This window comes from Streptomyces sp. NPDC014623 (assembly GCF_043088245.1).
In the GTDB taxonomy this organism is placed as follows: domain Bacteria; phylum Actinomycetota; class Actinomycetes; order Streptomycetales; family Streptomycetaceae; genus Streptomyces.
Window position 1 is genome coordinate 165,826 of the sequence record NZ_JBIBZU010000002.1, and the last position, 114,451, is coordinate 280,276.

The 114,451-nt window shown below is 71.3% G+C and carries 97 protein-coding genes, 1 tRNA gene and 5 pseudogenes (2 of these 103 running past the window's edge); 60 read left to right on the top strand and 43 right to left on the bottom strand.

The genetic code is table 11. From position 1 onward, the window contains the following. The 3 genes from lanKC to ACF1FZ_RS04765 all read right to left on the bottom strand — a co-directional run. A protein-coding gene (lanKC, locus tag ACF1FZ_RS04755; RefSeq protein WP_391771927.1) for a class III lanthionine synthetase LanKC crosses the window boundary here: on the bottom strand, nt 1-1,820 show its 5' portion. Its footprint begins 778 nt before the window's first position; the window shows 1,820 of its 2,598 coding nt (coding positions 1-1,820); its start codon is at nt 1,818-1,820; the stop codon falls past the left edge of the window. 78 nt (nt 1,821-1,898) lie between these two features. Beyond that, nucleotides 1,899-3,245, bottom strand: a complete 1,347-nt coding sequence (locus ACF1FZ_RS04760; RefSeq protein ID WP_391771928.1) for an MFS transporter — start codon at nt 3,243-3,245, stop codon at nt 1,899-1,901. Nucleotides 3,246-3,406: 161 nt separating this feature from the next. Next, entirely contained in the window at nt 3,407-3,565 is a 159-nt protein-coding gene (locus ACF1FZ_RS04765; RefSeq protein ID WP_391771929.1) for a hypothetical protein, read from the bottom strand. A 360-nt stretch (nt 3,566-3,925) separates the two neighbouring features. Here ACF1FZ_RS04765 and ACF1FZ_RS04770 point away from each other — a divergent pair, with 360 nt between their 5' ends. From ACF1FZ_RS04770 to ACF1FZ_RS04805, 8 genes are all read left to right on the top strand, one after another. Further along, nucleotides 3,926-5,029: a radical SAM protein gene (locus tag ACF1FZ_RS04770; protein WP_391771930.1), complete on the top strand. Its 1,104-nt coding sequence runs from the start codon at nt 3,926-3,928 to the stop codon at nt 5,027-5,029. Beyond that, complete coding sequence (locus ACF1FZ_RS04775) at nt 5,026-5,760, top strand: iron-containing redox enzyme family protein (RefSeq protein WP_391771931.1); 735 nt, start codon at nt 5,026-5,028, stop codon at nt 5,758-5,760. Before ACF1FZ_RS04770 ends, ACF1FZ_RS04775 begins: the two co-directional genes overlap by 4 nt. Beyond that, complete coding sequence (locus ACF1FZ_RS04780) at nt 5,757-6,005, top strand: aroma-sacti cluster domain-containing protein (RefSeq protein WP_391771932.1); 249 nt, start codon at nt 5,757-5,759, stop codon at nt 6,003-6,005. Before ACF1FZ_RS04775 ends, ACF1FZ_RS04780 begins: the two co-directional genes overlap by 4 nt. 95 nt (nt 6,006-6,100) lie before the next feature. After that, nucleotides 6,101-9,256 carry an AAA family ATPase gene (locus ACF1FZ_RS04785; protein ID WP_391771933.1) on the top strand — a complete coding sequence of 1,052 codons (3,156 nt, stop codon included), beginning with the start codon at nt 6,101-6,103 and terminating at the stop codon, nt 9,254-9,256. Nucleotides 9,257-9,259: 3 nt separating this feature from the next. Then, nucleotides 9,260-10,141: a S8 family serine peptidase gene (locus ACF1FZ_RS04790; protein ID WP_391771934.1), complete on the top strand. Its 882-nt coding sequence runs from the start codon at nt 9,260-9,262 to the stop codon at nt 10,139-10,141. Further along, entirely contained in the window at nt 10,125-10,721 is a 597-nt protein-coding gene (locus ACF1FZ_RS04795; protein WP_391771935.1) for a GAF domain-containing protein, read from the top strand. The genes ACF1FZ_RS04790 and ACF1FZ_RS04795 overlap by 17 nt, the downstream gene beginning before the upstream one ends. Before the next feature lie 109 nt (nt 10,722-10,830). Continuing rightward, nucleotides 10,831-11,619, top strand: a complete 789-nt coding sequence (locus ACF1FZ_RS04800) for a sugar phosphate isomerase/epimerase family protein (RefSeq protein WP_391771936.1) — start codon at nt 10,831-10,833, stop codon at nt 11,617-11,619. A gap of 161 nt (nt 11,620-11,780) precedes the next feature. Then, entirely contained in the window at nt 11,781-13,619 is a 1,839-nt protein-coding gene (locus tag ACF1FZ_RS04805; protein ID WP_391771937.1) for a glycoside hydrolase family 3 protein, read from the top strand. An 87-nt stretch (nt 13,620-13,706) separates the two neighbouring features. Here ACF1FZ_RS04805 and ACF1FZ_RS04810 read toward each other — a convergent pair whose 3' ends face one another. The 3 genes from ACF1FZ_RS04810 to ACF1FZ_RS04820 form a co-directional block, all read right to left on the bottom strand. Continuing rightward, nucleotides 13,707-15,176 (bottom strand): S28 family serine protease, encoded by a 1,470-nt coding sequence (locus tag ACF1FZ_RS04810; RefSeq protein ID WP_391771938.1) that lies wholly within the window; start codon nt 15,174-15,176, stop codon nt 13,707-13,709. 77 nt (nt 15,177-15,253) lie between these two features. Then, the gene (locus ACF1FZ_RS04815) at nt 15,254-15,727 is read right to left on the bottom strand and encodes a hypothetical protein (protein WP_391771939.1); all 474 of its coding nucleotides are present in this window, start codon (nt 15,725-15,727) and stop codon (nt 15,254-15,256) included. 89 nt (nt 15,728-15,816) lie between these two features. Continuing rightward, a complete protein-coding gene (locus ACF1FZ_RS04820) occupies nt 15,817-19,509 on the bottom strand; it encodes an ABC transporter ATP-binding protein (RefSeq protein ID WP_391772209.1) in 3,693 nt (1,230 codons plus the stop codon). A 285-nt stretch (nt 19,510-19,794) separates the two neighbouring features. Between ACF1FZ_RS04820 and ACF1FZ_RS04825 the strand changes: the two genes are divergently transcribed. Continuing rightward, entirely contained in the window at nt 19,795-20,160 is a 366-nt protein-coding gene (locus ACF1FZ_RS04825) for a hypothetical protein (protein WP_391771940.1), read from the top strand. Between the two features lie 64 nt (nt 20,161-20,224). Here ACF1FZ_RS04825 and ACF1FZ_RS04830 read toward each other — a convergent pair whose 3' ends face one another. The 3 genes from ACF1FZ_RS04830 to ACF1FZ_RS04840 all read right to left on the bottom strand — a co-directional run bounded on the left by ACF1FZ_RS04830 (nt 20,225) and on the right by ACF1FZ_RS04840 (nt 24,439). Next, complete coding sequence (locus tag ACF1FZ_RS04830) at nt 20,225-21,907, bottom strand: thiamine pyrophosphate-binding protein (RefSeq protein WP_391771941.1); 1,683 nt, start codon at nt 21,905-21,907, stop codon at nt 20,225-20,227. Then, nucleotides 21,904-22,869 (bottom strand): agmatinase, encoded by a 966-nt coding sequence (gene speB, locus ACF1FZ_RS04835; protein WP_391771942.1) that lies wholly within the window; start codon nt 22,867-22,869, stop codon nt 21,904-21,906. The genes ACF1FZ_RS04830 and speB overlap by 4 nt, the downstream gene beginning before the upstream one ends. A gap of 106 nt (nt 22,870-22,975) precedes the next feature. Further along, a complete protein-coding gene (locus tag ACF1FZ_RS04840; protein ID WP_391771943.1) occupies nt 22,976-24,439 on the bottom strand; it encodes a sodium:solute symporter in 1,464 nt (487 codons plus the stop codon). Nucleotides 24,440-24,560: 121 nt separating this feature from the next. Here ACF1FZ_RS04840 and ACF1FZ_RS04845 point away from each other — a divergent pair, with 121 nt between their 5' ends. From ACF1FZ_RS04845 to eccCa, 5 genes and pseudogenes are all read left to right on the top strand, one after another. Beyond that, nucleotides 24,561-26,066: a PucR family transcriptional regulator gene (locus ACF1FZ_RS04845; protein WP_391771944.1), complete on the top strand. Its 1,506-nt coding sequence runs from the start codon at nt 24,561-24,563 to the stop codon at nt 26,064-26,066. Between the two features lie 146 nt (nt 26,067-26,212). Next, nucleotides 26,213-26,448, top strand: a pseudogene (locus ACF1FZ_RS04850) (hypothetical protein); the annotation flags it as partial. Between the two features lie 201 nt (nt 26,449-26,649). Continuing rightward, a complete protein-coding gene (gene eccD / locus ACF1FZ_RS04855) occupies nt 26,650-27,990 on the top strand; it encodes a type VII secretion integral membrane protein EccD (protein ID WP_391772210.1) in 1,341 nt (446 codons plus the stop codon). A 53-nt stretch (nt 27,991-28,043) separates the two neighbouring features. After that, the gene (locus ACF1FZ_RS04860; protein ID WP_391771945.1) at nt 28,044-29,120 is read left to right on the top strand and encodes a MinD/ParA family protein; all 1,077 of its coding nucleotides are present in this window, start codon (nt 28,044-28,046) and stop codon (nt 29,118-29,120) included. Nucleotides 29,121-29,156: 36 nt separating this feature from the next. Continuing rightward, a complete protein-coding gene (gene eccCa / locus ACF1FZ_RS04865; protein WP_391771946.1) occupies nt 29,157-33,125 on the top strand; it encodes a type VII secretion protein EccCa in 3,969 nt (1,322 codons plus the stop codon). A 125-nt stretch (nt 33,126-33,250) separates the two neighbouring features. Here eccCa and ACF1FZ_RS04870 read toward each other — a convergent pair whose 3' ends face one another. Continuing rightward, the gene (locus ACF1FZ_RS04870; RefSeq protein ID WP_391771947.1) at nt 33,251-33,916 is read right to left on the bottom strand and encodes a TetR/AcrR family transcriptional regulator; all 666 of its coding nucleotides are present in this window, start codon (nt 33,914-33,916) and stop codon (nt 33,251-33,253) included. A gap of 108 nt (nt 33,917-34,024) precedes the next feature. Here ACF1FZ_RS04870 and ACF1FZ_RS04875 point away from each other — a divergent pair, with 108 nt between their 5' ends. Continuing rightward, a complete protein-coding gene (locus ACF1FZ_RS04875) occupies nt 34,025-35,005 on the top strand; it encodes an SDR family NAD(P)-dependent oxidoreductase (RefSeq protein WP_391771948.1) in 981 nt (326 codons plus the stop codon). A 407-nt stretch (nt 35,006-35,412) separates the two neighbouring features. Beyond that, nucleotides 35,413-35,823, top strand: coding sequence for a RidA family protein (locus ACF1FZ_RS04880; protein ID WP_391771949.1), 411 nt, complete (start codon nt 35,413-35,415; stop codon nt 35,821-35,823). Between the two features lie 12 nt (nt 35,824-35,835). Here ACF1FZ_RS04880 and ACF1FZ_RS04885 read toward each other — a convergent pair whose 3' ends face one another. Next, entirely contained in the window at nt 35,836-36,144 is a 309-nt protein-coding gene (locus ACF1FZ_RS04885) for a hypothetical protein (RefSeq protein ID WP_391771950.1), read from the bottom strand. Then, nucleotides 36,141-36,359, bottom strand: coding sequence for a hypothetical protein (locus ACF1FZ_RS04890; RefSeq protein ID WP_391771951.1), 219 nt, complete (start codon nt 36,357-36,359; stop codon nt 36,141-36,143). The genes ACF1FZ_RS04885 and ACF1FZ_RS04890 overlap by 4 nt, the downstream gene beginning before the upstream one ends. A 162-nt stretch (nt 36,360-36,521) precedes the next feature. On the opposite strand from ACF1FZ_RS04890, the gene ACF1FZ_RS04895 reads away from it, so the two are divergent. Beyond that, nucleotides 36,522-37,331 (top strand): helix-turn-helix domain-containing protein, encoded by an 810-nt coding sequence (locus ACF1FZ_RS04895; protein WP_391771952.1) that lies wholly within the window; start codon nt 36,522-36,524, stop codon nt 37,329-37,331. Beyond that, a complete protein-coding gene (locus ACF1FZ_RS04900; RefSeq protein ID WP_391771953.1) occupies nt 37,309-37,530 on the top strand; it encodes a DUF397 domain-containing protein in 222 nt (73 codons plus the stop codon). Before ACF1FZ_RS04895 ends, ACF1FZ_RS04900 begins: the two co-directional genes overlap by 23 nt. 49 nt (nt 37,531-37,579) lie before the next feature. On the opposite strand, the pseudogene ACF1FZ_RS04905 reads toward ACF1FZ_RS04900, so the two are convergent. After that, a pseudogene (locus ACF1FZ_RS04905) lies at nt 37,580-38,052 on the bottom strand (XRE family transcriptional regulator); the annotation flags it as partial. Between the two features lie 458 nt (nt 38,053-38,510). On the opposite strand from ACF1FZ_RS04905, the gene ACF1FZ_RS04910 reads away from it, so the two are divergent. Genes ACF1FZ_RS04910 through ACF1FZ_RS04935 form a run of 6 tightly spaced genes read left to right on the top strand, consistent with a single transcriptional unit; the run spans nt 38,511 to nt 47,021 of the window. Further along, nucleotides 38,511-39,803: an ABC transporter substrate-binding protein gene (locus tag ACF1FZ_RS04910; RefSeq protein ID WP_391771954.1), complete on the top strand. Its 1,293-nt coding sequence runs from the start codon at nt 38,511-38,513 to the stop codon at nt 39,801-39,803. A gap of 30 nt (nt 39,804-39,833) precedes the next feature. Continuing rightward, nucleotides 39,834-40,775: a carbohydrate ABC transporter permease gene (locus ACF1FZ_RS04915; protein ID WP_391771955.1), complete on the top strand. Its 942-nt coding sequence runs from the start codon at nt 39,834-39,836 to the stop codon at nt 40,773-40,775. Between the two features lie 14 nt (nt 40,776-40,789). Beyond that, entirely contained in the window at nt 40,790-41,617 is an 828-nt protein-coding gene (locus ACF1FZ_RS04920) for a carbohydrate ABC transporter permease (protein ID WP_391771956.1), read from the top strand. Beyond that, on the top strand, nt 41,614-42,666 hold the full coding sequence (locus ACF1FZ_RS04925) for a LacI family DNA-binding transcriptional regulator (RefSeq protein WP_391771957.1): 1,053 nt from the start codon (nt 41,614-41,616) through the stop codon (nt 42,664-42,666). The genes ACF1FZ_RS04920 and ACF1FZ_RS04925 overlap by 4 nt, the downstream gene beginning before the upstream one ends. Before the next feature lie 51 nt (nt 42,667-42,717). Continuing rightward, entirely contained in the window at nt 42,718-44,652 is a 1,935-nt protein-coding gene (locus tag ACF1FZ_RS04930; RefSeq protein ID WP_391771958.1) for a cellulase family glycosylhydrolase, read from the top strand. 38 nt (nt 44,653-44,690) lie between these two features. Continuing rightward, the gene (locus ACF1FZ_RS04935) at nt 44,691-47,021 is read left to right on the top strand and encodes a glycoside hydrolase family 3 N-terminal domain-containing protein (protein ID WP_391771959.1); all 2,331 of its coding nucleotides are present in this window, start codon (nt 44,691-44,693) and stop codon (nt 47,019-47,021) included. Between the two features lie 189 nt (nt 47,022-47,210). Here ACF1FZ_RS04935 and ACF1FZ_RS04940 read toward each other — a convergent pair whose 3' ends face one another. From ACF1FZ_RS04940 to ACF1FZ_RS04965, 6 genes are all read right to left on the bottom strand, one after another. Continuing rightward, the gene (locus ACF1FZ_RS04940) at nt 47,211-48,128 is read right to left on the bottom strand and encodes a cupin domain-containing protein (RefSeq protein ID WP_391771960.1); all 918 of its coding nucleotides are present in this window, start codon (nt 48,126-48,128) and stop codon (nt 47,211-47,213) included. Between the two features lie 77 nt (nt 48,129-48,205). Continuing rightward, a complete protein-coding gene (locus ACF1FZ_RS04945) occupies nt 48,206-49,114 on the bottom strand; it encodes a zinc-binding dehydrogenase (protein ID WP_391771961.1) in 909 nt (302 codons plus the stop codon). A 248-nt stretch (nt 49,115-49,362) separates the two neighbouring features. Then, nucleotides 49,363-49,563: a hypothetical protein gene (locus tag ACF1FZ_RS04950; protein WP_391771962.1), complete on the bottom strand. Its 201-nt coding sequence runs from the start codon at nt 49,561-49,563 to the stop codon at nt 49,363-49,365. Nucleotides 49,564-49,920: 357 nt separating this feature from the next. Next, nucleotides 49,921-50,358 carry a hypothetical protein gene (locus ACF1FZ_RS04955; protein ID WP_391771963.1) on the bottom strand — a complete coding sequence of 146 codons (438 nt, stop codon included), beginning with the start codon at nt 50,356-50,358 and terminating at the stop codon, nt 49,921-49,923. Further along, nucleotides 50,355-52,505, bottom strand: a complete 2,151-nt coding sequence (locus ACF1FZ_RS04960; protein WP_391771964.1) for an integrase — start codon at nt 52,503-52,505, stop codon at nt 50,355-50,357. Before ACF1FZ_RS04960 ends, ACF1FZ_RS04955 begins: the two co-directional genes overlap by 4 nt. Nucleotides 52,506-52,778: 273 nt before the next feature. Beyond that, nucleotides 52,779-54,266, bottom strand: coding sequence for a site-specific integrase (locus tag ACF1FZ_RS04965; RefSeq protein WP_391771965.1), 1,488 nt, complete (start codon nt 54,264-54,266; stop codon nt 52,779-52,781). Nucleotides 54,267-54,523: 257 nt separating this feature from the next. Between ACF1FZ_RS04965 and ACF1FZ_RS04970 the strand changes: the two genes are divergently transcribed. After that, nucleotides 54,524-54,925: a peptidase inhibitor family I36 protein gene (locus tag ACF1FZ_RS04970; protein WP_391771966.1), complete on the top strand. Its 402-nt coding sequence runs from the start codon at nt 54,524-54,526 to the stop codon at nt 54,923-54,925. A 6-nt stretch (nt 54,926-54,931) separates the two neighbouring features. Here ACF1FZ_RS04970 and ACF1FZ_RS04975 read toward each other — a convergent pair. The 6 genes and pseudogenes from ACF1FZ_RS04975 to ACF1FZ_RS05000 form a co-directional block, all read right to left on the bottom strand. Next, nucleotides 54,932-55,280 (bottom strand): annotated as a pseudogene (locus ACF1FZ_RS04975) (transposase); the annotation flags it as partial. Between the two features lie 466 nt (nt 55,281-55,746). Then, nucleotides 55,747-56,724, bottom strand: a complete 978-nt coding sequence (locus tag ACF1FZ_RS04980) for an LnmK family bifunctional acyltransferase/decarboxylase (RefSeq protein ID WP_391771967.1) — start codon at nt 56,722-56,724, stop codon at nt 55,747-55,749. A gap of 27 nt (nt 56,725-56,751) precedes the next feature. Continuing rightward, nucleotides 56,752-58,542 carry an acyl-CoA dehydrogenase gene (locus ACF1FZ_RS04985; protein ID WP_391771968.1) on the bottom strand — a complete coding sequence of 597 codons (1,791 nt, stop codon included), beginning with the start codon at nt 58,540-58,542 and terminating at the stop codon, nt 56,752-56,754. A 47-nt stretch (nt 58,543-58,589) separates the two neighbouring features. Continuing rightward, the gene (locus ACF1FZ_RS04990; RefSeq protein ID WP_391771969.1) at nt 58,590-59,795 is read right to left on the bottom strand and encodes a beta-ketoacyl-[acyl-carrier-protein] synthase family protein; all 1,206 of its coding nucleotides are present in this window, start codon (nt 59,793-59,795) and stop codon (nt 58,590-58,592) included. Between the two features lie 8 nt (nt 59,796-59,803). After that, entirely contained in the window at nt 59,804-60,037 is a 234-nt protein-coding gene (locus ACF1FZ_RS04995; RefSeq protein ID WP_391771970.1) for an acyl carrier protein, read from the bottom strand. A 1,358-nt stretch (nt 60,038-61,395) separates the two neighbouring features. Then, nucleotides 61,396-61,863, bottom strand: a complete 468-nt coding sequence (locus ACF1FZ_RS05000; protein WP_391771971.1) for an Asp23/Gls24 family envelope stress response protein — start codon at nt 61,861-61,863, stop codon at nt 61,396-61,398. A gap of 308 nt (nt 61,864-62,171) precedes the next feature. On the opposite strand from ACF1FZ_RS05000, the gene ACF1FZ_RS05005 reads away from it, so the two are divergent. The 4 genes from ACF1FZ_RS05005 to ACF1FZ_RS05020 all read left to right on the top strand — a co-directional run bounded on the left by ACF1FZ_RS05005 (nt 62,172) and on the right by ACF1FZ_RS05020 (nt 66,593). Further along, nucleotides 62,172-63,329 carry an acyl-CoA dehydrogenase family protein gene (locus ACF1FZ_RS05005; RefSeq protein ID WP_391771972.1) on the top strand — a complete coding sequence of 386 codons (1,158 nt, stop codon included), beginning with the start codon at nt 62,172-62,174 and terminating at the stop codon, nt 63,327-63,329. Nucleotides 63,330-63,350: 21 nt separating this feature from the next. After that, the gene (gene tesB, locus ACF1FZ_RS05010; RefSeq protein ID WP_391771973.1) at nt 63,351-64,226 is read left to right on the top strand and encodes an acyl-CoA thioesterase II; all 876 of its coding nucleotides are present in this window, start codon (nt 63,351-63,353) and stop codon (nt 64,224-64,226) included. Between the two features lie 28 nt (nt 64,227-64,254). Further along, nucleotides 64,255-65,238 (top strand): cation diffusion facilitator family transporter, encoded by a 984-nt coding sequence (locus ACF1FZ_RS05015; RefSeq protein ID WP_391771974.1) that lies wholly within the window; start codon nt 64,255-64,257, stop codon nt 65,236-65,238. Between the two features lie 122 nt (nt 65,239-65,360). Then, the gene (locus tag ACF1FZ_RS05020) at nt 65,361-66,593 is read left to right on the top strand and encodes a cytochrome P450 (protein ID WP_391771975.1); all 1,233 of its coding nucleotides are present in this window, start codon (nt 65,361-65,363) and stop codon (nt 66,591-66,593) included. Between the two features lie 54 nt (nt 66,594-66,647). Here the strand turns inward: ACF1FZ_RS05020 and ACF1FZ_RS05025 are convergent, their stop codons facing one another. After that, nucleotides 66,648-67,448 (bottom strand): phosphatase, encoded by an 801-nt coding sequence (locus ACF1FZ_RS05025; protein ID WP_391771976.1) that lies wholly within the window; start codon nt 67,446-67,448, stop codon nt 66,648-66,650. Between the two features lie 84 nt (nt 67,449-67,532). After that, nucleotides 67,533-67,964 (bottom strand): HGxxPAAW family protein, encoded by a 432-nt coding sequence (locus tag ACF1FZ_RS05030; protein WP_391771977.1) that lies wholly within the window; start codon nt 67,962-67,964, stop codon nt 67,533-67,535. Between the two features lie 94 nt (nt 67,965-68,058). On the opposite strand from ACF1FZ_RS05030, the gene ACF1FZ_RS05035 reads away from it, so the two are divergent. Continuing rightward, on the top strand, nt 68,059-68,556 hold the full coding sequence (locus tag ACF1FZ_RS05035; protein WP_391771978.1) for a MarR family winged helix-turn-helix transcriptional regulator: 498 nt from the start codon (nt 68,059-68,061) through the stop codon (nt 68,554-68,556). Between the two features lie 12 nt (nt 68,557-68,568). On the opposite strand, the gene ACF1FZ_RS05040 is transcribed toward ACF1FZ_RS05035, so the two are convergent. Further along, nucleotides 68,569-69,183 carry a TetR/AcrR family transcriptional regulator gene (locus ACF1FZ_RS05040; protein WP_391771979.1) on the bottom strand — a complete coding sequence of 205 codons (615 nt, stop codon included), beginning with the start codon at nt 69,181-69,183 and terminating at the stop codon, nt 68,569-68,571. Nucleotides 69,184-69,294: 111 nt separating this feature from the next. On the opposite strand from ACF1FZ_RS05040, the gene ACF1FZ_RS05045 reads away from it, so the two are divergent. The 9 genes and pseudogenes from ACF1FZ_RS05045 to glmS all read left to right on the top strand — a co-directional run bounded on the left by ACF1FZ_RS05045 (nt 69,295) and on the right by glmS (nt 80,521). Then, nucleotides 69,295-70,911 carry a carboxyl transferase domain-containing protein gene (locus tag ACF1FZ_RS05045; protein ID WP_391771980.1) on the top strand — a complete coding sequence of 539 codons (1,617 nt, stop codon included), beginning with the start codon at nt 69,295-69,297 and terminating at the stop codon, nt 70,909-70,911. Nucleotides 70,912-70,924: 13 nt separating this feature from the next. Next, on the top strand, nt 70,925-72,973 hold the full coding sequence (locus tag ACF1FZ_RS05050; protein ID WP_391771981.1) for a biotin carboxylase N-terminal domain-containing protein: 2,049 nt from the start codon (nt 70,925-70,927) through the stop codon (nt 72,971-72,973). 14 nt (nt 72,974-72,987) lie between these two features. Next, nucleotides 72,988-73,917 (top strand): hydroxymethylglutaryl-CoA lyase, encoded by a 930-nt coding sequence (locus tag ACF1FZ_RS05055; protein ID WP_391772211.1) that lies wholly within the window; start codon nt 72,988-72,990, stop codon nt 73,915-73,917. Between the two features lie 7 nt (nt 73,918-73,924). Further along, nucleotides 73,925-75,091, top strand: coding sequence for an acyl-CoA dehydrogenase family protein (locus ACF1FZ_RS05060; protein ID WP_391771982.1), 1,167 nt, complete (start codon nt 73,925-73,927; stop codon nt 75,089-75,091). 252 nt (nt 75,092-75,343) lie between these two features. Beyond that, a complete protein-coding gene (locus ACF1FZ_RS05065) occupies nt 75,344-76,372 on the top strand; it encodes an ABC transporter substrate-binding protein (protein ID WP_391771983.1) in 1,029 nt (342 codons plus the stop codon). Nucleotides 76,373-76,527: 155 nt separating this feature from the next. Next, nucleotides 76,528-77,294 (top strand): annotated as a pseudogene (locus tag ACF1FZ_RS05070) (siderophore-interacting protein). 451 nt (nt 77,295-77,745) lie between these two features. Further along, nucleotides 77,746-78,279: a hypothetical protein gene (locus ACF1FZ_RS05075; protein ID WP_391771984.1), complete on the top strand. Its 534-nt coding sequence runs from the start codon at nt 77,746-77,748 to the stop codon at nt 78,277-78,279. Nucleotides 78,280-78,358: 79 nt separating this feature from the next. After that, on the top strand, nt 78,359-78,634 hold the full coding sequence (locus ACF1FZ_RS05080) for a hypothetical protein (RefSeq protein ID WP_391771985.1): 276 nt from the start codon (nt 78,359-78,361) through the stop codon (nt 78,632-78,634). A 57-nt stretch (nt 78,635-78,691) separates the two neighbouring features. After that, nucleotides 78,692-80,521 carry a glutamine--fructose-6-phosphate transaminase (isomerizing) gene (gene glmS / locus ACF1FZ_RS05085; protein WP_391772212.1) on the top strand — a complete coding sequence of 610 codons (1,830 nt, stop codon included), beginning with the start codon at nt 78,692-78,694 and terminating at the stop codon, nt 80,519-80,521. 69 nt (nt 80,522-80,590) lie between these two features. On the opposite strand, the gene ACF1FZ_RS05090 is transcribed toward glmS, so the two are convergent. Then, nucleotides 80,591-81,112 carry a universal stress protein gene (locus ACF1FZ_RS05090; protein ID WP_391771986.1) on the bottom strand — a complete coding sequence of 174 codons (522 nt, stop codon included), beginning with the start codon at nt 81,110-81,112 and terminating at the stop codon, nt 80,591-80,593. Between the two features lie 837 nt (nt 81,113-81,949). Between ACF1FZ_RS05090 and ACF1FZ_RS05095 the strand changes: the two genes are divergently transcribed. The 3 genes from ACF1FZ_RS05095 (at nt 81,950) to ACF1FZ_RS05105 (ending at nt 83,997) form a co-directional block, all read left to right on the top strand. Continuing rightward, the gene (locus ACF1FZ_RS05095) at nt 81,950-83,182 is read left to right on the top strand and encodes a helix-turn-helix domain-containing protein (protein ID WP_391771987.1); all 1,233 of its coding nucleotides are present in this window, start codon (nt 81,950-81,952) and stop codon (nt 83,180-83,182) included. Between the two features lie 10 nt (nt 83,183-83,192). Beyond that, entirely contained in the window at nt 83,193-83,798 is a 606-nt protein-coding gene (gene orn / locus ACF1FZ_RS05100; RefSeq protein WP_391771988.1) for an oligoribonuclease, read from the top strand. Between the two features lie 126 nt (nt 83,799-83,924). Beyond that, nucleotides 83,925-83,997: transfer RNA gene (locus ACF1FZ_RS05105), tRNA-His, on the top strand. A 412-nt stretch (nt 83,998-84,409) separates the two neighbouring features. Here the strand turns inward: ACF1FZ_RS05105 and ACF1FZ_RS05110 are convergent. Next, entirely contained in the window at nt 84,410-85,513 is a 1,104-nt protein-coding gene (locus ACF1FZ_RS05110) for an MFS transporter (protein WP_391772213.1), read from the bottom strand. A 143-nt stretch (nt 85,514-85,656) separates the two neighbouring features. Then, nucleotides 85,657-87,060 carry an NAD(P)-binding domain-containing protein gene (locus tag ACF1FZ_RS05115; RefSeq protein WP_391771989.1) on the bottom strand — a complete coding sequence of 468 codons (1,404 nt, stop codon included), beginning with the start codon at nt 87,058-87,060 and terminating at the stop codon, nt 85,657-85,659. A 110-nt stretch (nt 87,061-87,170) separates the two neighbouring features. On the opposite strand from ACF1FZ_RS05115, the gene ACF1FZ_RS05120 reads away from it, so the two are divergent. The 4 genes and pseudogenes from ACF1FZ_RS05120 (at nt 87,171) to ACF1FZ_RS05135 (ending at nt 90,359) form a co-directional block, all read left to right on the top strand. Further along, nucleotides 87,171-88,232 carry a flavin-containing monooxygenase gene (locus ACF1FZ_RS05120; RefSeq protein WP_391771990.1) on the top strand — a complete coding sequence of 354 codons (1,062 nt, stop codon included), beginning with the start codon at nt 87,171-87,173 and terminating at the stop codon, nt 88,230-88,232. A gap of 41 nt (nt 88,233-88,273) precedes the next feature. Continuing rightward, complete coding sequence (locus ACF1FZ_RS05125) at nt 88,274-88,648, top strand: ArsR/SmtB family transcription factor (RefSeq protein WP_391771991.1); 375 nt, start codon at nt 88,274-88,276, stop codon at nt 88,646-88,648. Continuing rightward, nucleotides 88,648-88,833: pseudogene (locus ACF1FZ_RS05130) on the top strand (hypothetical protein); the annotation flags it as partial. The gene ACF1FZ_RS05125 and the pseudogene ACF1FZ_RS05130, both read left to right, overlap by 1 nt. A gap of 35 nt (nt 88,834-88,868) precedes the next feature. Beyond that, complete coding sequence (locus tag ACF1FZ_RS05135) at nt 88,869-90,359, top strand: SulP family inorganic anion transporter (protein WP_391771992.1); 1,491 nt, start codon at nt 88,869-88,871, stop codon at nt 90,357-90,359. 140 nt (nt 90,360-90,499) lie between these two features. Here the strand turns inward: ACF1FZ_RS05135 and ACF1FZ_RS05140 are convergent, their stop codons facing one another. Both ACF1FZ_RS05140 and ACF1FZ_RS05145 read right to left on the bottom strand, forming a co-directional pair. Beyond that, the gene (locus ACF1FZ_RS05140; protein WP_391772214.1) at nt 90,500-90,751 is read right to left on the bottom strand and encodes a three-helix bundle dimerization domain-containing protein; all 252 of its coding nucleotides are present in this window, start codon (nt 90,749-90,751) and stop codon (nt 90,500-90,502) included. Continuing rightward, nucleotides 90,727-91,359, bottom strand: a complete 633-nt coding sequence (locus ACF1FZ_RS05145; RefSeq protein ID WP_391771993.1) for a phosphatase PAP2 family protein — start codon at nt 91,357-91,359, stop codon at nt 90,727-90,729. The genes ACF1FZ_RS05140 and ACF1FZ_RS05145 overlap by 25 nt, the downstream gene beginning before the upstream one ends. 337 nt (nt 91,360-91,696) lie before the next feature. Here ACF1FZ_RS05145 and ACF1FZ_RS05150 point away from each other — a divergent pair, with 337 nt between their 5' ends. Then, nucleotides 91,697-92,002, top strand: coding sequence for a PadR family transcriptional regulator (locus tag ACF1FZ_RS05150; RefSeq protein WP_391771994.1), 306 nt, complete (start codon nt 91,697-91,699; stop codon nt 92,000-92,002). A gap of 10 nt (nt 92,003-92,012) precedes the next feature. Here ACF1FZ_RS05150 and ACF1FZ_RS05155 read toward each other — a convergent pair whose 3' ends face one another. Next, complete coding sequence (locus ACF1FZ_RS05155; RefSeq protein ID WP_391771995.1) at nt 92,013-92,522, bottom strand: DoxX family protein; 510 nt, start codon at nt 92,520-92,522, stop codon at nt 92,013-92,015. 119 nt (nt 92,523-92,641) lie between these two features. Beyond that, complete coding sequence (locus tag ACF1FZ_RS05160) at nt 92,642-93,913, bottom strand: APC family permease (RefSeq protein ID WP_391771996.1); 1,272 nt, start codon at nt 93,911-93,913, stop codon at nt 92,642-92,644. A gap of 275 nt (nt 93,914-94,188) precedes the next feature. Between ACF1FZ_RS05160 and ACF1FZ_RS05165 the strand changes: the two genes are divergently transcribed. Together ACF1FZ_RS05165 and trxB are read left to right on the top strand one after the other, a co-directional pair. Continuing rightward, nucleotides 94,189-94,653 (top strand): phosphotyrosine protein phosphatase, encoded by a 465-nt coding sequence (locus ACF1FZ_RS05165; protein WP_391772215.1) that lies wholly within the window; start codon nt 94,189-94,191, stop codon nt 94,651-94,653. Beyond that, entirely contained in the window at nt 94,650-95,624 is a 975-nt protein-coding gene (gene trxB, locus ACF1FZ_RS05170) for a thioredoxin-disulfide reductase (protein ID WP_391771997.1), read from the top strand. The genes ACF1FZ_RS05165 and trxB overlap by 4 nt, the downstream gene beginning before the upstream one ends. 419 nt (nt 95,625-96,043) lie before the next feature. On the opposite strand, the gene ACF1FZ_RS05175 is transcribed toward trxB, so the two are convergent. After that, nucleotides 96,044-98,107, bottom strand: a complete 2,064-nt coding sequence (locus tag ACF1FZ_RS05175; RefSeq protein ID WP_391771998.1) for a SpoIIE family protein phosphatase — start codon at nt 98,105-98,107, stop codon at nt 96,044-96,046. 1 nt (nt 98,108) lies between these two features. Next, nucleotides 98,109-99,269, bottom strand: a complete 1,161-nt coding sequence (locus ACF1FZ_RS05180) for an acyl-CoA dehydrogenase family protein (protein WP_391771999.1) — start codon at nt 99,267-99,269, stop codon at nt 98,109-98,111. 868 nt (nt 99,270-100,137) lie between these two features. Here ACF1FZ_RS05180 and ACF1FZ_RS05185 point away from each other — a divergent pair. Genes ACF1FZ_RS05185 through ACF1FZ_RS05235 form a run of 11 tightly spaced genes read left to right on the top strand, consistent with a single transcriptional unit; the run spans nt 100,138 to nt 106,429 of the window. Continuing rightward, entirely contained in the window at nt 100,138-100,437 is a 300-nt protein-coding gene (locus ACF1FZ_RS05185) for a gas vesicle protein (protein WP_391772000.1), read from the top strand. A 60-nt stretch (nt 100,438-100,497) separates the two neighbouring features. After that, entirely contained in the window at nt 100,498-100,944 is a 447-nt protein-coding gene (locus tag ACF1FZ_RS05190) for a gas vesicle structural protein GvpA (protein ID WP_391772001.1), read from the top strand. Between the two features lie 3 nt (nt 100,945-100,947). Then, nucleotides 100,948-101,661: a GvpL/GvpF family gas vesicle protein gene (locus ACF1FZ_RS05195; RefSeq protein WP_391772002.1), complete on the top strand. Its 714-nt coding sequence runs from the start codon at nt 100,948-100,950 to the stop codon at nt 101,659-101,661. A gap of 36 nt (nt 101,662-101,697) precedes the next feature. Further along, complete coding sequence (locus ACF1FZ_RS05200; protein WP_391772003.1) at nt 101,698-101,955, top strand: gas vesicle protein GvpG; 258 nt, start codon at nt 101,698-101,700, stop codon at nt 101,953-101,955. A 26-nt stretch (nt 101,956-101,981) separates the two neighbouring features. Continuing rightward, a complete protein-coding gene (locus ACF1FZ_RS05205) occupies nt 101,982-102,578 on the top strand; it encodes a hypothetical protein (RefSeq protein ID WP_391772004.1) in 597 nt (198 codons plus the stop codon). Then, on the top strand, nt 102,571-103,857 hold the full coding sequence (locus ACF1FZ_RS05210) for an SRPBCC family protein (RefSeq protein ID WP_391772005.1): 1,287 nt from the start codon (nt 102,571-102,573) through the stop codon (nt 103,855-103,857). Before ACF1FZ_RS05205 ends, ACF1FZ_RS05210 begins: the two co-directional genes overlap by 8 nt. Before the next feature lie 36 nt (nt 103,858-103,893). After that, a complete protein-coding gene (locus ACF1FZ_RS05215) occupies nt 103,894-104,364 on the top strand; it encodes a gas vesicle protein (RefSeq protein WP_391772006.1) in 471 nt (156 codons plus the stop codon). Then, nucleotides 104,361-105,185: a GvpL/GvpF family gas vesicle protein gene (locus ACF1FZ_RS05220; protein WP_391772007.1), complete on the top strand. Its 825-nt coding sequence runs from the start codon at nt 104,361-104,363 to the stop codon at nt 105,183-105,185. The genes ACF1FZ_RS05215 and ACF1FZ_RS05220 overlap by 4 nt, the downstream gene beginning before the upstream one ends. Beyond that, nucleotides 105,182-105,442, top strand: a complete 261-nt coding sequence (locus ACF1FZ_RS05225; RefSeq protein WP_391772008.1) for a gas vesicle protein — start codon at nt 105,182-105,184, stop codon at nt 105,440-105,442. Before ACF1FZ_RS05220 ends, ACF1FZ_RS05225 begins: the two co-directional genes overlap by 4 nt. Nucleotides 105,443-105,494: 52 nt before the next feature. Then, nucleotides 105,495-105,905, top strand: a complete 411-nt coding sequence (locus ACF1FZ_RS05230) for a gas vesicle protein K (protein ID WP_391772009.1) — start codon at nt 105,495-105,497, stop codon at nt 105,903-105,905. Nucleotides 105,906-105,952: 47 nt separating this feature from the next. After that, entirely contained in the window at nt 105,953-106,429 is a 477-nt protein-coding gene (locus tag ACF1FZ_RS05235; protein WP_391772010.1) for a hypothetical protein, read from the top strand. A 119-nt stretch (nt 106,430-106,548) separates the two neighbouring features. On the opposite strand, the gene ACF1FZ_RS05240 is transcribed toward ACF1FZ_RS05235, so the two are convergent. From ACF1FZ_RS05240 to ACF1FZ_RS05265, 6 genes are all read right to left on the bottom strand, one after another. Next, nucleotides 106,549-107,595, bottom strand: a complete 1,047-nt coding sequence (locus tag ACF1FZ_RS05240) for a LacI family DNA-binding transcriptional regulator (RefSeq protein ID WP_391772011.1) — start codon at nt 107,593-107,595, stop codon at nt 106,549-106,551. 220 nt (nt 107,596-107,815) lie between these two features. Then, the gene (locus ACF1FZ_RS05245; protein WP_391772012.1) at nt 107,816-109,273 is read right to left on the bottom strand and encodes a GH1 family beta-glucosidase; all 1,458 of its coding nucleotides are present in this window, start codon (nt 109,271-109,273) and stop codon (nt 107,816-107,818) included. Nucleotides 109,274-109,481: 208 nt separating this feature from the next. Then, nucleotides 109,482-110,402 carry a carbohydrate ABC transporter permease gene (locus ACF1FZ_RS05250; protein WP_391772013.1) on the bottom strand — a complete coding sequence of 307 codons (921 nt, stop codon included), beginning with the start codon at nt 110,400-110,402 and terminating at the stop codon, nt 109,482-109,484. A 15-nt stretch (nt 110,403-110,417) separates the two neighbouring features. Continuing rightward, nucleotides 110,418-111,416 carry a carbohydrate ABC transporter permease gene (locus ACF1FZ_RS05255; protein ID WP_391772014.1) on the bottom strand — a complete coding sequence of 333 codons (999 nt, stop codon included), beginning with the start codon at nt 111,414-111,416 and terminating at the stop codon, nt 110,418-110,420. Nucleotides 111,417-111,586: 170 nt separating this feature from the next. Next, a complete protein-coding gene (locus ACF1FZ_RS05260) occupies nt 111,587-112,909 on the bottom strand; it encodes an extracellular solute-binding protein (protein ID WP_391772015.1) in 1,323 nt (440 codons plus the stop codon). Nucleotides 112,910-114,018: 1,109 nt separating this feature from the next. Further along, a protein-coding gene (locus tag ACF1FZ_RS05265; RefSeq protein ID WP_391772016.1) for an ATP-binding protein crosses the window boundary here: on the bottom strand, nt 114,019-114,451 show its final stretch. The gene runs 977 nt beyond the window's last position; the window shows 433 of its 1,410 coding nt (coding positions 978-1,410); the start codon falls outside the window, past its right edge; the stop codon is at nt 114,019-114,021.

Consider the following 114,451-nt stretch of genomic DNA (forward strand, 5'->3'; position numbering starts at 1 on the left):
GACGCCGTGCGGGGCGGCACGGACATCGCCCGGTCCCAGAGTTCCCGCCCCTGCTCGGGACGGCCGAGGAGGGAGAGCACCAGCGCTGTGCCCGGCAGCCCGTCGAAGAGCCCGCCGGCCCCGGCGGGGTCCCTGCGCAGCGCCGCCGACGCCAGCCAGTCGGTCCATTCCTCCGGGACGGGGGCGCCCGCCCGGTGCAGGGCGTACAGGACGCCGGCCGCACCGTTCGCGAGGTCGGTCCCGCCGGTGGCGAAGAGATCCGGGCCGCCCGGGAAGAGGCGGTCCGCCCGGCCGGGGGTGGCTCCGGCGTGGATGCCGGCCAGGAGGCCGGTGCGGATGCCCGCCCAGTCCACGTCCGGCCCTTCGAACAGGGCGGCCACCTCGGCCTCGCGTCGCCGCGAGGCGTCGAGGCCGCTGAGCAGGCGGGGCCGTCGCGGTCCCGTCCCGGCCGGCAGGCCGTACCGCCGGCGGGCCCAGCGTTCCAGGGTGAGGGCCTTCGCCCTCTCGAGTCCCGCCATCTCCATGACCGGCATCAGCATGGCGAGCCAGGTCGCCCAGAGTGCGTAGGCGTCGGCGTCCGCCCCGGGGGTGCCGGGGGGCGCCTGGAGGCCCTGGGCACCGGCGAAGGGGGTGGCCTCGTCGTCGAGCGCGGTGGCGTACTCGAAGTCGACGAGGGCGATCCGTCCGTCGGGCCGGACGATGATGTTGGAGGGGTGCAGGTCCCCGAAGCGCAGACCGCGTGCGTGGATCGCCTCCAGCGCCCGGGTGAGCTCGTGGGTCACCGAGTCGGTCCACGCGACGTAGGGGGCGAGGTCGTCCGCCGAGTCCGCTCCGCGCACGAGGGCGAAGCGGGCGACGATCTCCTCCAGCAGGGTGTTGCCCTCGATGTGCTCCTCGATCAGGAAGTGGTGCTCCCAGACGGTCCGCACCCCGTACACCTCGGGGACGCAGTCCAGTCCGGCCAGCGCCGTCAGCGCCCGGTGCTCGCGGTACAGGCGGGTGACGGCGTCGTCACCGGCTCCGTCGAGGCCGCAGTGCGGACGTGCCTCCCGCAGCACCACGCGCCGTCCCGTCCCCCGCTCCTCGGCCAGATAGATCCCGCCGGCGTTGGAGAACTGGAGTGCCTCGGTGACCGTGAAGGGGAAGGCGTCGTCGCGGGCGGCGGCGCGCGCCGCGAGGTGCGGCCGCAGGGCCGCGGGCACCTCGACCCAGTCGGGTGTCCGGAAGACCACGCCGCGTTCGTCCGGTACCAGTTCCCCGGACGGGTTCCGCAGGGCGAGTACCCGTCGGCCCTCGGCGTCGTCGCACCAGCGGGGGACGAAGGCGCCGTAGCGCGTGTACACCGGGGCGTCGCCGATCCGCAGGTCGCTGAGGACGTAGGGGCCGCTGCGCCCGGCCAGTGCCTGGGACAGCTCATCGGCCAGCGTCAGGAACACGGCCTCGTCGGGCGGGTAGACCGCGATGAACTTGCCCGCGCCGCTGCGGTTCATGTGCTTGTCCGCCATCAGCCGCAGTGCCTTCCCGCTGCGCAGGAATTTGAAGGGCACGTGGTGGCGGAGGCAGATGCGGGCGGTGTCCCGCAGGGTCGCCCCGGCCTCGCCGGGGACGGTGGACACATGGATCTTCCAGCCCTGCTCGGCCGGCCGGACGTGCTCGGGCACCAGTGAGGTCCACAGGCCCACGGCCTCGCGGCGCCAGCCCGCCGGGGGCTGCTCGGTGCCGAGCCGGTACCGCGACTCCTCGTCGGGAAGCCGGGCGGGCGTGTCGAAGTACCTGCGGTCGGCGAGGCAGTAGAGCTGGGTTTCCTGGATGCCTGGCACGCTCGGCTCTCTCTTCTCGGGGCCCGCCGGAAGCGCGGACGGTGGAGTGGGGCGGCGGAGGGCTCCCCGGGGCGCGGGTCAGCTCCCCGGGGCGGCACGGTTCGCGTCGGCGGGCGCGGGGCCGGTTCCGGGCGCCGCCACGTGAGCGGGGCCGGGCCCCCGCGGGTGCGGGGCGCCGGACCCCGCCGGTTCCGGCGGTCCGGTGGGTTCCCCCGCGTCGTACGGGGACGCCTCTGCCCGTGCGGACGGTGCGAAGGTGACCACGAGGGCCGACACGGCCAGCACACAGCCGGTCAGGGTGAACGCCCATCGGGCGCCGAAGGCGGTCAGCAGGGCGCCGCCGGCCAGCGGGCCGAGCGGCTGGACCATGGAGGACAGGAAACCCGCCGCGCTCTGGACCCGGCCCACCCGGTCCTCCGGGGTGACGATCAGGAGCTTGGAGAGGAATCCGATGCTGGCGACCGTCGACAGGCACATGCAGAGCGCGCACAGGAGCCCGGCCACCAGCGGCCGGCTGATCCAGGCCATCACCCCGGCGGCCGCCGTGCAGCTCCAGCAGGTGGCGACGATCAGGACCCGGGAGTGCCGGTCGGGGCTGATCCGCGGTGCGAGCAGCGCCCCGGACAGTGCCCCGGCGGAGACACAGGTGATGACGAAGCCGCCGCCTATGCCGGAACGGCCCCCGTCGGAGAAGGCGGTCAGGGCGGTGAAGGTGAGCGCGCCGAAGGCGAAGTTCATGCCCAGGCCGAAGACGAGGAGAACCGTACGCAGATAGGGAATTCGCCACAGGAACGTCAGGCCCGCCATGAGCTCGCGTCTGCTGAACACCGCGCCCGCCTTCGTCCTGGCCCGGGAGCGGGTGCGTACGAGGGCCACGCAGACGGTCGACAGGAGCAGGCCCAGGGCCTCGGCGGCGAACGGCAGGGCGGGGTGGATGCCGAACAGCGCTCCCCCGACGAGCGGGCCGGCCAGCCGGGCCGTCTGCGTGCGTGCCTGGAGCCGTGCGGTGGCGGTGCCCATCTGGCCGGCCGGGACGACGGCGCGCATCAGGCCGAAGACGGCCGGCCCGTAGACGCTGCCGATCACCGCGCCCGCCGCGGCGACGAGCAGGACGAGCGCCATGGGCGCGTGGCCCGACCAGACGGCGACGGTGAGGGCGGTGACGACGGTCAGGCTGCCGGCGTCGCACAGCCTCATCAGCCGGCGGCGCTCGACCCGGTCCGCCATCACCCCACCGGGCAGCATCGTGACCAGCACGGCTCCCACGGACACCGTGCCGACGGCTCCGGCCTGCACCGCGGAACCGGTCTCCTTGAGTACCAGCAAGGGAAGGGCCAGGGCGCTCATCTGCCCGCCCAGGACCGCGAAGAGGCCGCTCAGCCAGAGCAGCCGGAAATCCCTGTTGCCGCGCAGCGGCATGGTCATCGTGAACTCCCGGTGATGGGGCCGTGAGGAAGGGGGTGCCTGCCGGAAGCGGCGGCGGGGCGGCTCCGTCACGACGGAACCGCCCCACATCACCGGCCGGCCGGGCGCCACGGAGGGAGAGGGCCTGCCTCGGCCTTCGCGGCGCCGCCCGGTGCGCCCGGTCAGTTCTCCAGGACGACGCTGATCACGCTGACGCAGCTGCCCGGAACCACGATCTTGTCGACGGCCGTCTCCTGGAGGTCCAGCACGGAGTGCGCCTCGACCTCGGGGGTCTCGGTCTCGTTGTTGTCGTCGGCCGCGGGCTTCGTGTTCTCGGACATGGTGGTCTCCGTCCACTCGTGACTGCGCTGGTGCCGGGTCCCTGAGGTACCGGGTTCCGGTGCGGCGGGCCGTTGCCTGCCGTTGCCGAGAAAGTTAGGAGGCTCCGCCTGGCCATCGCTTCGGCGGCGGTATGGCTCCGGTATCAGCCCAGTTCACGGCGGCCCCGCCCGCCGCGCCCCGCCCTTCGCCGCAGGCCCGAACCCCTCCTGATCTGGGCCCATACCGCTCCTGAAGCTTCCGTGGACCGTCGCCGAACCTCCACGTCGCAAGCTGGGGGCGCTTTCGCGCACGCCGGACGGGCCCACGGGAAACGGTCCTGCGGTACGCGCGCTCCCGGCCCCAGAAGGAGGCGGCCCCGCATGGAACTCGGCGAACTCGTCGGCCGGCGGCCCTTCCCCGCCGCCGGCCTGCTGCTCGGCCTCACCCGGCGCTGCCCGCTGAGCTGCGCCCACTGTTCGACCGGATCGTCCCTGACGGCACGGGAGGAGCCGGGCGCGGGCCGTCTGCTGGACTTCGTGGGCTCGTTCACCGAGGAGAACCGTCCCGATGTGGTGATGCTGACCGGTGGTGAACCGCTCCTGCTGCCCGCGCTCGTCGCGGAGCTGAGCACCCGCGCCCGCGCCGCCGGATCGCGCACGGCGCTGCTCAGCGGCATGTTCTTCGCACGGTCCCGGGACATTCCTCCTCCGCTCCTGCGCGCGATCACGGGGGTCGACCACTTCTCCGCCAGCCTCGACGCCCACCACGAGCGGGAGGTCCCCCGCTCCGACGTGTTCCGTGCCGTGCACCGGATACGGGCGGCGGGCGTGCCGGTGAGCTTCCACCTCGCCGGCACGGGGGCGGACGACCCCTACCTCGCGGACATCACCCGGGACATCGAGGAGGAGTTCGGCGGCCGGGTGCCGTCACTGGTCAACGAGGTACGGCCGTTCGGACGGGCGGCTTCCTGGGCCGCGCCCGCCCGCACCGGCCCGGAGGCGGGCGCGGCGTCCCCGTGCGCCATGGCCGCCTGGCCGGTGGTCGCCTTCGACGGGACGGTGCTGGCCTGCTGCAACCAGGACACCGTGGACCGGCGGCCGGCCCCCGCCCACCTGCGCCTCGGGCACATCGCCACCGACGACTGGGCGACCGTCCGCCGGCGCGCCCTGGAGTCACCCGTCCTGCGCATGATCCGTACGGTGGGCCCCGCCCACCTGGCCGCGCGCTCCGGTGCCTCCTCGCACGGCGCTTCCTACTGCGACGGCTGCCGGGCCCTGGGTTCCGACGCCCGGGTGGCGGCCGAGGCCGGTTCGGTGGCGGCGGGGGCCCCGGGGGCGCTGCTGGACCTGGCCGCGGCACACCGCGGGGCGGCCCAGGGCCCGGTGGGTGTCGTACGGCGCCACGGCTGTGCCGCGTACGCGCCCCTGGTCCTGGCCGGCGCCCCCGTCACGGATGCGGTGCCTGCCGCGGAGGGTCCCCGGTGAGCGCGGGCGGACCGGGCTCCTCGGCGCGGCTGCGGGTGGCCCTGCGGCTGCTGGACGGGGAGCTGCTGCGCGCGATGGGACACATGTGGCGCGCCGACGATCTGCTGCCGCGCTACCGCCGTTACCTGTGCGCCATGCACGCGGTGGTGCGTGCCTCCGTTCCGCTGATGCTGCGCGCCCTGGAGCGGACCAGGCAGCTGGAGGGCCGCGGCGACCCGCTGGCCGGCCCGCTGGCGGCGTATCTGTGCGAGCACATCCGGGAGGAGGAGGGCCACGACGTCTGGCTGCTGGAGGACATCAGGGCGGCGGGCTCCCTGCCGGGGGACGCGCTCGGTCCGATGCCCTCACCGGTCGTCGCCTCACTCGCCGGCTCCCAGTACTACTGGATCGAGCACCACCACCCGGTGTCCCTGCTCGGTTACATCGCGGTGCTGGAGGGCTACGCTCCCGCCCCCGGTCTGACCTCCCGCATCGCGCGCTCGACCGGTCTGCCGGACACCGCCCTGCGCACGGTGCGGGAGCACGCGGCGCTGGACACGGGACACCTGGACGAGCTGTACGCGCTGCTGGACCGGCTGCCGCTGACCCGTGGCCAGGAGTCCGACGTGACGGTCAGCGCCATGCACTCCCTCGACGCGCTCACCCGGCTGTTCGTCCGGCTCGGGCGTCCCGCTGCGGCGCCGCTGCCGCGGGGGGCCGGACCTTCCTCACCCACGGGAGTCACCTCATGACCCGACCACCCCCCGACGGCAACGACACCCCCCGCGCACCGGGAGGCGGTGAACAGCCGGTGCCGGCCGACGCGTTGTACGAGGCAGGCCTGCCGGTGGACATGCTCACCGACGAACAGCGCCTCGTGCTCAGCGAGCTCACGGAGGAGGAACTCGCCGTGCTGCTGGACATCAAGAGCCGCCTGGACGCGGTGGGGCCCGAGGTCCAGGCGCACGGAGAGATCGCCGGCGGCGCCCTGTTCTGAGCCGGGGCCCGCGCGGCCCGCGCCGGCCCCGGACCGGTGCGGGCCGCGCGGACGCACCGGCCCTGCCCGCCCACTCCCGGAGAGAAGGGATCGCCATGACCTGCCCCACGTGCCGCCAGGACCTGCCGGAGGAGGCCAGGTTCTGCTTGTCCTGCGGGGCTCCGTGCGCCGTCGCCCTCACGCCCGGGGAGGACGAACGCAAGCCGGTGACGGTGCTCTTCTGCGACCTCGTCGGTTCCACCGCCCTGTCGGGCGTACTGGACCCGGAGACCCTGCGCACGGTGACGCTGCGGTACTTCGAGGCGATGAGCGCACAGATCGTGGCTCAGGGCGGCACCCCGGAGAAGTTCATCGGCGACGCCGTGATGGCGGTGTTCGGTGTGCCGGTGGTGCGGGAGGACGACGCGCGGCGCGCACTGGCCGCGGCGCTCGGGATGCGGGACGCGCTGGCCGCGCTCAACGAGGAACTGCACGCCACGCTGGGCATCAGGCTGGCCACCCGGATCGGCGTCAACACCGGGCAGGTGGTGGCCGGTGGCGACGCGACGGCCCGCCAGGCACTGGTGTCGGGCGAGACCGTCAACATCGCCGCACGCCTGGAACAGAACGCCGGTGCGGGCGAGATCCTCCTCGGGCCGGACACCCTGCTCGCCGCCGGCCCCACGGTCTCCGCCGAACCCACCGGGCCGCTCCGGCTGAAGGGCAAGCAGGACAGCGTGGAGGCCTACCGGCTGCTGGCCCTGGGAGCGGACGATCCGGCGCTGCTGCGCCGCTTCGACGTGCCTTTCGTCGGACGCCACGCCGAGCAGGGCGCACTGGACGCGGCCCTGTCGGGCACCGTGCGCGAGGGGCGGCCCGGCCTGCTGCGCGTCACCGGTGAGCCGGGCATCGGCAAGACCCGGCTGGTACGGGAATGGCTGGCCCGGCGCTCCGCGTCAGGAGCCCTCACCCACGGCTCCGGCCGGTGCCGCGGTCACGGGGACCAGGGCACGCTCACCCCCCTGGCCGACGCCCTTCGCGCCCTGCCGGCGCTCGCCCTCGCACCGGAACCGCCGCAGGGCCCCTCTCCCCGCGGGGCGGCCGATGACGCGATGGCCCTGCTGTCCGCGGGACTTCTGCGCGACGGCACGCCGAACGCCCCCTTCGAGGACATGTGCGCCGCGCTGTCGACGGCGCTGGGACGGGCTGCCCGGGGACGGCCCTTCGTGCTGGTGCTCGACGACGCGCACGAGGCGGCGCCCCTGCTGATGCGGACGCTGTACCGGCTGTCGGAGGACTCGGGGCCCGCCGGTGTGCTGATGGTGTGTGTGGGCAGGCCGGACGGGACGGCCGACGCGGCGGGCTGCCTCCAGCTGACGGGGCTGCCCCATGAGGAGAGTGTCCGGCTCGGCGGCCTGCTGACCCGGCTCGACGGTGGTGCCGGGCCGGTGGACGAGCGGCTCCTGTCCCGTGCCGAGGGCAATCCGCTCCATCTGGAACAGCTGCTGGTCGGCGGCCGGGGGGACAGGGCCGTCACGGACGGCCCCGGGGCCGGACTGCCGCCCACGCTCCAGGCCCTGCTCGGCGCCCGGATCGGTGCGCTGGCCCGGACGGAGCGGTCGGTGGTCGATCTCGCCGCGGTGATCGGCCGTGAGTTCACCGCGGCGGAGCTGCTGCTGCTGGAGACGTCCGCGCGGCTGGCGGAGCAGCGGGGTCCCGCGGTGCTGGACGTGTCCACCGCCGACCGGGTGCACCACCTGGAGCGTATCGAGGAGGTGCTGGCAGCGCTGACCAGGCGGCGTCTCGTGGAGCCGGCGCCGGGGGCGGGGCCGGCGGCCTACCGCTTCAGCAGCGGGCTGGTGCACGAGGTGACGTACGCGTCGCTGTCCAAACGCGCCAAGGCGGACCGTCACGCCTGGGCTGCGGAGCTGCCCGGGGTGCTGCGGGCCGGGGACGGCGCCGTCGGCGGCCATCTCGAACGCGCCTTCCGCTACCGGACCGAGCTCGGGCTGCTCGACGACCGGACCGGGCAGCTGCGCGGCCGGGCGGCCGCCGCGCTGGGCCGGGCGGGAGCCCAGGCCGCGTCCCGGTCCGACCTCGCCTGGGCGGACGACCTGCTGGAGCGGGCGGTCGGGCTGGATCCCGACGACGCGGGCTCGGTGCGCAGGCTCGGTGAGGTCCGGGTGGCCCTGGGACGGACCGCGGAGGGGGCCGGCCTGCTGCGCCGGGTACGCGAGCTGGACTCGGCGACGGTGGAGTCCGCGCACGCCAGGCTCGCGCTCGCGGTGCTGGACCCCTCGGGTCCTGGTCCCGGGCCCGCGGCCACGGCCCGCGCGGTGCTGCCGGTCTTCGAAGCGGCCGGGGACGCGGTCGGCCGGGCCAGGTCGCACCTGAGGCTCGCCCAGCACCTCCAGCAGGCCGGCCGCCACGAGGAGGCGGAGCGCGATCAGGCGCGTGCCCTGGAGCAGGCGGTCCTGGCCGGAGCCGAACCGGAGCGGGCCGGCGCCCTCGGGGCCATCGGCATCTCCCTGTGGCGCGGCCCGGTGCCCGCCCCCGAGGCGGTGACCCGGTGCCGCGCGCTGCTGGCCGCGCACGGGGAGGGCCGCCCGACGGTCAGGCTCACCCTGAACTGCCCCCTGGCGGTGCTGTACGCGCTCCAGGACCGGCCCCGCGAGGCGCGTTCCTGCCTCGCCGAGGCCCAGGATCTGGCCGGGAAGCTGCGGTTCGCCGAGGCCGAGGTGTTCCTGCCCGTGTTCCGGGCCGCGGTGGAGGCGCTGCTCGGGCACACCACCACGGCACTGGAGCTGCTGACGAGGGCGGACGAGGCGGCCCGGCACGCCGACGCGGGCGGTCTGCGTACCGCCGTGGCACTGGACGCGGCCCGGATCGAGCTCGACGAGGGCCGGACGTGGCGGGCGGCCGTGTGGATCGCGGGCGTCGGGGAGGCGGCGGAGCTGAGCCATGCGGACGCCGTCGACCTGACCGGGCTGCGGGCCCGGCTGGCCGCCGGCTCCGGGCGTCCGGCCGAGGCGGTCGACCGTGCGGACCGGGCCGTGCGGGCGTCGCTGCTCACCGACTCCCCGCTGGTGCGGGCGACGGCCGAGCTGGACCGGGCCCGCACCCTGGCGGCCCTGGGGCGGAGGGCTCCCGCCCTGGCCTCGGCCCGTGCGGCACAGGAGCACTTCGCGGGCAAGGGGCATCTGCCGGGGGTCCGCCGGGCCCTCTCCTGCGTCCCGGGTGAAGTCATGGTCACCACGACGGAGAGGAGCTGACCGATGGGAACCACCGGAACGGGCACGGCGCCGGGGGCGGGGCTCACCTGGAGCCTGCGGGGGCGAGGGCCCGAGGACGTACCGGTACCCGCGGACGAGGGCCCGCCGGGCGGCATGCCCGCCCGGCAGGCGACAGGCCGCGGTGTACGGGTGTGCGTGGTGGACTCCGGCGTGGAGCGCGACCATCCGCTGGTCGGCCCGGTCGAGAGCTCCTGGGTCGTCGTCAAGGACCCGGAGAGCCAGGAGGTCACGGTCGAGCCGACCACCACCGGTGACACCTGCGGGCACGGGACGGCGTGCGCGGGCATCATCCGCCGTACCGCCCCCGACTGCGAGATCCACAGCGTCCGGGTCCTCGGCGAGCGCTTCTCCGGCACCGGCGACGTCCTGATGGCCGGGTTGCGGTGGGCCGTGGAGCAGCGCTTCGACATCGTGAACCTGAGTCTGTCGACCACCCGCTCCCGGTTCGCCGCGGAGCTGCACGGGCTGGCCGACCGCGCCTACTTCGGCCGTACGGTGATCGTGGCCTCGGCGCACAACACCCCGGTGGAGAGCTTTCCCTGGCGGTTCGCCTCGGTGATCTCCGTGGGGAGCCACCAGGAGGACGACGAACTCCATCTGTACAACCCGGACCCCCCGGTGGAGTTCTTCGGCCCGGGGCAGAACGTCTCCGTCCCGTGGCTGGGCGGAAAGACGATCCGCACCACCGGCAACAGCTTCGCCACCCCTTACGTCGCGGGGCTCTGCGCCCGTGTCCTCTCCGGGCACCCCCGCATGACCGCCTTCCAGCTCAAGAACGCCCTCTATCTGTCCGCGGCCAACGTGCACGCCGGCCCGCACCCTTCCACAGCGGCAGGAGATACCCGTGATGACTCCGAGAACTGATGCCACTCTCCCCTCCGTGTCCTTTCCCGCTCCGGGTGACGCCGCCCGGCACGAACTGCTGCAGTCCGTGGTCGACGTGGCACGCGCGATCTTCGGGGCCGCGGCCAGCTCCGTCTGCCTGCTGGACGAGGAGGCGGACGAACTGGTCTTCCAGGCGGTCTCCGGGGAGGGTGAGGAGTTCCTGGTGGGCCGCAGGTTCCCGGCGGGGCGGGGCATCGCCGGCTGGGTGGCGACCTCGGGTGAGCCGGTGGTGGTGGACGACCTGAGCCGGAACTCGTCCTTCGACCGCTCGCTGGCGGAGTCCACCGAGTACGTCCCGGACGCCCTGATGGCGGCCCCGCTGATCAGTGACGCGCGTGTTCTCGGGGTGCTGGAGGTGCTGGACCCTTCGCCCCAGGCCCGGTCGGGCGTCCGTGAGCTGGACCTGCTCGCGATGTTCGCCCGGCAGGCGGCGGCCGCTCTGCGGGTGTCCACCGCGCAGCCGGCGGCTGCCGGAGGGCGGGCGCTGGAGGGCGAACGGCGCGAGGACGCCCTGCAGCTTCTCGGCAGCCTGGAGCGACTGCTGCGGGGAGCGGGCTGAGGGCCCTCACGCCGGGCGCCGCGCTGGAGTGACGGCCGGATCCGCAGGGCAGGAGCCGGGAGAGTGCCGGGCCGTTCCCGCGCCGGCCCACAGCGGAAGGACACACATCGTGAAGCTCGCTTTCTCGACCCTCGGAGTGCCGGGCATGCCCGTCGCGGACGTGGTGCGGCTCGCCGCCGGGAACGGTTACCAGGGGGTGGAGCTGCGCGCCCATCCGGAGGAGCCGGTCAACCTGGGCCTCACCCTGCCCGAGCGGGCGGCGGTGGCCGAGGAGTTCAAGCAGGGCGGGGTCGAGATCCTGACCGTCGCCGGATATGCGAGGGTCGCCGCCGAGGGTGAGGACGAGCCGGTGCTCACCGAGCTCGCCGGGCTGGTGGAGCTGGCCCGCGACCTGGGTGCGCCGTACGTCCGGGTGTTCCCCGGAGGCGGGGAGCAGGACCCGGCGGACGCCGACGCGACCGCCGCGCGGCGGCTGGGGGCCGCCGCCCCGCACGCCGCCGACATGGACGTGCGGATCCTCCTGGAGACCCATGACTCGCACCGCGCCGGAGCCGACGTGGCCCGGGTGGCCGGGACCGTCGGGCACGGGCGGATCGGGGCGGTCTGGGACGTCATGCACACCTGGCTGGCCGGCGAGGAGCCCCTGGCCAGCCATGCGGTACTGGCCCCGCACCTGGGATACGTCCAGGTGAAGGACATCGCCTCCGCCGAGGACACCACGCCGCTGGCCCTCGGCTCAGGGGTGCTGCCGCTGAAGGCGTGCCTGGACGTGCTGGACCAGGACAGCTGGGTCTGCTGGGAGTACGAGAAGCGCTGGTACCCCGGAGCCGCCGATCTTCCCGGGATGCTGGCCGCGGGCCGGGAGTACCTGCTGCGGCTCGGCGCGCCCAAGCAGTAGACCCGGTCCGCACCTCTCCCGGCGGGGCGCCGCGCCCCGCCGGGAGAACGCCCGCCCTTCCGCGTGTCGCACCTGTTCCCGGACGACCCCCTTGACTGGTAGTTACTTTCCATATATCCGTACCTTCTTGGAAGTTTCTTTCAGCACCGGAAGGGACACACGTGCACCACCGCACCTCCAGACGAACCCTCCTCACCGCCACCGCCGCGACCGTCGCCGCCTCGGCGACCGGCGTCGCCGCGCTTCCCGGCGCCGCACAGGCAGCCGCCTCCGGCACCTCCCAGGACAGCCGTCTCAAGCGGATCGTCGCCCGGATGAGCCTGGAGGAGAAGGTCGGCCAGCTCTTCGTGATGCGGGTGTACGGGCACTCGGCCACCGATCCCGACCAGGCGGACGTCGACGCCAACCTCGCCGAGATCGGGGTCCGCAACGCCGCCGAGCTGATCTCCACGTACCACGTCGGCGGCATCATCTACTTCACCTGGGCGCACAACACCCGCGACCCGCACCAGATCGCCGACCTCTCCAACGGCATCCAGCGGGCCGGGCTCGCCGGGCCCACCCCGGTCCCGGTCCTCATCTCCACCGACCAGGAGCACGGCATCGTGTGCCGCGTCGGCGAACCCGCGACCCTGCTGCCGGGCGCGATGGCGCTGGGTGCGGGCGGTTCGCACTCCGACGCGCGCACGGCGGCCCGGATCGCCGGGGCCGAACTGGCGGCGATGGGCATCAGGCAGAACTTCGCGCCGGACGCGGACGTCAACGTCAACCCGGCCAATCCCGTCATCGGCGTGCGCTCCTTCGGCTCCGACCCCGATTCCGTCGCCGGGCTGGTCACCGCGCAGGTGAAGGGGTACCAGAGCGCCGGGGTCGCCTCCACCGCCAAGCACTTCCCCGGTCACGGGGACACGAGCACCGACAGCCACACCGGCCTGCCCTACATCCACCACACCCGTGAGCAGTGGGCCGAGCTGGACGCCCCGCCGTTCCGGGCGGCCATCGCCGCGGGCATCGACTCGATCATGACGGCGCACCTCGTGGTGCCCGCCCTGGACCCGGCGGAGGACCCGGCCACCCTGTCCCGCCCGATCCTGACCGGCATCCTGCGCGAGGAGCTCGGATACGACGGTCTGGTGGTCACCGACGCCCTGGACATGCAGGGCGTCCGCACGAAGTACGGCGACGAGCGTGTCCCCGTCCTCGCGTTGCTGGCCGGCGTCGACCAGCTGGTCAACCCGCCGGACCTGAAGGTCGCCTGGAACGCCGTCCTGAACGCCGTGAGGGACGGCGAGATCAGCGAGGCCCGCATCGAGGAATCGGTTCTGCGCATCCTGCGGCTGAAGACGAAGCTCGGGTTGTTCCGCGACCCGTACGTCACCCACCGGGGCGTCGACCGGGCCGTCGGCATCCGGGCACATCTCACCACCGCCGACCGGATCGCCGAGCGGACGACCACCCTGCTGGCCGACGACGGGGCGCTGCTGCCCCTGTCCCGCCGTTCCCACAGGAACCTCCTGGTGGTCGGCGCCGACCCGGCCTCCCCCTCCGGCACCACCGGCCCCCCGACCACCACGCTCGCCGGGGCCTTCGAGGAACTGGGGTACGCGGCGACCGCGCTGTCCACCGGCACGTCGCCCTCCCAGGCGAAGATCGCGGAGGCGGTGGCCGCGGCGGAGGGCAAGGACGCGGTCGTCGTGGGCACGTACAACGTCACGGCGAGCAGTTCCCAGCGCACCCTGGTCAGCGCCCTCGCGGCGACCGGCGTCCCGGTGATCACGCTCGCGATCCGGAACCCGTACGACATCGCCCACCTGGCCGGAACGGGCTGGGCCGCGAGCCTCGTCTCGTACTCCTGGACGGACGTCGAGCTGCGGGCCGCCGCCCGCGTGATCGCGGGACGGGCCCGGCCGAAGGGCAGACTGCCGGTCCCGGTGCAGCGGGCGGACGTCCCCGCGCAGACGCTGTACCCCGTCGGTCACGGCCTGTCGTACCGGGGTTAGGGGCTCGGGAGAAGCCGGCGGGCCGTGTCCGCCGGGTGTGGACGACACCCGGCGGACACGGCCCGCCCCGGTCCGGAGCGGCGTGTACTACGGCCGCAGCGTGCCCCGGTTCCGCCGGAGTTCGTCGTCCCGCACGTCCAGGCGTGCGTCGAACTTCGCGAGGGGCTTCGCCTTCGCCGGATCGGCCTCGACGGCCGCGGGCGCGACCCCGGCCCAGCGCAGGACGGCCGCGGTGGCCCTGGCCTTCTCGTCGGCGGCGAGGCCGGCGACCTTGGAACCGTGGTTGCCACCGGGCACGGTGTAGACGTAGCTGTCCCGGGCGCCCTTGCCGAGACGGAAGGGCTCGGCGCCCCACGGGTCGTTCTCGCCGTAGACGTACAGCATGTGCCTCGCGTTGTTCCTGACCCAGCTGTCCACGTCACGCATGGCCGAGGGCTGGAACTTCATCGGGATCGAGCGCGGTACGAAGGTGCGCGGCGGCTGGTAGCCGTAGCGGCTCAGGTCCCCGAGCCAGGGCTGCTCGATGTCGGGCGAACCGAGCTGGGTGCCCGCCTGGTAGTAGTACGGCGTGTACGTCTCCAGCCCCTGGTCGGCGTAGGCGGAGAAGCCGGAGATGCCGTCGATGGAGTCCCAGATCTCCTGGTCGGTGGCGTTCGGGGCGTCGGCCGGGACGGAGTCGCAGTCGGCGAGCATGCTGTACTGCCAGTAGGCCCAGACGTAGTCCATGACGACGGCCTCGTACGCCTTGTCGAGCGTGCCGACGGTGTCGAAGGTCAGGCCGTTCTCGGCGGCGTACGCCTCCAGCTTCTTCTCCAGCGGCTCGCGGCGGACGAGCGCCTCGCGCTGGACACCGCCCAGCCGGTCCCGGCACTCCTTGGTGCCGACGCGGGCGAAGAACCGGTCGTACGCCGAATCCTCCTTGTCGACCACGTCGTTGGGCGCGACATAGGCGACGACGCCGTCCATGTCCTTCGGGTAGAAGCGCTCGAAGTAGGTGGCGGTCATACCGCCCTTGGACCCGCCGGTGCTGAGCCAGTTCTCGGGGTAGATCTTCTTCAGGGCCTTGAAGACCCGGTGCTGGTCGCTGGCGGCCTGCCAGATGTCGAGCTTCGACCAGTCGGCGGGAGCCGGGCGGGAGGGGGTGAAGAAGCGGTACTCCAGGGAGACCTGGTTGCCGTCGACGATCTGCGTCGGCTCGCTGCGGCTGGGGTTCGTGGAGACGTTGTAGCCGCTGGTGAAGAAGACCGTGGGCCGGGTCGTGTCCTTGTGCAGCAGGGTGATGCGCTGCTGGAAGGTGCCCTCGGACGGGCGCCTGTGGTCGACCGGCTGGGTGTAGCCGAGGACGAAGAAGCGGTAGCCGGGGTAGGGCTTCTCCTCGACCAGGCTCATTCCCGGGATGGCCAGGATGCGGTCCTTGACGTCCTCGCTGCTGCTGGTGGAGCCGCTCCGCTTCGCGTCCGGTTCCGCGGCGGTGGCCGCTCCGGCCGAGGCCCCGGTCGCGCTTACCGTGCCTATGAGCACCGCGAGCGACAGAACGCCTCTGAGCACCTTGCGCATGCACCCTCCCCTTGATTCACGACAGTGGCCGTGAACCTAGCGGGGGTGACACCTGCCACGCCAGACCCGGCCGCGTGTCAGCACAGGATCCACCCGGTGGAGCCGGAGGAACTCCCGACGGAACCCGAGGCGCGGACGCAGCGGTTCAGCGCATGGACCGTGACCGGGCCGGCCAGCTTGGTGAACCTGCCGCTGTCGACGACCGCCCGGCCGCCGCGCGGCTGCAGCGACACCCGCATCACCCGGCGCGCGCCCGGTTTCCCGGCGACGGTGACGGCGCACGCGTAGGCGCGGCTCTTGTAGACACGCAGCGAACCGGCGGGGAACGCCACCGTCTTGACCAGCCGCCCCGAACAGGCCGACGCGGCCTGCGCCGGGGCCGTCCCGGCGGAGCCCAGCACCAGGCCGAGGGCCCCGAGCAGCGGCAGCACGAGGAGCGCCGCGAGCAGGCGGGCGCCTGCTCGCCGCTCCTGCCGCCCCGATGACCTCAGCGGTCTCATCACGCCGTCCCCACCGAGCACACCGACCACTCCGCCCGTCTCATCGAACACCCCACCCCTCGCCGGACACACGTACGCATAGATGTACGACGCGAGGGAGGGGCCGCGGGGTTGCGGGGTTCCGGGGCGGAGGGCGGATGTCATACGCCTGCCGGGGCGTCCTCCCCTATGCCCTCCCCTATGAAGGTGCGCCACAGCCGGGCGTACGCGCCGTCCTTCGCCAGCAGTTCGTCGTGCGTGCCGTCCTCGGCGACCCTGCCCCGGTCCATCACCACGACCCGGTCGGCGCGTGCGGCCGTCGTCAGCCGGTGGGCGACCACCAGGGTGGTGCGCCGCCCTGCCAGCCGGTCGGTCGCCTGGTTGACCTGGGCCTCACTGGCGAGGTCGAGGGAGGCGGTCGCCTCGTCGAGCAGCAGGATGTCCGGGTCGACCAGTTCGGCGCGGGCGAGCGCGATCAACTGGCGCTGGCCGGCCGAGAGGTTGCGGCCCCGCTCGGCGACCTCGTGCAGATAGCCGTCCTCCAGGGTGGCGATCATCTCGTGCGCGCCGACCGCCCGGGCCGCCGCCTCCACCTGCGCGTCGGTGGCGTCCGGGAGGCCGTACGCGATGGCGTCGCGGACCGTGCCCTCGAAGAGGTAGGCCTCCTGCGGTACGACCCCGAGCCGGTGCCGGTACGCCGTCCTGTCGAGCCGTCGCAGATCCGTGCCGTCCGCCGTGACCCGGCCGCTCGTCGGGTCGTAGAAGCGGGCGACCAGCTTGACCAGCGTGGACTTGCCCGCCCCCGTCTCGCCGACGAAGGCGACCGTCTGGCCCGCCGGAATCCGCAGATCGATGCCGGTGAGGGCCTCCTCCTCGCCGGCGTACGCGAACGACACGTCCTCGAACGCGATCTCGCCGCGCAGGGACGTCACGTCCTGCGGGTCGTCGTGGTCGGCCGTGGACGTGGGCTCGCGCAGGAGCTCCTGGATGCGGCCGAGGGAGACGCTGGCCTGCTGGTAGCCGTCGAAGACCTGGGACAGCTGCTGCACGGGGGCGAAGAACAGGTCGATGTACAGCAGGTAGGCGACCAGTGCGCCCGTGGTCAGCGTGCCGTCGTCGACCCGGCCCGCGCCGACGATCAGCACGGCGGCCGCCGCGACGGAGGCCAGCAGCTGGACGAACGGGAAGTAGACGGAGATCAGCCACTGCCCCCGCACCCTGGCCCGGCGGTAGTGGTCACTGCGCTCCGCGAACCGCTCGGCGCCGTCGCGCTCACGCCGGTACGCCTGGACGATCCGCAGTCCGGAGACGGACTCCTGGAGGTCGGCGTTGACGACGCTGATGCGTGTCCGGGCGAGTTCGTACGCCTTGACGCTCTTGCGGCGGAAGAAGAACGTGCCGACGATCAGCAGCGGCAGCGTCGCGAAGACGACCAGGGCCAGCTCGACGTCGAGGACGAGCAGCACGACCGTGATGCCGAAGAAGGTGACGAGGGAGACGAAGGCGGTGACCAGGCCGGTCTGGAGGAACGTGGACAGCGCGTCCACGTCCGTCGTCATCCGGGTCATGATCCGGCCGGTCAGCTCGCGCTCGTAGTAGTCGAGGCCGAGGCGCTGGAGCTGCGCGAAGATCTTGAGGCGCAGGGAGTACAGCACGCGTTCGCCGGTGCGGCCCGTCATCCGGGTCTCGCCGATCTGGGCCGCCCACTGCACGAGGACGGTGAGCAGGCCGAAGGCGGCGGCCGCCCAGACCGCGCCGAGCGCCATCTTCGTGACACCGTCGTCGATGCCGTGCCGGATCAGCACCGGCAGGAGCAGGCCCATGCCCGCGTCGACGGCGACCAGCGCCAGGCTCACCAGCAGCGGGGCGCCGAAGCCGCGCAGCAGCCTGCGCAGGCCGTACGACTTCTCCGGGCGCACCGCGCTCGCCTCGTCGATGCCGGGGGCGTCGGTGGCGGGCGGCAGCGCCTCGACCTGGGCGAGCAGCTCGGGGGTGGCGGGCATGCCCGCGGCCGCCGCGTCGCGCTGCTCCTCCTTGCGGATCCACAGCCCAGGGGTGACACCGCGCTCGGCGTCGAACTCGGCGTCCAGCTCCTCCTGGAGCGCGCGGTCGTCCTCGGGGGCCGCGGCCACCGACGGCTGGTGCCCGGGGGAGGTGCCGCCCAGCTCGTCCGGGTCGGTGAGCAGCCGGCGGTAGAGCGCGGAGCGGCGCTCCAGCTCCGCGTGCGTCCCGATGTCGGCGAGCCGTCCCCGGTCGAGGACGGCGATGCGGTCGGCGAGGCCGAGCGTGGACCGGCGGTGGGCTATCAGCAGGGTCGTGCGGCCCTCCATGACCTGCGCCAGGACCTCGTGGATCTCGTGTTCGACCCGTGCGTCCACGGCGGAGGTGGCGTCGTCGAGGAGCAGCAGGCGGGGGTCCGTGAGGAGGGCGCGGGCGAGTGCCACGCGCTGGCGCTGGCCGCCGGAGAGGGTGAGCCCGTGCTCGCCGACCTTGGTGTCGTAGCCCTCGGGCAGCGCGGAGATGAAGCCGTGTGCCTGGGCGGCCCGGGCGGCTCGCTCGATCTGCTCCTGGGTGGCGCCCGGGCATCCGTACGCGATGTTGGCGCCGACCGACTCGGAGAAGAGGAAGCTGTCCTCCGGTACGAGTCCGATGGCCGCCCGCAGCGAGTCCTGGGTCAGTTCACGGACGTCGTGGCCGCCGACCAGGACCGCGCCGTGCGACACGTCGTAGAAGCGGGGCAGCAGGAGCGAGACGGTGGACTTGCCGCTGCCGGAGGCGCCGACGACGGCCACCGTCTCCCCCGGCTCGATGGTCAGGGAGAAACCGTCCAGGACCGGGCGGTCCTCGTCGTAGCCGAAGCGGACGTCGTCGAACTCGACACGTGCGGGGGCGTCGGCCGGGAGCGTCCTGGTGCCGTCCTGCATGGACGGCTCGGTGTCGATCAGTTCCAGGACGCGCTCCACGCCGGCCCGTGCCTGCTGGCCGACGGTCAGGACCATGGCGAGCATCCGGACCGGGCCGACGAGCTGGGCGAGATAGGTGGAGAAGGCGACGAACGTGCCGAGCGTGATCTCACCGCGGGTGGCGAGCCAGCCGCCGAGGGCCAGCATCGCGACCTGGCCGAGCGCGGGGACGGCTTGGAGCGCCGGGGTGTAGCGGGAGTTCAGCCGGATCGTGCGCAGCCGGCCCGCGAAGAGCTTGCGGCTCACCTCGCGGAGCTTGCCGGTCTCCTGTTCCTCCTGGCCGAACCCCTTGACGACCCGGACCCCGGAGACGGCCCCGTCGACCACTCCTGCGACGGCCGCGGCCTGGCTCTGGGCGTACCAGGTGGCGGGGAAGAGGCGTTCCTTGGAGCGGCGGGCGATGAACCACAGGGCGGGGGCGACGGCGAGGGCGACGAGGGTCAGGGGCAGCGAGAGCCACGCCATGATCACCAGGGAGATGAGGAAGAGCAGGATGTTCCCGATGGTCATCGGGAGCATGAAGAGGAGCCCCTGGATCAGCTGCAGGTCGCTGGTGGCCCGCCCGACGACCTGCCCGGTGGAGAGCTCGTCCTGCCGCTTCCCGTCGAGCCGGGTGAGGGTGCCGTACATCTCGGTCCGCAGGTCGTGCTGTACGTCCAGGGCGAGCCGCCCGCCGTAGTAGCGGCGGACGAAGGTGGCGGCGTAGACGAGGACGGCCGCGCCGATGAGCAGGCCGGTCCACACGCCGAGGGAGCGGGTGTGGCTGCCGACGACGTCGTCGATGATCACCTTGGTGATCAGCGGGACGAGTGCCATGACGGCCATGCCCGCGAGCGAGGACCCCAGCGCGAGCACGACGTTGCGGCGGTAGCGCCACGCGTAGCCGCTCAGCCGCCGGCCCCACCCCTGCTGCCCGGCGTCCGGTTGCTCCGCGCCCTGCTCCGTCGCGCCCTGTCGCTCCGCGCCCTGTTTCGTCGCGCCCACCGCCCGTGCCTCCTGTTTCGCCCCGTCGCCCCGCGTTCCGCCCGGCCTACCGCATGTCCCCAACACGGCCGGTCGCGGATTTCATCCTTCCGCGACGATTCCCGGCCGATGGACGGAGGCCGGGCCGGGGTGGCCGGAGGACCACCGGGGTAAGGATGACCGCGCGCACCGGGATCACAGGAACGGGGAAGCATGGCGGACGACCTCGAGGCGGAGGCCTACCTCTGCGGCCGGCTGTACGCGGCACTGGCGGAGCTGGAGCGGCTCGGCGAGGGGGAACACCACTCGCTCGGCCGGCCGGACGTCGCACGGAAACTGGCCAGGGAGCCGTCGAAGCACCTGACCGGGCACCTCCACGCGGCCGGGAGGTACCTGATGGCGGCCAGGAGCAGAGGGCAGGGCCGGCCGGCGGCGGCGGTGTTCAGGTCCCTTCCGGACCTGCTGCCCTCCGGGAAGGACCTGCCGGGCTGTCTGCGCGACACCGCGCTCCAGCAGCGTTTCCACGAGGGCCGCGCCGCGCAGGAGGCGGCGATCGGGAAGACCGTCGGAGCCGGATGAGCGGATGTGCGGCCGTGTCCCGGCTTCTGCCCCGGGGCCCGGGCCCCGGCCGCACGGGGCTTCCCTACAGGTGCGTCGGCTCGAACATCTTCAGCAGCGCGGGGAGCACCACCACCGACGGGCCGGGAGCCGCCAGGGCCTTGCCGAGGTCGGCGGCCAGGGACTGAGGCGTCGTACGGACCGCGGGGACGCCGAAGGACCCGGCGAGGGCGACGAAGTCCGGACGGGAGAGCTCGGTCGCCGTGGCTTCGCCGAAGGCGCCGGTCATGTACTCCCGCAGGATGCCGTATCCCCCGTCGTCGACGATCAGCCAGGTGACGGGCAGGTCGTACTGCCGCACGGTGGCGAGCTCGGCGATCGAGTACATCGCACCGCCGTCGCCGGAGACCGCGAGCACCGGCCGGGTGCGGTCGGCGGCGGCGGCGCCGATCGCGGCGGGGAAGCCGTAGCCGAGGCCGCCCGCGCCCTGAGCCGAGTGCATCGTGTTGGGGTGGCGGGCGTCGAAGGCGGACCACGCCCAGTAGGCGAGGATCGTCATGTCCCAGAAGCTGGGCGAGGTGTCGGGCAGCGCCTCACGGACCGAGGCCAGTACCTGCTGTTCCAGCGTGAGGTCCTGCGCCGCGATCCGCCCGTGGACCTTCCCGAGCAGCGTACGGACGCGTGCCGCCGCGTCGTCGTCCTCGCGGGGTTCCACCGCGTCCAGGAGGTCGGCAAGGGCCTCCCGGGCGTCGGAGTGGATGCCGAGCGCGGGGTGGTTGGACTCCAGTTTCCCGGCGTCGGCCTCGATCTGGACGATCCGGCCGCGCGGGGCGAACGTGTGGTAGTTCGAGGAGAGCTCGCCGAGTCCGGAGCCGACGACCAGCAGGACGTCCGCGGACTCCAGGAAGTCCGTGGTGTGGCGGTCCTCCAGCCAGGACCGGAGCGAGAGCGGGTGCTCCCAGGGGAAGGCGCCCTTGCCGCCGAAGGTGGTGACGACGGGGGCGTTGATCTTCTCCGCGAGCGCGCGCAGCTTGCCGGCCGCGTCGGAGCGTACGACTCCGCCGCCCGCGATGATCGCCGGACGTTCGGCGTGCGACAGCAGGTGGGCGGCCGCGAGGGTCAGCTCGGGGCGCGGGTACAGCTCCCGGGGGGTGGCGTCCAGCGCGCTGACGACGGGCAGGACCGTCTCGGCGAGCAGCACGTCCTGCGGGATCTCCACCCAGACGGGGCCGTGCGGGGCGGTCAGCGCGGACTCCCAGGCGGCGGCGATCGCGGAGGGGATCTGTGACGCCGTACGCACGGTGTGCACGGACTTGACGACGTCGCGGAAGGACGCCTTCTGGTCACGCAGCTCGTGCAGATAGCCGTGGCGCCCGCCGCCGAGCCCGGCGGTGGGGATCTGGCTGGAGACCGCCAGCACGGGCGCGGACGCGGCTGCCGCCTCCTGGAGCGCGGCCAGGGAGGTCAGGGCGCCGGGACCGGTGGAGAGGAGCAGGGTCGCCACCTCGCCGGTGATCCGGCCGTAGGCGTCGGCGGCGAAACCCGCGTTGTTCTCGACGCGCAGTCCGACGTACGAGAGCGAGGAGCGGCGCAGCGCGTCGAACATGCCGAGCGCGTGCTGGCCGGGCAGCCCGAAGACGGTGGTGGCGCCGAGACCCTGGAGGGTTTCGATCACGAGGTCGCCGCCGTTGCGTCCGGGCGGAGGGTTCAGGGCCGCCTCGGCCTGTGCGGCGGTGAGCCGTGGCCGGTCGTCGTGGTCGTGACTCATGCGCGGCCCTCCGCGATCTGGCGGGACATGATCGTCGTCAGCTCGTACGCCGTGTGCGAGGCGGCGACGGAGGTGATCTCCGCGTGATCGTACGCCGGGGCCACCTCGACCAGGTCGGCCGAGACGAGGTGGCAGGAGGACAGCCCGCGCAGGATCTCCAGGAGCTCGCGCGAGGTGAGGCCGCCCGCCTCGGGGGTCCCGGTGCCGGGGGCGTGCGCCGGGTCGAGCACGTCGATGTCGATGGAGATGTAGAGCGGACGGTCACCGATGCGCTGGCGCAGCTGGTCGGCGATCTCGTCGACGCCGCGCCGCATGACGTCGGCGGAGGTGACGATGCCGAAGCCCATCCTGGCGTCGTCGGTGAGGTCCTGCTTGCCGTACAGCGGACCGCGCGTGCCCACGTGGGAGAGGGCCTCCGTGTCGAGGATGCCCTCCTCGACGGCACGGCGGAACGGGGTGCCGTGGGTGTACTCGGCGCCGAAGTAGGTGTCCCAGGTGTCCAGGTGGGCGTCGAAGTGGAGCAGGGCGACGGGGCCGTGCTTCTTGGCGACGGAGCGCAGCAGGGGCAGCGCGATGGTGTGGTCACCGCCGAGCGTCATCAGCCGGGCGCCGGTGGAGAGCAGGCCGTCGGCGGCGGCCTCGACGGCCTCGACGGCCTCGTTGATGTCGAAGGGGTTCGCGGCGATGTCACCCGCGTCCGCGACCTGGGCGAGCGCGAAGGGCGAGGCGTCCTGCGCCGGGTTGTAGGGGCGCAGGAGGCGGGAGGCCTCGCGGATCGCGTTGCCGCCGAAGCGCGCACCGGGGCGGTAGGAGACCCCGCTGTCGAAGGGCACGCCGACGACGGCGACGTCGGCGGAGCCGACCTCGTCGAGCCGGGGCAGCCGCGCGAACGTCGCGGGTCCGGCGTACCGCGGGACGCGGGAGGAGTCGACGGGGCCGCGCGGCGCTTCGTTGCTGCTCATGGGTGCGAGTGCCTTTCGTTGAAGCCATGCACGCCTTGTGGGCGTCCATACGCTGTTCAGTGTGTCAGGGGCCCGCCGGGCCCCTTTCCGGGAGGTGGAGGGGTGTTCAGACGGTGGCCGGGTCCGGGGTGGCCGGGTCGTCGGCCCCCCGCCCGGCCAGCCGCTCGCGCCAGGCCGTCAGCACGGCCGCGTCGGTCGGCTTCGTCGCCAGCGAGACGACGACGTACACGGCGAGCGAGGCGAGCAGCCCGTAGGAGACCGGTTCGTCGGCGAGGATTCCGTAGGCCGCCATCAGCCCGGTCACCGCGGCGCCGCCGACGGCCACGGCCGCCAGCGCGCCCGCCGCGGTGCCCCGGCGCCAGAGCAGACCGCCGAGGATCGGCACCAGCAGCCCGCCGACCAGCAGGTTGTAGGCGACGGTCAGCGCCTCGACGACGTCGTTGAGCGCGAGGGCGATCACGATGACGGCGACGCCCATGACGAGGATGAACGCCCGGTTGCCCTTCACCTCGTCGCGCCCCTCACCGCCCTCCTTGACGACCACGCCGCGCAGCCGCGACCAGATGTCGTTGTTGGCCACGGTCGCGCAGGCGATCAGGGCGCCGGAGGAGGTGGACATCACCGCGGCGAGCGCGGCGGCCAGCACGAGCCCCCGTACGCCGACGGGCAGTTCGTCCTTGACGATCGTCGCGAACGCCGCGTCGGCGCTGGGCAGCTTCGGGTACATCACCTTGGCCGCCGTACCGATGACGGCACCGGCGACCGCGTACACCAGGCAGTACGTCCCGGCGACCGTGCCGCCCCAGCGTGCCGTCCGGTCGCTGCGGGCGGTGAACACGCGCTGCCAGATGTCCTGGCCGATCAGCATGCCGAAGGTGTAGATCAGGACGTACGTGAAGATCGTCTCGCCTCCGATGCCCAGCGGGTCGAAGTACTCGGTGGGCAGCTGTGCCTTCATCTCGCCGAAGCCGCCGGCCTTGACCACGGCGATCGGCAGGAGGAGGAGCAGGACACCGATCGTCTTGACGACGAACTGCACCAGGTCGGTGATCGTGATCGACCACATGCCGCCCAGTGTCGAGTACGCGACGACGACGGTGCCGCCGAGGACGATCGCGACGGTCCGGTTCACGTCGAACAGGACATCGAAGATGGTGGCGTAGGCGATGGTCGAGGTGACCGCGAGCATCAGCGTGTACGCCCACATGACGACACCGGAGATGACGCCGGCCCGGCCGCCGTAGCGCAGGTCCAGCATCTCGGAGACGGTGTAGACCTTCAGCCGGGCGATGCGCGCGGAGAAGAACACGGACAGGGCGAGCAGCCCGAGACCGATCGTGAAGACCATCCAGGCGCCGGAGAGTCCGTACTGGTATCCGAGGCCCACGCCGCCGATCGTCGAGGCACCGCCGAGGACGATCGCGGCCATCGTGCCCGAGTACATCCAGGGGCCGAGCCGCCGCCCGGCGACCAGGAACTCGCTCTTGGACCTGGCGCGGCGCATGCCCCACCAGCCCATGGCGAGCATGCCGGCCAGATAGGCCACGATCACCGCGTAGTCGACAGCCATGGGCCTTCCTCCGTCTCGTTCTCGCTCAGGGGGTGTGGTGAGGAAGACGGTAGGTGGCCGGAAGCCGACGCTGAAGTGTAGGTTTCATCCATTCTCAAGCCGCCGAGTGGATGGACCATCCATGCCGGACTCCCCAGCCGGGCCTCCCGCCCCTCCCATCCACCTGGCCGAACTGCTCGGCCGGGAGGAGCTCGGGCTGCGCCGGATCGCCGGTCCGGACCACGCGGATCTGCTGTGGGTGCACACCTCGGAGATGGCCGACCCCTATCCGTACCTGCTCGGCGGCGAGCTTCTGCTGACCGCCGGGGTCCAGCTCACGGACGCGGACACCTACGTGGCCCGGCTGGTGGAGGCGGGTGCGGCGGCCCTCGGCTTCGGGGTGGCGCCGGTGCACGACACGGTGCCGGCCGCCCTGGTGGAGGCGTGCGACCGGCACGGGATGCCGCTGCTGGAGGTGCCCCCGCAGACCCCCTTCGCCGCGATCGCCCGGGCGGTGTGGCGGCTCATGGCGGAGGCCCGGCACCGCGAGCTGCGCCGGGTGACCCGGGCGCAGCAGGCCCTGGCGACGGCGGCGGCCCGCCCGGACCCGGTGCCCGCGGTGCTGCGGCAGCTCGCCGTACAGCTGGAGGGCCGGGTCGCGCTGCTCACGGCGGACGGTGGTGTGCTGCACGCGGCGGGCGGGCGTCCGGCACCGGACGTGCGAACGGCGCTGGCCCGGCTGGCCCGGGTGGTGGCTCCCGCCACGCCGCCCGCCGTCTCTCCCGGCCGGAAGCCGAACCCGTCGTCGGCGACCGAGACCCGGGGCGGCACCCACCTCTTCGCGTACGCGCTCGGCGGTGGGCAGGGGCTGGCCCTCACCCTGGCGACGCCCCGGCGCGACTTCGGCGACCACACCGTCGCGGGGATCGCCGTCGTGCTGCTCTCCCTCCTCACCGCCCCGCACCAGGGCGCCGACGCCGCGGGCCGTTCGGCGGCGCTCGTACGGCTGCTGCTGGGCGCGGCCCCGCAGGACGTGGCGCCGCTGCTGGGCGGCGGCGACTCCTGGACGGTGGTCCACGCCCGTCGCGCCGACGGCGCTCCGGCGGACCGGCTCAACGCCGGGGCCCTCGGCACGGCACTGGGCTCCGCGCTGTCGGACGTGGACCGCGAGACGGTACGGGTCCTGCTCCCCGGCCGCCACGAGGCGGTGACCCCGCAGCCCGGCTGGACCCTCGGCGTCTCGGGCCCCGGTCCGGTCGCCGCCCTGCCCGACGCCGGCACCCGGGCGGCCCGCGCCCTGGGCCACGCGGAGGCGACCCGTACGCCCCTGGTCACGCACCGCCCCGGCATCGGAGGCCTGGCCGGTCTGATCCCGGCCGAGCACGCCGAAGCCCATGCCCGGGCTCTTCTGGCCCCCCTCACGGGACCCCTGGCCGAGACCTTGCGCTGCTGGCTGAGCCTGCACGGCAACTGGGACCGCACGGCGGTGGCCCTCAAGGTGCACCGCAACACGGTCCGCCAGCGCATCGCCCGGTGCGCGGCGCTGCTGGACATGGACCTGGACGACATGGACGTGCGGACGGAGCTGTGGTTCGCGCTGCGGGAGCGCAGGCCCGCAGGCGGCGGCGGACGAATTCACGGCCGATGAGGAGCACGGGCCACGGTGACAGTGACCCGGCCTGTCACCGAGCCGGTTCCGGCCCCTGCCTCCCGGCATGTACTCCCGCTCCTCCGTGCCTTATGTTTCGGAGCGAGGACGACTGAAGTTACGGACGGCTGGGGCGCGGACGACGCATGGCACGGAATCACGACAGCCAACTGCCCGAATCGGTGGGGATACGCCGTCGGCGGATGCGGAACGCGCTCCTGTTCGGTGCGCGGAGGGCCGGCCGTACGGCGGACGAACGGCTCAGCAAGGCATTCGCGGGGATCGTCGTCACGGCCGTCCTGTGCGCGGGATGCGTGGGATGGTCCTTTCTCCAGCACACCTGACGAAACAGCAGGCGGCCCAGGACGAACAGCGGCGTCGGCCCAGGAGTACGGACAGCGCCTGAATATCCCGGAAACGGCGGGACAACCCTGCCCCAAGGCAATTCCGCAAAGGAGCCGGGAAGGGCGCCCGGCTTCCCGTGCTCGCGGCAGCCCTCAGGGAATGACCGAAGTCGGCGGGCAGTTGGCCCGGGAGCTCCCCGAATCGCGATGATAGATTGCCGTAAGTGGCGAGCACAGCAATGACATCCCGTTCGGAACTGAGCCGGGTGACCCTGGTCGGCGAGCGGCGTCGGGCCGACATCGTCCTGCCCTCCGATACTCCGATCGGGCAATTGCTCCCGGATATCCTCCAGTTGCTCGACGATCAGGTCGCTTCGCGACCGCTGACACGGCAGTTGGTGACGTCCGACGGCTCGGCCCTGGCGCACGACAGCACCCTGGCATCGGCCGGGGTGTCCGACGGCGCCGTGCTCCGGCTCGTCAGGTCCCGGTCCGCGCTACCCGCCCCCGTCGTGCACGACGTCGCGGACCATGTGGCCGACGACCTCGATATGCGGGCCTGGCGCCGGCGTCCTGCCGCGCGCCGGGCCGTCGCGGGCGCGGCGACCACCGTTCTCGCCCTGACTGCCGCACTGCTCGCCCGCCGGGAGTTCCCGCTCGGTGCCCTCGCCGGCGTGCTCACCCTGGCCACGTTCGTCCTCCTGGCGGCGGGTGTGCTCGCCGCCAGGGCGCGGCAGGGCGACCACGGGCTCGCGACCGCGCTGCTGTCCGCCTCCGGCGGTCTCGGCTTGCTCACCGCGTGGACCGCCGCCGATGCGTACGACTGGCCTCCAGCCGCACGTCTGGGCGCCGTCTCGGCCGCGCTGGTCCTGACTCTGGTGCTCCTCGGCTGTTTCTCGCCGCTCGGCCGGGGCGGGCTGATCGGCGCCGCGGCGACCGCTTCGCTCACCGTGGTCTGGGAGGGCGTCGCCGCCGTTCAGCAGGACCCGGCCCGGCTCGGAGCCGTCATGGCGGTCTTCTCCGTCGTGCTGCTGGGAGTGCTGCCGAGGATCGCCCTGATGGCGTCGGGACTCACCGCACTCGACGACCGCCGCTCCACCGGCGTCTCCGTCAGCCGTCACGAGGTGGGCAACGCTCTCGCAGCCACCCACCGGGGCCTGGCCCTCGCGACCCTGGTCACCGCGGTGTCGGCGGGTGCGGCGGGCTGGCTGCTCGCCTCGGCCGAGCGGTCGACCGCATGGTCGGTGGTGCTGGCCTCGGTCGTCGCGGTGCTGCTCCTGTCCGGGGCACGAGCGTTCCCCCTGGTCGTGGAGGTGGTGGCGCTCGTAACTGTCGCCGGGGCCCTCCTCGTGCGCCTGATGATGCTGTGGCTGCAGCACTCCGGGGGCGCGGGGGCGATCGCCGTGCTCGGTGCGGCAGCGCTGCTCCCCCTGCTGGTGCTGGCGGTGGAGCCGCCGGAGCACGTGCGGGTCCGGCTGCACCGCACCGCGGATCTGGTCGAATCCGCCGGCACGGTGGCGCTCTTCCCGCTCGCTGTGGGGGTGTTCGGCGTGTTCGGACAGCTGCTCGACAAGTTCTGAGTCAACGTGCGGGCGCTCCGCCCATGGCGGCGCGGTGGAGGGGAAGGGCAGACATGCCGAACACGGACAACTGGCAGGGCGAAGTGCGGCGCGACAGGAAAGGCGCTGCCGCGACCACCGTGCGGAGCGACACCGGTCCGGCGCGGGGCACCGGCACCCCCGCCCCGGGGCCCGGCCTGCCCCCGCCCGGCAGCAGGCCGCCCCGTACCGCCCCCGACGCCCGGCCCGTGATGGACGACAGCCTGGCCGAAACGGTACGCGGGCCGCGGCACGGAGAGCCCTTCGCGGCGCGAGTCGCACGCGGACTGCGCCGGATCGTTTCCTCCTCGACGGCGCGCGAGGTCGCCGAGATCACCCGAACCGCCGAGCAACTCCAGCAGCCCGTGACGACCGGTCGGCAGATCGCCGTCACCTCGATCAGGGGCGGCGCGGGCAAGTCGACCGTCGCCGCGCTGCTCGGCACCACGTACGCGCATTACAGGCAGGACCCGGTGCTGCTCGTCGAGGCGGATCCGGCGCTCGGCTCGCTGCCGCTGCGGCTCGGCGCCCGGTCGCTGCGCTGGACCGCCGGCGATCTGGCGCACATCGTCGAACCGCAGATGTCCCTGCTCGACGTGACCGGCTACCTCGTCCAGCTCCCCGGCAACGCCTGGCTGCTGCCCGGCAGTCAGGGCCGGATCGGCGCGATGCTGGACACCAGGGCCTACGAGCGGGTGATGGTCTCCCTGCGCCGCTACTTCGGGGTGACGGTCGTCGACTGCGAGACACTGCCCGCCGAGGTCGCCCGGGTTGCCCTCTCCGCTTCCCAGGCCCGTGTGCTGACCGCCCCGGCCACCCCGGAGGGCGTCACGAGCGCCCACAACGTGCTCGAGTGGATCCAGGCGCTGCCCCGCCGTGTGATCGAGGGCACGGTCGTCGTACTCACCGAACAGACGCCCCGTGCGGGGATCGACCTCGACAAGGCCGTACAGAAGCTCGCGTCCAGCGGAGCGAGCGTGCAGGTCCTCCCGTACGACCGTCACCTGGCCGCCGGCGGAGCGATCCGTACCGAACTGCTCGCTCTCCCGACACGGCAGGCCGCCACCCGCATCGCCGCGGACGTCTTCCAGTTGTCGCAGAAGCATCGCTGACCCCTTGCCGAGCCCGACCGTGAGTGACGGACGCCCATGAGCACCCGACTGATACACCGCCCGGCCAGGACCACCCGGCCCCCGGCAGCCACCCCTTCACGCACGATCGAGGCGCCGCCCACCCTCCCCGAGGGAAGGACGGGCGGGATCGCGGTGCCGTTGCTTCCCGTCGCCGCGGTCGTGTCGTCCGTCGTGATGATGGCCGTCGTGCGCGACGGCCGGCTGGCCGTGCCGGGTGCGATCGTCCTCGCCGTGACGGTCATCGGCTCCGTCGCTCTCCTCCTCTCCCCGTACGGCAGGGCCCGGCGCGTCCTCCGCACCCGGCGGGAGGCCTACCTCGCCTACGTCGAGGACCTGCGCGCAGAACTCTCCGCGGAGGAGCACGCGCGCCGGGAGCGCGCCGACGTACTCGATCCGCCGCCGGACGCCCTGTACGACATCGTGCGGGACCCCGCCCGCCGGTGGGAACGCCGGCGTGACGACACGGACTTCCTGCGGGTGCGGATCGGCCTCGGGGAGATGCCCGTGTGCGACCTGAAGATCGCCGACGCGGGCTCCTCCGTCCTCACTCCGCCGGACCCCTTCATGCTCAACGAGGCCTCGGCGCTGCTCAGCCAGTTCCGTACGGGGGCCGGACTGCCCCTCACGGTGCCGCTCGACCGGGCCGGGAACATCAGCGTCATCGGCCCCCGCGAGGACTGCCTGCGGGTGGCCCGCGCCCTGCTCGTCCAGACCGCCGCGACGCACGCCCCCGACGACGTGGCGATGGCGCTCGCCGTGCCCGGCGAGCGGATCGCCGACTGGGAGTGGGCGAAGTGGCTGCCGCACCTCCTGGACACCGAACAGCTCGACGGCCCGGTCGCCGCCCGGCGCATCGCCCCGTCGGCTCCGCAGCTCGCGCGGCAGCTCGGTGCCGACCTGGAGCGCCGCGCTTCCTGCGCGGCGGAGGCGCGCGGGGGCCCGGCCGGGCGCGATGCCCTGCCCCTGACGTCCCGGCTCCTCGTCGTCACCGACGGGCACGGCGAGGACGCCGTCGATCTGCCCCTCCCCGACGACGCGGTCGGCCTGCATGACATGGGCGTCACCGTCCTGCACCTGCTCGAACAGCGCGTCCAGGAGCCGGGGGACATCGGCATCAGGGTCACCGTCGAGGGCACCCAGGTGGTCGTCGAGGACCTGCGCGGGCCCGAACCGGTCAGTGCCCACGGCACCGTCGACGAGGTCGGCAGCTCCTTCGCCGAGGGCCTGGCCCGGATGCTGGCGCCGCTGCGGCTGTCCGCCGACGCCCTGGAGGGCGCCCCTCTGTCGGACAGTGTCGGCCTGGCCGGTCTGCTCGGCATCGACGACGTGTCGCGCCTCGACCTGTCACGGCTGTGGGCCCCCCGCGACGAACGGGCCTTCCTGCGCGTGCCCATCGGCATCGGTGACACGCACGAGCCGGTGCTGCTCGACCTGAAGGAGTCCTCGGAACTCGGCATGGGCCCTCACGGCCTGTGTGCCGGCGCCACCGGTCCGGGAAGGTCCGAGCTGCTGCGCTCCCTCATCCTCGCCCTGGTGACCACGCACCCGCCCGAGGACCTCGCCCTGTTCCTCATCGACTACGAGGACGGTGCGACCTTCGCGCCGTTCTCGATGCTCCCCCACGTCGCCGGTGTCATCACCGGCCTGGAGAGCGAGGCAGGCCTCGTCGAGCGCGTCGACGCCGCCCTCGCCGGTGAGGTGAACCGCCGCCGGCAGGTCCTCGAGGACGCGGGTGACGTCGCCGACATCGGTGCGTACGCCGCGCTGCGCTCCGGGGAGCGGCCCGAACTGGAGCCGCTGCCGCATCTGTTCGTCGTCATCGACGAGTTCGGCGAGCTCCTGTCCGCCAAGCCCGACTTCATCGACCTGCTCCTGTCCATCGGCCGCACCGGCGGCGCCCTCGGTGTGCATCTGCTCCTGTCCGGCCAACGGGTCGAGAGCGTCGGCCTCAAGGGCCTGGACGCCTGTCTCTCGTACCGGATCGGTCTGCGTACCTTCTCCGCCGACGAGTCGCGCACGGTCCTCGACACCACGGACGCGCTCCACCTGCAGCCGGGCTTCGGTTATCTCAAGGCCGGAAACGGTCATTACGAGCGCTTCAGGACCGGCCATGTCTCCGGCGACCACCAGGGGCCCTCGCAGCAGGCGGCCGGAACGCGGAGCGGGCCTCTCGCGCTGGAGTACGCGGCCTTCAACAGCCCGCCCGCACCGGCCGGCGCGGGCCTGGGGGAACCGGCGCCCGGGCGCCGCGAGACCGGGCCGACCGACGTGGACATCATGGTCGAGCAGCTGGAGGACGCCGCCGCCGCGGTCCACGGCATCTGGCTGCCGTCGCTGCCCGCCGCACTCGCCCTCGACAAGGCCGCCGGCCCGCTGGCAACCGGCCCGCGCGGGCTGCAGCTGGCCGGGCGGCGGAGCCCGCTCCGGGTTCCGCTCGGCCTGCTGGACGATCCGGCCGGACAGTGGCAGGGGCAGTGGTACCTGGACCTCACGGCGGCCGGTGGCCACGCGGCCGTCATCGGTGGCCCGGAATCCGGGAAGACGACCCTCCTGCGCACACTGGTCCTGTCGCTCGCGCTCACCCACACCCCGCAGGAGATCGGTGTCTACGGCCTCGACCTGATCGGCGACGAGCTCCAGGTCCTCTCCGGACTGCCGCACGTCGGCGGCATCGCGGACCGCGCCGAACCCGAACGCGCGGTGCGTACGGTCGAGATGGTGCGGAGCATGCTCGAAGCACGCGAGGACCTCTTCCGCGAGCACGCCGTCGAATCCGTCGAGCACCTGCGCACCCTGCACCGGACGGGTCGGCTGCCCCAGCTGACGTCAGCGGAGATCGTGCTGGTCATCGACGGTTTCGACGCACTGCGCGAGGACTTCGGCGAGCTGTACGACACGGTCGTCGACATTCTCGGGCGGGGCGGTGACTACGGCATCCACGTCGTCGCCGGGATGCTCCGCCGGAACGACGTGGACCCGGCCACCCAGGCGTCGTTCGGCACCCGGGTCGAGCTGTGTCTGAACGACCCGGGCGACTCCGGCATCGACCGCAGGCTCGCCGAGACGCTGTCACCCGACGTACCCGGCCGCGCCCTGACCGACGGCGGGCTCTTCGCCCACACCGCGCTCCCGCGTACGGACGGGCTCGCGGACGACACCGGTCTGGACGCGACCCTCGGCCGCACGGCTCGTACGGTCCGCGCCGCCTGGAGCGGTGACGTCGCCCCGCCTGTCCTGGTGCTGCCCCACGTCCTGGAACCGCACCTGCTCCCCGGCCCGGCCGCCGAGCCCCGGCGGGTGCCGATCGGTCTGGACCAGAATGCGCTCGCTCCTGCTCTGCTCGATCTCTTCGACGAGGACCAGCACCTGCTGGTCCTGGGCGACAGCGGGTGCGGCAAGACGACTCTCCTCAGGACCGTCGTCCACGGCCTCATCGACCGCTACGGCGAGGACGAACTGCTCTTCGCCGTCATGGACCCGAAGCAGGGTCTGCGCGGCGTGGTCCCCGAGGAGTTCGACGGCGGTTACGCCCACAACGCCAAACTGTGCGAGGGTCTCGCCGCCGGAATCGCCATCGAGCTGGAGAAGCGGCTGCCCGACGACAGCACTTCCCCCGAAGACCTGGAGCCCGGCAGCCGGGGCGCCGGCCCACGGATCGTGGTGCTCGTCGACGACTACGACGTGCTGATGGCGGACCGTCATTCACCGCTCGACCCGTTCGTGCCGTACATCCACTCGGCGGTGGACATCGGCCTCCACTTCGTCCTGTCGCGTCAGGTGGCCGGCGCGTCGTGGGGCATGTACGAGCCGCTGGTCCACGGTCTGCGCGAGTCGGGAGCAACCGCCGTCCTCATGTCCGGTGACCACAGCGAAGGGCAGCTGTTCCCCGGGGTGTACGCGAGTCAGCAGCCGGCGGGCCGGGGCCTGCTCATCCGCAAGGGCGAGCCGAGCCGCCTGATCCAGACGGTGTACACGCCTGAATGACGCACGGCCCACGGCTACGAACGGCCGGAACGCTCAGGGCCGGCGGTCCGGGCTCGGGCACCCCGGCCCTCCACCGTCCGAGCGCGGGACGTACAGAGGCTCCGGCCTGTCCAGCGCAACGCAGGTCAGCTGCGGGGCAGCACACCCAGGAGGGTCGCCGTCAGGGCCGCCTTCAAGGAGTAGTTCAGCTCCAGGTGGAAGCGGGCCAGGTCGGGCTCGGCCTGGTAGGCCGCCTGCAGGCTGGGCGGCGGTGTGCTGTACGCCGACAGCGCGCCGGCCATGACCATGGTCTGCAGGCTAAACAGTGTCGCGTTCTGGCCCAGCTCCGGCAGGCACTTCTGGATCAGGGCGGTCATGGTTGTCAGGCGGTCCAGGGAGGCGCGCTTGTAGCGTGCTACGACCTCGACGGAGACGTTGTGTTCCAGGACGCTGCCCTGTGCACCGAAGAGCTCGCACAGCACCACTCGGCCGGAGAGTGAGCGGCTGAGGATCTCGGCCACCGCTGACGCCCGCTCGGCCATGGGCAGGTCTTCGTCGACCCCGGCGGCCAGCTCGCCCGCCAGTTCCGTCAGCCACTCCCGCAGGAAGCGGTCCAGCAGCTCCAGCAGCACCGCCTCGCGGGACTCGAAGTAGCGCAGCACGTTCGGCTTCGCCAGGCCTACCCGGCGGCTGAGCTCGTTCAGGGTGACCGCGGCCACAGGCATCTCGTCGAGCATTGCCGACGCCATGTCGAGGATCGCCCTTCGGCGGATCTCCCGCTGCTCCTCGGTTCGCGCTCGCTGGAAGGTCACGACCATCAGCCTAACTTAGGTACCTGCGGTACGTTGACAGCGTACCGGGAGTACTTTAATGTCGCCGACACAAGATACCTTCGGTACTTAATCAGATGGGAACCCGGCATGGGCGAGAAGTGGACGACGGCGAACATCCCGGACCAGCGCGGGCGCGTGGCTGTGGTGACCGGGGCCAACACCGGGCTGGGGTACGAGACCGCCAAGGCGCTCGCCGGGCGCGGGGCGTCCGTGGTGCTCGCCGTGCGCAACGTCGAGAAGGGCGAGCGGGCGGCGGCCCGCATGACCGGCGACGTCACCGTGCAGGCGCTGGACCTGACCTCGCTGGACTCTGTCCGGACCGCGGCGGCGGCGCTGAGGTCCCGGCTCGACCGGATCGACCTGCTCGTCAACAACGCCGGTGTGATGTACACCCCGAAGCAGACCACCCGGGACGGCTTCGAGATGCAGTTCGGCACCAACCACCTCGGTCACTTCGCGCTCACCGGGCTGCTGCTGGACCTGATGCTGCCGGTGCCCGGCTCGCGCGTGGTGACGGTCAGCAGCACCGGCCACCGCATCCGGGCCGCGATCCACTTCGACGACCTGCAGTGGGAGCGGTCGTACAGCCGGGCCGCCGCCTACGGCCAGTCCAAGCTCGCCAACCTGATGTTCACCTACGAACTGCAGCGTCGGCTCGCCACGCACGGCACGACCGTCGCGGTCGCCGCCCATCCCGGCGTGTCCAACACCGACCTCATCCGCCACACCCCCGCCGCGCTCCGCCTGCCCGTCACCTGGCTCGCGCCGCTGATCACCCAGACTCCGGCCATGGGCGCGCTGCCGACCCTGCGCGCCGCCACCGACCCCGCCGCGCTCGGCGGCCAGTACTACGGTCCCGGCGGGCGCAACGAGGTCAAGGGCCATCCCCGGCTGGTCACCTCCAGCCCGGAGTCGCACGAGACAGCCGTCCAGCAGCGGCTGTGGGCCGTCTCCGAAGACCTCACCGGGGTGAAGTTCCCCGTCGTGCAGTCCGAGCAGAAGTCGAGCGCGTCCGGGGCCGCCGCTCGTCGAGTGGGTCACCATGCCCCTCCTCACCCGCGGGGCTGACCGCCTCCGCGAGCTCCCGACGCACCGACGCGCGCACGTCCGTCCGGTGCATCTGTGCGAGCACCACACCCCCGCCCGGACAGCGGCCGGCCCCGGCCTCCCGGTCGGTACCGCTCACGTCTACGGCATACGTACTGCCCGACAGGACGCTCACCGAGTGCGACCGCACGGGCGGCGGCCGGGCCGACTGCTCGCACTCCACGGCCGTCAACCGGATCGAGCTGCTCAAACGGCAGATGTTCGGCCGAGCCGGAGTGGCGACTCCTCGACAGCGGGAGTGCACGGGCGCTGGCATTCCTCATGCGCTGTCGGTTCCGGTGAACAGGCCAGGTCGAAAATGGCGGGAAGCCCTGGCGGCGACCTGCTAGGAATATGAGCTCCAGCCCGTCCACAAGGACTTGGATGCCATGCCCCGTGCCGTGACGCTCATCCGTTCCACAGCCCTTTCCGACGTGGCCGAGTACGCCTACGCCGCCACCGCCCCCGCCGACGCACGGCTGATCTTCCTCGCCGGGGCGTGCCCGCTGAACGAGGACGGGTCCACGGCGGCCGTCGGTGACTACGCCGGCCAGGCGGCGAAGGCCCTCGAGAACATGAGGACCGCGCTCGCAGCGGCGGGGGCGGGCCTGGAGGACGTCATCAGCACGCGCGTCCTGGTCGCCTCCGCGCGGCAGGAGGACCTGGTGACTGCCTGGAAAGTGGTCCGGAACGCGTTCGGTGACCACGACGTCCCGAGCACGTTGCTCGGCGTCACCGTGCTCGGATACGGCGACCAGCTGGTGGAGATCGAAGGCGTCGCCGCCGTGCTCGACTCCTGACCGCCCGGCGCCTCAGCCCTCCGACGCGGCCCCGAGGTTGATGAGGCGCGCACCCCGGCTCTCCGCGATCCGGAGTACGTCGCGCAGCGCTTCGGCCATCCGTGCCACCACGTAGCGGAGTTGCGCCGCGGAGACCTGGCGGTCGTCGAGCATGTCGGCCGCGTGGTCGAGGAGTTCGACAGCCATCCCGAGCTGGATGCTCTCGACGTCGTCAGCGACCCGAGAGACGTATCCCGACCCGTCACCGAGGACGTAGCAGGGCTTGTCATCCAGGCCGGCCCACGGAAGAAGCCGTACCTCGGGGGGCACCTGACCGGTCATGTCATCCCCCACATTCCGCAGTTCGAGCAGGGCTTGGTGTCGATGCCGTACATCGCACGCCACAGTGCGCGCTCCGGGACGAGTCCGGGGCGCACGTCGGGCTCGGACGTCACATGCGCGGGAGGGGAGAGAGGTGGAGGGATGTGGTACGCCGGTGAGGCAGGCTGCAGAAGGCGCAGCAGTGTCTCGAGCATGCGAATGATGCGGGTCAGCACGTCTTCAACTCCGTTGGGGTGGGGCGATGTCCGCAGCCGCCCCGTAGGCCGACGCCTGACCGCCTGTCGCTGAGTAACGATCCATTCACAGAGTGAGACAAGTCGGGCTAGGCTCGCCAGGGGGTCGGTGGTGACAAATGCTTCGTCACATAGGAGTCGACGTTGAGTAACACCTATGGGGAATGGCTCAAGGAAAAGCGTCGGGCAGCAGGGCTGACCCAACAGGAGCTGGCCGACGCCTCGGTCATGACCCGTTCGCACATCTCGCACATCGAAGCGGGACGTCGCCTGCCGTCGAAGGAGGACGCCCGACGGCTGGACATGACTCTGAACACGGGAAATGTACTGAGCAGCTTCCTGCCGGATGACGATGCAGCAGTGGCCGACTATTTCGAAGCGGCTCTGCTGCTCGAACAACAGGCGGTGATGCTTCGTGAGTTCGCACTTTCGTTCGTCCCGGGCATCCTCCAGACGGAAAGGTACGCGCGTGCGGTCCTGAGCACGTCGTTCCCTCCGGTGGGTGAAGAGGAATGTGACAGGCTCGTTGTCACACGGCTCGATCGGGCCAAGGTCCTTGCCAGCCCGGTACGACCTGTAGTTTGGGCGCTGCTCGACGAGGCGGTGCTACGTCGTACCGTCGGTGGGCCGGATGTCATGGCAGAGCAGATCATGCACATCGTGGGCCTGGTGGAGAGGCGGCGCGCACGCGTCTACGTGCTGCCCTTCGGTCTCGGCGTCCACCCACTCATGCAGGGCATGCTCACCCTGATGCGCTTCGAGGACCAACCACCTGTGGCCTACTCGGAAGGCGTACAGGTAGGCAAGGTGCATGACTCCCCGGCCATGGTCGAGCGGCTCGAAGGCGCCTACGATCTTGCGTTGGGCGACGCGTTGCCGCTGCAGGAGTCATTGGCTTTCATGAGGGCTACCGCAAAGGACTACGGATACCGTGACCGAACACACCATCCCTGACGCCTCCGCCCTCGACGGTTGGCGCAAGTCCACCTACAGCGGCAACGAGGGCGGCAGCTGCGTAGAGGTCCTGGACGGCCACCCCGCCGGCGTCCCCGTCCGCGACTCCAAGTCACCCCAGGGCCCTGCCCTGTTGATACCGGCCGCAAGCTGGTCATCCTTCGCCTCCGCCGTGAAGGCCGGACACTTCTGCGTCTGAACCCGCCCTGCTCTGCAGCATGCCCCGACAGCATGCCCGCCGAAGCAGGTCAGCGCAGCGCCTGCGGGCCGATGACCGCGGGGAGGCGCAGCCTGGCGCGGCTCTCGCTGCCCGGGGCCGCCGTGTAGACGCCCAGGTCGTGTGACTGTTCCGGGTCGCGGAGGGCCTGACGGTTCAGTTCGAGGGCGCCGGCCTCCGGGTGGATGAAGCGCTTGACGTGAGGGGGACGGACGCCGACCTCGCGCTTGCCCCGCAGACTGCGGGTTCCTCGCTCCGGGTGAGGAGCAGCCCGGCGTAGTGCGTGGCCCGGGAGCCGGGGCCCCGTAGAGCGGCCACTTCGCGCAGGCCGGACGTGAACATCCGGGAGAGGAACGCGTGATCCGCCGGCGCGTAGAGCTCGCGGGTGGCCGGGCCGGTGAACCAGCGGTGGCCGATGCTGCGGGCCGGACCGGGGCAGCGGGTCGTGTCGCCGGTGAGGGCTGTGCCGAGCGGAGTCTGCCGCAGCGTCTCGGAGGAACTCGTGGGCGTTCGTTCCTGGGCGCAGGGCCGATCGGGAGCGATCAGGGCCGATCTCGCTGCGACCCCGGACAGCGCCCGTCCGCCCCGCCCGCCGAGAACAGCCCCGCTCCCCCGGGCGGACCACCGGACGCCTCCTCGCTCGACCCCACGAAGCACCGAGGCCCGAGCGGCACGCCCCGCCCGCCGAGGTCACCGGCGTGCGTGGTGTGCGAGTGGCCCTGATCGGGGGGCGTCGAGCGTCGGGGTGCCGTCCGTCGCCCGAGCGGTGGCGGACAGGCTCGGTTCGAGCGCCTGGTGACCGGTCGCGGAGGACTCCCCACCGAACGCCGCCCGAAATGTCGGGTCCTGCAGCATGCGCAACCAGGGGTTGACCATTCCCCCTCCCGCCCCTAGGTTTCTCGCAACCCGTTGGTACATCGATTAACCACCCTGGTCAACGTCCTGGTTGGAGACATCCCGCTGTGCGCTCATCCCTGAGTCGGCGCGGTTTCCTCGCCGCTGGTTCCGGCCTCGCCGCCGCTACCGCGCTGCCCGCAATGTCCGGCTGCTCCACGCTCGCCTCGGCCGATTCAGACCCCGGCACCCTCGTCGTCCACACCCAGCTCGGCACCACCGCGCCGGGCTCCCCCACCTACACCGCCGCTGTGAAGGCCTTCGAGAAGGAGAACCCCGGGCTCCGGGTCAAGAACCTCGTCAACGGCGACGACCTCCCCCAGGTCTACGAGACCTCGCGGCTGGCCCGTAAGGAGCCGGACGTGGTCATGGTCAACCTGTACGACAAGACGCTCGCCTGGACCGAGGTCGGCGCCACCGTGGACGTGAAGGGCCACCTCGACGACTGGGGGCTGCGCGAACGGGTCCTGCCCGCCGCCCTGAGTGAGTGGACCGACGGCAAGGGCAGGGTCCGCGCCTTCCCGTACTTCGCCACCAACTGGCCCGTCGCCTACAACACCCACCTGCTCGGCCGGGCCGGCGTCGGCTCCGTCCCCACCACCGGGGACCAGCTCATCGGCGCCGCGCGGAAGCTGCGGGCCAAGGGCATCGCCCCCGTCACCGTCGGCGGCAACGACTGGACGGGGCAGAAGCTGCTCGCCCAGATCATCCAGACCTTCCTCACCCCCGAGGAGGCCCGGAAGGTCTACTCGAGCGGCGACTTCAGCGGCAGCCGGGGCGCCCGCGAGGGCATCGACTACTTCGTGACCCTGCGGGACGCCGGTGTCTTCGCCGACAAGGCGCAAGGGCTGACCTCCGACTCGATGACCACGCAGTACAACACGGAGTCGGCGGCCATCCAGTCGGCGATGTCCTCCGCCCTGGCGAAGGTCCCCGCGAAGGCGGCCGGACACACCGAGATCGGCGGCTGGCCGCTGGCGCCGGGTGCCGTCCACGAGAAGCCGACCATCCTGCGCTCGTACACCCTCATCGGTTTCTGGATCAGCCCCAACGGCGTGAAGAAGCTGTCCTCCGTCGAGAAGTTCATCCGCTTCATGTACCGCCCCGACGTGGTGTCGCGCTTCATCACCGAGAGCGGCCGGGACATGGCGCTCGTGACCGGCACGGTCAGCAAGGACTTCCCCCTGGTGGCGAAGGCCCAGCAGCTCGGCGACCGGGTCGGCCAGGCGCTCCTGCCCGACCTGTACGTCCCCCCGACCGCCACCCAGCCTCTGATCACCGCCACCAGCACCGCCTTCACCCGGGGAACGAGCGCGGCCTCCGTGCGCTCCGCCCTGGAATCCGCCTACCGCACGGCCTGATCCGCGCGCCCGAGCCTCTGCGAGTCCTCCATGACGATGCTCTCGTCCGCCCCGGGCGGCGCCTCGGTCCGCGGACCGGTCACTCCCCCGCCGTCCGCCACCACCACGAAGCGCCGTACGCAGGGCGGGGTCATCCTCGCCGTACCCGCGCTGGTCTGGTACCTGGTCTTCATGGTCGGCCCGCTGGCCGCCATCTTCGTGATCGCCGTCCTGCACTGGCCCGGCATGCTCCAGCCGGTCTCGTTCGCCGGCACCGGCAACATCAGCGCGGTCCTGGACGACCCGGTCTTCTGGGACGCGGTGCGCAACACCGCCGTACAGCTCGCCGTGGCCGTGCCCCTGATGATCATCGGGGCGTACATGCTCGGGTACTACGTCGCACAGAAACCGCCGGGGCACCGCGTCCTGCGGTATCTGCTCTTCATCCCCGGGCTGATCTCGACCCCCGCCAAGGCGATGGTGTTCTACGCGGTCCTCTCCCCGGACGGCCTGCTCAACGGCGCCCTGGACAAGGCCGGCCTCGGCTCGATGACCGACGCCTGGCTCGCCTCCCCCTCCACCGCGCTCGGCTCCCTCATCCTCCTCGACGTGTGGAGCGGCATCGGGTTCACCGCCGTGCTGTTCGCGGCGCGGCTCGGCAGCGTCCCGGACGAGATCGGTGAGGCCGCTCAGCTCGACGGTGCCGGCCACTGGCGCGCCATGTGGCGCATCCACTTCCCCGTCATCCGTGACTTCGTGGGCGTCGTGACGATGCTCCAGTTCCTCTGGACGCTCTTCGGCTCCGCGCAGAACGTCCTGCTGCTGACCCAGGGCGGCCCGGGGAGCTCATCGACGACGCTGTCCTTCCTGGTCTACCAGAAGGCGTTCATCGCGGCCGACCTCGGCTACAGCCAGACCGTGGGCGTGGCCCTGTTCCTGGTCGGTCTGGCCGGGCTGCTGACCATCCGTCGCGTCTTCCGCCAGAACTACTGATCGGAGCTGGTCCCATGAAGTCCGGAAGGTCCTGGCTGCCGGCGCACGTCTTCGCCTGGCTGTACATGGTGCTGCTGGTCGTCCCCCTCTACTACCTGCTGGTCTCCGCGTTCAAGACGAACGACCAGATCTTCGGGAGCCCGTTCTCCCTCCCCACCTCCCTCTCCACGGCCAACTTCACCGAGTCGTTCTCCTCGGCGCACCTCGGGCCGGCGATCCTCAACTCGATGCTCGTGACCGTGCTGGCACTGGTGCTCACCCTGGTGCTCGCCATACCGGCCGCCTTCGCCGTCGCCCGCGCGGAAGGCCGGCTCGGGGCCCTGGTGGAGCGGGTGTTCTCGCTCGGCTTCCTGATCCCGACGTTCGCCGCGCTCTTCCCGACGTTCCTGCTGGCCGCCGCCACCGGGCTGTTCCACACCCGCGCGTTCATGGTGCTGTTCCTGCCGGCCACGGCGATGCCGCTCTCCGTCGTCATCCTGGTGCAGTTCATGCGGACCATCCCGCGCGAGATGGAGGAGGCGGCACGCATGGACGGCGCGTCCACCTTCGCCGTCCTGCGGCACGTCTACACACCGATGTGCATGCCGGGGATCGCGACGATCCTGCTGCTCAACTTCCTGACCTTCTGGAACGAGTACCTCTACTCGCTCGTCATCATCGGACCCGACCCGGACCTGCGGACCGTGCAGGTCGCCCTGCCCACGCTCAAGTCCCTGACGGGTACGGACTACGGCATCCTTACGGCGGGCACGGTGCTGACCCTGGTCCCGGTCTGGGTGGTCTACACCGTGCTCCAGAAGCGGATGCAGCAGGCTCTCGTGAGCGGGGCGGTGAAGATGTGAACAAACGTCTTGAGGGTCGTACGACCGTACGGCCGACGATCAAGGCCGTCGCCGCCGCGGCGGGGGTGTCCACCGCCGCGGTCTCCCAGGCAGTCAACGGGACCGGCCGGATCTCGGAGGCCACCCGCCGCCGGGTCCTGGACGCGGCCACCGAGCTGGGCTGGTCCCCCAGCGCCTCCGCGACGGCACTGCGCCGGGCCCGTACGCGCACGATCGCGCTCGTCGTGCGGCGCCCCACCGACGTGCTGGGCTCCGACCCGCACTTCAGTGAGCTGATCACGGGTCTGGAGGGCGAACTCGCGCCGCGCGGCTACGGTCTGCTGCTCCACCTGGTCGCCGACATGGCGCAGGAGAGCACACTGTACGAGCGGCTGGTCGCGGAGGGCCGCATAGACGGCGCCGTGCTCACCGACGCCCGCACCGACGACCCGCGCCCGGACCTGCTCCGGGGCCTCGGGCTGCCCGCTGTCCTGCTGGGTGCCCCCGACGCCGACTCGCCCGTGCCCCGGGTGGGGCTCGGACAGCAGGGCGCGGGTATACGGGAGGCGGTCGCCCACCTGCTGGAGCTCGGCCACCGGCGCATGGCCTACATCGCGGGCCCGGCCGAACTGCTGCACACCCGGCTGCGGTTGCACGCCTTCGAGGAGGCCCTGGCCGAGGCAGGCCTGCGCCCCGTCGCCGTACGGCACAGCGACTTCACCGAACAGGCCGCCGTCGACGTCACCGAGGAGCTGCTCGGCCTGCCCGACCGGCCCACCGCCCTCGTGTTCCCCAACGACTCCATGGCCGTCTGCGGCATCGGCACGGCGCAGCGCGCCGGGCTCCGGGTGCCCGGCGACCTGTCGGTGGTCGGGTACGACAACCTCTCGCTCGGCCGCTGGGTCCACCCCCGGCTCACCACCGTGGACCAGCAGGTGCAGCGCGTCGGTGCCGCCGCCGCCCGCACCCTGCTCGCCGGCTGCGGGGAGGACGTGCCCCCGCCGGAGCTCGACGGCCGTCCCCGCCTGGTCGTACGGGAGTCGACCGGCCCGCTGACACCCCCGACCTGAACCGCCGCACCAGCCCGGCACCCCCGCACATCGAAGAGGACCAGACACACCATGCGACGCCACAGCGCCCAGCTCACCCACGACTCCGCCGTCCTCCCGTGGCTCGGCGCCAACTTCTGGTCACGCGCCGGCGGGCCGCTGATGTGGCGCGGCTACGAGCCGGAGACGGTCCGCGAGGAGCTGGCCGTGCTGCGCGAGCACGGTCTGAACATGACCAGGTCGTTCTTCTACTGGCCCGACTTCCACCCGGAGCCGGGCCGCATCGACGAGGAGCTCTGCGAGCGCTTCCGGGACTTCCTGGACGCCCACCACGAGCTGGGGATGGGTACGGTCCCCACGTTCATCGTCGGTCACATGTCGGGCGAGAACTGGGACCCGGCCTGGCGCGGTGACCGGGATCTGTACGAGGACGTGTGGCTCGTCGGCCGGCAGGCCTGGTTCGTCTCCCAGATGACCCGGCGTTTCAAGGACCACCCGGCGGTCACCGGCTGGCTGATCACCAACGAGATGCCGGGCTACGGCCGGATCTACCAGGTCGACCCGCCGTCGAGCGATGTCGTCACCGCCTGGGCGCAGTTCATGTGCGACGCCGTGCGCGCGGCGGGCGGCACCCAGCCGGTGTCGCTCGGCGACGGCGCCTGGGGCATCGAGGTGACGGGCCGCGACAACGGCTTCTCGCTGCGGGAGACCGCAGGGTACGTCGACTTCGTCGGCCCGCACGTCTACCGCTCCGACACGGACCGGGTGCGCCAGCACTACCGGGCCGCGTTCGAGTGCGAGCTGGCCGCCGTCACGGGTCAGCCGGTCGTCCTGGAGGAGTTCGGGCTCTCCACCGACACGGTCTCGGCCGCGAACGCCGGGATCTTCTACCGGCAGACCCTGCACAACTCGCTGCTGGGCGGGGCCACCGGCTGGATGGCCTGGAACAACACGGACTACGACGGCCTGTGGGAGCAGCCGCCGTACGACCACCACCCCTTCGAGATGCACTTCGGGATCACCGACAGCGCCGGGCGTCCGAAGGAGCCGCTGCGCGAACTGGCCGCCTTCGCGAAGGTCCTGGAGCAGGTCGACTTCCCGCGCTGCCGCCGCACCGACGCGGACGCGGCCCTGGTCGTGCCGGCCTTCCTGGAGCGCGGCTACCCCTACAGCCGGCCCGCCGACCGCCCGCTGATCTTCACCTCGCTGCACCAGGGTTACGTGGCCGCGCGCGGCGCTGATCTGCCGGTTGCGGTCGCCCGGGAGGCGGACGGGCTGCCGGACGACGCCTCGCTGTACCTGCTGCCGTCGACCCGCCAGCTGACCACCCGCACCCGCCGTGCACTGGAGCGCCGGGCGCGGGAGGGGGCCACGGTCTACCTGTCGTTCTGCTCGGGTGAGTACCCGACGACGCGCGGCCCGTGGTTCCACGACCTCGACGGGCTGTTCGGGGTGGAGCTCCAGCTGTCCTACGGGGTCGCCGAGCCGATCGAGGACGACGTCCTGGAGATGACGTTCACCGAGGACTTCGGCTCGATAGCCGCCGGCGAGGTGCTCACCTTCCCGGTCTCGGGCAACGAGGACAGCCGCGCATACCTGCCCGTCGTCCCGGACGGCGCCCGGGTCGTCGCCACGGACGCGCACGGCCGTCCGGCGCTCCTGCGTCACGAGACGGGAGCGGGACGCACCGTCCTGGCCACGTATCCGCTGGAGCACATGGCCGCCCGTACGGCCCGTGCCAACCCTGAGCAGACCCACCGGCTGTACGCGGCGCTCGCCGGACTGGCGGGCGCAGCACGGCCGGTGACGGTCGGCACCCCGTACGTCAGCGCCGACACGCTGGTCCGCGAGGACGGCGCGCGCTTCGTGTGGCTGGTGAGCCAGTCCGGCGAGGAGCTGACCGTGCGCCCGTCGGCGGCCGGGGAACTGCGCGAGCTGACCGGTGGGGAGCCGGTGCGGGACGTGACCCTCGCCCCGTACGGCGTACGCGTGCTCGAACTGCGCTGACCCCGCGCCCCTTCCCTGCTTCCGAGGTGAGCCACCCCATGTCCGAACCGCTGTTCCGAGACCCCGAGGCGCCGGTCGCCGACCGGGTGCGGGATCTCCTGTCGCGGATGACGCTCACCGAGAAGGTGGGCCAGGTCAACCAGCGGATGTACGGATGGGACGCGTACGAGCGCACCCCGTCGGGCCACCGGCTGACGGACGCGTTCCGTGCGGAGGTGGCCGCCTGTGACGGGATGGGCGCGCTGTACGGACTCCAGCGCGCCGACCCCTGGTCCGGTGTGACGGCGGAGACGGGGATCGGTGCCGCTGACGGGGCGCGGGTCTCCGACGCCGTGCAGCGGCACGTCGTCGAGAACACCCGGCTCGGCATCCCGGTGCTGCTCGTCGAGGAGATGCCGCACGGCGTCCAGGCGCTGGACGGGACCGTGCTGCCGGTGAACCTGGCGGTCGGCGCCACCTGGAATCCGGAGCTGTACGAGGAGGCGGCGGCCCTCGCCGCCGCGCAGTTGCGGGCCCGTGGCGGCCATGTGGCGCTGGTGTCCGCGCTCGACCTGGTGCGGGATCCGCGCTGGGGTCGCGCGGAGGAGTGTTTCGGCGAGGACCCGTATCTGGCGGCGCGGTTCACCGAGGCGCTGGTGCGCGGTGCGCAGGGTCCGGCCGGGGAGCGCATCGGGCCGGACCGCGCCGCCGTCGTCCTCAAGCACTTCGCCGGGCAGGGGGCCGCGGTCGGCGGCCGCAACAGCGCGGCCACCGAGCTGGGCGCGAGGGAGCTGCACGAGATCCATCTCGTGGCGGCGCTGGCGGGCGTACGGGCCGGGGCGGCGGGCGTCATGGCCGCGTACAACGAGTTCGACGGCGTCCCGTGTGCGGCGAACCGTCATCTGCTGACCGGGATCCTCCGGGAGCAGTGGGGTTTCGGCGGCCTGGTGATGGCCGACGGACTCGCGGTCGACCGCCTGGTGCGGATGGCGGGCGACCCGGTGGCGGCCGGTGCGATGGCGTTGCGGGCGGGGACCGACCTGAGCCTGTGGGACGGCTGCTACCCGAGGCTGGCGGAGGCGGTCCGGCGGGGACTGGTCGAGGAGGCCGTGCTCGACACGGCCGTGGGCCGTGTCCTCGCGCTGAAGTTCCGCCTGGGTCTCTTCGAGGCCCCGTACGCCGGCATCCGGAGGACGGATCCCGCCCGCCTGGAGCGGCTGAGTGAGCGCATCGCCCGCGAGTCCGTCACGCTCCTCGGACACGACGGGGTGACGCTGCCGCTCGCCGGCCGCCCTGTGGGCACCGTCGCGGTCATCGGGCCGAACGCCGATTCCGTGCCTCAGCAGATCGGCGACTACACCGCCCCGCAACGGCCCGGCACGGGCCTCGGCGTGCTCTCCGGGATCCGGGCGGCGGCGCCCGACGGCACCGTGGTCACGTACGCCCGGGGCTGCGGCCTCGTCGGCTGCGACCGGTCCGGGCTGCCGGAGGCGGTGGCGCTCGCCTCCGCCGCCGATGTGGCGGTGCTGGTGCTCGGCGGTTCGAGCGCGCGCGAGTCCGGGTCCCGTTTCGACGCGAACGGGGCGGCTGTCGCCGACGCCGGGAATCCGGCGGAGATGACGTGCGGCGAGGGCGTCGACCTGGCAGAACTCTCCCTCCCGGAGGGGCAGTCGGCGCTGCTGGACGCGGTCGCCGCGACGGGCACCCTGGTGGTCGTGGTGCTGGTCCAGGGCCGGCCGCACGCCCTGCCCGACCTCAGCGGCAGGGTGGCGGCGGTACTGAGCGCCTGGTACCCGGGCCCGTGGGGCGGGAGGGCGGTCGCGGACGTGCTGTTCGGCCGGTCGGGACCTCAGGGGCGGCTGCCGGTCTCGGTACCCCGCTCGGCGGCCCAGCTGCCCGTGTTCTACAACGCGAAGGACCACGGCTACCGGGGTTACGCCGACCAGCCGGCGACCGCTCGCCACGCGTTCGGCCACGGGCTGTCCTACACGACGGTCGAATACGGTGCGCCCCGGCTGTCCGTGCCGTCCCTGCCGGCGGACCGTTTCGACGGGCCGGCGCCGCTGAGCTGCACGGTCCGCGTCACCAACACGGGCGGCCGGCCGGTGCGGGAGACCGTCCAGCTCTACGTACGCCGGGTGCTCGGCGGGACCGTGTGGCCACGGGTGCGTGAACTGCGCGGTTTCGCCCGGGTGGAGCTGGCTCCGGGTGAGAGCACCGAGGTCACCTTCCCGGTGGACGCGAGAACCCTGGCCTCGTTCACGTACGCGGGGGCGTGGGCCGTGGAGCCGGGCGGGTTCGCGATCGAGACGGGGCCGTCGTCGCAGGACACCCGCGCGGCCGGGCTCACCGTGACGCCTCCGGCCGGCAGGGGCACGGGCTGCCGGTGACGAGGGCCGGCCTGCGTTCGCCGCGTTCCTGCCGGGCGTTCATTAGGCAAGTGCGTTGTCGGGCAACGAGGTGTCGGCTGCTTTCGGCCGTGGGACTGGTGGGCTCGCATGTTGAGGTGTCGCGTATTCCCCGTGCCGATGTGGGCACGGGGAGGCACCCGACTGGTGCTGACCTCTCCCGAGCCCGGATCACTTGCGAAGCCGAGAACGGTACTCGCCCGGGGCCGTGCCTCGGGCACGTCTGAAGGCACGGCTGAAAGCGTGCGGAGAGCCGTATCCGACCGCGCCGGAGATCGACTCGACGGGCTCATCGGTATCGCGGAGCCGGACGGACGCCAGGTCGATGCGCCACTGCGTCACGTACGCGCCCGGCGTCTGTCCGAGGGCGGACCGGAAACGCCTGGACAGCGTCGCCCGGGAGACGCTCGTCGCGGCGGCCAGGGTCTCCGTGGTCCAGGGGTGTCCCGGTTGGGCGTGGACACATGCCAGAGCGTCGCGCACGACCGGATCACGCATCGCTCCCAGCCATGAGCCGGACCGCTCCTGCGGGTGGCGGGCCAGCCAGGCGCGTACGAACTGGACGAGCAGAAGGTCGACGATGCTGTTGATGGCGGCGGTGGTGCCGATCTGAGGCTGTGCGAGCTCGGCAGCGAGAAGTTCGACGGTCCTTCTGAGCTGCGCGTTCTCCCGGGCTGTGACGTGCATCGGCCCAGCGAGGGAGGTAAGCACCGGTGTGCGCACCTCCGGGTCCTGCTCATAGTGCAGCACGATCACTTCCGTCTGCACCGGCGCCGAGCCCAGCCGCAGGGCCCTGCCATCGCCAAAAGCCCGGGTCGCCGCCTCACGGTCGCAGGAACCCATCGTCACGTTGGCGCCGCCGGCTATCCCGTGTGCGGTGCCCGGCGACACCAGGACGGCGTCTCCGGCCTGCACCTGAAGAGGTTTCTCGCCTGTGACGTGGAGCCACATAGTGCCGCGGGACACTACGTGCAGTGCCGCTCCTGGATAGGAGTCCAGCCACAGGCCCCAGGTTCCTCCGGCCTTCAGCATGACCCCGAGCGCCCCACGCGCACCCGAAACACGCAAGACCTCCGCCAGCACATCCATGGGTCCATTCTCGTCCACCGCCGCGCACCGCCGCCAACGGCCGACGGCCGACGACGCATGTGTCCTCGTCCATAGCGTCAGGCCACGTCAAGAACGACCTTTCCGTGCACCTTCCGCGCGAACAGCGCCTGGACGGCGTCGTCCACGCCCTGCCAGTCGCCTCGCAGTCCGACCGGTGCCGAGAGCCTCCCGGCGGCCATGAGGCCCAGCAGGTCCGTCAGCTCCCCGCCGGTCGGCGTCATGTCGCCGTAGGTGGCGATGCTGCGGGGCTCACCGAAGCCGAACAAGGCCCCTGACGGGAAGGTGGTTTCCTGCCCCGAGGAGTAACCGACCAGGTGGATGGTGCCGCCCTCGGCGAGGGAACTCCACGCCTGAGCCACCAGCGGCCCGCCGACCGTGTCCAGAACGAGGTCGAACCGGTCCCCGGTCTCGGCCAGGTCGGTCAGGACCTTGTCGGCGCCGAGTTCGCGGAGCCCGGCGGCCCGCTCCGGCGAACCGACAAGTGCCGTCACCCGGGCGCCCGCCAGCGCCGCCAGTTGGACGGCGAAGTGCCCCACGCCCCCGCTGGCGCCTGTGATCAGAACGTCGCGCGCCAGCAGGGAACGCTTGCGCAGCACCCGGAGTGCGGTGACTCCGGCGATCCCCAGCGCGGCGGCGTCGGCCAGGTCCACGCCCTTCGGTACGGTGCCGAGCGAGGCGGGGCTGACTGCCACCCGCTCCGCCCACGCGTGGGGAGCCATTCCCACGGCGACGCGCGTACCTTCGGGCGGCCCCGAGCCGTCGGATGCGGCGTGCACCACGATGCCAGCCGCGTCATGACCGTGCACAGCGCCGGCTGGCCACTGGTGCACGTAATTCAGCTCTCCGAAGTTGAGACCGATGTGCCGTATCTCCACCAGCGCCTCACCGGTGGACGGTACGGGCTCATCGACATCGGCGAACCGGATGGGTCCGGCCTCACTGTGATCGACCACAAGGGCGCGCATAGGGGGTGTGTTTCCTTCTCTCGTGGATGTGCCTGAACACTCGGCGCGGCAACAGATCGAGTGCGCAAATGCCGCACTGCCGCCTTCTAGGAACCCTTTCGCAGGACCGGGACAGCGACCAGCCCCGTGAGAATCAATCAGTTGACGATCTGTGTCAGTGCGACTCGCGGCGCGTCGAGCCCTGCACCCGTCCGGTGGATGACGCTGTGACGGGCAGACATGCCCGGCAATGTGATGATCTTGAGGCGTCAGCGCTTCCGCTTCCGTCGGGCGGCGGGGTCACGCTGGGCGACGTGCCGGGCGACCGCGTCGACGCCGGGGCGGGCGTACCGCTCCAGGGAGGGGACGGAGGCGTGGCGGGAGCGGGCCAGGAGTATCGGGGTGGAGGTGCCGCCCCACGTGGGCAGCCGCGCGTTCGGCCAGCGCCTCCAGCAACGACGGAACGTCAATGACCGCGATGGGGACGGCAGGGGAGCACAATCGCCGATTCCGCCCCCATGAATCCGGGCGGTCTCCAAGCCCACCTGCGGGAGATCGGCGTCCCGCCACAGCGCGGCAGGACCTCCGCGATCCGCCAACTCGTCCTCCAAGCCCCGACCCCGTCATCGCCAAGGCCCTCGGCTACCACGACAAAACCGCCACCCGCCTGGTCACCGAGGTCGGAGGCACCTGGGCCCGCGCCCCCGGCGACCACACACGGTGACACCAGGCACGGCCTCAACGAGGAATACGCGACACCTCAACATGCGAGCCCACCCGTCCCACGGCCGCCTTTGCACACGTGCTGGCCCTCCTGGAGAGGCCCCTCATCGGGACCGGTTCCGCCGAGGTGCGGCGGGAAGTCGGGTGACGGTCCCCGACTGTTCGAGTTGCTCCCGGGTGTGCGCGAGCTCCAAGTCGAGCTCGGCCACGATCCGCCGCAGCGCGGCGCTGAGGGCTTGCTCGCTCGCGAGCCTTTTCGTGACGGCCGCCAGCTTCTCTTGCACCTCGCCGTAGCGGTCGGTGAGTTCCTGCATGGCAGCCGGTGTGGCGTTCTGAGCTTTGACGCGGGCTTGGAACTCCTCGATGAGGTCTCTGTGGTCGCCGTAGGCGACGTCTCGTCTCAGGCTGGACTCGCGCAGCAGCTCGGTGGCCGTGAGCCTCCCGGATTCCGACCGCAGTGGGGTGCCGGCAAGGAGACGGTCCGCGGCACTCCGCAATGCTGCACGCTCGGCTTCCCGATCTCGGACGCGTCGATTCGTCATGCGATGCCTCTTCCGTCTTCCGTCGCACAGTCGCGGTGGCGCTCGATGATGGTCAGGTGCTGAGCGGCCTGGGCGGCCGCCCGGTCCCGACGCGGCTGGGGCGCCAGTGGGTCCGCGGCGTCTGCTTGCAACTGCACGAGTTCCTGCTTCAGCTCGGTGATGTCGCGGTCGGTGTACGCGAGATTCGCGCACGTTGATCGGCAGTCGGTTTCATCTGGGGCGTCAGCGCCGGGCAGGCCCAGGGCGAGCTTCGCCTTTCGGCAGGCGGCAGTCGCGGCCCGCCACACGCAGGTCATGCCCTGGCCATGATGAACAGCTGGGTCGGCTTGTTCGAGGAGCCGCTCGGCGTTGCGCACTCCCGTCACAACGCGTCCGGCGAATGGAGCGGATTGGCCGACGCGGTCACGGTATTCCTGGGCGGAGGGGCCGCTGACGTGCTCACCGGATTCGAGGAGGCGGGTGTCCTCCTCGATCTGGTCGATGATCAATTCGAGTCTCTCCACGGCGACGTCCTGGAGCCACGAGGGGTCCTCGTTCCCTGCGTAGCTGAGAGTTACTTTCGTATCCACATGGCCGTACTGCAGCGCGGCCGCGATCAGCCCTCGTGGTCTGCGGACGATGAATCGGGCCAGGGTCCGGCGGAAGCGGGTTGCGTTTATGCGGCCGGCGGGGTCGGCCGGAATGGCGTCGGCGCCGTCTGCTCGCCGGAACTCGGAATTGATCCAGGAGATCAGGTCCTGGATGTCGTCGTTCATGGCTGTGCCCTCGCGGGCGTTGGCGCTGGCCGGACGGTCGCGGTGGGCGTAGACGAGGCTGGAAGGGAAGAGCAGCGGGAGGTCGTGCAGGCTCTCGGCAAGCGCGATGGCCGCGTGAACGCTGTCCACCACGACCCATGGTCTCAAGGGCTCCGTGAGGTCCGGGCTGTCCGGTGCGCGGTCGAAGCCTTTGCCGCGGTGCCCGTTGACCTGCAGTTCCCCTGTCTCGTCGTCGTGGTTGCGGCAGCCGCGGCGCAGGTTGAGTACCTCTCCTGGGCGCATGCCGGACAAGTAGCAGATGGCCGTGAACAGGGCAGCGCTCAGCAGTCGCACCATGGTCGGGAGTTCACTGACATCGATCGGGGTTGGTCGCCAGGGTTTGCCGTTGACGCTGCCGGTGATCTTTCCGACGCTGGCCACGGGACTCAACGGCAGACCGCTGAGGGCGAAGAGCCGCCTGTGCTTCGGGGTGAGGCCGCTGCGCAGATTCTTCCGGACGCCGACGAGCCGAAGGACGTGGTTGCCGGCTAGCTCCAGACCATGTTCACCTACCTGACCTGGCAGGGTGATGTCGTTCTCCGTGCAGTGTTCGATGTGGGCGAGGAACCGCTGCTGCGTTGTTCCGGTGTACTTCGTCTGTGAGGGATGCTCGCCGGCGTCGAGCTGCTGGTACTCGCGCCAGGCGTCCCGGATGTCGGGGTCGATCTGTTCGATCATCAACAGCACCCAGGCCAACAGGGCCTCCATGGTCGCGTCCGAGATGCGCGGGGTCTTGTTCTCCCGTCGCTTCCTCGCCGCCGCGCCGACGACTTCGTTGGCGGTTTGACCGGGCCAGGGGAAATCGCAGCCGAGACGGCCTTCAGCGGGAAGGTGGTCGCGGAAGAGCCACAAGACGCGCACCGCGCCGATCAGGTCAGCTTTCCGGCCGTCGGTGCGGCCGAGGTCGAGGACATACGTTCGGAAGGTGTCGAGGTCCTGGTTCCGGACGTCGGAGAGACTCTCGAAGCCTTGGTCGGCCAGCCAGCGGGCGATCACCCGCATGTCGATGATCCAGTAGGGGAACGTTCCGATGCCGGCCTGTTCATTTGGACTCTGCCGGCCGTGGGGCTCGACCGGAACAGGATGGTCGAGGGCTGCCAGGAAGAAGGCGCGGAAGTGCTGGCGCAGGGCGTCGGGGAAGGTGGGCCACCACACGGCCGGGATGGCGGCATGGGCATCTCGGTGGGCTGGCTGGATGTGCCATACCTCGTCCGCGTAGCGTGACATGCGTGCGGCGGGCGTGCCGATACGGACCGGCCGGTTCCGCAAAATGATCACGTCTTCGGCCGGCCAAGTGATGTCCTCGCCTGCGAAATCCGGACGTGCTGTGGCGACACGCTGGGGATCGATCACCGTAGGTCGAGCCTTCCTGCAATGAGGTCGCCAATGAGGCGTTCTTGATATGGGAGAAGGGGACCGCGGGCGTCCGCCTGCTCGGCGGGCGTGTAGTGGTCGATGATGTCCTGCAGCTGGTGGACCGTTGTCTCGTACCTGACGCGCCAGACGTTGGGGTCGAGGTTGGGCCGCAGTGCCAGCAGCCGGTCGTGGACCGCGACCTGGACCGGGAGGTGCCGGGGCAGCGCACGGGCGTTCCTGCAGTTCAGACAGACGAGGAAAGACGCGGTGCTAAGACACCTGCAAGCCAGTGAAGGGCTCCAGGTAGTGCTCTCGGGAGGTGTCCGGGTGCTTGTGCCCCAGCAGAATCGACATCTGGAGCCAGATATCTCCGAGCTGATCCCGGAAGTCCTCGATCTCCTCCGCAGTGAAGCCTTCGAGACGACGTTCTTCTACCAACGACAAGATGCAGAACCACTTCAGAGCAAAGCTGTGTCGGCACATGTGCGGCGTAGCCCACAGCGGGCACTCGCGCCGGACCCGATCCCGCTCCTCCGCGCTGAGACTGCCGTTTGGGTCTGCCGCCCGGACCCACTCCGCTGCGATGCGCTTGTTCGCCGCGTCGAAGGTGTCCTCCCAGCTGTAGACCTTCTTCGGCAGTCCGCTCACCGACAGCCACAGCCACAACGGCTCCAGCCCCTGGGGAGTGCGGCGGAAGAGAAGTCGACGCTCATCTGGAGCGAGCACGTCCAGCGCCAGAGTCGCGGGCCCCTCGGTACCTACGACCTGCAGTTCCCGGGTCCGCAGGTTGTGGCCTGTCACGATGCGCACCCCGCGCAGCCGCTCGTACCGGCCCGCACGCTGGGCACGGCGGATTGCCTCCGCCCTCGACCCCTCCAGCGGATCTGCGTAACCCTCCACCGACTGCAGCACCCGCCGCGGAATCCAGTACGTCCGCCCCTCTTCGGCTCCCTTGACGCACTTCTCCGCCAGCCATGTCTCCCCCATCCGTTCGCCCCCCGACGACGGAAGCTCCACATCCAGGACACTGGCCCACTCACGGACGCGCAGCCCCGTTCCGTACAGACCGTCGACGAAGGTGCAGTCCCGGTCTTCGTTGAAGCCTCGCCAACCTGGCTTACGCACCCCGTCGAAGCCGTAGCCGCGCAACCCGATGTTCCGCCACTGCTCCAAGGCCGACCGCAGCAGCCACTTCACCTGGCGCCGGGTCGATCCAGCAGGTCGCAGGGGATCCCGTCGTCTGCGCGCGTGTCCATGCCCGGACGCAACGTCGTTCTCATCCACGGAGTCGGCATGCGCAGTCGGGACGGGGTTGAAGATTTCGTAGCGCTTGCTCGCCCATGAGTAGAAGGAGTTGAGGCCCGCTCGATCGGTGTCGAAGGACGTCGACCGGATCCGTTCTTCGTTTCGCAGGTCGGTGAGTCGCCAGTCCTTGAACGCCTCAACGTCCCGCACCGTCGCGTCGTCCCACGAGCGGCCGATGGCGTCCAGGAAGTCGAACCATACGATCAACGTGTACGCGTACCGCCTCCAGGTCCCCGGCTCGGAGGCCGCCATCGTCCCCTCCCTGAAGAAGAGGTTGACCCGGTGGTCCGGCCGGCCAGACGGCGAGAGGATCACGGGAGTGCCATGCCGTGCGCCGTTGCGAGCGGCTCTCGCGTGCAGACTCCCGAACCTCAGGACATCAGGATCGTCGCCGAGTTGATCTGGGACGGTGAAGTCGTAGAAGTCGACGCTCCAGTGTTCCAGAACATCCATGGGTCTCTCCCCCAACGTGGTCGTAACCGACAACGCAGAGGAGCCTAAAGAACGGCCGGGCCCACCGGTCCTCCCCGGGGGAGGACGGCCTCCGGCTGCGGACGCCACTTCCACGCCGGTGCGCACGGGCGCGCCCCACCGCGTCGAGCGGACCTCGTGCGCCCCCCTTTCGGCCCTGTGTGCGCAGGTCACGGGGGTGCCACGCTGCCGTTGACCACGGGCAGCGCCCGGCCACCGAACAGCGAAAGGCTTCCTCCGTGAACCGCTTCACCGCACTCGCCGCCACCGCGATCGTCCTGGCCTTCGGGCTGGGCACGGGTCCCGTCTCGGCCACCGACGCCGGCAAGCCCGCCGCAGCCCGGGCCGCCGCTCCGAGCGCCGCGTTCGCCCGGTGCGCCCATGGCTACTTCTGCGCCTTCGACGGCTGGAACGGCGAGGGGACCCGCTGCCAGTGGTCGGCCCGCGAGATGAGGAACACCGCGGACAACTGCTCGTTCATCCGGAACGGGAGGAACGTCCTCTCGGTGTGGAACAAGACCGAGCACCGCGTCCAGTACTACACGCAGACCAACTTCAACTCGCGCGTCGGCTCGACCCTCGCCGGGCAGGGCGGCAACCTCCAGGGCAACTACCAGATCCGCTCGTTCAGGCCCCAGTGACGAGTCGGTGCTGGTGCGGTCGGAGACGAAGCCGGCGATGGCTCGGTAGGTGCCGGGCAGACGGTCGCGGCGGTGGGTCCAGCGGGCCAGTTGCTTCCAGCGGTCATGGCCGGCGAGGGGGTGTCCGGCCGTGATGCGGTCGGACGAGTGGCCGTGGCGGTCGCGTTCCCACTGTTCGGCTCTGTCGGGTGGTGCTGCGGGCCGCGTTTTCGTTGACGGGGGTGATGGCCCAGGCTGGATGATCCCGCCTCAGGACGAGGTAGCCGTCGTCCAGGAGGACCTCCACCTCGGGGATGCGCGGGAGGCAGACGGCGATACCTTCGTTGCGGGTGGCGGTAGCGTCATGCATGCGCCCGCCGCAACCGCGAAGCGCTCCTGGACGCGGTGCGCGAGGCATCATCACCGACGAGATCCACGTGGAGGAGATCACCCGCCGAGCCGGCGTGGCCGTCGGCGCGCTGTACCGCCACTGCGAAACGCGAGAGACGCTCATCGCGGAGGTCCGCCGACGGGCCACGGCCGGTACCCCTGTGGGGGGTACCGGCCGTGGCCGTTCATCCCACAGTGCACGAGGCATCCCGGTGGGGTCCGGAGCACCGCCTGCGAAGACGTACCCGGAGGAGACGAGGCGGCCCTACGTGGGCCGGTGGTACGCCCCGCTGCCATGGCCGGTCAGCTCATGCACCCTGCTGAGCGGACCCCTTCCCGCTGCCATGTGATCACACAGTCGCTTCACCGGGCGGGGGCTTCCGACTCGTCACCGCGAGCGCGCCCGTGGCGCCGATCACCACGGGCGCCTGCCGCGTCGTCCTCACCTGCACTCACTGCGGTCCTGCGGTGTGGACACGGAAAGACGCGACGGCCAGGGCGCGGTCGCCCGCAGTGTCCTGGATGAGGATGTCGGCCCGCTCGTGGTGCTGGTTCTCGGGATCGCGCGCGAGGCGTAGATGAAGGCGCAGTGTCGCATCGAGATCGGCGTTGCCGAGATAGCAGATCCGTATGTCCTGGAGCGAACGGTCGAGGAACGCCCGGTCGGTCCGGCCAAGGCCACGCCAGAGTTCCAGCAGTGCCCCCTCCGCGATGCTGAGGAACGAGGCGAAGTACATGAGCCCGACACCGTTGATGTCGCGTGTCACATCTACGCGATGGTTGACGATCAGCTGGTCGCCCGACGGGGTGTAGTGGGCCGTGGCCGGATCGTGAAAACGATGGTCGGCCCTGGCTTGTCTGCACAGTGTCTTCGGTGAGTAGACGTCGGGCAATTCCGGGAGGCGCGTGTGGTCGAAGCCGACAGGTGGGGTGTGCACCAGTCCGACATTGGTGTGGCCGGCCCCGCGGGTGAGCCAGTGGTTGAGGTTTTCCACGTACAGGCAGTCGCGCCGTGGCCGTTCGTGAAATTCCTCGAGGTCGAACGAGGCGTCGAGCTCGGTGGCTCCCTGGGGAAGCCTTCGGATGCGGTGGAGGGTCAGCACCGAGCGGCGGCCTTGGGAGAAGACTCGGGTGATGACTTCCAGCCTGTCCCCGAAGGTGATCCGCTCAGGGGTGAGATGGCCTCCGGAGCGAATGCGGAAGTAGTGGAACGCCAGGTAAGCGGCGCGCCCCTGGGCGTCCTGGGCGTTGAAGACATCGAGTCCGCACACGGTGCTGACGCTTTCCCAGGTCCAGTCACCGACCCTGGCGGCAAACAGTGCGGTGGGCCCGCACATCCCTGGTTGTACGGTCACGAGCCTGCGGACGTCCGCCGGGCCGGTCTGTTCGATGCGGGTGACGGGCGACGCGGATGCGAGAGTCACACTCACGGCAGGGTACCTCTTCACTGGTAACTGTCAGGCGTGGAAGTCGGTGAGCCCTGGGCGGAGTGCTGGGGCGCGCAGAAGCTCGTCCGTGAGGCCGAACCCGTCGACGAGCAGGTCCGCATAGGGCAGCACACGGGTACTGAGCGCTTCCAGCAGAGTCGGGATACGAGTGACCTGATGTGGGGTGAGCGTTCCGTGGGCCAGATGCCATGCGGCGTCCCGCTCCGTGAGGCCCAGCCCGTAGAGCGCCGCCAGCAGGCCGAGTGCCTCACGGGTGCGTGGGGTGGTGGCTTGGGTGGCGGCCGTGTGAAGTTCCTCGAGGGCCAGTTCGCGTCCTCGGGACTCAGCAAGGGTGAGCGCCGCATTGATGTGATGGTTCCAGGCGTCGAACAGGGAGCTCCCGCCGCGGATCTCACGGCGCATGGCATACGCCGTGGTGTCGGTCAGGCGCGACTGGCGGAACCGTGTCAGTTCACGGTGGAAGGAGGGGTCGGTCAGGCTCCTTCCCTGCGGCTCGGGGGTGCCGGTGTCCGTGGCGGGGGGGTGGGCAAGGAGTTCGTTGCCCGCCTTCGCCAGGAGAGGCAGGTTGTCGCCTTCGGCCGTGACCACGCCCTGGGCCATGGCGATGTAGTCCGCGATGCGGTTGGCGGAGAACATGCCCTGCGCCCCGGTGCGTTCGCGGCAGGTGGTGAGGACGTCGGTCATCGACCAGCTGCTGACAACTTTGGTGAGGGAGATCAGGTGGTTGGTGTCATCGCTGACTCCGGTGCGTACGAATGCGCGTTTCGTGCTGTTGACGAGAAACGTCATGGCGTAGACGTCGGCGAGCGCCCGGAAGAGTGCCGTCTGCTGGCTTCGGTAGGCGATGACGGGCACGTCGCTCTCGCCCGGTGCGAAAGTTTTGCGCTGTCGCGCGTACCTCAGGGCGATGTACAGGCTGGCACGCCCGGCCGCGACGAGGGCGGAGGCCAGACAGAGCCTGCCGGGCTGTACCCGCTCGAGGGAAGTGAGGAACCGCCGTCGCCGGCTGGGTATCGTGCTCTCGAAGGTGCCGTCCGGCATGAGCCGTCCCATGGCTCCGCCCAGCAGATTGCGGCGAGGCAGGCGTACGCCGTCGAACCAGGTGACGCCGTTGTCCAGAGCGAGACCGGGTTTGTCCGGCAGGGCTGTGGCCCGCACACCTGGGAGAAGACCTTCGGCGTCGCAGATTCTGACGATGAAGGGAAAGATGCCTCGGTCGGTGTCCTGGACGACAAGCCTGGCCATCACGACCGCGATCTTCGGAATGTCCTGGATGCCGGTGTACGGCATGAACTTCTGCGCCTGCGGGTCCGGCGTGCTCAGAACGAACTCATCGGCCAGCGGGTCGTACACCGCCCTGGTGCGCATCGCTGCCGCGTTGTTCCCGAAGCCCAGTTCGGTGACCATCAGCATGCCGACCGACCGCATGGTGGCGAGCTCTTCAATGATGTCGTCGAGGTCGTCGCGCCCTGCGCTGTGGTGCAGGAGGGTTCCCAGGCAGAGGTTGTAGTGGCTCATGAGCAGGGGCAGTGTGGTCGTGTCCATCAGCGACGGCCATTCGCTGAGCGCGAAGAGGCGAAGGGGGTCGTCGAGGACTTTCTGCGCGGGCCCGGTACGTGCGTGGACGAGGCGGCTCCGGTCGTATGCGAGTCTCCCCTGCTGGGTCGCGTCGAGCCCGCTGCGCGGCGCGAAGAGCGGATCCGAGACCGTGTCGCGGAGATCTGCGTGGACGCTGTCGAAGGTTCCGTCGAAGACCAGCCGGATCAGCTCGTCGCGGTCCTCGGATGTGCTGGAGGGCATGGTGTGGATGTGTTCTTTCCCTGTGTCTTGACTGTGGACCGCAAGCGTCAGACTGCGAAGGCGAGACTGACGTTGTGGCCGCCGAAACCGGCCGAGTTGGTGAGTGCGTACGAGGTGGCGACAGGGCGCGGCCGGCCAGTCACGACATCGAGCGTGATGGCGGGATCCAGTCGTTCCAGGTTCGCGGTCGGCGGGAGGGTCTGGCGGGAAAGTGACAGAACAGTCAGTGCCGCCTCGATCGCGCCGGCCGCGCCAAGGGTGTGACCGGTGACCCCTTTGGTGGATGTCACAGGGACTTCCGCTCCGAAGAGGCGCCGGATCGCCTCCGCTTCCACGGCATCGTTCAGCTGGGTCGAGGTGCCGTGGGCGTTGATATGTCCGACCTGCTCCGGCTGCAACCCGGCGTCCGTACAGGCACGGCGCATCGCCTGTTCAATCCCTCGCCCCTGCGGGTGCGGGGCGGTGACGTGGCTGGCGTCTGCTGATGCTCCGTACCCGACGAGTTTTGCCCGTACGTCCGCGCCGCGCCGTCGGGCATGGTCGAGGCGCTCCAGGATCAGTACCCCCGCTCCTTCGCCGATGACGAAGCCGTCGCGGTTCGCGTCGAAGGGCCGGGATGCACTGGAAGGTCGCGCGGACTGACGGGACAATGCTCCCATCCGGGCGAAGCCGGTGACGAATGTGGGCGAGACCGCGGCTTCCGTGCCACCGGCGATCACCACGTCGCAGGCACCCGAGACCAGCAGGTCGCGTGCGACACCGATCGCGGTGGCACCCGACGCGCAAGCAGTGGCCGTCACCAGGTTGGGGCCGGTGGCGTCGAATTCGATGGCGAGTCGGCCGGAGACCATGTTGACCAGCGCCATGGGATGGAAGAGCGCGGATACTCCCTTGGGCCCCCTCTCCAGGAAGCCGGCGTGCTGGCTTTCGAAGGTGGACACACCGCCTGCCGCCGAGCCGATCACCACGCCCACCCGGGTTCCGTCCCAGTGGGCGGGCTCCAGACCCGAGTCGGACACTGCCTCCCGGGCGGCCAGGAGCGACAGTTGGACAAACCTGTCCAGACGCCACGCCTCGGCCGCACCGAATTGGGCGTCCGCATCGTACGGAGGGACACGGCAGGAGATTCCCACCGGGGCGGAGGCCAGAGCAGGGTCTTCAGTGGCGGTGCCGACACCTGCGCAGACACCTCGCCAAGTCAGTTCAGTTCCCACACCGGCGGGCGATACCAACCCCAGCCCCGTCACGGCCACTTCACGGTTCACCGGTCGGCGGCCGCGTGTATGTCGAGGGCTTGCGCGGCTTCGGCCAGCGTTGCCCCCTTCCTGATCTCACCCTCCGCCATGACGATTCCGAGCTGACCTTCGATGATGTCGGTGAGTTCGACGAGGGCGAGCGAATCGACGTCGAGTTCCTCGAACGTGGCGGCGGGATGCAACTCCGCAGCGTCGACACCGAGTTTGTTCGTCAGCAGCTCGGCCAAGCGATCGTACATAGCAGTCATAGCAATGCCCTTTCTTGCCGCACAGTGCGGAATGAATTGCCCGTACCGTAACGCCAGTTGATCCTTTCAGGGTTACCGGATTGCTCCAAATGGGTGAACCGTTCGTTGTTTCATGGCGATGTGCGCGCGTTGCGCGATTCGGATGCCCGGATACCGAAGGATTTCGAGGCCTTTCCCACGCCCCAGTGCCCATGATCCCGATCATGTCGACTTCATGCGTTAAGGCAAGTTTCTGCACCTTGGTCCCGACATGGGATTTTTTTGCCCATTTTTCTCGGCGGTCACAGTGCTGGATCAACAAATGCGCGTCGCCTTGAAGTCATCGCACGACGGGAATTGGCACGTACGTCGACGGTGCGTGGGGTCTTGTTCCGATGCCTGCGCCGATGCAGGTGGTGAACGCCAGCGGCTACTGCCGTCGCCTCGTGCAGGGCAGATGGGCGTACAGCCGGACGACGACGCGGTCGTGGGTCTCGCCGGGTTCAACCACCAGCAACGTCACGGGGGTCGATCCGTCCGTGCCGAGCGGTGGCCCGGCCGTTCCCTTCATGGCACCCGCGCTTCCCGGAACGTCAACGCTCGCCCGATTCATGGTCTTCGCGGCTGCTCGGCCGGTGCGCATCGAAGTGCTGTCGGGCAGGAGGTGCTGAGGCCTGCGGTTTGGGCCCGTGTGGCGCCGGGCGCCGAAGCGGCCCACCGGTGCTGCCCGTGGGGAAGTACCGGTGGGCCGTGGAGACGGACAGGGCGTCGCGACCGGAGAGTCGGAATGCTCGAGTCGAACCAGCCCAGGAGATTCGCACCGCCTACCGGAAGCAGCCCAGGAGCCGGTGACCCCGGCGGGCGCCTCGTCGGCACTGTTCCACCCGGAACGGAACGACCGACCACAGGGCTACGTCACGCGCCGGATACCGAGGTTGCAGAAATGAGTCCGCCGTCTGCGCATTCCTGTCGGCCGCCGCCGATGGTGCCGGCGTTTATGGACTGAGACCTTTTTTCCGATGCCCATGCGGCTCGTCGCGACCCTTCGGGGAAGAGGTTTGAATACAGCAGTTGCGACCTGTCCGGATCGATGATTCGGGCAGGAGGATGCCCGTATCCACCGCAGCTCCCATGACCCGTCACACCGAACAAGTCCACCTCCGCCGCCTTTACCAGAAACCATGACGGTGTCGGGCTCGCGCAGTGGGACACCAACTGGACGGAAGCCAAAGGGACTTCGGGAAGAGGGCGGCGGTCATTGCGGCGCCCAGGCCGTGTGCAGCGGTAGGCGCAGCACCGTGTGCGGCGCTTTGATCGACCAGGCTTCCGACAGCGTCGCCCACACCCGCGCTCGGGCCAAACGGGCTGTCTCACTGCACGCGCGCGGCCGCCCGGCCGCGTGAGCCGCTCTCGTCGCCCTCGTCGTCCTCGTCCTCGTCGGGGACGTGGACGTCGAAGACGTGGATGTTGATCTCGACGACCTCCAGACCGGTCATCGTCTCCACCGCGTCCGTCACGTTCGCCCTGATCCGGTCGGCGAGTTCGTGGATCGGGACGCCGTACTCCACCTTGACGTCGACGTCGACCGCGGTCTGCTTCTCGCCCACCTCCACCTTGACGGCCCGCCCCGCCCCGGAGGACCCGGACCTCCGGCCGGCGACGGCCCCCATGGCCTTGGACGCCCCTCGGCCCACCGAATGCACGCCGTCGGTCTCGCGGATGGCGATCCCGGCGATGGTGGCCACGACGCCGTCGGCGATGGTCGTCGTGCCCCGTGTGGTCTGTCCCGCGTTCTTGTCCGCGAGTGTGCTCCCGCCCTGGGTCCCGACATCAGCCATGACTACCTCACAGAGAACAGAGAGTTGATGCGACGAGGCTGCTCGCGCCCGCGTCCGCTCCTCATTTCACTGTGCGCCTGCCCACCGCCGACCGCCATCGAGACGTACGCAGCGCTCGCCTCGGCCACGTTCCGTGACCGCGGACGCCCCCGGGCGCGCCTGTCCGCTCCGCCCGGATCCCCACGGGGGCCGGGCGTGCTCAGCATCACCCTGGACAGCCGCCGTGACCGCCGGGTAACTTTTGACCAGGACTGAGCAAGCGCTTAGCCACTGCGACCGAAGCCGAAACTGACACCAGGAGGCACCCCGTGCGCCGTACGGTTTACAACGAGGACCACGAGGCGTTCCGGGAGACCATCCGCGCCTTCATCGAGTCCGAGGTCGTCCCCGTCTACGACGAGTGGTTCGCCGCGGGCCAGGTGCCTCGCGACTTCTACTACAAGCTCGCCGAGCTGGGCATCTTCGGCATCGAGGTGCCCGAGGAGTACGGCGGCGCGGGCGTGGATTCCTTCAAGTTCGAGGCGATCCTGTACGAGGAGACCGCCCGTGCGGGCATCTCCTTCGGCGGCTCCGGGGTACACGTCCTGCTCTGCCTGCCGTACCTCAAGGCGTACGCCACCGAGGAGCAGAAGAAGCGCTGGCTGCCGGACTTCGTCTCCGGCAGGTCCATGTACGCGATAGCCATGACCGAGCCGGGCACCGGCTCGGACCTGGCCGGCATGAAGACGACCGCCAAGCTCTCCGAGGACGGCACCCACTACGTCCTCAACGGCGCCAAGACCTTCATCACCGGTGGTGTGCACGCCGACAAGGTCATCGTCTGCGCCCGCACGGACGCCCCCAAGCCCGACGACCGCCGGCACGGCATCTCGCTCCTGGTGGTCGACACCAAGTCCGAGGGCTACTCGGTCGGCCGCAAGCTCGACAAGCTCGGGCTGAAGGTCTCCGACACCGCCGAGCTGGCCTTCGTGGACGTCAAGGTGCCCGTCGAGGACCTGCTGGGCGAGGAGAACAAGGGCTTCTCCTACCTCGGACAGAACCTCCCCCAGGAGCGCCTGGGCATCGCCGTCGGCGCGTACGCGCAGGCAGCCGCCGCCGTGCGGTTCGCCCAGCAGTACACGCAGGACCGCACCGTCTTCGGCAAGCCCGTCGCGTCCTTCCAGAACACCAAGTTCGAACTGGCCGCCTGCAAGGCCGAGGTCGACGCGGCCGAGGCCGTCTGCGACCGGGCGATCGAGGCCCTGGACGCCGGTGAGCTCACGCCCGCCGAGGCCGCCTCGGCGAAGCTGTTCTGCACCGAGGTCGCGCACCGCGTGATCGACCGCTGCCTCCAGCTGCACGGCGGCTACGGCTTCATGAACGAGTACCCGATCGCCCGCCTCTACACGGACAACCGGGTCAACCGCATCTACGGCGGCACCAGCGAGGTCATGAAGTCGATCATCGCCAAGTCCATGGGCCTCTGAGACCGGCTACGTTTCTCCCCCATGAGCGCAGCACTCGACTCCCTGCTCGATCTGCTCGACCTGGAGCAGATCGAGCAGGACATCTTCCGGGGCACGAGCCGTTCGGCGGTCGTGCCCCGCGTCTTCGGCGGCCAGGTGGCGGCCCAGGCCCTGGTCGCCGCCGGGCGTACGGTCCCCGACGACCGGGGTGCCCACTCGCTGCACGCGTACTTCCTGCGTCCCGGTGATCCGGGCGCGCCGATCGTCTACAGCGTGGACCGGATCCGTGACGGGCGGTCCTTCACCACCCGCCGGGTCGTCGCCGTCCAGCACGGCAAGCCGGTTTTCCACCTCTCGGCGTCGTTCCAGGTGCACGAGGAAGGCATGGACCACCAGGCGGTCATGCCCTCCGCCCCGGACCCGGAGACCCTGCCCACGGCCGCGCAGATGCTGCCCCGGTACGCGGACCGCTTCACCGACCCGCGCATGGTGGACCGGCTGCTGGAGGCCCGGGCCGCGGTCGACCTGCGGTACGTCGACGCCCCGCCCTTCGCCACCGCCGGTGAACCGCGCGAGCCCCGCTCCCAGGTCTGGTTCCGGACGCACGGCAAGCTGGCGGACGACCCGCTGCTGCACGTGTGCATGGCGACGTACGTCTCCGACATGACACTGCTCGACTCCGTGCTGCTCGCCCACGGGCGCGGCGGCTGGTCGGTCGGTGACGTGGTGGGCGCCAGCCTGGACCACGCGATGTGGTTCCACCGCCCCTTCCGGGCGGACGAGTGGCTGCTGTACGACCAGGAGTCGCCCTCCGCCTCCGGCGGGCGTGGTCTCGGCCAGGCCAGGATCTGGACGGCCGACGGGAAGCTGGCCATCACGGTCATCCAGGAGGGCCTGGTCCGCGTCCCGAGGGACTGAGGTCACGTATTCGGACATACTGCCCCCCATGAGTGATGTCGTGAGAGACACGGGGAGTGACGAGCGGAGCGGTGGCGGCGAGTCCACGTCCACCGTCGTCGTCGCGGCGGCGGCCAATCTCGGCATCGCGGTGGCGAAGCTGGCGGCGGGGCTGATCAGCGGTTCGAGCGCGATGCTCTCGGAGGCCGCGCACTCGGTCGCCGACACCGTCACCGAGGTCATGCTGCTCACCGCGCTCAGGCGCAGCGAGAAGCCCGCCGACGAGGACCACCCGCTGGGCTACGGACCCGAGCGGTACATCTGGGCGATGCTCGCCGCCGTCGCGACGTTCGTCGGCGGCGCGGTGTTCTCCCTGTACGACGGCATCCACACCCTGCTGCGGGGCGAGGAGCTCGGCGATCCGCTCGTCTCGTACATCGTGCTCGCGGTCGCCTTCCTGCTGGAGGGCTTCTCGCTGCGCACGGGCGTCCGGCAGGTGCGCGGGGAGGCCGCACGGCTGCGGATGCCCGCGCCCCGTTACCTGCGCAGGACCCCGGACACGGCGGTCAAGGCCGTGGTGATGGAGGACTCGGCGGCCCTGGCCGGGCTGCTGCTGGCGGCCGGGGGCCTGCTCGGCGGGCAGCTCTCCGGCTCCGGGGTCTGGGACGGTGTCGCCTCGGTCCTCATCGGCGTACTGCTGGTGTACGTGGCGTGGGTGCTCTGCCGGTCCAACGCCCAGTTGCTGATCGGCCGGCCGCTCCCGGCCGGGATGCGGGCCGGCGTGCGCGAGGAGCTGCTGTCCCTGCCGCACGTCGTCGAGGTGGTGGAGCTGACCACCCTGATCCAGGGGCCCTCGGAGATGCTGGTCGCCGCGAAGACCGACTTCCGGGACGCTTCGACGGCCGCGCAGGTCGAGTGGGCGTGCGAGGAGGCGGAGCGGCGGCTGCGGGAGCGCTACCCGTCGATCCGGCGCGTGTACCTCGATCCGACCCCCGGGCGCACACAGCGGCCGGCTGCGCGCTCCGGCGGCTGAAGGGGAGCGCGGGAGCTCGTACGCGCGCCGGTAATGGCCCGGTGCTGCAGGAGACGGGGTCCGCGCTTCCTCCCGACGGGTAGAACCGTGGCGACCGCCTCCCCGGCCCAGGAGAAACAACCGTGCCCGAGCACCCCGCCCCCCTCGTCCTTGATCCCGCCGCCCTCGAAGCGGACGCCGAACACGAGCTGTTACGCGCCCGGGGCCCCGCGACGCGTATCGACATCCTCGGTGTGGAGGCCTGGTCCGTGTCCGACCCGGCCCTGCTGAAGGAGCTGCTGACCAGCCCTGACGTCTCCAAGGACGCGCGCCGGCACTGGCCGGGCTTCGAGGAGGCCCTCCGGACCTGGCCGCTCGCCCTGTGGGTCGCCGCCACGAACATGTTCACCGCCTACGGAGGCGACCACCGGCGGCTGCGCCGTATCGTCGCCCCGGCGTTCAGCGCCCGGCGCATCGCGGCGCTGAAACCGGCCGTCGACGGCATCGTGGAGGACCTCCTGGACGCTCTGGAGTCCACACCCCCCGGTGAGGTCGCCGACGTCCGCGAGCGGTTCGCCTGTCCGCTGCCCATCACGGTCATCGGCAGGCTGCTGGGCGTCCCCGCCGACCGGGCCGGTGAGTTCCGCGTCCTCGTCAGCGACGTGTTCGCCACCACCCTGTCCCCCGAGGAGGCAGCCGCCAACACGGCGCGGCTGTACGGCATGCTCGACGCCCTCATCGCCGCCAAGCGTGCCGCGCCGGGTGAGGACATGGCGTCCGTGCTGATCACCCTCGGCGAGGGAGGCGCCGACGGGGAGAGGCTGACCGAGGAGGAGCTGCGCGACACGCTGCTCCTGATGATCAACGCCGGTTACGAGACCACCGGCAACCTGCTCGACCAGGCCATCACGGCCCTGCTCGGCGACCCGGACCAGCTCGCCCACCTCCGGGAGGGCCGCGCGTCGTGGCCGGACGTCGTGGAGGAGACCCTGCGTCACTCCCCTCCGGTCAAACACCTCCCCCTGCGGTTCGCCGTGACCGACATCCCGCTGCCCGGCGGGCGGACCATCGCCGCGGGGGAGGCCATCCTCGCCTCCTACGCTGCGGCCAACCGCCATCCCGGCTGGCACGATGACCCCCACGCCTTCGATGTCACCCACATCACCAAGGAGCACCTCGCCTTCGGCCACGGCATCCACTTCTGCCTCGGCGCGGCCCTGGCCAGGATGGAGGGGGAGGCCGCGCTGAGCGCCTTCTTCACCCGCTTCCCGGACGCCGAACTCGCTCCCACGGAAGGTGACATGGGGCCGATTCCCTCACTGATCAGCAACGGCCACCGGTCGCTGCCCGTCCGCCTGCGCCCTCGGACGCCGTGACCGGACCTCCCTCTCGCGCCCCCGTGGGGACCCGGATCCCCCGAAGCCGGCGGCTCACCGCGCCCGGCCGGCGGAGGGGAGCAGCCCGGCCGCGTCCAGCAGGTAGTCGGTCATGGGGTCGTAGTAGCGCGGGTCGGCGACATGGTCGTCCAGCGGCACGGTGACCTGGAGGGTGCCCTCCGCCTCGCCCAGGAAGAGCGCGGGGTCGTTGCAGTCCGCGTAGCCGATCGAGTCGATCCCGCGCTGTCCCGCGCACCCGGCCCAGCCGTGGTCGGCCACGACCAGGTCGGGCTGTGGCCGGCCCTCGCGCTCCAGGCCGTCCAGGACGGCGGTCATCGGGACCGGCGAGTGCGTGTGCCACAGGGTCGCGCCGCGCTCCAGCACGGCGACGTCCGCGAACTGGAAGACCATGCCCTCGTCGGCCGTCAGGCCACCGGGGATCGTGACGATCTCGCAGCCGGCGGTCCGCAGGGCGTCCGCGGTCCGCCGGTGCACGTCGAGCAGCCCGCCCGGGTGCCCGGTCGCGAACAGCACCCGCTCCCGGCCCGCCGCCGCCTTCCGCAGCCGGGCCGCCATCCGGTCGAGGGCGTCGACCGTCAGCTCCGGGTCGATGGTGTCCTGCCCCTGCCGGTGCTCGGGGTCGTCGCTGACCCCGCACCTCTCGGCCATCACGGCCAGCACGTCCTGCTCGTCGGCCCAGCGGTCGCCGAGTTCCAGCCCCAGCCAGAAGTGGCGGTTGCCGTTGGCGAGCTGACGGTAGTGGGAGAGGTTGTTGTCGCGGGGGGTGGCGACATCGCCCGCGATGCGGGTGCGGACGAGGTGCTCGACGAGGGCAGCGCGGCTGGGTATCGGCATGCACCCATTGTGCCGTCGACGACGCACTGTGTGCCGGGTGTCCCGCACGGCGGTCTCCATCCGCCGGTACGGCCCGCCGCGGGGCTACACCGCTCCCGTCCGCACCGGGCCGCCGGGCAGGTGCCCGTCACTCACCGGCAGGGCGGGAACCGAGGGGGCCGGAGCCGGCGGGGCGGGAGCCGAGGGGAGGCCCGCGGCCGCGGCGGGGCGGAGCCGGCCCCGGCCCGCCATCCGGCAGCCCAGGCAGCCGGGATGACCGCGGCGGGCGGAGGTGTCGCGGGAGCGCCAGCCCTGGCGGCTCTTCGGGCGCGGTCCGGTGGGCTTGCCCCAGCCCGCCAGATGCAGGGCCCAGCAGGTCGCGGCCGCCAGCGCGACGACGACGGCGCCGAGCCCCAGCAGCGCGGCGGACGTGGTGATCACGGCCGCTCCCAGCACCGCGCTGCCCAGCACCCCCAGGGCCGTACCGGTCCAGCCGGCCACGGTGTGGCCCAGGTCGTGGTCACCATGTGCGCTCACGTCGGCTCCTCGGAGTGTGATAGTTCAGCGACGGGACCCGACCCCGCACCGATGACTTACGAACTAAGCAACTTAGACACTAAGGGGATTTTCCGTGGACGGCAAGAAGCGCCCGGAGGCGACGGCCGACCAGGCGCTGCAGGCGATGGACCGGATGATCGCGCTCGCCCAGTTCGGCCAGCACGACATCGCCGGGCGGCTCGGTCTGAACACCACCGATCTGACGTGCCTCGGCTTCGTGATGGAGGCCGCCCCGGCCGGCACGGCACTCACCGCGGGCGACCTCGCCGAGCGGGCGCGGCTGACCACCGGCGCGGTGACCGGTGTGCTCAACCGCCTGGAGAAGGCCGGTTACGCCCGGCGTCAGGCCGTCCCGGGCGACCGGCGCCGGGTGCACGTGGTGATGGACGAATCGGCGCAGGCGCGCGTCCTGGCGGTGTACGGCCCGTTCTACGCACGCCTGAGCGGCCTGTTCGCCGACTACGGGCCGGACGAGATCGCCGTACTGGCCGACTGGTTCACGCGGGCGCGGGCGGCCATGGAGGAATCACTCGAGGAGATCAGGGACGGGGAGGACGGAAAGGGCGCCTGACCTCCCCCGGAGTCACGACGCCGCGGCCTCGAAGGCCCCCCGCGCCAGCCGGTGCAGCAGGGCGGCCGTGGCCGTGCGGTCCGGGAGCGCTTCGGGGCGGGTCAGATGGGGGGTGGAGTTCAGCAGGCCGAAGACCGCGTGCACGGTGACCCGGGCCTCGCTCTCCGCGAGGGCCGGGTAGAGGGCGCGGACGGCCTCGACCCAGACCTCCACGTACTGCCGCTGGAGCTGGCGCACCCGTTTGCGGTCGGTGTCGCGCAGGCGGTCCAGCTCACGGTCGTGGAGAGTGATCAGCGGACGGTCGTCCAGGGCGAAGTCGATGTGGCCCTCGATGAGGGCGTCCAGGAGCGCCTCCGGGGAGCCGTCACGGGAGGCGCCGTCCTCGGTGACGCGCAGCCTGCCGCCGGCCAGCAGGCGCTCGCTGATACCGACGAGCAGTTCGGCGAGCATCGCGTCCTTGCCGGGGAAGTGGCGGTAGAGGCCGGGCCCGCTGATGCCCACCGCCGCCCCTATCTCGTCGACCCCCACACCGTGGAAGCCGCGCTCGGCGAAGAGGCGGGCCGCCTCCCTGAGGATCTGCTCGCGGCGGGTGGGAGCCGCGACTCGGGCGGCGGCATGGGTGCTCATGAGAATTCATTCTAGACAGGCGGGTTAGCGCTCGTTAACCTGAGCGCCATATGCGTTAACGCTCATTAACTATCGTCCGGCTCAGCGGTACGGGCAAGGGGGCTCGACAGGATGCAGCAGGCACCGGTCCTGGTCAGCGCGGCCGATCCCGCCTCGGAGGCCTGGCAGGCCAACGAGGCGGCGCATCACGCGCTCGCCGAGGAACTGCGCACGCGGCTCGCCACGGCACGGCTCGGCGGGGGTGAGAAGGCCCGCGCCCGGCATGTGGCGCGCGGCAAGCTGCTGCCCCGGGAGCGGGTGGACACGCTGCTCGATCCGGGCTCGCCCTTCCTGGAGCTGGCGCCCCTCGCAGCAGAGGGGCTGTACGGCGGCGCGGCACCGGCCGCCGGGGTGATCGCCGGGATCGGGCGGGTCAGCGGCCGGGAGTGCGTGGTCGTCGCCAACGACGCGACCGTCAAGGGCGGCACCTACTACCCGATGACGGTGAAGAAGCACCTCCGCGCCCAGGAGGTGGCCCTGGAGAACCGGCTGCCCTGCCTGTACCTGGTGGACTCGGGCGGCGCGTTCCTCCCGATGCAGGACGAGGTGTTCCCCGACCGGGACCACTTCGGGCGGATCTTCTACAACCAGGCCCGGATGTCCGGCGCCGGCATCCCGCAGATCGCGGCGGTGCTCGGTTCGTGCACGGCCGGCGGGGCGTACGTCCCGGCCATGAGCGACGAGGCCGTCATCGTCCGGAACCAGGGCACGATCTTCCTCGGCGGGCCCCCGCTCGTGAAGGCGGCCACCGGTGAGGTCGTGACGGCGGAGGAGCTCGGCGGCGGTGAGGTGCACTCCCGCACCTCCGGGGTCACCGACCACCTCGCCGAGGACGACGCGCACGCGCTGCGGATCGTGCGGAACATCGTCGCCACCCTCCCCGGCCGCGCCCCGCTCCCCTGGTCCGTGGAGCCCGCCGAGGAGCCGAAGGCGGACCCCGCCGGGCTGTACGGGGCGGTGCCCGTCGATTCGCGTACGCCCTACGACGTGCGGGAGGTCATCGCCCGGGTGGTGGACGGTTCCCGCTTCGCCGAGTTCAAGGCGGAGTACGGCCAGACCCTGATCACCGGTTTCGCCAGGATCCACGGCCATCCCGTCGGCATCGTCGCCAACAACGGGATCCTGTTCTCCGAGTCCGCCCAGAAGGGCGCCCACTTCATCGAGCTGTGCGACCAGCGCGGCATCCCGCTGGTCTTCCTGCAGAACATCTCCGGTTTCATGGTCGGCCGGGACTACGAGGCCGGCGGCATCGCCAAGCACGGCGCCAAGATGGTCACGGCCGTGGCGTGCACGCGGGTGCCGAAGCTGACGGTCGTGGTCGGCGGCTCCTACGGCGCCGGGAACTACTCCATGTGCGGCCGGGCCTATTCGCCGCGCTTCCTGTGGATGTGGCCGAACGCCAAGATCTCGGTCATGGGCGGTGAGCAGGCCGCCTCCGTGCTGGCCACCGTCAAGCGCGACCAGATCGAGGGCCACGGTGACCAGTGGCCCGCCGAGGAGGAAGAGGCCTTCAAGGACCCGGTCCGCGCGCAGTACGAGCAGCAGGGCAGTGCCTACTACGCCACCGCCCGGCTGTGGGACGACGGGGTGATCGACCCGGTGGAGACCCGGCAGGTGCTGGGACTCGCCCTGACCGCGTGTGCCAACGCCCCGCTGGGCGACCCCCAGTTCGGCGTCTTCCGGATGTGATGTGAGGACTTCCATGTTCAGCACTGTTCTGGTCGCCAACCGTGGCGAGATCGCGGTCCGGGTCATCCGGACGCTGCGCGAGCTCGGCGTGCGGTCGGTCGCCGTCTTCAGCGACGCCGACGCGGACGCCCGGCACGTACGGGAGGCCGATACGGCGGTACGGATCGGGCCCGCCCCGGCCGCGGAGAGCTATCTGTCGGTGGAGCGGCTGCTGGACGCCGCCCGCCGCACGGGCGCCGAGGCGGTCCACCCGGGTTACGGCTTCCTCGCCGAGAACGCGGGCTTCGCCCGCGCGTGCGCGGAGGCGGGGCTGGTCTTCATCGGCCCGCCCGCTTCGGCGATCTCCCTGATGGGCGACAAGATCCGTGCCAAGGAGACCGTCGCCGCGGCCGGGGTCCCGGTGGTGCCCGGTTCCTCCGGGAGCGGGCTCACCGATGCGCAACTGGCCTCGGCCGCACGGGAGATCGAGATGCCCGTGCTGCTGAAGCCGTCCGCGGGCGGTGGCGGCAAGGGCATGCGGCTGGTGCGCGAGGAGGCGCTGCTGGCCGACGAGATCGCTGCGGCCCGGCGCGAGGCGCGCGCCTCGTTCGGCGACGACACGCTCCTCGTGGAGCGGTGGATCGACCGGCCCCGGCACATCGAGATCCAGGTCCTGGCCGACGGCCACGGCAACGTGGTGCACCTCGGTGAGCGCGAGTGCTCGCTCCAGCGCCGCCACCAGAAGATCATCGAGGAGGCGCCCTCGGTCCTGCTCGACGGGGCGACGCGCGCGGCGATGGGCGAGGCCGCCGTCCAGGCCGCCCGTTCCTGCGGATACGTCGGCGCGGGCACGGTCGAGTTCATCGTCCCGGGCAACGACCCGTCCTCGTACTACTTCATGGAGATGAACACCCGCCTCCAGGTGGAACACCCGGTGACCGAACTGATCACCGGCCTCGACCTGGTGGAGTGGCAGCTGCGGGTCGCCTCCGGTGAGCGTCTCCCGTACGCGCAGGCCGACATCACGCTGACGGGGCACGCCGTCGAGGCCCGGGTCTGCGCGGAGGATCCGGCCCGGGGCTTCCTGCCGTCCGGCGGCACGGTGCTCGCGCTGCACGAGCCGCAGGGCGGCGGCGTGCGGACGGACTCGGGGCTCAGCGAGGGCGTGCCGGTCGGCAGCACCTACGACCCGATGCTCTCGAAGGTCATCGCCTACGGTCCCGACCGGCCCACGGCGCTGCGCCGGCTCCGCGCGGCGCTGGCGGACACGGTGGTGCTGGGGGTGCCGACCAACGCCGGTTTCCTGCGACGGCTGCTGGCCCATCCGGCGGTGGCCGCGGGTGAGCTGGACACCGGCCTGGTGGAGCGGGAGGCGGACGGCCTGGTGCCGCACGGGGTGCCGGAAGAGGTCTACGCGGCGGCGGCGCTGCTGCGGCGGCCCTCCCCCGCGCCCGCGGCCGGCTGGGTCGATCCGTTCTCGGTGCCGAGCGGCTGGCGACTGGGCGGCACACCCGCGGAAACCTTCCACCACTTCCGGGTCCCGGGCCACGCCCCGGTGCGCGTGGGCCTGCGTACGGGTGCGGAGGGCACCGCCGCCCTGACGTTCGGCCACGCCGGGGACCGGGAGGAGACGGCGGACGCCTGCGGGCCGGTGCCGTCGCTGCCGGGCGCGGAGAGGTCCCGGCTCGTCGAGGCGTCCGGGCGGCGTGTCGTCGTCGAACTCGACGGTCTGACCCACACGTTCAGTCTGGCCTCGTCCCCGGAGGGGGTCTGGCTCGGCCGGGACGGGGACGCCTGGCACGTCCAGGACCACGACCCGGTGGAGGCGTCCCTCAGCGGCGCGGCGCGTGCGGGCGCGGACACGCTCGCCGCGCCCATGCCAGGGACCGTCACGGTGGTGAAGGTCTCGGTCGGCGACGAGGTCGTGGCCGGGCAGAGCCTGCTGGTCGTCGAGGCGATGAAGATGGAACACGTCATCTCCGCCCCGCACTCCGGAACCGTCACCGAGCTGGACGTCTCCGCGGGCACCACGGTCGCCATGGACCAGGTCCTGGCCGTGGTGGCACCGAAGGAGGAGTCGTGACTGCCGGACTGCCCATGACGGTGCCCGCGCCGGGGCTGCCGGCCCGGATCCGCATCCATGAGGTCGGCGCCCGCGACGGGCTGCAGAACGAGAAGGCCGTCGTACCGACCGGGGTGAAGGCGGAGTTCGTCCGCCGGCTCGCGGAGGCCGGGCTCTCCACCATCGAGGCGACCAGCTTCGTCCACCCGAAGTGGGTGCCCCAGCTGGCGGACGCGGAGCAGTTGTTCCCGATGCTCGGGGAGCTCGCGGACGGCGGGGACGTGGCCTTGCCCGTACTCGTGCCGAACGAGCGCGGCCTGGACCGGGCGCTCGCGCTCGGCGCCCGCCGGATCGCCGTGTTCGGCTCGGCCACCGAGACGTTCGCCGCCCGCAACCTCAACCGCACGGTGGACGAGTCGCTCGCCATGTTCGAACCGGTCGTGGCCCGGGCCGGGGACGCCGGGGTGCACGTACGCGGCTACCTGTCGATGTGCTTCGGCGACCCGTGGGAGGGGGCCGTGCCCGTCGCGCAGGTCGTCCGGGTCGCGAAGGCGCTGATGGACCTCGGCTGCGACGAGCTCTCGCTCGGCGACACGATCGGCGTGGCCACCCCGGGCCACGTCACGGCGCTGCTCGCCGCACTGGACGAGGCAGGAGTCCCCACCGCGACGATCGGGGTGCACTTCCACGACACGTACGGCCAGGCGCTCTCCAACACCCTGACCGCGCTCCGGCACGGGGTGACGACGGTGGACGCCTCGGCGGGCGGCCTCGGCGGCTGCCCCTACGCCAGGAGCGCCACCGGGAATCTCGCCACCGAGGATCTCGTGTGGATGCTCGACGGCCTCGGTGTCGAAACCGGGGTCGATCTCGGCGCACTCACCGCCACGAGCGTGTGGATGTCCGAACAACTGGGCCGCCCGAGCCCGTCCCGAACCGTCCGCGCGCTTTCCCACGAGGAGTGAAGCACCGATGTCCCTTGACCACCGGCTGACCGCCGAGCACGAGGAACTGCGCCGCACCGTCGAGGAGTTCGCACACGATGTGATCGCCCCGAAGATCGGCGACTTCTACGAACGCCATGAGTTCCCGTACGAGATCGTGCGGGAGATGGGACGGATGGGCCTGTTCGGCCTGCCCTTCCCGGAGGAGTACGGCGGCATGGGCGGTGACTACCTCGCCCTGGGAATCGCCCTGGAGGAGCTGGCCCGGGTCGACTCGTCCGTGGCGATCACCCTGGAGGCGGGGGTCTCGCTCGGCGCCATGCCCCTCCACCTCTTCGGGACCGAGGAGCAGAAGCAGCGGTGGCTGCCGAAGCTCTGCTCGGGCGAGGCGCTCGGCGCGTTCGGGCTGACGGAGCCGGACGGCGGCTCGGACGCGGGCGGCACCCGGACGACCGCCGTGCTGGACGAGGCGACCGGCGAGTGGGTGATCAACGGCTCCAAGTGCTTCATCACCAACTCCGGTACGGAGATCACGGAACTGGTGACGGTCACGGCGGTCACCGGCCGCAAGGAGAACGGCGCCCCCCGCATCTCCGCGATCATCGTCCCCTCCGGCACCCCCGGCTTCACGGTGGCCGCCCCGTACTCCAAGGTCGGGTGGAACGCCTCGGACACCCGTGAACTGTCCTTCTCCGACGTCCGCGTACCGGCGGCGAACCTGCTGGGCGAGGAGGGCCGCGGGTACGCGCAGTTCCTGCGCATCCTGGACGAGGGCCGGATCGCCATCTCGGCGCTGGCGACGGGGCTGGCGCAGGGATGTGTGGACGAGTCGCTGAAGTACGCGGGGGAACGGCACGCCTTCGGGAAGCCGATCGGTTCCAACCAGGCCATCCAGTTCAAGATCGCGGACATGGAGATGCGGGCACACATGGCCCGGATCGGCTGGCGGGACGCGGCCTCGCGACTGGTGGCGGGCGAGCCGTTCAAGAAGGAGGCGGCGATCGCGAAGCTGTACTCGTCGACGGTGGCGGTGGACAACGCCCGCGAGGCGACGCAGATCCACGGCGGCTACGGCTTCATGAACGAGTACCCGGTGGCCCGGATGTGGCGCGACTCCAAGATCCTGGAGATCGGCGAGGGCACGAGCGAGGTCCAGCGGATGCTGATCGCCCGGGAGCTGGGCATGAACGCCTGACGACCGAGGGTCCCGGATGCGTGCCGACGGGCCCCATGAGGTCCGCCACGGCCGGGACCCTCGTGGGTGTGGGCGGCCGGACGCGTGCGACGGAAACCGTCCCCCGGTCACGGGAGGGCGGTTTCCTCTTTCTGTCCGGTAACGGAACGGCTGCTCCCCCTTGCCCCCCTGTCTGCGATATGTGAGGTTAGGCTAGCCTTCCTTCGAATCGTCAGCGGGCGCCCTGGGGCGCGTACGAAAGCAGACACACTCATGCCCAACCTCCGGACCAGCTCACTCTCCCGCCGCGGCCTGCTGGCCGCCGGTGGTGCCGTCGGTCTCGGTGCCGTCCTCGCAGCCTGCGGTGACGGCGACGAGAAGGGCTCCGCCTCGGGTTCGGGTACGGAGAAGTCCGGCCCCTGGTCCTTCAAGGACGACCGCGGGCAGACGGCCGAGGCCGATTCCGTACCGAAGAACATCGTCGCGTTCATCGGTGTCGCCGCCGCGCTCCACGACTACGGCGTCGAGGTGAAGGGCGTCTTCGGTCCGACGAAGACCTCCGCCGGGAAGGCCGACGTGCAGGCGGGCGACCTCGACATCAGCAAGGTCGAGGTGCTCGGCAACGTCTGGGGCGAGTTCAACGTCGAGAAGTACGCCGGTCTCGCACCGGAGCTCCTCGTCACCGCCATGTGGGAGAAGGACGCCCTCTGGTACGTGCCGGACCAGTCCAAGGACAAGATCCTCCAGCTGGCCCCGAGCGTCGCCCTGTGGGCCGCGCAGACCACGGTCCCGAAGGCGATCCAGCGCCACGAGGACCTCGCGGCCTCCCTCGGCGCCGACGTCAGGTCCAAGAAGGTCACCGACGCCAAGGCCGCGTTCGAGAAGGCGGCGGCCAGGCTGCGCGCCGCCGCCAAGTCCCAGCCGAACATCAAGGTCATGGTCGGCTCGGCCAGCCAGGACCTGTTCTACGTCTCGCTCGCCAAGACGTCCGCCGACACCCTCTACTTCCAGGAGCTCGGCGTGCAGTTCGTCGAGCCGAAGGTCAACGCGGCCGGCTTCTTCGAGGAGCTGAGCTGGGAGAACGTCGACAAGTACGGCGCCGACATCATCATGATGGACAACCGCTCCTCGGCCCTGCAGCCCGACACCCTGACCTCCAAGCCGACCTGGGCCCAGCTGCCCGCCGTGAAGGCCGGCCAGGTCATCCCGCGCACGACGGAGCCCATCTACTCCTACGACAAGTGCACGCCGATCCTCGACGCCCTCGCCGAGGCCATCGAGAAGGCCGAGAAGGTCAGCTGACCTGCGGCCCGGCCGGGAGCACCTCCCGGCCGGCCCCCGCCCTCCCGGTCCCGGTCCCGGGAGGCCGCTCAGACGGCGACCGCTGCCGCGCCCGCCATCGCCCCTTCCGACTCTTCGGCCTGACGGTCCTGCGGACCAGCCGGCTGAGCCCGTCGATGCGGAGGATCACTCTCGGCGGCCCGGGGCGCGACGGCTTCGCCGCCGGCGGCCGGGACCAGAGCCTCTCGATCTTCCTGCCGCCTCCGGGCCGGACCGAGGCCGTGGTCCCGGCCGACGGGAACGGCGAGTGGTTCTCCGCCTGGCGAGCCCTGCCCCGGGCGTCAGGCCGGTCATGCGGTCGTACACCGTGCGCGCGCAGCGCCGAGCCGCGGACGGCTCGACCGAGACCGGCATCGACTTCGCGCTGCACGAGCACGGCGGGCCGGCCTGCCGCTGGGCGGAGGCCGCCGCGCCGGGACAGCCGCTCCTCGTGCCGGGTCCCGCCGTCCGGGAGGACACCGGTGCCCGCTTCCGGTCTCCCCAGGACACCGGACGGGCGCTGATCCGCACCGGCGAGACGGGTCCTGCCCGCCGCCCCGGCCGCCCTGGAGTGGCTGCCGGCCGGGACGAAGGCCCGGGTCCGGCTGGAGGTCCCGCACCCGCAGGAACGGTTGGAGCTCCGCACCGAGGCCGAGGCGCACATCACCTGGCTCGTGCGGGAGGAGGGTGCCCCCCGGTCGTGGACGCCGGGCGCGGCGCCGGACTCCCCGAGGGCGCTCCCTACGCCTGGATCGCCGGCGCGTCCTCGGGGGTTCGCGGGCTGCGCCGCCACCTCGTCCAGGAGCGGGGGTTCGGACGCGGGCGCGTCACCTTCGCCGGTTACCGGCGGCGCGGACCGAGCGAGGAACAGCTGAGGGAGGAAGCGGTGCGGGAGGCCGCGTGACGCGCCTGCGCGCCCCGGGTCCTCACCGGCCTCCTCCTGCCTGCCGTTGAGTTCACCCGGCGTTCCGGTCCGCGACGCACTGAACAGTGCCCGATTCAACCAAACCGTACAGTCGGTTACGTATGACCCGGGCATCCGGCAGGGCGTACAGTCCCGGCCCGCGCCAGGAGGAGCAGGGCGGGGGCTGCGAGCCGGGCAGGCGCTGCGAGCCCCGGGCGGTGCGGTCCCGGCCCGCGCCACCGGGCATGCCGCGCCGGCCTTCCACCGGTCGGATCCGGGCGGCGTCCGGGTCCAGGGCGCCGCGGCCCACGCCTACGGCATCGGCCCCATGGGGCAGGCCTTCCTCCGGGTGCCTGCGCAGCGCGTACGTCACCGACGGAGCCGGACCTCCGGACGACGGACGGCGCCCGGCCGGGGCGCGCTCCGCCCGAAACGGTCACCGCGCCGCCGCGTGCGCGGCGCGGCCGGGCACCGGCTCGCCGCCCGCGCCTTCGCTCCGGACCACCGGCAGGCCGGCGCCGGGCCGGCCGTCACGCGTCACCGGTACGGCTCGAAGCTTTCCCCGGACGCGTGGGATTCCTTCGCCGGACCGCGCTTCGCGCCGGGTCCGCCGGCGCAGGGCCTTCCCGTGCGACTGGAGGAGATCACCTGCGCGCTGGCCAAAACCGCGTACGGGCCGGTCGAGGAACCGACCGCCTCCGAGCGGCTCGCCGTGGCCGGTTTCCAGGCCGTCGGGGCAGGCGTGGGCGGGGAGGGGCACCCTGCCTTTGCCGCCCACGACGGCCGGCGCGGCTCCGGGGGCGGCGCATACCGGGCCGCGCCTCCCGGGGCGGCGTCCGGAACCGGACCGGCCCGGCCGGACGCCAGACGCGAACACGCCACCTTCACCACGGATGCCGGGCCCGGCCGCCCCGTCCTCGTCGGCGAGTCCGGCGAGGAGGGCCGTCGACATCGAATAGGTACAAAAGGTTCAGTTCCGGCATAAGGATGTCACCGGAGGTGATCTCTGCCCGAAATCGGGCAGATTTCTTGCGTAACGACTTCGTTCCGCGCAATATCGACGGGTGCTCGAACGCCGCTCCGCGCATGACGACCTCATCGACCACCTCGTACGCTCCACCGCGCTCCAGCGCGGCGAGGCCGCCAGGGTGATCCTCGACGTGCTGGCGTACTTCGACGAGACGACCGAGGACTTCGTCCGGCGCCGCCACCGGGAACTACAGGCGGGCGGCCTGGTGAACCCGGAGATCTTCGAGCGGATAGCGGCAGAGCTGCCGCACCGCGCGGTGGCGCCGCAGGAGCTCTCGCTCCGCCAGCTGCGCCGCATCGTCTACGGCTGATCAGGACGGGCCGGCCGGGCACCGAACTTTTGTACGTCGATGGAGGGGCAGAAATCCATGTGCGGGATCGTCGGTTACATCGGGAAGCGTGACGTGGCTCCGCTGCTGCTGGAAGGCCTGCAGCGGCTGGAGTACCGGGGCTACGACTCCGCGGGCATCGTCATCACGGGCAAGGCCCCGGCGGGCCGGCCCGGCGCCCTGAAGATGGTCAAGGCCAAGGGACGGGTCCGCGAGCTGGAGGCCCGCGTACCCAAGCGGTTCGCCGGCACCACCGGCATCGCCCACACCCGCTGGGCCACCCACGGCGCTCCGAGCGACGAGAACGCGCACCCGCACCTGGACGCGGAGAGCAAGGTCGCCGTCGTCCACAACGGAATCATCGACAACGCCTCCGAGATCCGCGCGAAGCTGGTCGCCGACGGCGTCGTCTTCCTCTCCGAGACCGACACCGAGGTGCTGGTCCACCTGATCTCCCGCTCGCAGGCGCTCACCCTGGAGGAGAAGGTCCGCGAGGCGCTGAAGTCCGTCGAGGGCACGTACGGCATCGCCGTCCTGCACGCCGACTTCAACGACCGCATCGTCGTCGCCCGCAACGGCTCCCCCGTCGTGCTCGGCATCGGCGAGAAGGAGATGTTCGTCGCCTCCGACGTGGCCGCCCTGGTCACGCACACCCGCCAGATCGTCACCCTGGACGACGGTGAGATGGCCACCCTCAAGGCCGACGACTTCCGTACGTACACCACGGAGGGCTCGACCACGACGGCCACGCCGACCACCGTGGAGTGGGAGGCCGAGTCGTACGACATGGGCGGCCACGACACGTACATGCACAAGGAGATCTCCGAGCAGGCCGACGCCGTGGACCGGGTGCTGCGCGGCCGCATCGACGACCGCTTCTCCACCGTGCACCTGGGCGGCCTGAACCTGGACGCCCGCGAGGCCCGCGGGGTCCGCCGGATCAAGATCCTGGGCTGCGGCACGTCGTACCACGCGGGCCTGATCGGCGCCGGCCTCATCGAGGAGCTGGCCCGCATCCCCGCGGACGCCGAGCCCGCGTCCGAGTTCCGCTACCGCAACCCGGTCGTGGACCCCGACACCCTCTACGTCGCCGTCTCGCAGTCCGGTGAGACCTACGACGTGCTGGCCGCCGTCCAGGAGCTCAAGCGCAAGGGCGCGCGCGTCCTGGGCGTCGTGAACGTCGTCGGCTCGGCGATCGCCCGTGAGGCGGACGGCGGCATGTACGTCCACGCCGGCCCCGAGGTCTGCGTCGTCTCCACCAAGTGCTTCACCAACACCGTCGTGGCCTTCGCGCTGCTCGCCCTGCACCTGGGCCGCATACGCGACCTGTCGGTGTCCGACGGCAAGCGGATCATCGAGGGCCTGCGCAGGCTGCCGGAGCAGATCGGTCAGATCCTCGAGTCGGAGGACGAGATCAAGAAGCTGGCCGAGGAGTACGCGGGCGCGCAGTCGATGATGTTCATCGGCCGGGTCCGGGGCTACCCGGTCGCGCTGGAGGCCTCCCTGAAGCTGAAGGAGATCTCGTACATCCACGCCGAGGCCTACCCCGCCTCGGAGCTCAAGCACGGCCCGCTGGCACTCATCGAGCCGGCTCTCCCCACCGTCGCGATCGTCCCGGACGACGACCTGCTGGAGAAGAACCGCGCCGCGCTGGAGGAGATCAAGGCCCGCAGCGGACGCATCCTCGCCGTCGCCCACCGCGAGCAGGAGAAGGCCGACCACACGATCGTCGTCCCGAAGAACGAGAACGAGCTGGACCCGATCCTGATGGGCATCCCGCTGCAGCTGCTCGCCTACCACACGGCGCTGGCCATGGGCCGTGACATCGACAAGCCGCGCAACCTGGCGAAGTCGGTCACCGTCGAGTAGTCCCGCCCGTCCCGCCGCCGGAGGTGGACGCGACAGGCCCCTGACGTGACGTCAGGGGCCTGTCGGGGTTCAGGGGATGACGATGACCGGGCGCTGGGCGCGCCGGGCGAGACGGCCGGCCACGGATCCGAAGATCCGGCCCACGATGCCGTGCGTCGAACCGACGACGATCGCGTCGGCCGAGTACTCCCGGCCGACCTCCTCGAGCTCGTGGCAGATGTCCCCGCCACGCTCCACGAGCACCCAGGGCACCTCGGTGAGGTAGTCCGCGCACGCCAGCTCCAGGCCCAGGACCTCGGTGCGGTGGTCGGGCACGTCGACGAAGACGGGCGGCTCGCATCCTGCCCAGACCGTGGTCGGCAGCCGGTTGGCCACATGGACGATGATCAGCCCGGAGCCGTGCCGGTTCGCCATGCCGATGGCGTAGGCGAGGGCGCGCTCGCTGGACGTGGAGCCGTCGAATCCGACCACGACACCATGCCGGAAGGCGGGATCGCACGAGGGGCGCGACTCGGCGACCGGCTGCGGCTCCGACCCGGGGTCGGCTACCTGCTTGCGGTCTGCGGGTTCAGGGATTTCGTGACCGGCCATCGGTGTCTCGGCGAAGAGAGTCCTCGTGAGGAGGGAGCGGCTGTGGAGGTGTACCTGCGCGCGGTGCAGCTGTGTCCGGGAAACGTCTTCCCAACCCCCTACCCCCAAGGGTACGGCGCCACTCCTGCGCTGCCCAGTCCTCGCACAGCGCATGCGGCAATGGAGGGAGCATGCCGGAGACCGCCCTGTATGGCAATGGCGGTTGCGTCGTACATCGAGCTGACGCCCCCCCCCCGGCGGGTCCCGGTCGCACCCGTCCGGTCTTCGCGGCGTCCCGGCCGTACGGCCGGATGCGGGGCGGCCGAATGCGCCATTCCCCCTCCCGCCCGGCCCGTCACGCCCCGCCGTCGCGCGACTGCGCATCGTTCGCCCCCGACGTCCGGAGGGCTTCGAAAGGGGCTGGAGACGCGTGGAAACCCGGCGGGACAGAGGGCGTGCGCCGGTCGCATGACTGGAATACGCGCACGCGACCATCGGTTTTCGGCCAACTTCGCCTTCCCCTGCTTTTCTTGGCGTCACAGCCGCCCAACCCACGTGCCACCAGGCAGGAATAGACCGCGCGGTACGCTTTGACCCTACGGGGACGGGCCATGATCGCTACGCGCACTTCCCTGTGGCGCTCACGAGTGGAACGCTTCGTGATCGAACGCTTCGCGCCAAGTTGCCTTGTCGACATAGTGCCGGTGGGGGAACGTGTCACGTCGGGACCACGGAACGCAGTAGATTCGATCTTGGAATTCGAGAGCTGGGGACGCGTGCGAGACCGAGGGGAAACGTGCAGGAGCGGCAGGCCCGTAGGGACCAGGAAGACGCGAACACCGAGGGGGGCTTAGCGTCATGAGCCAGGACTCCGCCACCGCAACGGAGGCCGCACGGAAACTGACCGGGCGGCGACGCCGAGAAGTCGTAGCCGTGCTGCTGTTCAGTGGCGGCCCTATTTTCGAGAGCTCCATTCCGCTCTCAGTTTTCGGAATCGACCGGCAGGACGCGGGCGTTCCCCGCTACCGCCTGCTCGTCTGCGGGGGCGAGGAGGGACCGCTGCGCACCACCGGCGGGCTCGAACTCAGCGCACCGTACGGCCTGGAGGCGATCAGCAGGGCCGGCACCGTCGTGGTGCCCGCCTGGCGGTCCATCACCTCCCCGCCGCCCGCAGAGGCCCTGGACGCGCTGCGCCGCGCCCATGAGGAGGGTGCCCGCATCGTCGGACTCTGCACGGGGGCCTTCGTCCTCGCCGCCGCCGGCCTGCTGGACGGCCGCCCGGCCACCACGCACTGGATGTACGCACCGACGCTGGCCAAGCGCTATCCGTCGGTGCACGTCGACCCGCGTGAGCTGTTCGTCGACGACGGCGACGTGCTCACCTCGGCCGGGACGGCGGCCGGAATCGATCTGTGCCTCCACATAGTCCGTACCGACCACGGTACCGAGGCGGCCGGGGCCCTGGCCCGCCGGCTCGTCGTACCCCCGCGGCGCAGCGGTGGTCAGGAGCGCTACCTCGACAGGTCTTTACCCGAAGAGATCGGCTCCGACCCGCTCGCCGAGGTCGTGGCCTGGGCCCTGGAGCACCTCCACGAGCAGTTCGACGTGGAGACGCTGGCCGCGCGCGCCTACATGAGCCGGCGGACCTTCGACCGCAGGTTCCGCTCGCTCACGGGCAGCGCACCGCTCCAGTGGCTCATCACCCAGCGCGTGCTGCAGGCGCAGCGGCTGCTCGAGACCTCCGACTACTCGGTCGACGAGGTCGCGGGCCGCTGCGGCTTCCGCTCGCCGGTCGCGCTGCGCGGGCACTTCCGCCGCCAGCTGGGCTCCTCCCCCGCCGCGTACCGGGCCGCCTACCGGGCCCGCCGGCCGCAGGGCGGGGTGCTGGAGAGCGTCACCACGGCACTGGAGACGTCCGTACCCCCCCAGGGCACGGCGCCGGGCCGGCGGTCCGCGGTGGCGTCCTCGGCCGGCCTCTCCCCGGCCGTCGCGGCCGCCGCTCCCGGTGGTCTCGCGGACCGCCCCGGACCGGGTTCCGAGGCGTACGCTCCGGGCCGCCCGGCCCTGCCGGGGCAGCGCAGCGCCCCGTAGGGTGGGGTCCATGAACGACCGTATGGTGTGGATCGACTGCGAGATGACCGGGCTCTCGCTGACGGACGACGCACTCATCGAGGTGGCCGCGCTGGTCACCGACTCGGAACTGAACGTGCTCGGTGAAGGGGTGGACATCGTGATCCGCCCGCCGGACGCGGCCCTGGAGACCATGCCCGAGGTGGTGCGGCAGATGCACACCGCCTCGGGCCTCCTCGAGGAGCTGGCCGGGGGCACGACCCTGGCCGATGCCGAGGAGCGGGTCATGGCGTACATCCGCGAGCACGTGAAGGAGCCGGGCAAGGCTCCGCTCTGCGGGAACTCGGTCGGCACCGACCGGGGCTTCCTGGCGCGTGACATGCCGTCGCTGGAGGGTTACCTCCACTACCGGATCGTCGATGTGTCCTCGGTCAAGGAGCTGGCGCGCCGCTGGTACCCGAGGGCGTACTTCAACAGTCCGGACAAGAACGGCAACCACCGGGCGCTGGCCGACATCCGCGACTCCATCACGGAGCTGCGCTACTACCGGGACGCGGTCTTCGTGCCGCAGCCCGGCCCGGATTCGGTCCGCGCCAAGGAGATCGCGGCGCGCCACACGTCGTCCGCCGGGCAGTAGGCGCACCACCGCTGGTCACGGGCCCTCCGGGGCCCGTGCACCCCCTCCGGAAATACGCGGGCGCGAGCACCCTCTTCGACCCTGTACACTTTTTCTCGGCCGGTCAGTGAAGGACCGGACGACATGGTGGGTATAGCTCAGCTGGCAGAGCACCTGGTTGTGGTCCAGGATGTCGCGGGTTCAAGTCCCGTTACTCACCCTCTTCAGAGAAGCCCCTGACCTGCGGAAACGCCGGTCAGGGGCTTTTTCGTCCTCCAGGCCGGCCCCACCACGCCCCCGCACCGCCGGGCTTCCGGCCTGGCGTGCGCCCCTGGCAGCGATCAGGAAGCGGCTCCGCGAGGACGGAACGGCGAGTTTTCAGGTGCGCCGGCTCCAGGGGGCCGCGGCGGCGCCCTGGAAGCCGGGAGGTCCGAGGAGAGCCGGGCAGGCCGAGGCCTCCGAGGGGCTCGTCCTCCGAGGGGCTCGTCGACGCCCACACACAGCAGTGGCCCTACGGGTGGGCTCCCCGGCCGGGGCTTCGTCGAGCCCGAGCAGGACCGGGTCTGTCAAACGAGCGGTGTAACTCGGGAGCGCAATCCTCGGAAGGGAAGATCATCAATGATCAGTTGTGGTCAACGCCTGCGGGGCCGTCGTTCGGGGCGGCGTACGGCGTCGGTGGCCGTCCTCGGTGTGATGAGTGCGGCGGCCACAGAGACGGCGGCGAGGAGGCAGAAGAGTGGTCCGTAGCCGCCGAGGGGCACGGCCAGGGCGGCGCCGGCGAACGGCGCGAGGGCTGCTGCTGTGTGGGCGGGCGCGGCGAGGAGTCCGGAGAGGTGGCCGTAGTGGGTGGTGCCCCAGCGGTCGGTGATGGCGGTGGCCTGGAGGAGGGTGAGGTTGCCGCGGACCATGCCGGCTACGACCGACACGGCGATGATCAGGGCGTACGGGCCAGGTGCGGCGGCGAAGGCGGCGGTGGTCAGTGCGCCGAGGGCGATAAGGATCATGGTGCGGGCGGTGGCGGTGGTGCGGCGGGCGAGGGTGGCGTAGAGGGTGCGGCCGAGGGTTTGTCCGGCGCCGCCGATGCCGAGGGCCCAGGCGGCCTGGCTGGTGGTGTATCCGCGGTCCAGGAGGAGGGGGACGAGGGCGATGACGACGGCGTACATCGCGAAGCCGGACAGGGTGAAGGCGGCGGCGAGCAGGAGGAACGGCCGGCTGCGCCCGATCTCGGCAGCGCCTTCGGCCCTGTGCGCGGGGCTGGTTGGGGCGTCTGGCCAGGGGGCGCGCAGGGCCAGGGCGTGGGCGGGGATGGTGACGGCGGCGAGAATGCCGGCGAGGACGAGGTAGGTATGGCGCCAGGCCAGGTGGTCGGCGAGGGCTGCGGTCAAGGGTGCGAAGACGGTGGAGGCGAGTCCGCCGGCGAGGGTGACGATGGTGAGGGCCCGTACGTGGTCGGGGGTCCACCAGCGGGTGAGGGCGGCGAACGCGGGCTGGTAGAAGGTGGCCGCCATCGCGAGCCCGGCAAGCAACCAACCGGCGATGAAGACTGGGACGTTCGGGGCCGCAGCCACGATCAGCAGGCTGACCACGCCGAGCACGGAGCCAAGGGTCATGACGGCGCGCGGGCCGCGCCGGTCGAGGATCCGCCCGACGCGGATCCCGGCGAGGGCGGAGACGACGAGGCCGAGGGAGAACGCCGCGGTGGTCGCCCCGGCCGGCCAGCCGGTCGTGGCGGTGATCTGCGGATTGAGGACGGGGAACGCGTAGTAGACGATGCCCCAGCTGGTGATCTGCGTGGCGCAGAGGGCGGGCAGGGCGGCGCGGGGCCGCGACCGGTCCCCTGTTCCGGTCGCGGCCCCGCTGTCGCGGGTGTTCAGGTCGGTCACGAGCCGCAGCAGCCGCCCGCCGGAGCCTCCTCAGCAGCCGCCCCGACCGCGGCGGGGGCGCCGAGCTGGACGAGCTGCGGTGCGGGCGCGCAGCAGCCGCCGCCGTCGGCTTCCTGCGCGTCGGGGGTGTCGAAGAGGCCGGCGCCGCCGCAGACGCCGGTCTCGGGCAGGGTGAGTTCGACGCGGTCGGCGGAGGCGAGGTCGCCGGCGATCGCGGCGGCGACCGAGCGGACCTGCTCGTAGCCGGTCATGGCCAGGAACGTCGGGGCGCGGCCGTAGGACTTCATGCCGACCAGATAGATGCCCTGTTCGGGGTGGGAGAGCTCACGGTGGCCGTGAGGGTAGACGGTGCCGCAGGAGTGCTGGTTGGGGTCGATCAGCGGAGCCAGCTCGACCGGTGCTTGGAGGCGTTCGTCGAGACCCAGGCGCAGCTCGTTCAGGAAGGACAGGTCGGGGCGGAAGCCGGTCAGGACGATCACCTCGTCGACCGCGTCCAGGCGGCGCCCGTCTTCACCGACCAGGACCAGGCGGCCGTCGGCGTCGCGTTCGATCTCCTCGGTGCGGAAGCCGGTGACCGCGTCCGCGTGGCCCTCGTCGACGGCGGCCTTCGCCGCCAGCCCGAGTGCGCCGCGCGCGGGGAGCTGGTCGGCTTCGCCGCCGCCGAAGGTGGAGCCGGAGATACCCCGGCGCAGGATCCACACGCCCTTCGTGCCCGCCCCGTCTGTGGACTTGGCGAGGTCGGCGAGGTAGGCGAGGGCGGTGAAGGCGGAGGCGCCGGAGCCGATCACGGCGGTGCGCTTGCCCGCGTACCGGGCGCGCACGGCCCGGTCCTTCAGGTCCGGGACACGGTAGGTGATCCGGTCCGCGGCGGCCTTCTCACCGAGCGTGGGCAGTCCGCTGCCGCCGGCCGGGCCGGGCGTGGCCCAGGTGCCGGAGGCGTCGATGACCGCGCGGGCGAAGACACGCTCCTCACGGCCGTCGGCGTAAGCGACGTGTACGACAAACGGCTGCTGCTCGCGGTCGGCGTCCACGATCCGGTCCCTGCCCGCCCGGGAGACGCCGGTGACGGTGGCGCCGGTACGGACCCGCTCGCCGAGGACATCGGCGAGCGGCTGCAGGTACAGCTCGGCCCAGTCCCCGCCGGACGGGTACGTCGCCGGGCCGGGCCGTGTCCAGCCGGTGGGGGCCAGGAGCTTCTCGGCGGCCGGGTCGACGACCTCGCCCCAGGTGGAGAACAGGCGCACATGGCTCCACTCGCGCACTGCGGCGCCAGCAGTGGACCCGGCCTCCAGGACCAGGGGCTCGATGCCCTGGTCGACCAGGTGGGCGGCGGCGGCCAGTCCGGCGGGTCCGGCCCCGATCACGATGACGGGCAGCTCGGTGGGGGCGGGCGCGTTCACGGCGACTCCTTGCGTGGTTCGACATCTGTCGATGGCTTGCGCGGCCCAGCATGGCACCTGTATTGATAAGCGTCAACATAGACGTTTATCGAAACCAGGGGGATTCACTGATGGAGCACATCGATGTCGCCGTGATCGGCGGCGGCCAGTCGGGCCTCACCACCGCCCACGCCCTGCTGCGGCGCGGGCTGCGGCCGGTGGTGGTGGAGGCGTCCGATCGGGCGGCGGGGTCGTGGCCGCGCTACTACGACAGCCTCACGCTGTTCTCGCCCGCCCGGTACAGCTCCCTGCCCGGGATGCCGTTCCCGGGCTCGGACCCGGACCGCTACCCGCACCGCGATGAGGTCGTCGCCTATCTCGCCGCCTACGCCGACCGCCTGGACGCCGAGATCCGCACGGGCTGTCGCGTCAGCGCGGTCCGCCGCACCGGCGACGTCTTCGAGGTGGAGCTGGAGCGCGGCGGCCGGCTGTCCGCGCGGGCCGTCGTCGCGGCCTCGGGGACGTTCGGCCGGCCGCACCGGCCGGCGTTGCAGGGCCTTGAGGAGTTCACCGGCCAGGTGCTGCACGCCGCCGACTACCGCAGCCCGGCCCCCTTCACCGGCGGCCGGATGGTCGTGGTCGGGGCCGGCAACTCTGCGGTGCAGATCGCCGCCGAACTGGCCGCCACCGCACGTGTCACGCTCGCCACCCGCGGGCCTGTGAAGTTCGCGGCCCAGCGCATCCTTGGCCGAGACCTGCACTTCTGGACGGCCCGCACCGGCCTGGACGCTGCACCTCTTGGCCGGTTCCTTACGCGTCCGCCGGCGCAGCCGGTCCTCGACGACGGCCGCTACCGGGCCACCCTGGCTGCCGGACGGCCCGACCGGCGACCGCTGTTCACCGGCGTCGACGGGTCCAACCTCGTCTGGACGGACGGGCGGCGGGAGGAGGCCGACGCGATCGTGCTCGCCACCGGCTACCGCCCCGACCTGCCCTACCTCACCGCCCTCGACGGCGCTCTCGATGCCGAAGGAAACCCCCGGCATCGCGAGGGCCTGGCCACCAACGTGCCGGGCCTGGCGTTCGTCGGGCTGGAATGGCAGCGCAGCCTGTCGTCGAACTCGCTGCGCGGCGTCGGCCGGGACGCGGAGCGCATCGCCCGGCAGCTGGCCGCCTATCTCGCACGCCGGTGACGGACCCCCCGCACTGGTTCGACATGTGTCAACATAGACGCATGTCGAATGCGAAGGTGCTGCCGCTGCTCGAGCCCGCCGACGGTCAGGGTGCGGTGCCGTGCTGCCCGCCGCTGACCGAGCGCCCGATGAGTGCCGGGGAGGCCGAGAGGGCCGCGCGGATGTTCAAGGCGCTGGGCGACCCGGTCCGGCTGCGGCTGTTCTCGGCGGTGGCGTCGCACGAGGGCGGGGAGGCGTGCGTGTGCGACATCTCCGATGTCGGCGTCTCCCAGCCCACGGTGTCCCACCACCTGAAGAAGCTCAAGGAGGCGGGGCTGCTGACCTCCGAGCGGCGCGGCACCTGGGTGTATTACCGGGTCGAGCCGTCGGTGCTCGCCGCGATGGGCAAGCTGCTGACCCTGCCGGCCGCGGCCTGATGATCAGAGCGGCACCGGGGGAAGCGGTGGGCGGGGCAGTGAGCACGGTGGTCGCGCCGCTGACGGCGGAGCACGCCGAGCAGGTGCTGGCGATCTACCAGGCGGGCATCGACGAGGGCGACGCCACCTTCGAGACCAGCCCACCATCGTGGGAGGCGTTCGAGGCCGCGAAGCTGGCCGAGCACGACAGGTTCCTGAACTCTTGTCTTCCGCTACCGCCGTGCCCCCAGTCGCGCGCCTGCGCGGCCTGAAGCCCGACTGGCTGAACAACCCGAAGGTCTGGCGCACCGAGGTCCTCGCGGGCCTGGTCGTCGCCCTTGCACTGATCCCCGAGGCGATCTCGTTCTCGATCATCGCCGGGGTCGACCCGGCGATCGGCCTGTTCGCCTCGTTCACCATGGCCGTGGTCATCTCGATCGTCGGCGGCCGCCGCGCGATGATCTCCGCCGCGACCGGCGCCATCGCCCTCGTGATCGCCCCGCTCAACCGTGAGCACGGCCTGGGCTACCTGATCGCCGCCGTCATCCTGGCCGGCGTCTTCCAGATCACCCTGGGCGCGCTCGGGGTGGCGAAGCTGATGCGGTTCATCCCGCGCTCGGTGATGGTCGGCTTCGTCAACTCCCTCGCCATCCTGATCTTCATGGCCCAGGTCCCCGAGATGCGCGACGTGCCGTGGGCGGTGTACCCGCTGATCATCGGCGGGCTGGCGCTCATGGTGTTCTTCCCGAAGATCACCACCGTGGTTCCCGCCCCGCTCGTCTCCATCGCCGTCCTGACCATGACCACGATCGCGGCCGGCATCGCCGTGCCGACCGTGGGCGACAAGGGCGAACTGCCGTCCTCCCTGCCCGTCCCCGGCCTGCCGGACGTGCCGTTCACGATGGACACGCTGACGACGATCGCCCCGTACGCGTTCGCGATGGCGCTGGTCGGGCTGGTGGAGTCGCTGATGACCGCCAAGCTGGTCGACGAGATCACCGACAGCCACTCCAGCAAGACGCGCGAGTCCATCGGCCAGGGCATCGCCAACATCGTGACCGGTTTCTTCGGCGGCATGGGCGGCTGCGCCATGATCGGCCAGACGATGATCAACGTGAAGGTGTCCGGCGCCCGCACCCGGCTGTCCACGTTCCTCGCGGGCGCCTTCCTGATGGTGCTCTGCATCGTCTTCGGGCCGCTCGTCTCCGACATCCCGATGGCCGCCCTGGTCGCAGTCATGATCATGGTGTCGTTCGCGACCTTCGACTGGCACTCCATCGCCCCCAAGACCCTTCGGCGGATGCCCGCCGGCGAGATCGCCGTCATGGTCATCACCGTCACCGCGGTCGTCGCCACCCACAACCTCGCCATCGGCGTCGTCGTCGGCTCTGTCACCGCCATGGTCATCTTCGCCAAGCGCGTCGCCCACCTCGCCGAAGTCACCCGGCTCGTCGCCCCGAACGGCACGAGCGTCCTGTACACCGTGACTGGCGAGCTGTTCTTCGCCTCCTCCAACGACCTCGTCGGACAGTTCGACTACGCCGCCGACCCCGCCAAGGTCGTCATCGACCTGTCCTCCGCGCACATCTGGGACGCTTCCTCCGTCGCCGCCCTGGATGCCATCGAGACCAAGTACGCCCAGCGTGGCAAGACCGTCGAGATCATCGGCCTGAACGACCCCAGCGCCGACCTCCACTCCAAGCTCACCGGCGAACTCGCCGGCAGCCACTGACCCGGTCCCGAACGGCGAGGGGACCCCGGCACCTGGCCGGGGTCCCCTCGCCGTTCGCGCTACATGTCCGTACGCCGTAGCTATACGACACCGGACAGCGCGGATGCGGAAGCCGGGGAGGAAGGGGAGGGCGGGCCCTGTCAGGTGGTCGTCTTGCGCCGGGGCAGGTTACGGGCGAGGGTGTCGCCGGTCTGCCGCTGGGTCAGCGCGGCCAGGTGCGTCGTGACGGTCGCGTTCCGGCGGAGCCGGGTGTGGGTGGCATAGACGGCCTCGGCGACGACCTGTTCGCCGTGGTGCGGAAAGCGGGCGGCAAGGTGCTCGATGACGCGGTCGAGGGAGCGCTCGCTGTCTGTGACGGGACTCCCTTTCAGATATCGGTCTCCGATGTCGATTCACGATATCTGCTCGGGCGGGGCTGTCGCAGGCCCTGGCCCAGATCGTCGGGGGCGGGCGCGGCCCCCGTCCGGGCCGCGTCCTCGTGTGGCCGGGCGGCGTGCCAGGTCGCAGCGGAGCCTGTGGCCAGCGCGGCACCGAGGAGGGTCCCGGCAAGGGTGTCGGTGAGCCAGTGCACGCCGAGGAAGACCCGGGTGAAACAGGCGGCGGCGACGGCGACAGCGGCGGTGACCGCCCCGAGGCGCACCAGGCCGGCCGGCAGGTGGGTGATACGGGCGAGCCACAGCAGCAGCACGCAGGTGGCGGCCGTGGTCATGGCGTGGCCCGAGGGCATGGCGGCGAATTCGGCGGAGTCGACGGGGCGTTCCCATTCGGGCCGGTCGCGGCCGATGGTCCAGCGCAGCACTGTTCGCAGCGCCCATTCCACGGCGGAGGTGCAGGCCACCCACCAGGCGAGGAGCCGCTGGCGCCGGTGCCACAGCCACGCCACGGCTGCGGCGAGCAACAGGCGCATGGTCCACGGGTCGACGACCCAGTCGGTGACGATCCGACTGGCGTGCGTGAGGCCGGGGTGCTGGAGCGCCGCCGCGTGCAGACGCACGGCCACCGCCTGGTCCAGGCGCAGAACGGGCTGCGCGCCGGCGACGACCAGGGCGATGGTCAGCGCTGCGGCGGCGGTGAGCAGCAGGGCGGCTTTGCCGGCCGGTGCGGCGAGTCAGGCGGTCACCGCACCTCTGGCCGGTCCAGGCCACCTGCCGGGCCTGCCGATGTCCGTCATCGCGGTTGCCTCCAAGGATCAGGGTCCTGGTCTTGTGCCCGGCGCCTGGCTCACCGACCACAGGGGGCACACGCACAGAGCCGGAGTGAACGGTGCGCCACGTCGTAGACTCGGTAACCGATATCGGTTTCGTCACTGCCCTCAAGGGCGGGGAGGTGGGGTAGAGGTGCGGGAGTTCCAGCGGGGCGCGGTGCGGCTGCACATCCTTCATCACGCGGCCGAGGAGGAGATCCACGGCGCGTGGATGACCGAGGAGCTGGCCTCGCACGGCTACCAGGTCAGCCCCGGCACGCTGTATCCGACGCTGCACCGCCTGGAAGCGGACGGACTGCTGACCTCGGAACAGCGCGTCGTCGACGGCCGTACCCGGCGCGTCTACAAGGCGACCGAGGCCGGGAAGAAGGCCCTCGATGAAGACCGCAAGGCGCTCAAGGAGCTGGCCCGCGAGGTCCTCGGCGACGACGCCCCGTAGATCCGGCGCCTTAGCGGTTCGGGGCCTCGGCCTCCGCCGCCGGGCTGGCGGCTCGGCGGGTGAGGCGGGCGTCGAGCGAGTAGGCGCCGGCGCCGACGAGGAGCAGGAAGAGACTGCCGCACAGCTGGGCGAGGTCGGTGCGGGATTCGTGGGCGAGGTCCCACCACCCGGACTTGCCGATGAACAAAGGGGAGTCGCCCCACAGGATCGGCAGCTTGGTGATCAGCAGCGCGCCGAGCATGTTCACGATCATCGGCAGAACGGCGAGGCGTGTGGCGAGGCCGGCCAGGATCAGCAGGCCGCAGGCGATCTCGAAGAAGCCGTCGAGCGGCGCGAAGAAGCCGGGTACGGGAATGCCGGCCTTGTCGAAGCGGCCGGTGCCCTGGGCGTCGGGGCGCAGGAACTTCAAGATCCCCTCGGAGAGGAAGACGGCGCCGACGTAGAGGCGGATGAGGATGGCCGCGGCGGGCGCGTCGGTGGCGGTGAGCTTCGCCTGCCAGGTGCTGCTGGGCGGTGTCATGCGGGTGCCCCTCTGCCATGCGGAGACGTATCGGATGTCGATATCGTCTCGCGAGGCAGAGGGGCACCGGTGGTTTCACGCCTCCATGGAGCGGGCGCGTCGTACGGGTTGGCGGGTGGTCAGCTTCGGGCGGCGAACCGGCGGCGGACGCCGTACCAGGCGGCGCCGGCGGCCAGGACCGCGGCGCCGGAGACCACCGATGACACGGGCAGCGCGCAGGCCAGTACCAGGCAGCCCGCCAGCCCGACGACCGGAATGACCCGGGCGGGGCGGCCCTCCTCGGGGGTGAGGGTGAAGGCGGAGGCGTTGGCGACGGCGTAGTAGACCAGGACGCCGAAGGAGGAGAAGCCGATCGCCGCGCGCAGGTCTCCGGTCGCGGCGGCCACGGCCACGACGGCGCCGACGACCAGCTCGGCGCGGTGCGGCACCTTGAATTTCGGGTGGACGGCGGCTAGGGCGTGCGGCAGGTGCCGGTCGCGGGCCATGGCGAGGGTGGTGCGCGAGACGCCGAGGATGAGGGCGAGCAGGGCGCCGAGCGCGGCGACGGCAGCGCCGACGCGGACGACGGGGACCAGCCAGTCGGCGCCCGCGGCCCGCGCGGCATCCGACAGTGGCGCGGTCGCCTCGGCCAGATTTTCCGGGCCCAGCACCATCAGGACGGAGACGGCGACGACGGCGTAGACGACGAGGGTGATGCCCAGGGCGATCGGGATCGCCCTGGGGATGGTGCGGGCCGGGTCCCGGACCTCCTCGCCCAGGGTGGCGATGCGCGCGTAGCCGGCGAAGGCGAAGAACAGCAGCCCCGCCGCCTGGAACACCCCGCCGAAGGTCGCGTCCGACCCGACGTGCAGCCGCGCCGCGTCCGCCCCGTCGGAGGTGAGGGCGGCGACCACCACGGCGGCGAGCACCGCCAGGACCACGGCCACGATGACCCGGGTGAGCAGTGCGGACTTCTGGACCCCGGTGTAGTTCACCGCGGTGAGCGCCACCACCGCCGCGACCGCGACGGCGTGCGCATGGCCCGGCCAGATGTATGAGCCGACGGTGAGCGCCATCGCCGCGCAGGAGGCCGTCTTGCCGACGACGAATGCCCAGCCTGCCAGGTAGCCCCAGAAGGCGCCGAGCCGCTCGCGGCCGTAGACGTAGGTGCCGCCCGAGGCCGGGTAGCGGGCGGCGAGCCGGGCGGACGAGGTGGCGTTGCAGTACGCCACCACGGCGGCCAGCGCCAGGCCGATCAGCAGCCCCGACCCGGCGGCCCGCGCGGCAGGGGCGAGCGCGGCGAAAATCCCGGCGCCGATCATCGATCCGAGACCGATCAGCACAGCGTCGGAGACCCCGAGCCGGCGGTGCAGTTCGTCCGGCATTCCGGCAGTGGTCGGTTGCTTGCTCATCGCTCACTCCTCGGCGACACAGACATCCATGACGGATATCGATATCGGCAGACGATACGGGAGTCGGGCCGTCCTCCATCCCCTGGTCCCGGGGCGCGGCCGGGTCTCCTTGAGGTACGACCGGAGGTCGGTGCAGCAGGGCCGTGAGGGCGCGGGCCGCATCGCGGGCCGGGCGGCCGACGCCGATGAGCGTGGCGGAGGCCGGGCCGGTCCAGTCGCCGTAGCCGAGCAGGTGCAGCCGCGGCTCACCGAGGGCACGGGTGCCGTCGGTGGGGATGCGTCCGCGCGGGCCGCGCAGGTTCAGCGGGGCGGGGCGGGCCAGTGCCGGGCGGAAGCCGGTGCACCGGATCACCGCATCCGCACCGCTCCGACTGCCGTCGTCCCACCGGGCGCCGTTGGCGGTGAGCCGGGCGAACATCGGCTTTGCGGTCAGGAGTCCCGCATCGCGGGCGGTGCGGACGGGTGGCACGGCGACGATGTCGCCGAGCGAGGCCGACATCTCCAAGGAGACGCCGAAGATCCTCACCGTCGACGCGGTCCGCGAGTCGGACGTCTGCGTCACCATGGGCTGCGGCGACACCTGCCCCGTCTTCCCCGGCAAGCGCTACCTCGACTGGAAGCTCGAGGACCCGGCCGGCCAGGGCGTCGAAGCCGTACGCCCCATCCGCGACGAGATCAAGACCCGCATCGAGGGCCTGATCGCCGAGATCGCCCCGGCGGAGCCGGAGGCGACGGCGTGAGCGAGATACGCGACGTCGTCATCATCGGCTCCGGCCCCGCCGGATACACCGCCGCCCTCTACACCGCCCGCGCCCAGCTGCGCCCCCTGCTGTTCGGCAGCTCCATCTTCGTCGGCGGATCGCTGACCACCACGACCGAGGTGGAGAACTTCCCCGGCTTCCCCGAGGGCGTCGACGGCCCGGTCCTCATGGAGAACATGCGAGCCCAGGCCGAGAAGTCCGGCGCGGAGATGATCGACGACGACATCGTCTCCGTCGATCTGACCGGCGACGTCAAGCTCCTCACCGACTCGGCCGGTACCGTCCTCCGCGCCAGGACGGTGATCATCGCGACCGGCTCCGGCTATCACAAGCTCGGCCTCCCGAACGAGGACGAGCTGTCCGGCCGCGGTGTGTCGTGGTGTGCGACCTGCGACGGGTTCTTCTTCAAGGGGCGCGACATCGTCGTGGTCGGCGGCGGCGACACCGCCATGGAAGAAGCCACGTTCCTCACCCGCTTCGCCAAGTCGGTCACCGTCGTCCACCGCCGCTCCACCCTGCGGGCCTCGAAGGTCATGCAGGACCGCGCGTTCGCCGACGACAAGATCTCCTTCGCCTTCGACAGTGAGATCGCCGAGATCAAGGAAGCGGGCGGCATGCTCGGCGGCGTGGTCCTGCGCGACGTCTTCACCGGTGCCACCCGCGACCTGGACGTGACGGGGCTGTTCATCGCCATCGGTCACGACCCCCGCACCGAGCTGTTCACCGGCCAGCTCGACCTCGATGCCGAGGGCTACATCACTGTCGCCGCTCCGACGACGCGCACGAGCCTCCCCGGGGTGTTCGCCGCCGGAGACGTCGTCGACCACACCTACCGTCAGGCCGTCACCGCCGCCGGCACCGGCGCCGCTGCAGCCCTGGACGCCGAGCGCTACCTCGCCGCCCGCGGCGCGGCCGAGACCGAGCCGGTGACCGCTGCCGTCCCGGCCTGAGCAGCACTCGCAGACGGGGCCGCCCGGATGCTCCGGGCGGCCTCGTCGTCGTTCTCGCATCAAGTCATCGGCAAAGCGAGCCGATCACACTCGGTGACCACAGCTTGCCAACTATCCTGCTGCGCCTTTGCCTCCTACGCAGCGACACAGCCGTCCGACCAGCGACAACCTGCGCCGCTATTTGCCAACAAAGCTGCGTGGTCACAGCAGCGTCTGCTCGAAGGCGATGGCGAGCTGGTACTCGCCGAAGGCGGCGGCCTCGTCCACCCCCGGCCCCGGCCTGTACACCGGCAGCCCCGGCACCAGCCGGGGACGTACCGGGGCCGGGACCCTCTGGCACCAGGCCGGTGATGCCGACCCGGCGTCCACCTCGCACGGTGGCAGCGGCTTGACTCTGCTGTCGTCGCTCCGCCGGGCCGTTACCGCTCCCGGGCGGTGACGCACGCGGCAGGCAGAGCGGTGAGGGCCAGTACGGCGAGGTCGTCACGCAACCGGGAGCCCCACCAGTCGCGGGTACTGGTCAGCATGGCGGCGACGAGATCCTCGGAGGTGGTGTCGCCGCTCACCGGGGCCGCGGCGACGAGCGCGGCGAGGTCTGCGGGCTCCCGTGGGTCCTGGGAGCCGGCGCCCTCGGTGAAACCGTCGGTGTAGAGCACGAGTGACTCCCCGGGGCGCAGTTCCAGCTCGTTCACCGGGTGGTGCGGGGTGTCCAGGACGCCCAGCAGGGGCCCGTGCAGGTCGAGGGGGCGGGTGCGGCCGTCGGCGTGGCGTAGCAGAGGTGCGGGATGCCCGGCGGAGGCGATGCGCAGACGTGCCGAGGCGCGGGAAGGGTCCAGGACGGCGTAGAGGAGGGTGCAGAAGGGGGCGTTCTGACGTTGCAGGGCCTTGTTGATCAGAGGGAGGACGTAACCGGGGTCGCTGGTGTGCTGGGTGGCCGCCCACAGGGTGTGGCGTACCAGACCGGTGATGGCTGCGGCGGCGGGTCCTTTGCCGCAGACGTCGCCCAGGACCAGGACGTGGCGGCCGTCGGGTGCGGTGAAGGCGTCGTAGAAGTCGCCACCGATATGGAGGCCCTCTCCGAAGGGGACGTAGCGGGCGGCGAGATCGAAGCCGGGCAGGTCGGGCAGGCTCGGGGGGAGCAGGGGGCGTTCCAGGGCCTGGGTGGTGGCGCGCAGCCGGTGCAGAAGGCGGTCCTGCTGGATGCCGACGGCAATCTGGTCGGCGAGGTTCTCCAGGGTGGTGAGGGTGGAACCTGGCAGGGCGAGCCGTGTGGTGAGGGTCAGGACGCCGATCAGCTGGCCACCGGTGATCAGTGGGTACCCGGCGAACGAACCGCGTCCGAGGCCGGGGCGCGGGCCCGCTGCCGGCGGGGCGACATCCAGATGGGGCTGGAGTGTGGTGAGCACCTGCTCGACCAGGTGGCGGTGTGTGTCCTGGCACGGTTCCGGGCCGGTCGAGTCGGCGTCGGTATCAGCGCAGGTCGTATGGGCCAGTTGACGTTGTTCGTCCGTCGTCCAGACACACACCCGGTCGGCGCTCAGGCGGTCGGCCGCGGCGCGCACACATCGACGGAGGCGATGCGCCAGCGACCCGGGTTCCGTCATGGCGGCCGCGACTTCGGCGATGAGCAGGGCCTGCCCGGTGCGTTCGGTGAGTCTTCGCTGGGCGTGCAGACGGTCGGTGACGTCGTCGGCCAGAACCAGGGTGCGGGCGCGGCCTTCGCCGTCCAGGACTTGCTGTGCGGCGACGCGCAGGGCCTGGGCGGTGCCGTCGGACCGGGTGCGTTCGAAGACGGTGTCGGCTTCGGCGGTGTGTGGTTGTCCGGCAGCGGTCAGGTGCCGCTGCAGCGCGAGGCGTTCCTCCGTGGGGAACAGCTCGGTGAGCGGCCTGTGGAGACATCCGGGTTCGGTCAGCTCCAGGGCTTCGGCGGCGCGGCGGTTCCAGGCGATGACCACCTCGCCGTCGAGCATGAGTGCACCGATGGGGGCCTGGGTGAGGAACTGGCCCAGCAGCCGCTCTCCGAGCTGTCGGCTGATCGCCGGGGTGCCGGCGGACAGCTGCCGCTGGGCTGCCGCCTGGGCTGCGGCGTGGTCCCGGCGCGTCAGCAGGGCGTGCAGCAGGTGGGTGACGGCGGCGGGTAGCGATCGTGTCCGCTCGTGCACCTGGGTGACCACGTCCCCCGGGAAAAGCAGGGGGAGGGTGGCGAGTTCGGCCTCGGTGGCAGAAGTGGGCATCACCGCGACCACCAGGTCGGCCGGATGCGGCCGCAGGGAGTGGACCAGCCCCGCCGGGGCGGGCACCTCCTGGGTGAGCACCGCCACGGTGGGGCGGCGCCCACCGGGTGTGCCGGAGGTGAGGGCCGGTGCGTCGCCGACCGTGGTCTCGGCGAACTCGGCGACGTCCTCCAGCTCCTCGCGCAGGGCACGCGCCGTCGGGCCGTCCCCGTCGACCAGCAGGACCAGGGGCAGAGCGTCCGGGCCCATCTCAGCCTTCCAGCAGGGGTTCGTCCAGCAGAGCCCGGCCCGCCCACACACGCAGCATGTCGGTGCCGGGCGACATCACGTGAGCCGCGCGGGCGTCGCGCAGCATGCGGTGCAGGGGGGAGCGTTCGCCGTAACCGACACCGCCGACGAGGGTGAGGGCGTCGTTGACGGTGGCCTCGGCCGCCTCCGCGACCTCGGCCTTGGCCGAGGCCAGGCCCAGCAGCGCCTCCGGCCCGCCGATGTCCGCTTCGGCGGCGGCGTGGTAGATCAGCCGTCGCGTCCGCTCCACCCGGGCCCACATCGTGCCCAGGCGGTGCTGGACGACCTGGTGGCCGGACGGGTGCCGGTTCGAACGCGTCCGCTTGCGCCGCAGAAGATGAGTGCGGGCCTCTTCCAGCGCGTTCGCGGCGACGCCGAGGTAGGTACCGGCCATCGCCATCAGGAAGTAGGGAGCGACGATGTTGAAGACGTACCAGATCTCGTCGCCCTGCTCCCCCAGCAGACATCGGTCCGGGATCTCCACGCCGGGCAGATCCAGCCCCCGTGAGGCGTTGCCCCGCATTCCGAAGCCCTGCCAGGACTCACCCCACACCAGTCCGCGTGTGTCGGCGTCCACCACGGTGCAGGAGAACTGCCCCGGAGGCGTGTCCGGTCCGGACGCCACTGCGGACAGGACATAGGAATCGGCATGAGCGGCGTTGGTGACGAAACTCTTGCCGCCGGTCAGGCGCAGCCGGCCCGGCCCACCGCGCTCCATCCGGGTCTGCGGCAGCCAGAACTCCCCGCCCGTGGCCGGTTCGGACAAGGCCAGCGTCGTCAGATGCTCCCCGGCCGCGATCGGCTTCAGGTAGTTCTCCCGCTGGTAGCTGCTGGCCTTGGCCGAGAGCACCGCCGAACCCACCAGGTGCATGCCGAAGCAGATAGAGGTGGACGCACACGCTTTCCCGGTCGCCTCACCGACCTGTGCCACCGCCAGCAGTCCGTGCCCCATGCCCCCGGCCTCCTTGGGGACGACGAGCCCGCCCAGGCTGCGCTGCAGAGTTCGTACGCCCTCCTCCGGCCACCGCTGCTGCTCGTCCACGGATGCCGACCGAGGGGCCAGATCGTTCGCGGCGATCTCCCGCGCCACGGAGACCGCAGCGCCCAGCTCCATACCCGTCATCGCTCTGCTCCGCCCATCGTGTGCCCGCCATCTCGCGGAGGACTTCCGCGAGTATCGGCCGGCACAAAGCCGCCAGCCTACGACACAGGGCATCGCCGGCCCTTGTGGCCGACGTCCGTCCGTAGTCGCAGACCGTCGACGGGGAACGGCACAGGGTGGATCTCTTTCACCAGGAGCCGCTCGCAGCGGAACCGGGTGTGTCCGGCGCCGCCATCAGCCTGGTCCGCTCCGGTCCCTTCGACCGGTTCCCGCTCGGTGACGGGCTGCGCCGCCGGGGGACCGGCCGCTCACCTTCGGCGCCACTTGTGCCCGGAGGGCGGAAGCGCCTGGCCCCAGCCGGACCGGATCGCGTCCAGCGGCGCAGCACCGCACTTCGCGTCATGCATACGCCTCCACTCATCCACACGTGCGTGGCAAAGCCGCAGGTCTCGATCGGAAGGCAGCACAGAGCACGTGCCCTTGTCCGTCCTGGGTGATCGGCCCTGATCCGGGACGACCGGCCTGGGGCCGAGTCGTTCCTGCTCCGCCTGTGTGTGCCGCCCGTCACCTTCGCGCTGGATCCGAGGCAGTGACACCCGCCATACAGGCCCGCGTGACGCATGACGGGCCGTTCACAGGGCACCCGGCCGTACAGGCCCTGCCGCGCTGTCCCCCGACGCGGCAGGGTCTTTTCGTGTGCACCCGGTGGTCCGGCCGGAGTGAGGGCGGCCGGGGCCGTTGCGCGCCGAACATCCGCAGCTGTGTGGAAGACGTGAGGAAGGTTCATGCATACGTTCGGATCCCATGGGCACCCGCAGTGCAGCCCCGAACGAGCGGCTGACCGAACGGGCCGGCAGGAAGCCACGAAGACGCACGGCAGGTGAAACACATGGCGACGACCGAGAACACCAAGAGCGATCACGGCGGCAACGGCCGGGTCGATGTCTCCACGGCGATGCGAAACGCAGCCGAACAGCTTGCCGCCCTCCTCCAGCGCGAGCCCGACTCGGTGTCCTCGCTGAACGCGACGGACGACGGCTGGACGGCGGATGTGGAAGTCCTCGAGATCGAGAAGATCCCGGACACCATGAGCGTCATGGCCTCTTATCGCGTGAGGCTCGACGGCCAGGGCCAACTCGTGGGCTACGAACGAATTCGACGGTACTCGCGGGGCCAGGTCGACCGCTGAGCCGATCCGGCCGCCGAGTTCCCGTATCCCTGAAACAACTCATTGGAAGGAAGACCGACCATGAGTCTCGTGCAGCAGAGCAACGCCTCCGGCAGTGGGGGCGGTTCCGGAAATCTCTACGACGTTCTTGAGCTCATTCTCGACAGGGGGCTCGTCATCGACGCCTTCGTTCGTGTCTCGCTCGTCGGAATCGAGATCCTCAAGATCGACGTACGTGTCGTCGTGGCCAGTGTGGATACGTATCTGCGCTTCGCCGAGGCGTGCAACCGGCTGGACCTGGAATCGGGCCGCAAGGCACCGGCCCAGCTCACCGACATCGTCGGGGACACGGTGGAGAGCGGTGCCAAAGGAAAGTCGAAAGGCGCGCTGACCGGCGCGGTCGAAGCCTTCACGGACTCCCTCCAGGGCGGCCGTGACGACTCCGACGACAAGGAGAAGGAGAAGCGGCCGGCTCGCAAGACCTCCGCTTCGAGCAGCAGCCGCCGTACGGCCCAGCGGGAGGAGTAACCCATGCCGACCTACATCTACGCCATCACGGCGGCCGACCACCCACTGCGGCTGGACGGTCTGTCCGGAGTCGGGGAACCGGCGTCGGACCTGCGCACCGTCAGGACGGCCGAGCTGAGTGCGGTGGTCAGTGACACCCCGGCCGAACTGCGGGCGAAGCGGCGTGATCTCGTCGCCCACCAGAGCGTGCTGGAACGGCTGATGGCCGACGGCGCGGCACTGCCGATGCGCTTCGGCCTGGTGGGGCCGGACGACGAGCAGGTACGTGCCGCACTCGAACAGGGCAAGGACAGTTACACGGCCCGTCTTTCCGAGCTGGACGGCCGCCTCGAGTACAACGTGAAGGTGTCCCGCGAGGAGGAGAGCCTGCTGCGGGAAATCCTCACCGAATCGCAGGAAGCCCGCCGGCTCAGCGAGTACACCCGGCAGAATCCGGGGGCGCAGGACCAGAAGATGGCCCTCGGTGAGCTCGTTTCGCGCGAGGTCCAGGCCAGGCAGGAAGCGCTCGGGAAGGAAGTGGCGGCCGCCCTGTCGGGCGCCGCGGAACGGGTCTCCGAAGGAGAGCCCACGAAGACCCATTTCCTGAACGTGTCCTATCTCGTGCGGCGGGACCAGGCGTCCGCCTTCTCCCAGGCGGTCCACGAGGAGGCCGAGCGCAGGGGCGACGACTACACGTTCGCACTGAACGGCCCGCTCCCGCCCTACAGCTTCGTCTGACGTACAGCCCTCGCAGATGACGGGAGGTACCCACGCATGGGCCTCATTTCCCAGCTGCTCACCCTTCCGCTCGCCCCGGTACGCGGCACGGTCTGGGTTCTCGACCAGGTGGTCCAGGCCGCCGAACGCGAACACTACGATCCCGGCCCTGTACGCACGCAGTTGGCCGAGCTGGAGCGTGAACTGCTGAGCGGAGACATCGACGAGGAAGAGTTCGACCGGCGCGAGGACGAACTGCTCGACTGGCTCGCCGAATGCGAGACCTATCAGAGACGCCTGAACGACAATTCCTGATCCTGGGAGATTGAGGTGCTCAACAGATGACCGGCAACGCGAAGATAGGTGCGGCCCTCGTGGGCGGGTACCTACTGGGGCGCACGAAGAAAGCCAAACTGGCGATCGGCTTCGGGATGTTCCTGGCGGGCAAGAAGCTGAGCCTGGATCCGAAGCAGCTCGGCAGGATGCTGGCCGAGTCACCGCTCCTCGGAACCGTCAACGACCAGGTCCGCAAGGAGCTGGTGGGCGCTACCAAGACGGCCGCGGCCAACGCCCTCACGCAGCGGGCGACCGGCCTCGCCGACTCCCTGCGCAAGCGCACCCTCGATCTCGAGGATCCTTCCGGCGCGAAGGCGCGGGACGAGGACGACGCGGACGACGCGACGGACGATGACCGCGACGCGCGGGACGAGGACTCCGAGGACTCCGACGGCGGGGCCGCCGAGGAGAAGCCGGCCCCGCGCCGCAAGGCGGCAGCCAAGAAGTCGGCCAAGTCCGCGGGTGGTGCCGCGTCCGGAGCCCGCCGTACCGCGTCGGGCGGTGCCCGGAAGAAGGCTGCTCCGGCCCGCAAGGCCGCCTCCGGGGCCCGCAGGACGGCTTCGTCGAACGCGCGCCGGGACCGGGGTGGCAGCAATGGCTGACACGGCTTTCGGCAAGCTCAAGGACGACGTGGTCAACAACCCCGCCACCGACCGCCTCAAGGACGAGCTGCAGAACTACGTCAGGGCCCGGGCGCTGCACACGGTCACCAGTCTCGGCCAGAGGCTCGGCGAGGGGGTCGGCAGGCTCGCGGACGGCAAGGACGCCCCCGGTGGTGCGGTGAAGAGCCTCGCCAAGGGCGGCAAGGCGCTCAGCGAGGGCAAGTCGCCGGCGCAGGCAGCCGTCGGCGCGGGTGCCTCCCATCTGAAGGACGTCGTCAAGGACAAGGTCAAGGGTTTGTTCGGCAAGGGGCGCAAGGGCGGCGGAGGCAAGTCGAAGAGCGTCACGATCTCCGAGGACATCGACGTCGGTGTGCCGGTGCGCGAGGCGTACGACCAGTGGACGCAGTTCCAGGAGTTCAGCACCTTCGCCAAGGGCGTCGTGAGTGTCGAGAAGGCCGACGACACCAGCAGCAACTGGAAGGTGAAGGTCGCCAAGTCCACGCGCAGCTGGAAGGCGAACGTCACCGAGCAGGTCCCGGACGAGCGGATCACCTGGACCACCGAGGGTGCCAAGGGGACGGTCAAGGGCGTGGTGACGTTCCACGCGCTCACCGACGACCTGACACGGGTCCTGCTCGTCCTCGAGTACTTCCCCAAGGGACTGTTCGAGAAGACCGGCAACATCTGGCGCGCCCAGGGCCGCAGGGCCCGCCTCGATCTGAAGCTCTACCGCAAGTTCATCATGATGCGCGGTGAGGCGACCGACGGCTGGCGCGGTGAGATCCGTGACGGCGAGGTCGTCATGGACCACGACGAGGCGGTCGAGCAGGAGGAGGCCCGCGCCGAGGAGGAGAACGGCTCCGAGGGGTCCGAGGCGGAGGACTCCGGGCACGACGACGGGACGGACTCCGGGCACGACGACGAGGACGACGACTTCGCCGACGGGGAGGACGAGGAAGCCGCCGCGGAGTATGACGACGAGGCCGAGGAGACCGACGAGGCCCCGGACGACGAGGCCGAGGAGGTCGACGAGGAGCAGGAGGACGAAGCTCCCGCCGACGAGCCCCGGGCCGACGACACCTATGAGGACGAGGACGCGGAGGTCGACGAGGAGCAGGAGGACGAAGCTCCCGCCGACGAGCCCCGGGCCGACGACACCTATGAGGACGCGGACGCGGAGGAGGAGCCCCTGGAGGACGAGGAGCCCCTCGACGACGAGGAAGAGGAAGAGGAGCCGGCCCCCCGCTCCCGTCGTCGTACCGCTTCCGCACGCAGCTGACATGCTTCTCCACAGCACGGATGGGACTGATCCGAAGTGACCGACTCACTGGCCGGCCGTATGGGGGCCTCTTCGGCGGCGTCCCCGTACGGCCAGCAGCAGTCCTCCGCGAATCTGGCCGACATCCTCGAACGTGTCCTGGACAAGGGCGTCGTGATCGCGGGTGACATCCAGATCAACCTGCTCGACATCGAACTCCTGACGATCAAGCTGCGGTTGCTGGTCGCTTCCGTGGACAAGGCCAAGGAGATGGGCATCGACTGGTGGGAGCACGACCCCTCGCTCTCCTCCCGGGCCCGTCCCGGGTCGGGGGCGGAGGTACGGAGTGCTCCGCGCGACGATGCGGCGGTGGACCGGGTGGAAGCGGAGAACGCACGGCTGCGGGCCGAGATAGCCGAGCTGCGGGCCGCCGTGGGGCTGCCTGCCGCTTCGGGCGCCGGGGCCGGCCAGGACGCGCTTCCCGGGCGGGCCGAGGTGGAGAACGCGGAAGGCGAGGAGACGAAGTGACTGCGGAAGTGGATCCGGCGACGGGCTCGGCGATGTCCTACGTCTACGCCGTCAGCCGCGCCGGGACCCCGCTCGACGAGGCACTCACGGGCCGGCCCGGACTGGAGGGAGGCCCACTGCGGGCGGTCCGCGCCGGGGAACTCGTGGCCCTGGTCTCGTCCGTCCCCTCCTCGTCGTACGGGACCGAGGGTGTGAAGGCGCAGATGGAGGATCTCGGCCGGCTGGAGGTGCTGGCGCGTACCCACCACGCGGTCGTCGAAGCCGCCTACGGGCACGCGACCGTCCTGCCCATGCGCCTGATGACGGTCTACCTCGACGACGAACGCGTGCGCGGAATGCTCGGCGAGCGCGAGCCGGAGTTCTCCGCTCTGCTCGCCCGCCTCGAAGGTCATGTCGAGCTGGGCGTGAAGGTCTACGCCGATCCCCGCGAGGCGGTCGCGGTGAGCAGCCGGGGCCCGGAGCCGGACACGGCGGCGAGCCCGGGACGGGCGTATCTGCAGAGGCGCCGGGCCCAGCAGCAGAACCACCGCAGGACCTACCGGGCAGCGGGAGCGGTGGCCTCCGAGGTGGCCACCCGGGTGGCCGGCATCGCCGCTGCGCACGTGACGCACCGTCCGCAGCAGGGAGACCTGGCCCAGGCGGCGGGCGAGAACATCGTCAATGACGCCTACCTGGTCCACGGCACCCGGGCCGACGCGTTCCGTGCGGCTCTCGCCGGGCTCACCGACGACGCCCCGGGCGTGCGCGTCGAGATCACGGGCCCCTGGGCGCCGTACTCCTTCGCGACACCGCCCGCCGCGGGCGGCGGGGAGCCGCGGTGAACGACGAACTGAACGCGGCCATGCCCGGCGCGGGTTTCGCCGAACCCCGCGCCGGGCTTTCCGCCGCGCCCGACGACTCCATCGAGTCGCTGGCCGGACGCCAGGTGGCGCTCATCGACCTGCTGGACCGCCTGCTGAACGGCGGAGCGGTGCTCACGGGAGACCTGGTGCTCTCCGTCGCGGACGTCGACCTGGTGCACATCAACCTGCGCGCGGTGATCCGGTCGATCACGTCGGAGGAACCGGCGCCGTGGTGAGGACCGTACGCATGCCGCCGCACGGCAGCGGTGAACGAACGAGGAGCAGTCCATGAGTGAGGAAGCCGGGGAAGCACAGCCGCGCACACAGGCGGCGAACCTCCAGGAGGTCGCGCAGGCGGCGGCCCGCGCCTTCGACCTCGTGCCCGCGGGCCCCGACGAGCAGGGCACACGCAGCGGACTGGCCCAGCGCCTGGAGACCGACCCCGACACGGTGGAACGCGACCTCATCAAACTGGTGCTGACGATCGTGGAACTCCTGCGCCAGCTCATGGAGCGCACAGCCCTGCACCGGGTCGACGTGGGTGACCTCCGCGAGGACCAGGAGGAACGCATCGGGATGACGCTGATGATCCTCCAGGACCGGATGTCGGAGCTCTGCGAGCGTTACGACCTCACGATGGAGGACCTCAACCTGGACCTGGGCCCGCTGGGTTCACTGCTCCCGAGGGATTCCGGCTGAATTCCGGTGCTCCGTTTCGAGCCGCGTCGAGAGGTAACACGAACACCATGACTGCAGAGAGCGAAGAAACCAAGAAGAATGTGAACGGTTCTGCGGCGAAGGCCGGTACGGGTACCCGGACGGCGGCCGCCAAGGGGCGCCGGACCGCTGCGGCGGCCGGAGACCAGGCCAAGTCCGGCTCGGCGGTCGCAGCCTCGAAGGCCAAGTCATCGGCACAGGACGCCAAGTCCACCGCCAAGAACGCCGCCGAGTCGGCGGAGACCGGTGTCCGGTCGGCCGGCACGGCGACGAAACGGGCCGCCGTCGCCGGCTGGGACACCGGCCGGCAGACCGTCATGAACACGGCGGGCAAGGTGACGTCGACCGCGACGACCGCGTGGACCGTCGTCAAGCACCGCAAGGCCGTGGCCGTGGGCGCCGCAGCGGGCCTCGGCGGTCTCGTCGGTGGCGCGTTCGCCCTCGGACGCCAGACGGCGAAGACCCACATGGGTCCGATCACCCGCCTCACCGGCGGCCGGCTCTGACCGGTCCGCCGGCACCCACCTGCCCCCGGAGGGCCGACAGACGCTGTCGGCCCTCCTTCGTGCCGTACGGGTTCCACCGGGGTGCGGGCCGGTCGCCCGGCGCCCCGCGAACCTCGGCCTCAGGACGACTCCCGCACCACCAGTTCCGTCGGCAGCACGATCCTCGGGCGCTCCTGCGGGGCGTCGCCCGAGGAGCGGTGGGCGATCTCCTCGAGCAGGACGCGGGTCATCGTGCGGCCCATCTCCTCGATCGGCTGGCGCACGCTCGTCAGGGGCGGGTCCATGTGGCGGGCCACCGCGGAGTCGTCGAAGCCGATCAGGGCCACGTCGTCGGGGATGCGGCGGCCCGACTCGCGCAGGATCTGGCGGGCTCCCGCCGCCATCACGTCGGAGGCCGCGAAGACCGCGTCCACGTCGGGGCGGCGCTCCAGCAGCTCCCGCATCGCGCGGGCACCGCCCTCCTCGCTGAAGTCGGCGGGTGCGATCAGCCGCTCGTCGGGGTCGAGGCCCGCCGCGGCGACGGCCTTGCGGTAACCGTCGAGGCGGCGCTGGGCGCCGTAGACGTCCAGGCGGCCGGTGATCGTGGCGATGGAGCGGCGGCCTCGCGATATCAGGTGGTCCACGGCCGCGCGGGCACCCTCGAAGTTGTCGGAGTCGACGGAGGGCAGCGTCTCCGCCGCGTGCCTGCGGCCGCTGATCACGGCGGGCATGCCGAGCTGTTCGAGGAGGTCCGGCAGGGGGTCGTCGGCGTGGACGGAGACCAGGAGCACCCCGTCGACCCGGTGCGCGGTCAGGTACTGGGCCAGCCGGCGGCGCTCACGGTCGTTGCCCGCGAGGGTCAGGAGCAGCTGCATCTCGGTGTCGGCGAGGGCCGCACCGACGCCCCTCACGATGTCGGAGAAGTACGGCTCGGCGAAGAACCGGGTCTCGGACTCGGGTACGACGAGGGCGATGGCGTCCGTGCGGTTGCCCGCGAGCGCCCGCGCCGCACGGTTGGGCACGTACCCCAGCTCGGCGACGGCCGCCTCCACGGCCTCCCTGGTCTGTTCGCTGACCCGCGGCGAGCCGTTGATGACGCGTGAGGCCGTGCCCCGCCCTACTCCGGCCCGGGCCGCTACCTCTTCGAGCGTGGGCCGCCCGCCACTCCGTACTCGCGCTGCCGCCATGGCTGCCTCCCGTTCGCCGTCAATTTCTCACAGCGGGTTGGCCAAACCAAGTCCCGCCGTACGATCCCTCGGCACTTGTCCGGACCCGGCGGTCCTCTGCAGCGCCACACCCCTTGGGAGCGCTCCCAAGCGTACGGGTCCGGATGACGGGCACGTGAGTCGGGCAAGGAGAAGCGGGGCCCGGCGGTGTGCCGGGCCCCGCTGTTCGTCCTGGTGGAGGTCAGACGGTGCCGACCGGGGGCAGCGCGTGGCGGCGGATCACGTCGGAGTACCAGTAGGCGCTCGCCTTGGGGATGCGGCGCTGGGAGGCGTAGTCGACGTAGACCGCACCGAAGCGCTTCGAGTAGCCGTACGCCCACTCGAAGTTGTCCATCAGTGACCAGAGGAAGTAGCCGCGGACGTCCGCGCCGTCGGCGACGGCCCGCTGCACGGCGTCGAGGTGGCCGTGCAGGTACGCGACCCGCTCGGGGTCCTGGACCTTGCCCTCGGGCGAGATGTAGTCGTCGAACGCGGCGCCGTTCTCGGTGATCATCAGCGGGAGGCCGGGGTGGTCGCGGGTGACGTCCATGAGCAGGCTGTAGAGCCCGTCGGGGTCGATCGACCAGTCCATCGCGGTGCGCTCCTTCCCCTCGGCGAGGTGGAAGGCGACGTGCTCCGAACCGGGCCAGGGGGAGTGCGTGCTGGCGCCGTGGGCGTCACTGCGCGCGTAGTCGGCGCCCTGCTCCGGGACGGAGACGATCGTCGGCGAGTAGTAGTTGATGCCGAGGGCGTCGACCGGGCGCGAGATGGTCGCGAGGTCGCCGTCCTTGACCAGCTTCGACCAGTCCACGAGGTGCGACGTGTCGGTGATCAGGTCCTCGGGGTACTCCCCGCGCAGCATCGGACCGGTGAAGACGCGGTTGCCGACCGCGTCGATGCGGCGGGCGGCGTCCGCGTCGGCCTCGCTGCCGGTGAGCGGACGGACCTGGTGGAGGTTGAGGGTGACCGAGGTCTGCGCTGCAGCGGGGAGTTGGGCGCGCAGAACCTCGATCGCCCGGCCATGGGCGAGGTTGAGGTGGTGGGCCGCCTGCAGTGCGGCCGCGGGCTCGGTGCGGCCGGGGGCGTGCACACCGGAGCCGTAACCGAGGTAGGCCGAGCACCACGGCTCGTTGAGGGTGGTCCACATGCCGACGCGGTCGCCGAGGGCGCCGGAGACGATGGCGGCGTAGTCGGCGAACCGGTCGGCGGTCACTCGCTCGGGCCAGCCGCCCGCGTCCTCGAGCTCCTGGGGGAGGTCCCAGTGGTAGAGGGTGGCGACGGGCATGATCCCGGCGTCCAGCAGTTCGTCGACGAGCTTGCGGTAGAAGTCCAGGCCGCGCTCGACGGCCGGGCCCCGGCCGGTGGGCTGGACCCGCGACCAGGAGACCGAGAAGCGGTACGCCTTCAGCCCGAGCTGCTTCATGAGCGCGACGTCGTCGCGGTAGCGGTGGTAGTGGTCGGCGGCGATGTCACCGGTGTCGCCGTTGCGGACCTTGCCGGGCGTACGGCTGAAGGTGTCCCAGATGGACGGGGTGCGGCCGTCTTCGGCGGCGGCGCCCTCGACCTGGTAGGAGGCGGTCGCCGCGCCCCAGATGAAGCCCGTGGGGAACTGTGTCTCGGGCGCCTGCTTCAGTGTGGTGTCAGGTCGTACGACAGTCATGCGGGAGCGCTCCCATGAGTGGAGGGACAAGGACAGGAAGTGCGGGACCCCGGCCCGTACGGCCCGTGGTCGGGCACGGGCCGTACGGAACGGCCTGAGCCGACCGGGGACGGAGCAGGGGGCCGGTGCCGGACCGGAGGGCGGGCCGGGATCGGACCGGGGACAGCGGGGCCGGGATCGGACCGGGGAGGAGCGGTGCGGGCCTGGATCAGCCCTTGACGGCGCCGGACATGATGCCCCCGACGATCTGCTTGCCGAAGATCACGAAGACGACGAGCAGCGGCAGGGTGCTGATCAGCGCGCCCGCCATGACGATGCTCTGGTCGGGCACGTAGGACGCGCTCAGCTGGCCGAGGGCCACCTGGAGCGTGGGGTTCTGCTGGTTCAGTGCGAGGTAGGGCCAGAAGAAGTCGTTCCAGGCCTGGACGAAGGTGAGCATGCCGAGCACCATCATGGCCGGTCGGGCGACCGGAAGCACGATGCTCCACACGATGCGCAGGTTGTTCGCCCCGTCCACCCTGCCCGCCTCGATGAGCTCGTACGGCAGCGCCTCCAGGAGGTACTGACGCATGAAGAACACACCGAACGCGCTCACCAGGGTCGGGAAGATCACCGACTCCAGCTGTCCGCCCCAGCCGATGTCCGACATCATCATGAACAGCGGCACGACGCTGAGCTGCGGGGGGATCGTGAGTGTGGCGATGACCATCGTCATCAGGACGCCGCGGCCCTTGAAGCGCATCTTGGCGAAGGCGTAACCGGCCAGGGTGCAGAAGAACAGCGTCGCCAGGGTGATGCTGGAGGACACGATCACCGTGTTGACGATGGCCTTGCCGAGGTTGGCCTGTTCCCAGGCCGCCTCGAGGTTGTTGAGCAGGTTGCCGCCCGGGAGGAGCGGCGGCGTGGTGTCCAGCACCTCCTCCTGGGTACGGGACGCGGCGACGAGGGTCCAGTACAGCGGGAACAGCGAGCCGAGGCCGACGACCACGAGTGCGAAGTAGGCGAAGGGGCCCGCGTGGTGCTGGCGGCCGGCTCCGGGCTTGAAGCGGCGGCGGCGCGGGGGCTCGTCACGGACCGGCGTCTTGGAGACGCGGCGGTCCGGAGCGGCGATGGGGCTGGTGGTGGTCATGGATATCGCTCCCCGTCAGGCCGCGGTCTTGCGCACGAAGCGCCCGATGAGCCAGTTGATCGCGGCAATGAGCAGCAGCAGGACGAGCATGGCCCAGGCGACTGCGGCGGCCGGACCGAGGTGCCCGAGGTTCCAGCCGTAGTTGTAGAGGTAGATGCTGAGCGTCTCGTACTGGTTCTCGGTACCACCCTGCGCCCCGTTGGCGCCGCCCTCGAGGAGGAGGGGCTCACCGAACAGCTGCATGGAGCCGATGGTCGAGATGACGATCGTGAAGAGGATCGTCGGCCGCAGCGCGGGAATCGTCACGTTGCGGAACTGCTGCCAGCGCGAGGCTCCGTCGATCGAGGCGGCCTCGTACAGATCGGACGGGACGGCCTGCATCGCGGCCAGGTAGATCAGGGTGTTGTAGCCCGTCCAGCGCCAGATCACGATGATGGCGATGGCGATGTTGGACGTCCAGTGGCCGTTGACCCAGTTCGTCTCGCCGACACCGAAGAAGCCGAGGACCCAGTTCAGCAGGCCGCCGTCGGCCCGGAACACCAGGGCGAAGACCAGGGCCGCGGAGGCCACCGAGGTGGCGTACGGCGTGAGGATCACGGTGCGCCAGAAGGTGCTGGCCCGCAGCTTGTAGTTCAGCAGGTGGGCGAGGCCCAGCGCCATCATCAGCTGCGGGACGGTCGAGATGACACCGATGATGAAGGTGTTGGAGACGGAGGTCCAGAATTCGGAGTCCTGGAGGATGTTGCTGAAGTTCTCCCAGCCGACCCATTCCATCTGGTCGAGGCTGGTCATCTCCACCCGGTGGAGGGCGATCCAGCCGGTGTAGACGAGCGGGTAGAGCCCGAAGGCCCCGAAGACGAGGAAGAAGGGCGCGATGTAGGCGTAGGGCGAAGCCTTGTCGTCGAAGCGCCACAGCCGGCTGCGCCAGGCCTGGCGGCCGGGGGACATGGGCTTCGGGCCGCGGCGGCCGGGCCGGGAGCCGTCTACGCCCCTGGTGGGGGTGGTGGTTGCCACAGGTGGGAGTCCTTCCCTGGGGTGTGCCGACACCGCAGGGGCAGGCCGGACCTCTGGTCAGGTCCGGCGGAGGTGTCGGTGAAGGTGCGCGGTGCCGGTGCGGGGACCGGCACCGGTGCGGACCGGCCGGGGCGTGTGGAAGCCGCCCCGGCCGGCCGCACCGGCGAGGGTCAGCCGATCACCTTGTCGATCGCCTTGGTGGCCGCGTCCCAGGCGTCCTCCGGGCTGGTGCCGCGCTGCTCCATGTTGTTGATCTGGGTGGAGATGGTGTCCTTGATGACACCGTCCTTCGGGCCGAGCACGGCCGCGGGGATGACCTGCGCCTCTTCGGCGTAGATCTCACCGATCGGGGCGTTGTTGAAGTACTCCAGCTTGGCGCTCTTCACGTCGGGGAGCTCGTAGGCGCCCTTGTTCGACGGGAAGAGACCGGCGGCCTTGAACACGGCGGCCTGCTGCTCGGGCGCGGTCAGCCACTTGACGAGCTCACCGGCCTCCTTGACGTGCTTGCCCTTCGCGGGCACGGAGAGGAACGAGCCACCCCAGTTGGCAGCGGTCTCACCCGGGGTGCGGGCGATGTCCCACTTGCCCTTGAACTCGTCACCGGCGTACGTGGAGATCTGCGCGGCCATCCACGCCGGGCACGCGACGGTGGCCATGCTGCCCTTGCGCAGGGCCGCCTGCCACGGCGGGCTGAACTGGGCCAGGCCCTGGGTCAGCTTCTTGTCCACCGCCTCGGTGGCGAGCTTCCAGCCCGCCTTGACGCCGGCGCTCTCCTTGTAGATCGGCTTGCCGTCCTTGGAGTAGTACTGCTCCGAGTCCGAGCTCACCACGCCGTTGTACATGGCGCTGGCGGAGTCCATGAAGAAGGTGTCCTTGGGGCCCTTCTTCTTGTACTCCTCACCGAGCTTGAGGTAGTCCTCCCAGCCGCCGGCGAGCTTCGCGGCGACCTCGGTGCGGTCGGTCGGCAGACCGGCCTTCTCGAAGAGGTCACGGCGGTAGCAGATCGACATGGGACCGATGTCGGTGCCGGCACCGATGACCTTGCCCTCGTCGGTGGTCGCCTGCAGCGCCTTCCAGTTCACCCACTGGTCGGTGTCGACCACCTTGGAGAGGTCGGCGAAGGCGTCCGCCTTGGTGTCGACGAGCTCCTTCACACGGCCGACCTCGATGCCGTGCACATCGGCCAGTCCGCTGCCCGTGTTGAGCTGCTGGAGGAACTTGGGGTAGTAGACCTTCTCGTCGGCCGCGACGTTTTCCTTGACCGTGATGTTGGGGTGGAGCTCGTGGTACTTCTCGAAGAGCCCCGCCTCCTTGTAGCCGAACTGGCCGAAGTCGGCCACGGTCAGGGTGATGTTCCCGTTCGCGTCGGCGCCTTCGGAATCCGACTCGGAATCGCCGCAGCCGGTCAGCAGCAGGGCGGTGGCCGTGAGGCCCGTGGTGGCCATGACGGCGGTTCTGCGGCTTCGACCTGCGACGGTGCGGGTGATGCGCATTCCACTACTCCTTGTTCCAGGGTGGGACTGGCGTTCGATCTGCTCGGCATACGCGCCGGTGGGTGCGGGTGCCGGTGGTACGGAGAGGACATGGGCGGTGCCGTCCCCGTACGAGCGAAAAACCTCGTTCGAAATGGGAGCGCTCCCATGCGCTGATGCCGGAAGGTTGCTGCCTCAAGGGGGTGAGTGTCAAGAGTTGAAGACGCTTCCGTTGCCCGAGCGTGTCCTGCAAGTCACGGGAACGTGTCCAGCCGAGGGCTTGCGTTTACTCGAACTCCCTGCATGGGTGGGTCGTGGGTATCTGAATTCCCGCAGGTCATAGGGGTGTTGAACCATGTCTCGCCGGTCCGGCGCCCGGACGGGCCGGCGCAGGGCGCGGTTTCCGCGCCATGTTCGTGAGGGCGGTGACCGCTTCCGCCGCGCGAGGACGCCCGCCGGAAAATGAACGGGTCGGGGCCCCGCGAGGGGGTGGAGGGGGGCCACGGGGCGTTTCCGTGTTCTTTCCCCGAACTCCACCGTGGCGCAAGGCGGTTCCGCTTCGTCCCCCACGGGCAGAGGCGGCGGGCCCCTCCGCGCGCCGTGGCGGACGCGGAGGGGCCGCGGTGGGGGCACGCGCCCCGGCCGGGTGTGGGGGGTGTGGGGGACGGCCGGGGCGCGCGTCGAGGGGGCGGTGGCCGAAGAGGGCTCCGGGCTGCCCGGAGCCGCCGTACGGGCGCCGGACTACCCAAAGAAGCCGTACGGGCGCCGGGCCGACCGGAGGTGCCGGACGCACCGCGCCGCGCCGGTGGGCACGAAGGCGGCGCCGTGCACGGCGGCCGGGGCGCCGACCGCCTTCGTGCGGGTGCTCGTCGTGCAGCGGAGCGTACTGGTGCCCATCGCGTTCCTGCCTCTGTCCTGCCGGGGGTGGTGGCCGCGTCTGCACGCTAGCCGCCACGGACCGGGCGAAGGAGGCCCACGGGGCCGGAGTCGCTGTTCTTAGGGTTTGCTTAAGGAGGGCATCGGCGCCGGTTAAGGCCGGCCGCACCTGAGCGCCCCCGCCCTCCGCCGACCGGCCGGTCCACAGGCCCGCCCCGGCTCGCCGGGCGTCACGGAATCCCGCGCTCCGCCCCTCACCGCCGAGGCCCCCGCCTTCCGTTCCGCCGGCCCACCCGGTGCCCGCGACGCGCGCGCTCGGCCCGGCCGCCGTCGAGCCCTATCCAGATGCGCACCTCCGTGCCGCCGAGCACCGACCGCCCGATCCGCAGGTCACCGCCGGTGGATTCGGCGACCCTGCGGACGATGTCGAGGCCGAGTCCGGTCGATCCCACCGCGTCCCGCCCTCCGGTGCGTCCGCCGGCACCGCGGACCAGGGCGGATTCCGGATCGGGTATGCCGGGACCGGCGTCCGAGACCAGCACGATCACCGCGTCGCCGCTGTGGTGCACGTCGACGGCGAAGGCGGTGCCCTCCGGGGTGTGCCGGAAGACGTTGCCGAGCAAGGCGTCCAGTGCGGCCGCCAGGTCGGGTCCGGCCACCGGGACCCGCACCGTGCGGTCCACACCC

Bases quoted from the DNA above. Each gene is read 5' to 3' on its own strand.
- ACF1FZ_RS04785 (WP_391771933.1), top strand. From the start codon at position 6,101: ATGACCTGCCCCACGTGCCGCCAGGACCTGCCGGAGGAGGCCAGGTTC.
- ACF1FZ_RS05205 (WP_391772004.1), top strand. From the start codon at position 101,982: ATGACCGGCAACGCGAAGATAGGTGCGGCCCTCGTGGGCGGGTACCTA.
- ACF1FZ_RS05250 (WP_391772013.1), bottom strand. From the start codon at position 110,402: ATGACCACCACCAGCCCCATCGCCGCTCCGGACCGCCGCGTCTCCAAG.
- glmS (WP_391772212.1), top strand. From the start codon at position 78,692: ATGTGCGGGATCGTCGGTTACATCGGGAAGCGTGACGTGGCTCCGCTG.
- ACF1FZ_RS05060 (WP_391771982.1), top strand. From the start codon at position 73,925: ATGTCCCTTGACCACCGGCTGACCGCCGAGCACGAGGAACTGCGCCGC.
- ACF1FZ_RS05000 (WP_391771971.1), bottom strand. From the start codon at position 61,863: ATGGCTGATGTCGGGACCCAGGGCGGGAGCACACTCGCGGACAAGAAC.
- ACF1FZ_RS05160 (WP_391771996.1), bottom strand. From the start codon at position 93,913: ATGAGCAAGCAACCGACCACTGCCGGAATGCCGGACGAACTGCACCGC.
- ACF1FZ_RS04985 (WP_391771968.1), bottom strand. From the start codon at position 58,542: ATGCCCTCCAGCACATCCGAGGACCGCGACGAGCTGATCCGGCTGGTC.
- ACF1FZ_RS05235 (WP_391772010.1), top strand. From the start codon at position 105,953: ATGACTGCAGAGAGCGAAGAAACCAAGAAGAATGTGAACGGTTCTGCG.
- ACF1FZ_RS04875 (WP_391771948.1), top strand. From the start codon at position 34,025: ATGGGCGAGAAGTGGACGACGGCGAACATCCCGGACCAGCGCGGGCGC.
- ACF1FZ_RS05240 (WP_391772011.1), bottom strand. From the start codon at position 107,595: ATGGCGGCAGCGCGAGTACGGAGTGGCGGGCGGCCCACGCTCGAAGAG.
- ACF1FZ_RS04840 (WP_391771943.1), bottom strand. From the start codon at position 24,439: ATGGCTGTCGACTACGCGGTGATCGTGGCCTATCTGGCCGGCATGCTC.
- ACF1FZ_RS05195 (WP_391772002.1), top strand. From the start codon at position 100,948: ATGCCGACCTACATCTACGCCATCACGGCGGCCGACCACCCACTGCGG.
- ACF1FZ_RS05125 (WP_391771991.1), top strand. From the start codon at position 88,274: ATGTCGAATGCGAAGGTGCTGCCGCTGCTCGAGCCCGCCGACGGTCAG.
- ACF1FZ_RS05175 (WP_391771998.1), bottom strand. From the start codon at position 98,107: ATGGGCCCGGACGCTCTGCCCCTGGTCCTGCTGGTCGACGGGGACGGC.
- ACF1FZ_RS04780 (WP_391771932.1), top strand. From the start codon at position 5,757: ATGACCCGACCACCCCCCGACGGCAACGACACCCCCCGCGCACCGGGA.
- ACF1FZ_RS04915 (WP_391771955.1), top strand. From the start codon at position 39,834: ATGACGATGCTCTCGTCCGCCCCGGGCGGCGCCTCGGTCCGCGGACCG.
- ACF1FZ_RS05090 (WP_391771986.1), bottom strand. From the start codon at position 81,112: ATGGCCGGTCACGAAATCCCTGAACCCGCAGACCGCAAGCAGGTAGCC.
- ACF1FZ_RS04995 (WP_391771970.1), bottom strand. From the start codon at position 60,037: ATGTACGATCGCTTGGCCGAGCTGCTGACGAACAAACTCGGTGTCGAC.
- ACF1FZ_RS04955 (WP_391771963.1), bottom strand. From the start codon at position 50,358: ATGACGAATCGACGCGTCCGAGATCGGGAAGCCGAGCGTGCAGCATTG.
- ACF1FZ_RS05155 (WP_391771995.1), bottom strand. From the start codon at position 92,522: ATGACACCGCCCAGCAGCACCTGGCAGGCGAAGCTCACCGCCACCGAC.
- ACF1FZ_RS05055 (WP_391772211.1), top strand. From the start codon at position 72,988: ATGACGGTGCCCGCGCCGGGGCTGCCGGCCCGGATCCGCATCCATGAG.
- ACF1FZ_RS05040 (WP_391771979.1), bottom strand. From the start codon at position 69,183: ATGAGCACCCATGCCGCCGCCCGAGTCGCGGCTCCCACCCGCCGCGAG.
- ACF1FZ_RS04945 (WP_391771961.1), bottom strand. From the start codon at position 49,114: ATGCGCGCCCTTGTGGTCGATCACAGTGAGGCCGGACCCATCCGGTTC.
- orn (WP_391771988.1), top strand. From the start codon at position 83,193: ATGAACGACCGTATGGTGTGGATCGACTGCGAGATGACCGGGCTCTCG.
- ACF1FZ_RS05095 (WP_391771987.1), top strand. From the start codon at position 81,950: ATGAGCCAGGACTCCGCCACCGCAACGGAGGCCGCACGGAAACTGACC.
- ACF1FZ_RS04965 (WP_391771965.1), bottom strand. From the start codon at position 54,266: ATGGATGTTCTGGAACACTGGAGCGTCGACTTCTACGACTTCACCGTC.
- ACF1FZ_RS05025 (WP_391771976.1), bottom strand. From the start codon at position 67,448: ATGCCGATACCCAGCCGCGCTGCCCTCGTCGAGCACCTCGTCCGCACC.
- ACF1FZ_RS05065 (WP_391771983.1), top strand. From the start codon at position 75,344: ATGCCCAACCTCCGGACCAGCTCACTCTCCCGCCGCGGCCTGCTGGCC.
- ACF1FZ_RS05185 (WP_391772000.1), top strand. From the start codon at position 100,138: ATGGCGACGACCGAGAACACCAAGAGCGATCACGGCGGCAACGGCCGG.
- ACF1FZ_RS04930 (WP_391771958.1), top strand. From the start codon at position 42,718: ATGCGACGCCACAGCGCCCAGCTCACCCACGACTCCGCCGTCCTCCCG.
- ACF1FZ_RS04795 (WP_391771935.1), top strand. From the start codon at position 10,125: ATGACTCCGAGAACTGATGCCACTCTCCCCTCCGTGTCCTTTCCCGCT.
- ACF1FZ_RS05230 (WP_391772009.1), top strand. From the start codon at position 105,495: ATGAGTGAGGAAGCCGGGGAAGCACAGCCGCGCACACAGGCGGCGAAC.
- ACF1FZ_RS04885 (WP_391771950.1), bottom strand. From the start codon at position 36,144: ATGACCGGTCAGGTGCCCCCCGAGGTACGGCTTCTTCCGTGGGCCGGC.
- speB (WP_391771942.1), bottom strand. From the start codon at position 22,869: ATGAGCAGCAACGAAGCGCCGCGCGGCCCCGTCGACTCCTCCCGCGTC.
- ACF1FZ_RS04920 (WP_391771956.1), top strand. From the start codon at position 40,790: ATGAAGTCCGGAAGGTCCTGGCTGCCGGCGCACGTCTTCGCCTGGCTG.
- ACF1FZ_RS05050 (WP_391771981.1), top strand. From the start codon at position 70,925: ATGTTCAGCACTGTTCTGGTCGCCAACCGTGGCGAGATCGCGGTCCGG.
- ACF1FZ_RS04770 (WP_391771930.1), top strand. From the start codon at position 3,926: ATGGAACTCGGCGAACTCGTCGGCCGGCGGCCCTTCCCCGCCGCCGGC.
- ACF1FZ_RS04810 (WP_391771938.1), bottom strand. From the start codon at position 15,176: ATGCGCAAGGTGCTCAGAGGCGTTCTGTCGCTCGCGGTGCTCATAGGC.
- ACF1FZ_RS04790 (WP_391771934.1), top strand. From the start codon at position 9,260: ATGGGAACCACCGGAACGGGCACGGCGCCGGGGGCGGGGCTCACCTGG.
- ACF1FZ_RS05045 (WP_391771980.1), top strand. From the start codon at position 69,295: ATGCAGCAGGCACCGGTCCTGGTCAGCGCGGCCGATCCCGCCTCGGAG.
- ACF1FZ_RS05200 (WP_391772003.1), top strand. From the start codon at position 101,698: ATGGGCCTCATTTCCCAGCTGCTCACCCTTCCGCTCGCCCCGGTACGC.
- tesB (WP_391771973.1), top strand. From the start codon at position 63,351: ATGAGCGCAGCACTCGACTCCCTGCTCGATCTGCTCGACCTGGAGCAG.
- ACF1FZ_RS04830 (WP_391771941.1), bottom strand. From the start codon at position 21,907: ATGAGTCACGACCACGACGACCGGCCACGGCTCACCGCCGCACAGGCC.
- ACF1FZ_RS05190 (WP_391772001.1), top strand. From the start codon at position 100,498: ATGAGTCTCGTGCAGCAGAGCAACGCCTCCGGCAGTGGGGGCGGTTCC.
- ACF1FZ_RS05260 (WP_391772015.1), bottom strand. From the start codon at position 112,909: ATGCGCATCACCCGCACCGTCGCAGGTCGAAGCCGCAGAACCGCCGTC.
- ACF1FZ_RS04760 (WP_391771928.1), bottom strand. From the start codon at position 3,245: ATGACCATGCCGCTGCGCGGCAACAGGGATTTCCGGCTGCTCTGGCTG.
- eccD (WP_391772210.1), top strand. From the start codon at position 26,650: ATGACATCCCGTTCGGAACTGAGCCGGGTGACCCTGGTCGGCGAGCGG.
- ACF1FZ_RS05015 (WP_391771974.1), top strand. From the start codon at position 64,255: ATGAGTGATGTCGTGAGAGACACGGGGAGTGACGAGCGGAGCGGTGGC.
- ACF1FZ_RS05245 (WP_391772012.1), bottom strand. From the start codon at position 109,273: ATGACTGTCGTACGACCTGACACCACACTGAAGCAGGCGCCCGAGACA.
- ACF1FZ_RS04765 (WP_391771929.1), bottom strand. From the start codon at position 3,565: ATGTCCGAGAACACGAAGCCCGCGGCCGACGACAACAACGAGACCGAG.
- ACF1FZ_RS04860 (WP_391771945.1), top strand. From the start codon at position 28,044: ATGCCGAACACGGACAACTGGCAGGGCGAAGTGCGGCGCGACAGGAAA.
- ACF1FZ_RS04935 (WP_391771959.1), top strand. From the start codon at position 44,691: ATGTCCGAACCGCTGTTCCGAGACCCCGAGGCGCCGGTCGCCGACCGG.
- ACF1FZ_RS05210 (WP_391772005.1), top strand. From the start codon at position 102,571: ATGGCTGACACGGCTTTCGGCAAGCTCAAGGACGACGTGGTCAACAAC.
- ACF1FZ_RS05120 (WP_391771990.1), top strand. From the start codon at position 87,171: ATGGAGCACATCGATGTCGCCGTGATCGGCGGCGGCCAGTCGGGCCTC.
- ACF1FZ_RS05180 (WP_391771999.1), bottom strand. From the start codon at position 99,269: ATGACGGGTATGGAGCTGGGCGCTGCGGTCTCCGTGGCGCGGGAGATC.
- ACF1FZ_RS05165 (WP_391772215.1), top strand. From the start codon at position 94,189: ATGCGTCCGCGCGGGCCGCGCAGGTTCAGCGGGGCGGGGCGGGCCAGT.
- ACF1FZ_RS04845 (WP_391771944.1), top strand. From the start codon at position 24,561: ATGCCGGACTCCCCAGCCGGGCCTCCCGCCCCTCCCATCCACCTGGCC.
- ACF1FZ_RS04940 (WP_391771960.1), bottom strand. From the start codon at position 48,128: ATGGATGTGCTGGCGGAGGTCTTGCGTGTTTCGGGTGCGCGTGGGGCG.
- ACF1FZ_RS04825 (WP_391771940.1), top strand. From the start codon at position 19,795: ATGGCGGACGACCTCGAGGCGGAGGCCTACCTCTGCGGCCGGCTGTAC.
- eccCa (WP_391771946.1), top strand. From the start codon at position 29,157: ATGAGCACCCGACTGATACACCGCCCGGCCAGGACCACCCGGCCCCCG.
- ACF1FZ_RS04880 (WP_391771949.1), top strand. From the start codon at position 35,413: ATGCCCCGTGCCGTGACGCTCATCCGTTCCACAGCCCTTTCCGACGTG.